This is a genomic window from Alloalcanivorax sp. C16-2 (genome assembly GCF_046507615.1).
GTDB lineage: Bacteria > Pseudomonadota > Gammaproteobacteria > Pseudomonadales > Alcanivoracaceae > Alloalcanivorax > Alloalcanivorax marinus_A.
Window position 1 is genome coordinate 1,510,169 of record NZ_JBKFTL010000001.1, and the last position, 113,496, is coordinate 1,623,664.

The 113,496-nt window shown below is 65.2% G+C and carries 104 protein-coding genes and 1 tRNA gene (2 of these 105 only partly in view); 76 read left to right on the plus strand and 29 right to left on the minus strand.

The annotated features are described in order from the left end of the window. Both ACLD02_RS07085 and ACLD02_RS07090 read left to right on the plus strand, forming a co-directional pair. Nucleotides 1-645, plus strand: the 3' portion of a protein-coding gene (locus tag ACLD02_RS07085; protein WP_410298293.1) for an SAM-dependent methyltransferase. The gene continues 366 nt to the left of window position 1, outside the view; only the last 645 of its 1,011 coding nucleotides appear in the window; its start codon lies off the left edge, out of view; the stop codon is at nt 643-645. A 17-nt stretch (nt 646-662) separates the two neighbouring features. Beyond that, complete coding sequence (locus ACLD02_RS07090; RefSeq protein ID WP_410298294.1) at nt 663-1,925, plus strand: sensor histidine kinase; 1,263 nt, start codon at nt 663-665, stop codon at nt 1,923-1,925. On the opposite strand, the gene ACLD02_RS07095 is transcribed toward ACLD02_RS07090, so the two are convergent. From ACLD02_RS07095 to ACLD02_RS07125, 7 genes are all read right to left on the minus strand, one after another. Then, nucleotides 1,922-2,800, minus strand: coding sequence for a GAF domain-containing protein (locus ACLD02_RS07095; protein ID WP_203104722.1), 879 nt, complete (start codon nt 2,798-2,800; stop codon nt 1,922-1,924). The two genes, ACLD02_RS07090 and ACLD02_RS07095, sit on opposite strands and share 4 nt — an antisense overlap. Nucleotides 2,801-2,877: 77 nt before the next feature. Further along, the gene (locus tag ACLD02_RS07100) at nt 2,878-3,558 is read right to left on the minus strand and encodes a response regulator transcription factor (RefSeq protein ID WP_203104985.1); all 681 of its coding nucleotides are present in this window, start codon (nt 3,556-3,558) and stop codon (nt 2,878-2,880) included. 71 nt (nt 3,559-3,629) lie between these two features. Next, nucleotides 3,630-5,006 (minus strand): alanine/glycine:cation symporter family protein, encoded by a 1,377-nt coding sequence (locus ACLD02_RS07105; protein ID WP_410298295.1) that lies wholly within the window; start codon nt 5,004-5,006, stop codon nt 3,630-3,632. 22 nt (nt 5,007-5,028) lie between these two features. Then, nucleotides 5,029-6,021, minus strand: coding sequence for a GlxA family transcriptional regulator (locus ACLD02_RS07110; RefSeq protein WP_203104720.1), 993 nt, complete (start codon nt 6,019-6,021; stop codon nt 5,029-5,031). 268 nt (nt 6,022-6,289) lie between these two features. Further along, nucleotides 6,290-8,629: a fatty acid cis/trans isomerase gene (locus ACLD02_RS07115; RefSeq protein WP_410298296.1), complete on the minus strand. Its 2,340-nt coding sequence runs from the start codon at nt 8,627-8,629 to the stop codon at nt 6,290-6,292. A gap of 48 nt (nt 8,630-8,677) precedes the next feature. Then, nucleotides 8,678-9,133, minus strand: a complete 456-nt coding sequence (locus ACLD02_RS07120) for a DUF3429 domain-containing protein (protein WP_338015211.1) — start codon at nt 9,131-9,133, stop codon at nt 8,678-8,680. 70 nt (nt 9,134-9,203) lie between these two features. Next, a complete protein-coding gene (locus ACLD02_RS07125) occupies nt 9,204-9,704 on the minus strand; it encodes a DUF1643 domain-containing protein (protein WP_203104718.1) in 501 nt (166 codons plus the stop codon). Between the two features lie 63 nt (nt 9,705-9,767). On the opposite strand from ACLD02_RS07125, the gene ACLD02_RS07130 reads away from it, so the two are divergent. Continuing rightward, a complete protein-coding gene (locus ACLD02_RS07130) occupies nt 9,768-10,490 on the plus strand; it encodes a nitroreductase (protein WP_203104717.1) in 723 nt (240 codons plus the stop codon). A gap of 6 nt (nt 10,491-10,496) precedes the next feature. Here the strand turns inward: ACLD02_RS07130 and ACLD02_RS07135 are convergent, their stop codons facing one another. Continuing rightward, a complete protein-coding gene (locus ACLD02_RS07135; RefSeq protein ID WP_203104716.1) occupies nt 10,497-11,012 on the minus strand; it encodes an Hsp20/alpha crystallin family protein in 516 nt (171 codons plus the stop codon). A gap of 197 nt (nt 11,013-11,209) precedes the next feature. Here ACLD02_RS07135 and ACLD02_RS07140 point away from each other — a divergent pair, with 197 nt between their 5' ends. Further along, nucleotides 11,210-11,419, plus strand: coding sequence for a dodecin (locus ACLD02_RS07140; protein WP_203104715.1), 210 nt, complete (start codon nt 11,210-11,212; stop codon nt 11,417-11,419). Between the two features lie 20 nt (nt 11,420-11,439). Here the strand turns inward: ACLD02_RS07140 and ACLD02_RS07145 are convergent, their stop codons facing one another. The 5 genes from ACLD02_RS07145 to ACLD02_RS07165 all read right to left on the minus strand — a co-directional run bounded on the left by ACLD02_RS07145 (nt 11,440) and on the right by ACLD02_RS07165 (nt 15,972). Next, a complete protein-coding gene (locus tag ACLD02_RS07145; protein WP_410298297.1) occupies nt 11,440-13,080 on the minus strand; it encodes a DEAD/DEAH box helicase in 1,641 nt (546 codons plus the stop codon). 211 nt (nt 13,081-13,291) lie between these two features. Continuing rightward, nucleotides 13,292-13,909, minus strand: coding sequence for a YceI family protein (locus ACLD02_RS07150; protein ID WP_410298298.1), 618 nt, complete (start codon nt 13,907-13,909; stop codon nt 13,292-13,294). A gap of 103 nt (nt 13,910-14,012) precedes the next feature. Further along, a complete protein-coding gene (locus tag ACLD02_RS07155; RefSeq protein WP_410298299.1) occupies nt 14,013-14,822 on the minus strand; it encodes a DUF4198 domain-containing protein in 810 nt (269 codons plus the stop codon). Nucleotides 14,823-14,869: 47 nt separating this feature from the next. Further along, nucleotides 14,870-15,358, minus strand: a complete 489-nt coding sequence (locus ACLD02_RS07160; RefSeq protein ID WP_203104711.1) for a DUF2271 domain-containing protein — start codon at nt 15,356-15,358, stop codon at nt 14,870-14,872. A gap of 8 nt (nt 15,359-15,366) precedes the next feature. Further along, nucleotides 15,367-15,972, minus strand: a complete 606-nt coding sequence (locus ACLD02_RS07165; protein WP_410298300.1) for a PepSY-associated TM helix domain-containing protein — start codon at nt 15,970-15,972, stop codon at nt 15,367-15,369. 129 nt (nt 15,973-16,101) lie between these two features. On the opposite strand from ACLD02_RS07165, the gene ACLD02_RS07170 reads away from it, so the two are divergent. From ACLD02_RS07170 to ACLD02_RS07180, 3 genes are all read left to right on the plus strand, one after another. After that, nucleotides 16,102-16,809: a response regulator transcription factor gene (locus tag ACLD02_RS07170; protein WP_203104709.1), complete on the plus strand. Its 708-nt coding sequence runs from the start codon at nt 16,102-16,104 to the stop codon at nt 16,807-16,809. After that, complete coding sequence (locus tag ACLD02_RS07175) at nt 16,809-18,155, plus strand: sensor histidine kinase (RefSeq protein WP_203104708.1); 1,347 nt, start codon at nt 16,809-16,811, stop codon at nt 18,153-18,155. The genes ACLD02_RS07170 and ACLD02_RS07175 overlap by 1 nt, the downstream gene beginning before the upstream one ends. Before the next feature lie 86 nt (nt 18,156-18,241). After that, nucleotides 18,242-20,203 carry a ligand-gated channel protein gene (locus ACLD02_RS07180; protein WP_410298301.1) on the plus strand — a complete coding sequence of 654 codons (1,962 nt, stop codon included), beginning with the start codon at nt 18,242-18,244 and terminating at the stop codon, nt 20,201-20,203. 72 nt (nt 20,204-20,275) lie between these two features. Here ACLD02_RS07180 and ACLD02_RS07185 read toward each other — a convergent pair whose 3' ends face one another. Next, nucleotides 20,276-20,674 (minus strand): DUF4168 domain-containing protein, encoded by a 399-nt coding sequence (locus tag ACLD02_RS07185; RefSeq protein WP_203104706.1) that lies wholly within the window; start codon nt 20,672-20,674, stop codon nt 20,276-20,278. A 231-nt stretch (nt 20,675-20,905) separates the two neighbouring features. Here ACLD02_RS07185 and ACLD02_RS07190 point away from each other — a divergent pair, with 231 nt between their 5' ends. The 7 genes from ACLD02_RS07190 to fdhA all read left to right on the plus strand — a co-directional run bounded on the left by ACLD02_RS07190 (nt 20,906) and on the right by fdhA (nt 27,628). Continuing rightward, nucleotides 20,906-21,616 carry a phosphoadenylyl-sulfate reductase gene (locus ACLD02_RS07190; protein WP_203104705.1) on the plus strand — a complete coding sequence of 237 codons (711 nt, stop codon included), beginning with the start codon at nt 20,906-20,908 and terminating at the stop codon, nt 21,614-21,616. 203 nt (nt 21,617-21,819) lie between these two features. After that, entirely contained in the window at nt 21,820-22,638 is an 819-nt protein-coding gene (locus ACLD02_RS07195) for an alpha/beta fold hydrolase (RefSeq protein WP_410298302.1), read from the plus strand. Between the two features lie 18 nt (nt 22,639-22,656). Then, nucleotides 22,657-23,268, plus strand: a complete 612-nt coding sequence (locus ACLD02_RS07200; RefSeq protein WP_203104703.1) for a VOC family protein — start codon at nt 22,657-22,659, stop codon at nt 23,266-23,268. Between the two features lie 49 nt (nt 23,269-23,317). Next, nucleotides 23,318-24,373 carry an aromatic ring-hydroxylating dioxygenase subunit alpha gene (locus tag ACLD02_RS07205; RefSeq protein WP_203104702.1) on the plus strand — a complete coding sequence of 352 codons (1,056 nt, stop codon included), beginning with the start codon at nt 23,318-23,320 and terminating at the stop codon, nt 24,371-24,373. 59 nt (nt 24,374-24,432) lie between these two features. Next, nucleotides 24,433-25,404, plus strand: a complete 972-nt coding sequence (locus ACLD02_RS07210; protein ID WP_203104701.1) for a PDR/VanB family oxidoreductase — start codon at nt 24,433-24,435, stop codon at nt 25,402-25,404. Between the two features lie 112 nt (nt 25,405-25,516). After that, entirely contained in the window at nt 25,517-26,404 is an 888-nt protein-coding gene (locus tag ACLD02_RS07215; protein WP_203104699.1) for a transporter, read from the plus strand. Nucleotides 26,405-26,428: 24 nt separating this feature from the next. Next, nucleotides 26,429-27,628 (plus strand): formaldehyde dehydrogenase, glutathione-independent, encoded by a 1,200-nt coding sequence (gene fdhA, locus ACLD02_RS07220; protein ID WP_410298303.1) that lies wholly within the window; start codon nt 26,429-26,431, stop codon nt 27,626-27,628. A 10-nt stretch (nt 27,629-27,638) separates the two neighbouring features. Here fdhA and ACLD02_RS07225 read toward each other — a convergent pair whose 3' ends face one another. After that, nucleotides 27,639-28,541 carry a LysR substrate-binding domain-containing protein gene (locus tag ACLD02_RS07225; RefSeq protein ID WP_410298304.1) on the minus strand — a complete coding sequence of 301 codons (903 nt, stop codon included), beginning with the start codon at nt 28,539-28,541 and terminating at the stop codon, nt 27,639-27,641. A 128-nt stretch (nt 28,542-28,669) separates the two neighbouring features. Here ACLD02_RS07225 and ACLD02_RS07230 point away from each other — a divergent pair, with 128 nt between their 5' ends. The 5 genes from ACLD02_RS07230 (at nt 28,670) to ACLD02_RS07250 (ending at nt 34,694) form a co-directional block, all read left to right on the plus strand. Further along, nucleotides 28,670-29,482 carry a citryl-CoA lyase gene (locus tag ACLD02_RS07230; protein ID WP_410298305.1) on the plus strand — a complete coding sequence of 271 codons (813 nt, stop codon included), beginning with the start codon at nt 28,670-28,672 and terminating at the stop codon, nt 29,480-29,482. Next, the gene (locus ACLD02_RS07235; RefSeq protein WP_410298306.1) at nt 29,479-30,630 is read left to right on the plus strand and encodes a CaiB/BaiF CoA transferase family protein; all 1,152 of its coding nucleotides are present in this window, start codon (nt 29,479-29,481) and stop codon (nt 30,628-30,630) included. The genes ACLD02_RS07230 and ACLD02_RS07235 overlap by 4 nt, the downstream gene beginning before the upstream one ends. 52 nt (nt 30,631-30,682) lie before the next feature. Continuing rightward, nucleotides 30,683-31,108 carry a hypothetical protein gene (locus ACLD02_RS07240; RefSeq protein ID WP_410298307.1) on the plus strand — a complete coding sequence of 142 codons (426 nt, stop codon included), beginning with the start codon at nt 30,683-30,685 and terminating at the stop codon, nt 31,106-31,108. Between the two features lie 80 nt (nt 31,109-31,188). Beyond that, on the plus strand, nt 31,189-33,348 hold the full coding sequence (locus tag ACLD02_RS07245) for a TonB-dependent receptor (protein WP_410298308.1): 2,160 nt from the start codon (nt 31,189-31,191) through the stop codon (nt 33,346-33,348). After that, complete coding sequence (locus tag ACLD02_RS07250; protein ID WP_410298309.1) at nt 33,348-34,694, plus strand: PepSY-associated TM helix domain-containing protein; 1,347 nt, start codon at nt 33,348-33,350, stop codon at nt 34,692-34,694. The genes ACLD02_RS07245 and ACLD02_RS07250 overlap by 1 nt, the downstream gene beginning before the upstream one ends. Here ACLD02_RS07250 and ACLD02_RS07255 read toward each other — a convergent pair. The 5 genes from ACLD02_RS07255 to ACLD02_RS07275 are packed head-to-tail and all read right to left on the minus strand — an operon-like array spanning nt 34,691 to nt 38,754. Further along, on the minus strand, nt 34,691-35,602 hold the full coding sequence (locus ACLD02_RS07255; RefSeq protein ID WP_410298310.1) for a hypothetical protein: 912 nt from the start codon (nt 35,600-35,602) through the stop codon (nt 34,691-34,693). The genes ACLD02_RS07250 and ACLD02_RS07255 overlap by 4 nt on opposite strands. Before the next feature lie 21 nt (nt 35,603-35,623). Then, nucleotides 35,624-36,442, minus strand: a complete 819-nt coding sequence (locus tag ACLD02_RS07260; RefSeq protein ID WP_410298311.1) for a hypothetical protein — start codon at nt 36,440-36,442, stop codon at nt 35,624-35,626. Next, nucleotides 36,439-36,885, minus strand: coding sequence for a hypothetical protein (locus ACLD02_RS07265; protein WP_410298312.1), 447 nt, complete (start codon nt 36,883-36,885; stop codon nt 36,439-36,441). The genes ACLD02_RS07260 and ACLD02_RS07265 overlap by 4 nt, the downstream gene beginning before the upstream one ends. A gap of 17 nt (nt 36,886-36,902) precedes the next feature. Then, complete coding sequence (locus ACLD02_RS07270) at nt 36,903-38,138, minus strand: hypothetical protein (protein WP_203104669.1); 1,236 nt, start codon at nt 38,136-38,138, stop codon at nt 36,903-36,905. Continuing rightward, the gene (locus ACLD02_RS07275; RefSeq protein WP_410298313.1) at nt 38,122-38,754 is read right to left on the minus strand and encodes a penicillin-binding protein activator LpoB; all 633 of its coding nucleotides are present in this window, start codon (nt 38,752-38,754) and stop codon (nt 38,122-38,124) included. Before ACLD02_RS07275 ends, ACLD02_RS07270 begins: the two co-directional genes overlap by 17 nt. Before the next feature lie 180 nt (nt 38,755-38,934). Between ACLD02_RS07275 and ACLD02_RS07280 the strand changes: the two genes are divergently transcribed. The 14 genes from ACLD02_RS07280 to ACLD02_RS07345 all read left to right on the plus strand — a co-directional run bounded on the left by ACLD02_RS07280 (nt 38,935) and on the right by ACLD02_RS07345 (nt 56,187). Then, complete coding sequence (locus ACLD02_RS07280; RefSeq protein WP_410298314.1) at nt 38,935-40,527, plus strand: ABC-F family ATPase; 1,593 nt, start codon at nt 38,935-38,937, stop codon at nt 40,525-40,527. 152 nt (nt 40,528-40,679) lie between these two features. Beyond that, entirely contained in the window at nt 40,680-41,021 is a 342-nt protein-coding gene (locus ACLD02_RS07285) for a helix-turn-helix transcriptional regulator (RefSeq protein WP_203104662.1), read from the plus strand. Beyond that, nucleotides 41,018-42,268 carry a type II toxin-antitoxin system HipA family toxin gene (locus tag ACLD02_RS07290; RefSeq protein ID WP_410298315.1) on the plus strand — a complete coding sequence of 417 codons (1,251 nt, stop codon included), beginning with the start codon at nt 41,018-41,020 and terminating at the stop codon, nt 42,266-42,268. The genes ACLD02_RS07285 and ACLD02_RS07290 overlap by 4 nt, the downstream gene beginning before the upstream one ends. 102 nt (nt 42,269-42,370) lie before the next feature. Continuing rightward, the gene (locus ACLD02_RS07295) at nt 42,371-43,216 is read left to right on the plus strand and encodes a MurR/RpiR family transcriptional regulator (RefSeq protein ID WP_410298316.1); all 846 of its coding nucleotides are present in this window, start codon (nt 42,371-42,373) and stop codon (nt 43,214-43,216) included. A gap of 158 nt (nt 43,217-43,374) precedes the next feature. Continuing rightward, nucleotides 43,375-44,625, plus strand: a complete 1,251-nt coding sequence (locus tag ACLD02_RS07300; protein WP_203104656.1) for a pyridoxal-phosphate-dependent aminotransferase family protein — start codon at nt 43,375-43,377, stop codon at nt 44,623-44,625. Beyond that, complete coding sequence (hpxK, locus tag ACLD02_RS07305) at nt 44,622-45,896, plus strand: allantoate amidohydrolase (protein WP_410298317.1); 1,275 nt, start codon at nt 44,622-44,624, stop codon at nt 45,894-45,896. The genes ACLD02_RS07300 and hpxK overlap by 4 nt, the downstream gene beginning before the upstream one ends. A gap of 133 nt (nt 45,897-46,029) precedes the next feature. Next, on the plus strand, nt 46,030-47,253 hold the full coding sequence (locus ACLD02_RS07310) for an MFS transporter (RefSeq protein WP_410298318.1): 1,224 nt from the start codon (nt 46,030-46,032) through the stop codon (nt 47,251-47,253). 67 nt (nt 47,254-47,320) lie between these two features. After that, nucleotides 47,321-47,722, plus strand: coding sequence for a hypothetical protein (locus tag ACLD02_RS07315; RefSeq protein WP_410298319.1), 402 nt, complete (start codon nt 47,321-47,323; stop codon nt 47,720-47,722). A 110-nt stretch (nt 47,723-47,832) separates the two neighbouring features. Beyond that, nucleotides 47,833-48,381 carry a DUF2796 domain-containing protein gene (locus ACLD02_RS07320; protein WP_410298320.1) on the plus strand — a complete coding sequence of 183 codons (549 nt, stop codon included), beginning with the start codon at nt 47,833-47,835 and terminating at the stop codon, nt 48,379-48,381. Nucleotides 48,382-48,383: 2 nt separating this feature from the next. Further along, complete coding sequence (locus tag ACLD02_RS07325) at nt 48,384-49,103, plus strand: ATP-binding cassette domain-containing protein (protein WP_410298321.1); 720 nt, start codon at nt 48,384-48,386, stop codon at nt 49,101-49,103. Continuing rightward, on the plus strand, nt 49,093-50,331 hold the full coding sequence (locus ACLD02_RS07330) for an ABC transporter permease (protein WP_410298322.1): 1,239 nt from the start codon (nt 49,093-49,095) through the stop codon (nt 50,329-50,331). Before ACLD02_RS07325 ends, ACLD02_RS07330 begins: the two co-directional genes overlap by 11 nt. 1 nt (nt 50,332) lies before the next feature. Beyond that, complete coding sequence (locus tag ACLD02_RS07335) at nt 50,333-50,920, plus strand: DUF3299 domain-containing protein (RefSeq protein WP_410298323.1); 588 nt, start codon at nt 50,333-50,335, stop codon at nt 50,918-50,920. 170 nt (nt 50,921-51,090) lie between these two features. Further along, complete coding sequence (locus tag ACLD02_RS07340; protein WP_410298324.1) at nt 51,091-52,941, plus strand: 3'-5' exonuclease; 1,851 nt, start codon at nt 51,091-51,093, stop codon at nt 52,939-52,941. Between the two features lie 249 nt (nt 52,942-53,190). Beyond that, on the plus strand, nt 53,191-56,187 hold the full coding sequence (locus tag ACLD02_RS07345; RefSeq protein ID WP_410298325.1) for a metallophosphoesterase: 2,997 nt from the start codon (nt 53,191-53,193) through the stop codon (nt 56,185-56,187). A gap of 85 nt (nt 56,188-56,272) precedes the next feature. Here the strand turns inward: ACLD02_RS07345 and fadA are convergent, their stop codons facing one another. Beyond that, on the minus strand, nt 56,273-57,448 hold the full coding sequence (gene fadA, locus ACLD02_RS07350; RefSeq protein WP_203104648.1) for an acetyl-CoA C-acyltransferase FadA: 1,176 nt from the start codon (nt 57,446-57,448) through the stop codon (nt 56,273-56,275). A gap of 24 nt (nt 57,449-57,472) precedes the next feature. After that, nucleotides 57,473-59,620: a fatty acid oxidation complex subunit alpha FadB gene (fadB, locus tag ACLD02_RS07355; protein WP_410298326.1), complete on the minus strand. Its 2,148-nt coding sequence runs from the start codon at nt 59,618-59,620 to the stop codon at nt 57,473-57,475. A gap of 251 nt (nt 59,621-59,871) precedes the next feature. Here fadB and recJ point away from each other — a divergent pair, with 251 nt between their 5' ends. The 9 genes from recJ to ACLD02_RS07400 all read left to right on the plus strand — a co-directional run bounded on the left by recJ (nt 59,872) and on the right by ACLD02_RS07400 (nt 71,023). Further along, nucleotides 59,872-61,572, plus strand: coding sequence for a single-stranded-DNA-specific exonuclease RecJ (gene recJ / locus ACLD02_RS07360; RefSeq protein WP_410298327.1), 1,701 nt, complete (start codon nt 59,872-59,874; stop codon nt 61,570-61,572). Between the two features lie 122 nt (nt 61,573-61,694). Beyond that, a complete protein-coding gene (locus ACLD02_RS07365) occupies nt 61,695-63,989 on the plus strand; it encodes an NADP-dependent malic enzyme (RefSeq protein WP_410298328.1) in 2,295 nt (764 codons plus the stop codon). Nucleotides 63,990-64,161: 172 nt separating this feature from the next. Beyond that, complete coding sequence (locus ACLD02_RS07370) at nt 64,162-64,446, plus strand: hypothetical protein (RefSeq protein WP_161383512.1); 285 nt, start codon at nt 64,162-64,164, stop codon at nt 64,444-64,446. A 54-nt stretch (nt 64,447-64,500) separates the two neighbouring features. Continuing rightward, a protein-coding gene (gene prfB / locus ACLD02_RS07375) for a peptide chain release factor 2 (RefSeq protein ID WP_410298329.1) occupies nt 64,501-65,620 on the plus strand; the annotation gives its coding sequence in 2 pieces (ribosomal slippage) (nt 64,501-64,572 and nt 64,574-65,620; 1,119 coding nt in all). 100 nt (nt 65,621-65,720) lie between these two features. Further along, nucleotides 65,721-67,247 (plus strand): lysine--tRNA ligase, encoded by a 1,527-nt coding sequence (lysS, locus tag ACLD02_RS07380; RefSeq protein ID WP_410298330.1) that lies wholly within the window; start codon nt 65,721-65,723, stop codon nt 67,245-67,247. Between the two features lie 121 nt (nt 67,248-67,368). Next, entirely contained in the window at nt 67,369-68,025 is a 657-nt protein-coding gene (locus tag ACLD02_RS07385; RefSeq protein WP_203104636.1) for a TetR/AcrR family transcriptional regulator, read from the plus strand. Continuing rightward, complete coding sequence (gene ung, locus ACLD02_RS07390; RefSeq protein ID WP_203104634.1) at nt 68,018-68,734, plus strand: uracil-DNA glycosylase; 717 nt, start codon at nt 68,018-68,020, stop codon at nt 68,732-68,734. The genes ACLD02_RS07385 and ung overlap by 8 nt, the downstream gene beginning before the upstream one ends. Nucleotides 68,735-68,744: 10 nt before the next feature. Then, a complete protein-coding gene (locus ACLD02_RS07395; RefSeq protein ID WP_410298331.1) occupies nt 68,745-69,854 on the plus strand; it encodes an enoyl-CoA hydratase/isomerase family protein in 1,110 nt (369 codons plus the stop codon). A 167-nt stretch (nt 69,855-70,021) separates the two neighbouring features. Continuing rightward, nucleotides 70,022-71,023, plus strand: coding sequence for an NAD(P)H-dependent flavin oxidoreductase (locus ACLD02_RS07400; RefSeq protein ID WP_410298332.1), 1,002 nt, complete (start codon nt 70,022-70,024; stop codon nt 71,021-71,023). 104 nt (nt 71,024-71,127) lie between these two features. Here the strand turns inward: ACLD02_RS07400 and ACLD02_RS07405 are convergent, their stop codons facing one another. Further along, nucleotides 71,128-72,093, minus strand: coding sequence for a YgfZ/GcvT domain-containing protein (locus ACLD02_RS07405; RefSeq protein ID WP_410298333.1), 966 nt, complete (start codon nt 72,091-72,093; stop codon nt 71,128-71,130). 99 nt (nt 72,094-72,192) lie between these two features. Here ACLD02_RS07405 and ACLD02_RS07410 point away from each other — a divergent pair, with 99 nt between their 5' ends. From ACLD02_RS07410 to ACLD02_RS07420, 3 genes are read left to right on the plus strand one after another with little or no spacing between them, the layout of a single operon-like run. Continuing rightward, entirely contained in the window at nt 72,193-72,468 is a 276-nt protein-coding gene (locus ACLD02_RS07410; protein WP_203104626.1) for a succinate dehydrogenase assembly factor 2, read from the plus strand. Next, entirely contained in the window at nt 72,449-72,832 is a 384-nt protein-coding gene (locus ACLD02_RS07415; RefSeq protein WP_203104624.1) for a hypothetical protein, read from the plus strand. Before ACLD02_RS07410 ends, ACLD02_RS07415 begins: the two co-directional genes overlap by 20 nt. 48 nt (nt 72,833-72,880) lie before the next feature. Further along, nucleotides 72,881-74,341: a protein adenylyltransferase SelO gene (locus ACLD02_RS07420; protein WP_410298334.1), complete on the plus strand. Its 1,461-nt coding sequence runs from the start codon at nt 72,881-72,883 to the stop codon at nt 74,339-74,341. Between the two features lie 372 nt (nt 74,342-74,713). Here the strand turns inward: ACLD02_RS07420 and nadB are convergent, their stop codons facing one another. Then, complete coding sequence (nadB, locus tag ACLD02_RS07425; RefSeq protein ID WP_410298335.1) at nt 74,714-76,321, minus strand: L-aspartate oxidase; 1,608 nt, start codon at nt 76,319-76,321, stop codon at nt 74,714-74,716. Nucleotides 76,322-76,462: 141 nt separating this feature from the next. Here nadB and rpoE point away from each other — a divergent pair, with 141 nt between their 5' ends. The 11 genes from rpoE (at nt 76,463) to recO (ending at nt 86,074) form a co-directional block, all read left to right on the plus strand. Further along, nucleotides 76,463-77,050, plus strand: a complete 588-nt coding sequence (gene rpoE / locus ACLD02_RS07430; RefSeq protein ID WP_194298458.1) for an RNA polymerase sigma factor RpoE — start codon at nt 76,463-76,465, stop codon at nt 77,048-77,050. 4 nt (nt 77,051-77,054) lie between these two features. After that, nucleotides 77,055-77,678: a sigma-E factor negative regulatory protein gene (locus tag ACLD02_RS07435; RefSeq protein ID WP_410298336.1), complete on the plus strand. Its 624-nt coding sequence runs from the start codon at nt 77,055-77,057 to the stop codon at nt 77,676-77,678. Nucleotides 77,679-77,681: 3 nt separating this feature from the next. Further along, nucleotides 77,682-78,644, plus strand: coding sequence for a MucB/RseB C-terminal domain-containing protein (locus ACLD02_RS07440; protein ID WP_203104616.1), 963 nt, complete (start codon nt 77,682-77,684; stop codon nt 78,642-78,644). Beyond that, nucleotides 78,641-79,120, plus strand: coding sequence for a SoxR reducing system RseC family protein (locus ACLD02_RS07445; RefSeq protein ID WP_203104614.1), 480 nt, complete (start codon nt 78,641-78,643; stop codon nt 79,118-79,120). Before ACLD02_RS07440 ends, ACLD02_RS07445 begins: the two co-directional genes overlap by 4 nt. A 35-nt stretch (nt 79,121-79,155) precedes the next feature. Next, complete coding sequence (locus tag ACLD02_RS07450) at nt 79,156-80,652, plus strand: DegQ family serine endoprotease (protein ID WP_410298337.1); 1,497 nt, start codon at nt 79,156-79,158, stop codon at nt 80,650-80,652. Nucleotides 80,653-80,846: 194 nt separating this feature from the next. Beyond that, complete coding sequence (lepA, locus tag ACLD02_RS07455) at nt 80,847-82,646, plus strand: translation elongation factor 4 (RefSeq protein WP_203104611.1); 1,800 nt, start codon at nt 80,847-80,849, stop codon at nt 82,644-82,646. Then, entirely contained in the window at nt 82,647-83,444 is a 798-nt protein-coding gene (gene lepB, locus ACLD02_RS07460) for a signal peptidase I (RefSeq protein WP_410298338.1), read from the plus strand. Between the two features lie 16 nt (nt 83,445-83,460). Beyond that, the gene (locus ACLD02_RS07465; RefSeq protein ID WP_203104607.1) at nt 83,461-83,838 is read left to right on the plus strand and encodes a DUF4845 domain-containing protein; all 378 of its coding nucleotides are present in this window, start codon (nt 83,461-83,463) and stop codon (nt 83,836-83,838) included. Then, the gene (rnc, locus tag ACLD02_RS07470; RefSeq protein ID WP_203104980.1) at nt 83,835-84,521 is read left to right on the plus strand and encodes a ribonuclease III; all 687 of its coding nucleotides are present in this window, start codon (nt 83,835-83,837) and stop codon (nt 84,519-84,521) included. Before ACLD02_RS07465 ends, rnc begins: the two co-directional genes overlap by 4 nt. Beyond that, nucleotides 84,514-85,413 carry a GTPase Era gene (gene era / locus ACLD02_RS07475; RefSeq protein WP_410298339.1) on the plus strand — a complete coding sequence of 300 codons (900 nt, stop codon included), beginning with the start codon at nt 84,514-84,516 and terminating at the stop codon, nt 85,411-85,413. Before rnc ends, era begins: the two co-directional genes overlap by 8 nt. Beyond that, nucleotides 85,397-86,074 (plus strand): DNA repair protein RecO, encoded by a 678-nt coding sequence (gene recO / locus ACLD02_RS07480; RefSeq protein WP_203104604.1) that lies wholly within the window; start codon nt 85,397-85,399, stop codon nt 86,072-86,074. Before era ends, recO begins: the two co-directional genes overlap by 17 nt. 2 nt (nt 86,075-86,076) lie before the next feature. Here recO and pdxJ read toward each other — a convergent pair whose 3' ends face one another. Together pdxJ and ACLD02_RS07490 are read right to left on the minus strand one after the other, a co-directional pair. Then, nucleotides 86,077-86,811, minus strand: coding sequence for a pyridoxine 5'-phosphate synthase (pdxJ, locus tag ACLD02_RS07485; RefSeq protein ID WP_203104601.1), 735 nt, complete (start codon nt 86,809-86,811; stop codon nt 86,077-86,079). A gap of 147 nt (nt 86,812-86,958) precedes the next feature. Then, nucleotides 86,959-89,685 (minus strand): response regulator, encoded by a 2,727-nt coding sequence (locus ACLD02_RS07490; protein ID WP_203104599.1) that lies wholly within the window; start codon nt 89,683-89,685, stop codon nt 86,959-86,961. A 110-nt stretch (nt 89,686-89,795) separates the two neighbouring features. On the opposite strand from ACLD02_RS07490, the gene cysM reads away from it, so the two are divergent. The 7 genes from cysM to ACLD02_RS07525 all read left to right on the plus strand — a co-directional run bounded on the left by cysM (nt 89,796) and on the right by ACLD02_RS07525 (nt 98,616). Further along, nucleotides 89,796-90,698, plus strand: coding sequence for a cysteine synthase CysM (gene cysM / locus ACLD02_RS07495; RefSeq protein WP_203104979.1), 903 nt, complete (start codon nt 89,796-89,798; stop codon nt 90,696-90,698). Continuing rightward, nucleotides 90,695-91,480, plus strand: a complete 786-nt coding sequence (locus ACLD02_RS07500; RefSeq protein WP_203104597.1) for a 3'-5' exonuclease — start codon at nt 90,695-90,697, stop codon at nt 91,478-91,480. Before cysM ends, ACLD02_RS07500 begins: the two co-directional genes overlap by 4 nt. A 90-nt stretch (nt 91,481-91,570) precedes the next feature. Then, the gene (gene rlmD / locus ACLD02_RS07505; RefSeq protein ID WP_203104595.1) at nt 91,571-92,917 is read left to right on the plus strand and encodes a 23S rRNA (uracil(1939)-C(5))-methyltransferase RlmD; all 1,347 of its coding nucleotides are present in this window, start codon (nt 91,571-91,573) and stop codon (nt 92,915-92,917) included. 19 nt (nt 92,918-92,936) lie between these two features. Continuing rightward, entirely contained in the window at nt 92,937-95,174 is a 2,238-nt protein-coding gene (gene relA, locus ACLD02_RS07510; RefSeq protein ID WP_203104593.1) for a GTP diphosphokinase, read from the plus strand. A 128-nt stretch (nt 95,175-95,302) separates the two neighbouring features. Next, a complete protein-coding gene (mazG, locus tag ACLD02_RS07515) occupies nt 95,303-96,121 on the plus strand; it encodes a nucleoside triphosphate pyrophosphohydrolase (protein WP_410298340.1) in 819 nt (272 codons plus the stop codon). Nucleotides 96,122-96,289: 168 nt separating this feature from the next. Next, complete coding sequence (locus ACLD02_RS07520) at nt 96,290-97,324, plus strand: porin (protein ID WP_203104589.1); 1,035 nt, start codon at nt 96,290-96,292, stop codon at nt 97,322-97,324. Between the two features lie 224 nt (nt 97,325-97,548). Next, the gene (locus ACLD02_RS07525) at nt 97,549-98,616 is read left to right on the plus strand and encodes a porin (RefSeq protein ID WP_410298341.1); all 1,068 of its coding nucleotides are present in this window, start codon (nt 97,549-97,551) and stop codon (nt 98,614-98,616) included. A gap of 139 nt (nt 98,617-98,755) precedes the next feature. Here the strand turns inward: ACLD02_RS07525 and fabB are convergent, their stop codons facing one another. Together fabB and fabA are read right to left on the minus strand one after the other, a co-directional pair. Further along, nucleotides 98,756-99,967 carry a beta-ketoacyl-ACP synthase I gene (gene fabB / locus ACLD02_RS07530; RefSeq protein WP_410298342.1) on the minus strand — a complete coding sequence of 404 codons (1,212 nt, stop codon included), beginning with the start codon at nt 99,965-99,967 and terminating at the stop codon, nt 98,756-98,758. 47 nt (nt 99,968-100,014) lie between these two features. Beyond that, the gene (gene fabA / locus ACLD02_RS07535; RefSeq protein ID WP_203100428.1) at nt 100,015-100,560 is read right to left on the minus strand and encodes a 3-hydroxyacyl-[acyl-carrier-protein] dehydratase FabA; all 546 of its coding nucleotides are present in this window, start codon (nt 100,558-100,560) and stop codon (nt 100,015-100,017) included. A 288-nt stretch (nt 100,561-100,848) separates the two neighbouring features. Here fabA and ACLD02_RS07540 point away from each other — a divergent pair, with 288 nt between their 5' ends. The 13 genes from ACLD02_RS07540 (at nt 100,849) to ACLD02_RS07600 (ending at nt 112,067) form a co-directional block, all read left to right on the plus strand. Further along, the gene (locus ACLD02_RS07540; protein ID WP_203100430.1) at nt 100,849-102,810 is read left to right on the plus strand and encodes a heme lyase CcmF/NrfE family subunit; all 1,962 of its coding nucleotides are present in this window, start codon (nt 100,849-100,851) and stop codon (nt 102,808-102,810) included. Next, nucleotides 102,803-103,354 carry a DsbE family thiol:disulfide interchange protein gene (locus tag ACLD02_RS07545; RefSeq protein WP_203100431.1) on the plus strand — a complete coding sequence of 184 codons (552 nt, stop codon included), beginning with the start codon at nt 102,803-102,805 and terminating at the stop codon, nt 103,352-103,354. Before ACLD02_RS07540 ends, ACLD02_RS07545 begins: the two co-directional genes overlap by 8 nt. Further along, a complete protein-coding gene (locus tag ACLD02_RS07550; RefSeq protein WP_203100433.1) occupies nt 103,354-103,764 on the plus strand; it encodes a cytochrome c-type biogenesis protein in 411 nt (136 codons plus the stop codon). Before ACLD02_RS07545 ends, ACLD02_RS07550 begins: the two co-directional genes overlap by 1 nt. Beyond that, a complete protein-coding gene (locus tag ACLD02_RS07555; RefSeq protein WP_238400796.1) occupies nt 103,761-104,786 on the plus strand; it encodes a tetratricopeptide repeat protein in 1,026 nt (341 codons plus the stop codon). The genes ACLD02_RS07550 and ACLD02_RS07555 overlap by 4 nt, the downstream gene beginning before the upstream one ends. A 120-nt stretch (nt 104,787-104,906) precedes the next feature. Next, nucleotides 104,907-105,563 carry an adenylate kinase gene (adk, locus tag ACLD02_RS07560; RefSeq protein ID WP_203100435.1) on the plus strand — a complete coding sequence of 219 codons (657 nt, stop codon included), beginning with the start codon at nt 104,907-104,909 and terminating at the stop codon, nt 105,561-105,563. Nucleotides 105,564-105,742: 179 nt separating this feature from the next. Continuing rightward, nucleotides 105,743-106,708 (plus strand): ferrochelatase, encoded by a 966-nt coding sequence (gene hemH / locus ACLD02_RS07565; protein ID WP_410298343.1) that lies wholly within the window; start codon nt 105,743-105,745, stop codon nt 106,706-106,708. A 197-nt stretch (nt 106,709-106,905) separates the two neighbouring features. Next, entirely contained in the window at nt 106,906-107,739 is an 834-nt protein-coding gene (locus ACLD02_RS07570; protein WP_410298344.1) for a hypothetical protein, read from the plus strand. A 146-nt stretch (nt 107,740-107,885) separates the two neighbouring features. Further along, nucleotides 107,886-108,119 (plus strand): bacterioferritin-associated ferredoxin, encoded by a 234-nt coding sequence (locus tag ACLD02_RS07575; RefSeq protein ID WP_203100441.1) that lies wholly within the window; start codon nt 107,886-107,888, stop codon nt 108,117-108,119. Between the two features lie 232 nt (nt 108,120-108,351). After that, nucleotides 108,352-108,831, plus strand: coding sequence for a bacterioferritin (gene bfr, locus ACLD02_RS07580; RefSeq protein WP_194296652.1), 480 nt, complete (start codon nt 108,352-108,354; stop codon nt 108,829-108,831). Nucleotides 108,832-108,937: 106 nt separating this feature from the next. Beyond that, nucleotides 108,938-109,014, plus strand: a tRNA-Arg gene (locus ACLD02_RS07585). Nucleotides 109,015-109,518: 504 nt separating this feature from the next. Continuing rightward, the gene (locus tag ACLD02_RS07590) at nt 109,519-110,520 is read left to right on the plus strand and encodes a DUF5924 family protein (protein ID WP_203100443.1); all 1,002 of its coding nucleotides are present in this window, start codon (nt 109,519-109,521) and stop codon (nt 110,518-110,520) included. A gap of 76 nt (nt 110,521-110,596) precedes the next feature. Next, nucleotides 110,597-111,472: a cytochrome c oxidase assembly protein gene (locus ACLD02_RS07595; RefSeq protein WP_410298345.1), complete on the plus strand. Its 876-nt coding sequence runs from the start codon at nt 110,597-110,599 to the stop codon at nt 111,470-111,472. 1 nt (nt 111,473) lies between these two features. Continuing rightward, nucleotides 111,474-112,067 (plus strand): SCO family protein, encoded by a 594-nt coding sequence (locus tag ACLD02_RS07600; protein WP_410298346.1) that lies wholly within the window; start codon nt 111,474-111,476, stop codon nt 112,065-112,067. Between the two features lie 136 nt (nt 112,068-112,203). Here the strand turns inward: ACLD02_RS07600 and metE are convergent, their stop codons facing one another. Then, nucleotides 112,204-113,496, minus strand: partial view of a 5-methyltetrahydropteroyltriglutamate--homocysteine S-methyltransferase gene (gene metE / locus ACLD02_RS07605; protein ID WP_410298347.1) — the 3' portion only. Its footprint extends 996 nt past the window's final position; the window shows 1,293 of its 2,289 coding nt (coding positions 997-2,289); its start codon lies off the right edge, out of view; it ends in the stop codon at nt 112,204-112,206.

The window sequence follows — 113,496 nt, forward strand, 5'->3', positions numbered from 1 at the left end:
TCGCTGAGCCTGTGGATGGCGGCCCATTATCCGGGCAGCCGTGTCACGGCGGTCAGTAATTCGTCGTCGCAGAAGGCCTGGATCACCGAGCGCGCCGCCGAAAGAGGGCTCGATAATCTGCGCGTGATCACCGCCGATGTCACCGTATTCCAGCCGGAGCAGCGCTACGACCGGGTGGTGTCCGTGGAGATGTTTGAACACATGCGCAACCATCGGGAGTTGATGCGCCGTATCCACGACTGGCTGAACCCGGGCGGCAAACTGTTCGTGCACATCTTCGTGCATCGCGCCATGACCTATCTGTTCGAGACCCAGGGGGCCAGCAACTGGATGGGCCGTTATTTCTTCACCGGTGGCGTGATGCCTGCCTTCGACTGGTTGCCGCGTTGCGCCGGCGGGCTGGTCGAGGAACAACGCTGGGCGGTGAATGGCCGTCATTACGGGCAAACGCTGGAAGCCTGGCTGAGCCGGGCGGACGATCACCGCGGTCCGCTGATCCGCCTGCTTGAGGAAGGCTACGGGGAGGGCGAGGGCGCCGTTTGGCTGCAGCGTTGGCGCATGTTTTTCATGGCCTGCGCGGAACTGTTCAACTATGGTGATGGTGACGAATGGTTCGTGGGCCACTACCGGTTCCGCCGCGATTGACGCCTGACGGGGATGGCATGACGCGCAAGGGGGTTCAGCACCGCCTCACCAGGGTTTTCCTGATCCAGATTCTGTTCATCAGCCTGGCCACCGTGTTCGGGGTCTGGGCCACGGCGCAGATCATCGAGAACGTGCTGGTCAAGCAGGCGCTGATCAAGGAAGCGGAGCATTACTGGGCGCTCCACGATCAGGACGATGACTTCCCACGCCCCAATACCCGCCACCTGCTCGGCCTGCTGGTGGACGACGATACCCGCGATCCGGTCCCCGATGCCCTGGCGGAACTGCCCGACGGCTACCAAAGGGTGCCGCTCGACGGTGAAACCCCGATCGTTTACATCGAACACCGGGGCGATGCCCGCCTTTATCTGATCTTCGATGAAAAACGCGTCTCGGTGCTGGCCTTTCTGTTCGGCGTGCTGCCACTCACCGTGGTGCTGCTGGTCATCTACCTGACCGCCTTTCTGGGCTGGCGTAAATCCCGGGCCCTGGTATCGCCGCTGGTGCAACTGGCGGAAACCCTGCGCCACACCGACTTCAACGATCCGGAACAGGCGCGCCCCGATCTCGAGCGGGTGGAGGCGGAGCCGGGCAGCGAAGCGGAAGTGCTGCTCGCCTCCCTGGATGCCTACGCTGACCGGTTGCTGCGTTTCGTGGACCGGGAGCGCCAGTTCACCCGCGATGCCAGCCACGAACTGCGCACGCCGCTGGCGGTGTTCCGCGCCAACCTTGAACTGCTCGCCATGCAGGTCGGCGACCGGCCGATGATCGGGCGCATGGCCGACACCGTGGACGACATGGAATCCCTGGTGGAAACCCTGCTGCTGCTGGCGCGCACTGAACAGCAGCCGGTGGTGGAGGAGGAACTGGTGGTCAACGACGTGGCGGTGAACCTGCTGGATCGACTGCAGCCCCTGGCGGAGCGCAAGCAAATCCGCCTGCAGGTGCGCCAGACCGCGCTGCTGACCCTGGAAGCCTCGGAGACGGTGCTCAATATCGTGCTCACCAACCTGGTCCGCAACGCCATCAATTACAGTGGCTCGGGGGAGGTGACCATCGTGGTGGCGCCGGGCGCGGTGCATGTGGTGGACAGCGGCTCCGGCATGGACGCGGAGGCACTGGCTCGTTTTCTCAAGCCGTTCGAGCGCGGTGACAGTGGCGAGGGCGGCCATGGCCTGGGGCTGGCCATCGTGCAGCGTCTGTGCGAACGCTTCGAATGGAGCCTGGATGTGGCCAGTCAGCCCGGCAAGGGCACCGACGTGCGGGTTCGTTTTCGTTAGTGCACGGCGCCGTCGAGCAGCACCTCCGGCTGCACCAGGCCGGGGATGATGCGCAACGGTTCGTACTCGCAGCGCATCAGCAGGCCCTTGGCATTGAGCGCGTCGAGCAGCCGCTCACGCACCTGTTCGGCGCGGCAGGGGGTGTTCTCGGTAAGCAGCACCGCGAACTGATCATGGCCCAGGTAGGCGGCCATGTCCTGGTGGCGGATCAGCGCCGCCAGTGAATCGGCGACTTCGGCGCGATCATCCGGATTGAGATTGTCACCGTGCACGCGCAGGATTACCGCGCTCAGGCCGTAATCCCGGCAGCGGGCGCGCTCCTGGTCGAGGATGCGGGTCCAGCCGGTAATGTCGAGCAGGTCGGTGTCCGGGTCGCGGCTTTCCTCTTCGAAAAACTCGGCGATGCGTTGCTGGTCCAGGCCAGCCAGATTCCACACCAGGGCGGTTTCCATAAGATGGGCCTGGCGCAGCAGGGCGTCACGGTTGCCGGGCCGGTCCAGATCCGGCTGGGGATGGGGGTCAAGGGCGCACAGAGTGCCGAACAGGCGACCGGTATGATCGACCAGCGGCAGCCCTAAATAAGCGCCGATGCCGAGCCGGGCACTGACCGGCGCCTCCCGGTACAGCGGTTCCCGGGCGACGTCGGTGCAAATCAACGGGCCTTCCTTGAGCACCCGGCGATAGCAGATGGTGTCGCGCCAGCGCAGCAAATCGCCGCGCTCCAGGTCGAAGCCTTCGCCGAGGGTGTTCAGCAACAGCCATTCATCGTCGCGATAGCGCGTCAGTAACCACATGGCCATGCCGAACCGCGCTTGCAAATCGCGAAGCTGCGTGTCGACGAAGTTCTTGAAAGAGTGACTGTTCCCCCGGTGCATATCGTTATCGTGTCGCCCGCTTTTTTTGATCGCGCCATTCTGTGCTCGCCGGCGCGGCTCCGCAAGGGGGCGCGATCTCAGTCCCGCGGCTCCCGAATGCTGAAACCAACGCCGGGTTGCGTTTCCAGCAGTGAGGTGTCGAAGGGTTTGTCGACGGCTTTGCGCAGGTTATACAAGTGGCTGCGCAGTGCGTCGGAGTCTGGAACCAGGTCGCCCCACAGTTCGTGCTCGAGTTGCTCACGGCTCACTACCTTGGGAGATTCGCGCATCAAAATTCGTAAAATTCGAAACGCGGTGGGAGAAAGCTTGAGCAATTGGCCATCGCGACGCACTTCCTGGCGGGCCGGATCGAGCTGCAGGTCGGCCACGGTGAGCAAATTGGCGGCCACCTCACGGCGCTCACGGCGGACCAGGGCGCGAACCCGGGCCACCAGCTCCGGCAACGCGAAGGGTTTGACGATGTAATCGTCGCCGCCGCGGGCGAAGCCCTCGAGTTTGTCGTCGAGCTGGTCGCGAGCGGTCATGAAGATCACCGGCATGGACTTGGCCATGTCCTTGCGCAGCGCCTGGCAGAAGGTGTAGCCATCCTCGCCGGGCAGCATCACGTCCAGCAGCAGGAGGTCATAGTGATGTTCCTGCACCAGGGTACGGGCCAGGGTCGTGTCACTGGCGTAATCCACCAGAGCACCTTCCTGCTCCAGGAATTCCACCACGGTTTGTGCCAGTTGTCGGTGGTCTTCCACCAGCAATATGGACAGATTCTCCACGGTTCACCCTCCTTTCTCGTTATCGTTATCTTCCTTGCGCGGGCGTCAAGGCGCTGTCAATTTCACTCACGCCGGTCGCCGGCGAAATACGCCCGCGCGGCCCGGTTGACCCGGGGCGCCAGGCGTAGCGAGGCGATCATGGTGGGCAGCGCCATCAGGGCATACATGCTGTCCACGATCCGGATGATCAGGTTCAGCGACGCCACCGAACCGATCACCACCAGACAAAGATAAAACCAAACATAGTGATGTTGGTAGCGCGCGCCAATCAGAAAACCCAGGCACTTGGCGCCGTAATACCAGAATGTGACCACGGTGCTCAAACTCAGAACCCCCACCAGCACCGCCAGGAGCACGCCGCTGTAATCCAGGAACAGGCTGTCGAAGGCGGCCACCGTGAGGCTCACGCCATTGTCGTCGCCGCTGCGCCAGACGCCGCTGATCAGGATCACCAGGGCGGTACAGGTGCATACGATCAGGGTATCGATGATCGGCCCGAGCATGGCCACCAGCCCCTCGCGCACCGGTTCGGCGGTGCGCGCCGCGCCGTGGGCCATGGCTTCGGTACCGATGCCGGCCTCGTTGGAAAAGGCGGCGCGGCGCACGCCGGTGATGATCACCGCGCCGAGTACGCCGCCGGCGGCGGATTCGCCGCTGAAAGCGTCGTGCACGATCAGCGCCAGGGCCGGCCCGACCTGGTCGGCATGGGTGGCCAGCACGATGGCGGTAAGCAGCAGGTAGCCGACGATCATGGCCGGCACCAGCACTCCGGTGACCTTGCCCACGCGGGGCAGCTTGCCGGACACCACCGCCAGAACCAGGCCGGCCAGGATCACGCCGAATACCAGGTCGAAGGTGAAGTGGTCGTTCTCGGCGGTCCAGCCGGCGGGGATGGCGATCGCTTCGCGCACCACCTCGGTGAGCTGATTGATCTGGAAAATCGGCATGGTGCCGAGCATCCCGGCCAGGGCGAAGAAATAGGCCAGCGGTCGCCAGTGTCGCCCCAGGCCCTCGCGGATGATGTACATGGGCCCGCCCTGCAGGGCGCCTTCGCTGTCGCGTCCCCGGTACATGACCGCCAGGGTGCAGGTGTAGAACTTGGTGGCGATGCCCACCAGCGCGCTCATCCACATCCAGAAAATGGCGCCCGGCCCGCCCACGGCGATGGCCACGGCCACCCCGGCCACGTTACCCATGCCCAGGGTGCCGGACAGCGCGGTGCTCAGCGCCTGAAAATGCGACAGGGTGCCTTCGTCATCGCGGTCCGGCGGGGTGAACAGCAATCGCACCCCGGAGAACAGGTGCCGATAGGGCAACAAACGGGAATAGAGCAGGAAGAACAGGCCGCCGCCCATCAACAGCGCCACCAGAGGCGGGCCCCAGAGAAACCCCACCAGTTCAGCCAGGGCTCCGTCGAGGCTTTTATAGAAATCGTCCATGGCGAACTAGCCTAGCACCGGCTCAGTCGCGCAGCGAGCCGACCCGGGCGAAGCGTTGGCGGTAGTGGCTCGGCGACAGACCTGTGTGGCGCTTGAACAGCCGCGAAAAACTGCTCACATCCTGGTACCCGACCTGCTCGGCCAGATGACCCAGGTTGGTGGCGCCGCGCTCCAGCATCTTGCGCGCCGCTTCGATGCGCACGCGCTGCAGGTACTGCAGTGGCGGCTCGGCCAGCGCGTTGGTGAAACGCCGTTGCAGTTGCCGGGGGCTCAAATGCACCCGCTCGGCCAGGTCCGCCAGGGTGGTGCCCTCGGCGAAGTGTTCATGCAGCCAGGCCTGGACCTGCTGTACCTGCTCGTCGCGATGGTAGGTCTTGGCGGGCAGGCCGGCGTAGACGCTTTGCGGGTCGTTGCGCACGTCGATCACGAACGCCTTGGCCAGCTCCCGGGCGAGATCGGCGCCGCAGTAGCGCTCCACCAGAAGGATGGTCAGGTCCCGCCAGGCGGTACCGCCACCGGCGCAGAAGATGTTGCCGTCCCGGGTGATCAGCTCCCGCTCGTCCAGTTTGACCCTAGGGTAGCGTTCCCGGAACAGGGGGCTGTAACCCCAGTGAGTGGTGGCGCGGCGACCGTCCAGCAGGCCGGCCTCGGCGAGCAGGAAGGCGCCGGTGCAGTTGCTGGCCATGTCGGCGCCGCCGGCGTGCAGGAAGCGCAGCCATTCCAGGGTGTCCTGCTCCTGGCGCAGTACCTGGGTGATCTCGTTGCCGATGGTCGGCACCACCACCAGATCGCACTGATCGACGCGCTCCAGGGCATTGTCCACGGCGATGCGCATGCCGGCGGTGCAGCGCACCGGCTGGCCGCCACGGGAGACTACCTGCACCTTGAACTGGCGATTCAGGGGCTGGCCGTGAATACGGTTCCAGGTGACACCGGTCAGGTTGAGCAGATCCATCACCCCGGTGAGGGCCGAGGCGAATACGCCGTCATAGGCAAGCACGCTGACTTGGTACATATCTTCTCTTATTGGAGGGCCGGGCGGCCGGTTTGTCGTGAATCACCATGAATAAGTCATGGGCGACAATACCAGTCCGGGGCCGGTGCTGCCATCCTGTCGCGTATTCTGGAACATGAACCCGCGCTGGTTCAGGGCCGGGGGCAAGGCGCCGCCGGTCGGAAAGAATATCGTCATCAGGCTCGGGAGCCTGCCACGGCAGGCATGCTATGACGGTAGTGTTAAGCCCCGCATTCTTGCGGGGCTTTTTTTTATCGGCAGCACCCGCCTAGAAATTCCCGTAGCGGTTGATGTCCAGGATGCCCGCCTGGACCGGCTCGTGGCGTTCCATGTAGCGCCGCGGCGCGTGGATGTATTGCCAGAAGTCGGTTTCGGTGCGGCGCAGGCCGAAGCGTTCCACCAGGGCGGTGAAATCCGCCTCGTCGCGGGCGCCGGTGAGGGCGTCGGCGAAGGCCGGCAGGTCATCGGCGGCGACCCGGAACAGGAAGTTCGGATAGCTGAGCAGCACGCCCGGGTAAAGCGTCAGGGTGTCCTTCTCCGGCTGGTAGCGCAGCGACTCGCCGAACATGAAGGCCACGTTGGAGTGGGCCCGGTTGCGTAGCAGCGAATAGACCGTGTATTCCCCGTCGCCCTCCACCAGCAGCAGGCTGGCTTCCGGCATCCAGTCCACCACCGGCAGGTCGGCGGCGGTCCGCGACGCGATCGGCGCCAGGGTGGTTTCCACCCGGCGTTCCAGGTCGCTGGCATCGGCCCGGGCGCAGTCACCATCGCCGCAACGGTTGATCGGGTCCGGTCGCGCGTTGACGCCGGCGAACCGCCCCAGCAGGCCGGCGTTGAATTCGTTCATGGGCGTGGCGGTCTGGTAATCGATGCCGGTGGGCGTGTCGGTGTCCGCTTCGGCGTAGCTGATCAGCAGCTTGAGCCGCCCGGTCTTCTGGTACCAGCTGTCGAGCACCGGTTTGCGCGCCTCGGCGGGCAGGAAGCGCAGGGTGTTCTGCTCGGCGCCGTTGCGGATCAGATCGAAGTAGAGCCGGGTCTGGGCCTGGTGGGAGACCGAACCGAACACGTCGAAATTAACCACCAGGTTGTAGTAGGAGCGCTCGAACAGCGGATAGTCCATCACCCAGGTGGTGAGCGGGTAGTCGCCGATCAGCCCGCGCCGCACGGAGGAGTTGTCATGGTGGCGGAAGATGGTCAGCAAGGCATTGTCGTTGTTTCCGTCGCCGTTCCAGATCGAATCCCAGCCCGGGCCAGCGCTTTCCTGCTCGGCGTAGATGTCGTGGCGGGCGCGCAGGTACTGGTTGCGGCGGTGGGTGTAACGGAGCCATTCCGGGCCCAGATCAAGCAGATTGCCTTCCTGGCCGGGCAGGCCGATCAGGTCCGAGACCTTGGCCCGGTAGTCGGCGTCGGTGATGTAGAGATCATGATCCGGGTCCTGGAACACTGCCCAGAAGCGGTCGCGGATCACGTCGGTGGCGATTTGCCCCCGGCATACCGGGCCGCGAATGAAAGTGCGCACGAAGTATTCGGCGTCGTCGAGCATGATCTGGTAGCGGGCCCGGACGGGCAGGGCGCCGAAGGTGGTGAAGGGGTTGGCCCGTTCGTCCTCGCCATAGCCGGGCAGCCGGCTCACGGTCCAGGGCTCGGCGAAGAACAGCTTTTCCATGCGCCGGCGCTTGGCCTCGGTAAGTGCGTAGGTGATGTGCGTCTTGTGCACGATGGCGCCGCGCACCGGTCGCAGCCGGTACCAGAACTCACCGCCGGGTGGATCGTTGGGACGCGGCGTGGCGACCGGCACCACCGGTTTGCCCGGCGGGGTGCGTGAGCGCTCCAGGGTGAAGAAGTGATCGGGCCGTTGGCCGCCGCCGTCGTCGAAATACAGGTGCGCCAGGAACAGGTGCTCGTAGACCCAACGGGCCACCAGTTGCTGGCGGCGGCCATCCCGGTTAAGCCAGTTCTCCCAGGCACGAATCTGGCTGGTTTCCGCCTCGGACAGGGTGACGCGGTCATCCCCCGGCGGCGCGCCGGCCTCCAGCCAGGCGCGCACGGTGGCGAATTCCTCGTCGGTGAGCGCCGGCGTGCCCAGCGGCATGCCGCCCAGCGGGTGGTCCTTGGCGTAGTCGTCCATGCTGGTCGGGGTGGGGCACTGATTTTCCCGTTTCAGGCCCAGCTGGATCTCCTCGGGCAGCTTCTCGCCGGGAGCGAACTCATGGGCGCGGCCCAGGGCCAGCATGCGATACAGCACCGAGGCTTCCATCCCCTCGGTGCTGTCGATCACCGAGAAGAACCCCTTGTCGCGCCATTCGGCGGTGTCCCGGGCATCGACGAACAGTCGGGTGGGGTCGGCGGCCTTGGTGCGCTGCTTGTAGACCGGCTCCTTGGAAGCGCCACGATCCAGCCCGGCCACGGTTTCCAGTTTCAATTGGCAGGGGGCGTCATAACAGCCATGGCAGGCGATGCACTTGTTCTCCAGAATCGGCCGCACGTCCTGGTTGAAGGTCACCGGCGAGGCCGGCGGCGCGGTGTCGGGCGTGTCGTCGCAGCCGCCCAGCACGGGCGTGAACAGTAGACAAATGGCAAGCAGTGGCGATCGGCGGATTCCGGCCATGGGTCCCTCCAGTACGGTATGCGCCCGAGTCTAGCCCAGGCGTGGGTTTCAGAACATGGCCATCATGGCCGCCGCCCAGGCGATCACCAGGGCGAGCACCGAACCCGCCGTGAGACAGTGCCGCAGGGTTCGGTACCAGGCTGGCAGTACATCGAAAAACACCATCTGCTCACTGCCCCACACGAACACCAGGCCGGCGATCAGCATCGGCAGGGAAAACTCCACCGGTGGTAACAGCGCCAGCCAGCCGAGCAGCGCCGGCAATACACCAAAGATCAAGGTGCCGATGTGATTGCGGCGATCCAGCTCGGCCAGCGCCCGGCCCCAATGGACCGCGCCCAGGAACGCCAGAATCACCGCCGCGTAGCCGGTGACCGCGTCCAGGGCCCAGACCCGGGTGGTTTCCACCCAGGCCAGTAGCGCGCAGAAATAGAATGGAACCAGACCGGCGATGCCCATGACACGGGCGGCCAGCCTGTTACGTCTCGCAAAGCGGTTAGGCACCGGCTTTTCTCTCCTTACAACCCGGGCCAAGGCTAGCCAGTTGGAGGTGAAGGAGATGCCAAGGGGGCTTTCAGGCCGGTTCGCTGGCGGGCATCGGGAAGGGCGTCAGGGTCTTGGGCAGATAGAGCGGGTGGGCGGGCTCGCCGGAGCCGTTCAGGCGCAGGCAATGCAACGCCGGCAGCCAGGCGCGCACCCGCGCCGCCCGGTCGCCCTGGGTGCCATGGTTGCCCCAGCCGGCCACCACCAGGGCGGCGTCCGCGGCCAGCCGCCGCAGCCACCAGTCGTTGCGCGGGCCGATCGGGTCATCGGCGGCGAACAGGTCGCGGGGGTAGGTGGCCCGGTAGGCGAACAAGTTGGCCACGCACAAACCGGAGTAACCCCAGTCCCGGGCGAAGCCGATACAACGGCGAATGGTGGGATCGTCCTTGCGGTGGTCCGCGGTGGACGGGTTCAGGCCCACCAGCAGCAGATAGTCGTCGCCGTCGCGCCAGCGACGCCACAGGGCGTAGCGGTAGCGGCGGCAACGGGAGAAATTGGCGGATCTCGCCATCTGGTCGAGCGGCTTCGTCATGGCGCGCTAGTGTACCGTTTTGCCAAACTGTCGCCAGTGCGCCTTCCCATTCAGGAACTCCCGATGGAATTCAATGATGTGCTCAATGCCCGGCGTAGTACCCGGGCCTTTACCCAGCAGCCGGTGCCGGACACCGTGCTCGATGCCCTGCTGGACCGCGCCGTGCGGGCGTCGCCGAGCTGGTCCAATACCCAGCCTTACCAGGTGGCGGTGGCCAGCGGCGCGGTGCTGGACGACTTGCGCGGCGAACTGAGCCGTCGTTTTGAACGGCTCAGCCGGCTGCAAAAGGCGCCGGCCTGGAAGAAGGCGCTGGCGGCCCTGCGCCGGGACCCGGGGTTGCCGGACGGCGACTTCCGGCCGGTGGTCAACTACCCGGACGACCTGCAGCCGCGCCGGGTGGCGACCGGCCGGGCCCTGTACGAGCAACTCGGCATCGGCCGCGCCGACAAGGCCGCCCGCCGGGAGCAAATGGCCGCCAACTTCCGTTTCTTCGACGCGCCGGTGGCCCTGTTCGTGTTCGCCCACAAGGGCCTGGACGTCTACAGCGTGCTGGATTCCGGCATTTTCCTGCAGACCCTGATGCTGGCCGCCACCGATCAGGGGCTCGGCAGCTGCGCCCAGGGAGCCCTCGGGCTGTGGCGCTCGCCGTTGGAAAAGCATTTCCGGATTCCGGCGCGCTACCAGTTGCTGTGCGGGCTGTCCCTGGGCTATCGCGCCGACCTGCCGGTCAACACCTTCCAGCCGGGCAAGCTGCCGGCCTCGGCGTTGCGCATCCCGGAGCGCTGAGCGCGTTCAGTGGATTTCGATGGCCCGGGTGCTGCGCGGGTGGTTCTCGTGGCGCGGCACGTCCAGCGTCAGCAGCCCGTTGTTGAACGAGGCGCTGAGGGCATCACCATCGGCGTCCGCCGGCAGCGTCAGCAGTCGCTGGAAGCGACCGAAACGGCGCTCCGTGTAGTGGTAACCGTCCTCTTCGTTGAGTCGGGTTTCCTCCTTGCGACCGCTGATCACCAGGGTGTCGCCATCCAGGTTCACGGACAGATCGTCGCGCTCCATGCCGGGCACCTCCACGGTGATCATGTAGCGGTCCGGCTTCTCGACGATGTCGATGTTGGGTCGGAATGGCGCCGATGGCTCCGCGTGGGGCGCCGGCGTGGTCCAGGCCATGTCGCCGAGCATCTGTTCGAACCAGTTGTCGAACTCCCGATCCCAGCGTAGCAGCGGATGGGACGGGCGCCGCTGGGTCAGCGGTCGGTCACGGCTGGTTTCCTTGCTCAACCAGTTCCAGGGAAGCAGTTTGCTGTTGCTCATGGTTCAACTCCTTCTGACAACCTTCTCATTTCCGACATTAAGGTCATCGGGCCCGGTTTCAAGACCCGGCGCGCCGCTTCCTTGACCGGCATCAGTATCGGGCTGTCGGGAAAACACCGTAAAAGACTCGGCGAGGGCCTTGAAACCGGGGCCGCTGGAGGTCGAGGCTGGAGGAACACTCAGGAAAGGAGGCAGTAATGAGCGAGCACGTTTATAAAAAGCTGGAACTGGTCGGCTCATCAAGGACCGGCATCGAGGACGCGGTACAAAACGCCGTGGCCGCCGCCGGCAAGAGCGTCGACAATCTGGAATGGTTCGAGGTGAAGGAGACCCGTGGCCACATCGAGAATGGCAAGGTGGCCCACTTTCAGGTGGTCGTTAACGTAGGGTTCCGGGTCGACGCCTGAGGGCGCCGACCCGGAGCGTTCTAAACGCTTTCCAGTTCCAGCATGCGCTGACACACCCGGGTGGTGCGCAGCTGGTGGAGCTGCTTGGCGCTGAGCGCCTCCGGCAGCTGTACCGTGCTGTGGTCCTGGTGGATGCGGATCGCGCCGATCTGGCCGCTGCTCAGGCCGGCCTCGTTGGCGATGGCGCCCACCAGGTTGCCCGGTCGCACGCCGTGGGTCTCGCCCACGGACACCCGATACATTTTCATCGGCCCCGCGTTACGCGGGGCCTTGCCGCTCTTGCGATCCCGTTCGCGCTTGCCGCCCTTGCCGGCGGTGGCGCCGCCCTGACGTTCGCGCTTGGAGGGCGGCGGCGCCGCCTTCAGGAACAGCGGTTCCTTCTCGAACATCAGCGTGGCCAGAGCGACGGCCAGATCCTCGGCGGGCAGTTCCAGTTCCTGGGAGAGCTTGGCCAGCAGTTCGCGGTTGGCGTCCGTGTCGCCGCGTTTGAGGGCTTCGCCCAGACTGTCCCGGAAGGCATCCCGGCGGCGCTGGTTGAGTGCGTCCACGGAGGGCAGGTCCATGCTTTCCAGACGCTGGCCGGTGGTGCGCTCGATGCCGCGCAGCAGACCCTGTTCGCGGCGCGCCACGAACAGGATCGCCTCGCCGTCACGACCGGCACGGCCGGTACGGCCGATACGGTGCACATAGGCTTCCGGATCGGTGGGCATGTCATAGTTGAACACATGGGTGATGCGCGGCACGTCCAGGCCCCGCGCCACCACGTCGGTGGCCACCAGCAGGTCGATGCGGTGCTCGCGCAGCCGTGACACGGTGGTTTCCCGCTGTGCCTGGGGCATGTCGCCGTTAAGCGCCTCGGCGCGCCAGCCCCGGCCGACCAGCTGTTCAGCCAGGTTGATGGTGGCCTGTTTGGTGCGCGCGAACACGATCACGCCGTCGTGGGGTTCGGCTTCCAGAATCCGGCACAGGGCATCCAGCTTGTTGATGCCGGCCACCGGCCAGTAGCGCTGGCGAATACGCTCACCGGTGCTGGCCTTGCCTCCGTCGATGCGAATCCACTCCGGGTTCTTCAGATGCTGGTCGGCGATGGTCTTGATCGCCGGCGGCATGGTGGCGGAGAACAGCGCCAGTTGGCAGTCCGCCGGGGTGCGTTCCAGCACCCAGCGTACGTCGTCGATGAAGCCCATGCGCAGCATCTCGTCGGCTTCGTCGAGCACCAGGGCGCGCAACTGGTCCAGGCGCAGGCTGCCGCGTTCCATGTGGTCCATGACCCGGCCGGGGGTGCCGACGATCACCTGGGAGCCGCTTTTCAGGGCACGCAGCTGATCCCGGTAGCCGCCGCCGCCGTAAATCGGGGTCACGGTGACGCCGGGCAGGCCGGAGGCGAAGGTTTCCAGAGCCTCGGCCACCTGCAGGGCGAGCTCGCGGGTGGGAGCCAGCACCAGCATCTGCGGTGCTTTCAGTTGCGGGTCGAGACGGGCCAGCAGGGGCAGGCCGAAGGCGGCGGTTTTACCGGTGCCGGTTTGCGCCTGACCCAGCAGATCGCTGCCTTTCAGCAGAGCGGGAATGCTGCGTTCCTGGATCGGGGACGGAGTTTCAAAGCCAAGACGGGCAATTGCGCCGAGCAGCGACTCGGGCAGGCCCAGGGTATCGAACGACATGCACAGACCTTTCGGTGGACGGGCGCTGGGCCGGGCTTGTCGATCAGTGCGGTGCCGGCGTGGCCCTGAAATGAGGGAGGCGAACTATACGGGATGCGTGGCGGAAATGCACGCTTTTTCGGGGGTTGGGGTGGGGGGAGGTTATCGCGACTGAAGTCGCTCCTACGGGGGGCGCGTAGGAGCGACTTCAGTCGCGATGGGGTGGACGGTGTTACCCCTCCTGCTTCTTGGCGAAGGCGTCCGCTTCCACCGCTTCCACGGTGATGCGCACATCCAGCTCATCGCTCACCGCCGGCACATAGGCATCCATGCCGAAGTCGGAGCGCTTCAGGGTAGTGGTGGCGTTGAAGCCGGCCGCCGGCGCGCCGTCGTACATGGGGTGTTCGCCCACCTTGTTGACGGTGGCATCCAGCACCACCTGTTTGGTGATACCGTTGACGGTCAGGTCGCCGACCAGATCGAAGGACTGGCGGTCATCGGCCACGTTACGGATGCCGGTGCTCTTGAAGGTGATGGTGGGGTGCTCCTTGGCCTTGAAGAATTCCGGCTTGTTGAGCAGGTGTTCGTTGAGCAGCGGCACATGGGTGTCGATGCTGTCCACCTGGATGGTCACGTCGACGCGGGCGTCGGTGGGGTCGTCCGGATCGGCGGTGAGGGTGCCGCTGATGTCGTTGAAGTTGGCCTCGGGCACGGAAAAGCCGAAGTGGTTCCAGGAAAAACGCACCTGGGTGTGGCCCGGGTCCAGGGTGTATTCGGTGGTGTCCGCCAGAGCCGGAGTGGCCAGGGTGAACAGGGCGGCGGCGAACAGGCCGGTGAGTGCGGATCGCATGACGTCTCCTTACGGGTTCCTGATGGGTGGCTCCAGCCTAGCCGGAGAGGCGGGATTGGAACCACCGCCTCACCGACGCGGTTTCTTCAGATTATTCGATTCGTTACAGCGGCAACACCTCGAAGGTGGCCATGTACTGCAGCCGGCGGCCGTCGGCCTTGTCGTGTTCGGCGCGGTCGTCGGCGTGGTTGGCTTCCAGGTAGTAGCGGCCCGCTTGTGGCCATTCCAGGGACACCTCGCCGTTCTCGTCGCTGGTCACGGTCCAGGCATTCTGGCTATCACGATAGCGGGTGCCGGCGGGCATCACCTCAACTTCCAGGCCGGAGACCGGCTCGCCATCCACCAGGAAGCGGAAGCGGGCGGTTTCGCCCTGGTACAAATCATTGGGGTGGGTCAGAGCCTGCAGTTCCAGGCCCTTGCCGGTGGGGGCCAGTGCCTTGTCGCTGGGGGCTCCCACGGTGGCGAAGGTTTCCAGGCGGCTGATCACCTCGGAGATGCGTACCTCCGTGGCGCCCTCGGGCACTTCCTTGAGCAGGGCCTCCGGCGACTGCCCCCGTTGGTGGTGGCGCTCGCCGTCGAGCTGGTAAAGGCTCACGTACAGCGGTCGGAACAGAGTCACGCGGTAGCTGCCCTGTTGGTTCAGGTTGACGTCGAACACGCTGCGGCGATGGCCTTCCAGGCGGTTGTCCACTTCCGCTTCCTTGCCGTCCGGGCCGGTTACTTGCAAGCCGGCCAGGGGGAACGGCATGTCCACGTAGAAGATGTCGTTGGAGGCGGATGTATCCACGGTGATCCACTGGGTGTCGGACACCACGGTGTGGCTGGGCAGCAGCCAGCGCTTGTGGGCCTGGGCGGCGGGGCTGAGTACCAGCAGCGCGGCCAGGGCGGCGCCGGCGAAGGGCAGGGCTTTCATGGCGGTCTCCTTGCTTATTGCGTTCTTTGTCGTTGGCGAAGCGTTGTTCAGGGCGCGATGCGCAGGCGCACGCGACCCAGTTCCTGGTCGCCGGCGGCATCCACGGTGGCGGCCTCGTCGGCGGGCCAGTGGAAGGGCAGGCGCACCACTTCCCGACCGCCCACTTCCCGGGCCGCTTCCACCACCAGCTCGTAATCGCCCTCCGGCAGGTCGGCCAGGGCCGGCAGCTCGGAAAAATCCACGCCGTGCTGGCCGGGGCGGCGGGTGGCGCCGGTGAGCCCGTCATAGGGATCGCTCTGGCCGCGGCCGGTGCGGCGCCACCACAGGCGCAGGTCCTTGAGCCATTTCTCCTGGTCGTCGTACCACAGACCCAGCGGCGTCACCGCGCCGGATTCGCCGTGGCGCACCCAGAAGGCCACGTAGGGGGCGTGGTACTCCGCCACGCTCAGGCGCGGCACCTCCACGTCGACCTTGAATTCCGCGCTCCAGGTGGCGCCGGCCAGGGCGCACAGGGCGCTGGCGAGAACAACTCGCATAACGTCTCCTAATGAACGAAAAAGGCGATCAGCAGCCAGGGCAGAATCAGCCCCAGCGCGGTCACCGGCCAGGTGGCCGGTCGCCGTTTGGCGTGCAGCGCCATCAGCACCAGGCCGGTGGCGGCGAACACCAGGGTGGCGACCGCGAAAATGTCGATGAACCAGCGCCACACCGTGCCGGCATGGCGGCCCTTGTGCAGGTCGTTGAACAGCGCGATCCAGCCCCGGTCGGTGTCCTCCGCCATCAGGGCGCCGTCGGCGCGGTCGATGGCCAGCCAGGCGTCGCCGCCGGGGCGGGGCAGGGCCAGATAGACCTCCGCGGCGGACCATTCCGCCGGGCGGTGGTCCACCGCCAGCCCGGTTTCCCGGCCCAGCCAGCGGCGCAGTTCCGCCGGCAGCGGGCCGGATTCCACGTCCTCCAGGCCGGCCAGCAGGTCCGCCGGCAGCACCCGGTCCACGGTGGTCACGTCCGGTTCGGCGCCGATGGCGGCGGCGTGGTTGAGGGTGATGCCGGTGACGCTGAACAGCACCATGCTCACCAGGCATACCGCCGAGCTGATCCAATGCCACTGGTGGAAACGCTTCAACCAGCGGGCTTTGGCTTTCTTGTCCAAGGGATGATCCGGGCCAGCCTGCGAAAGCAGGCATGATAATAAGAATCGTTTTTAATTCGCAATCGAGACAGTGTAAGGAATGTAAGGACCCCGCTGGCGGCCTGGAATGATAATGCCTATTATTCGCGAATGAATGCTCTGACCCATTGCCCGGCCCGGCTGCTGGTGATCGAGGACGATCCGGTGCTGTCGGCGGACCTGCGTGCCTACTTCAGTGACCGCCACCACCAGGTGACGGTGCGCCGCGACGGCCGTTCCGGGCTGGCGGCGGCCCGGGATCAGCGGTTCGATCTGGTGATGCTGGATATTCTGCTGCCCGGCCTCGACGGCCTGGCTCTGCTCGCCGAGCTGCGCCGCCACAGCCCGGTGCCGGTGATTCTGTTGTCCGCCCTGGGCGATGAGCAGGACCGCATCACCGGCCTGGTGCGCGGCGCCGACGACTATTTGCCGAAACCGTTCAGCATGGCCGAGCTGGCGGTGCGCGTGGAGGCGGTGCTGCGCCGGGTGGCCCTGGAGCGGCGCGCGCCGACGGTACGCAACGCCGGTGGCCTGCGTCTGGACCCGGCCACGGAAAGCGCCCGCTACCAGGACCGGGACCTGGCGCTCACGGTCACCGAGTTCCGCCTGCTGCAGGTGCTCGCGGATCAGCCCGACCAGGTTTTGAGCAAGGCCTTCCTCTACCAGACCGTGCTGCACCGGGGCTTCGGGCGCCATGACCGCAGCCTGGACCTGCACGTCAGCCACCTGCGCCGCAAGCTGCGCGATGCCGGGATCGCCGGCCAGCCCCTGCGCACGGTCTGGGGCCAGGGTTACACCCTGGTCACCGAGGGGCTTTGATGCCCGGCCGCGGTTCCCTGTTCTGGAAGCTGGCCGCGCTGCTGTGCCTGAGCGCGGTGATCACCGTGGGCCTGAGCTGGACCCTGACCCGCCACGTGGGCAACCGGGTGCTGCTGCTCGACGAGGAAGCCAAGACCGTGCTGCGCGGCTACGCCGCCGAGGCCTGGCGGGCCTGGGACGGCGGTGGCGAGGAAGCGGTGGCCGCCTGGCTGGACGCCCTGGCCGAGCGGGAGCCCGGCGATGCCATGGTGGTGGACGCCAACGACGCGTCCCTCAGCGGCCGGTCGCTCACCGAGGCCCAGCGCGCCGGGCTGCGCTTCCAGCGCAAACCGGACTGGCGCATGAGCTTCCGGATGACCGCCATGCCCTACATCGGCGTGCCCTTTCCCCAGGCGCCGGAGGCCGGCAGCCTGGTGATGCAGTTGCCGCCGCGCTATTTCCCCGGTGACAGCTGGCCCTACTGGAAGACCTTTCTGCTGGTGGTGATGCCGGCGTTGCTGGCGCTGCTGGCCGGCGCCTTGCTGTACTGGCGCATCATGGTGCCGCTGCGCCAACTGCAGGCCCGGGTGCGCCGTTTCCAGGATGATCCGGCGGCGCGGGTGGACGCCGACCTGGCCCGGCGCGGCGATGAGTTCGGGGAACTGGGCCGGCGTTTCAATCGCATGGCCGAGCGGGTGGCCGGCATGCTCGACACCCAGCGGCGCCTGCTGCATGACCTCTCCCATGAACTGCGTACCCCGCTCAGCCGCCTGGCGGTGGCCCTGGAGAGCGACCTCCGCGAGGCGGAACTGCGCCGCCGGGTGGCCCGCGAGCTGGCGGCCATGCGCACTCTGGTGGGCGACACTCTGAGCCTGGCCTGGCACGACACCGAGCAGCGTGATGCCGCCACCGAGGTGCTGTCGCCGGTGTCGGTATGGGAGCTGGTGGCGGAGAACGCCGCCTTCGAAAGCGACTGGTCGCCGAGCCGCTTCCCCTGCCGGGTGCCGGGCTCCGCCCGGGTGCGCGGCAACCTCAACGATTTGGCCCAGGCCCTGGAAAATCTGGTGCGTAACGCGGTGCGCTACTCACCGCCGGACGGTCGGGTGACCCTGGATGGCCGCCGCGAGGGCGACACCTGGCATCTGTGGGTGGCGGACGAAGGCCCCGGCGTGCCGGATGAACGCCTGGACGCCATCTTTGAACCCTTCGTGCGCCTGGACCAGGCGCGCTCCGCCGACCACGGCTTCGGCCTGGGGCTGAGCATCGCCCGCCGCGCCGTGGCCCGGCAGGGCGGCACCCTGTGGGCGGACAACGACGGGCCCGGGCTGCGGGTGCATCTGCGGTTGCCGGCGGAGGCGGATGTATAGAATGTAAATCCTCTTTATTTGCAAATAAGAATGAATAGCATTTCCGGCTATTCGAGGTTCCATGCAAATAAGAGAGGAGTACTGGGATGGGAAGCACCTGGTGCCTTACCCTGGCGGGGTTGCTGGCGGCCGCCGTCGTGCCGGCCCTGGCCGACGACGCCGATAACGATCATCAACTGGGCGCGGTGACGGTTACCGCCGCCGGCCACGCCCAGCAATTGGAGGACGCGCCGGCGTCGATCAGCGTGATCACCCGCGAGCAGATCGAGCAGCGCTACTACCAGGATGCCACCGACGCCCTGCGCGACGTGCCCGGCGTCACCATCACCGGCGGCGGTGCCGGCGACCGGGGCAACGACATCGTGATTCGCGGCATGCCGTCCTCCTACACCCTGATCCTGGTGGACGGGCGCCCGCTCTCCACCCGGGAAACCCGCCCCAACGGCAGCGCCGGCTTCGAGCAGGACTGGCTGCCGCCGCTGCAGGCCATCGAACGCATCGAGGTGGTGCGCGGGCCCATGTCCACGCTTTATGGCTCCGACGCCATCGGCGGCGTGATCAATGTGATCACCCGCAAGGTGGCCGACGAATGGGGCGGCGGCATCCAGCTCGACACCATCTTCCAGGACGATTCCCGCTCCGGCGACATCCAGAAGGGGAACTTCAACATCAGCGGCCCGCTGGTGAAGGACCGCCTCGGCCTGCAGCTTTATGGCAATACCTATAACCGTGAGGAAGACCGCTTCGTCGACGGCTACGAAGAGAAAAAGCTGAACGGCCTGGCCGCGCGCCTGTCGTTCACGCCCACCGACAATCAGGACTGGACCCTGGAAGCGCGTCGCGTCGACCAGCGTCGCCGCTCGCTGATCGGCTACAGTGCCCCCGCCGAGGGCTGCCGGGGTGGCTGCACCGATTCCGACAATGAATTCAGCAACGAAATCCTGTCGCTGAGCCATGTGGGCCGCTGGGATTTCGGTACCACCGACACCTATATCCAGCGCGAGGACGCGGAGAACGAAACCCGCGAGATGACCATCGTCAACACCACCGCCAAGAGCAGCCTGATGCTGCCCCTGGCCAACCACCTGCTGACCCTGGGCGGGCAGTTCGAAAAAGAGGAACTGTCGGATCGCACCTCCAACCAGATCTCCGACCTGACCGACGTGGACGCGTCCAAATGGGCGGCCTTCGTGGAGGACGAGTGGATGCTGCCGGGCAACGTCAGCCTCACCGGCGGCCTGCGCCTGGACGATGATGAAAACTACGGCAGCCACGTCAGCCCGCGCCTTTACGCGGTATGGGGCTTTGCCCCGCGCTGGACCTTGAAGGGTGGGGTTTCCACCGGCTTCCGCTCCCCGGCGCTGCGCGAGATCACCCCCGGCTGGGGCCAGGTGAGCCGGGGCGGCAACATCTACGGCAACCCGGACCTGGAGCCGGAAACCTCGGTGAACAAGGAACTGGGCCTGTATTTCAACGCTGGCCGGCCACTGCAGGCCAGCGTCACCGTGTTCCACAATGATTTCGAGGACAAGATCACCCGCATCGCCTGCCCGGTGACCGTGTGCACCGACGGCCCCAACTCCTTCGGTTCCGACCCCACCTACCGGGTCAACGTGGACGAGGCCATGACCCGGGGCGTGGAGGCGGCGCTGTCCACCAACATCGCCCGGGTGCTGGATATCACCCTGAGTTACAGCTATACGGATTCCGAACAGAAGTCCGGTGAGTACAAAGGCGAGCCGCTCAACCAGATTCCCAAGCATCTGGCCAGCCTGCAGATGGACTGGCGCGCCACCGACACGCTGTCACCGTGGCTCACCGTGCGCTACCGGGGCGAGGAAAGCCAACCCATCACCGGGCCTTCCAGCAGCAGTATCGTGGCGCCTTCCAATACCCTGGTGGATGCCGGTCTGGCCTTCCGGGTGAACCGCAACACCACCCTCAACACCGGTATCTACAACGTTGCCGACAAGGAGATTTTCCAGGACGAGTACGGCTACGTGGAAGACGGCCGCCGCTACTGGCTGGGCATGAAGGTCAGCTTCTGAGGACCCGCCCCCGGTAAAACCGAAAAGGCCGGCGAATGCCGGCCTTTCTCGTTCCCGGGGGAAGCGGGGACTTCAGCGCTGCTTCTCGATGCGTTCGCGCAGCCCGGAGTCATACTGGGCCAGTTGCGCGATCTGGTTGTACTTACGCACCTCCAGACCGGAGTCCTTCACCGCCTGGACCATTTCCTGCTGAGCCTGGCGCTGCATTTCCATGGCCTGCTCGGGCTCATCGGAGTTCTCCTGCACCTTGGTGCGGTATTCGCCCTTGATCTCCTCCACCTTCTCCTGGGCGTCGGCGAACTGCTGTACCTCGTCGTCGGAGATGTCCGAGGCGTTGCCCAGGGCCGGCTGGGCGGTCTGTGGCGCCTTCGGCGGTGGCTGCTGGCCGGCGGCGTTTTGCTGCGCCAGGGCGGCGCCGCTGAGACCGGCGGCGAGGAACAGAGCGGACAGAGAAAGAACGCGTTTTTTCATGGCAAAGCTCCTTTACGGCTTAACAAAGGGGACATATCTCCCGTGTCCCCTCATTGGGACCCGCCTCGATGGCGGAGTTCCGAATCGAAACCGTCAAATTCCGTAAAGGCGTCATTGTTCACATATGCCGTACGGGCATAAAAATAGCACCAGATATTTCTTTTAAATGTGTCGCCCATCCTTATCATGACGGTTCCAAGCCACCGATCTGGAACAAGGACAGGCAACGCCATGGGTAACGCGCAGCTGATCACACGAGTGGGCGACAACAGCGCCGGTCTCTCCCGGGACGCCATCGAGGATCTCAACCGGATCTACGCGCCCCTGGACTTCGAGGCCCGCATCCGCCGCGTTTATCAGGACTTCGCCCCCGAAAAGATCATGGTGACTTCCTCCTTCGCGGCCACCTCCGCCTATTTCCTGCACATCATTTCGCGCATCCGGCCGGAGCAGAAGATCCACTTCATCGACACCGGGTACCACTTCCAGCAAACCCTGGACTACAAGGAATACCTGGTGGAGAAGTTCAACCTGGATGTGATCGACCTGCGCGCCGACCCGCGCCAGCACCAGATCACCCAGGACGAACAGATGTGGCGCACCGACCCGGACCTGTGCTGCCAGGTCAACAAAGTGCAGCCCCTGGAAGACGCCAAGGAAAACTACGACCTGTGGATTTCCAGCCTGATGGGCTGGCAGACCGAGCACCGCGCCGGCCTGGAGGTGTTCGAGGAACGCCGGGGCATGATCAAGTTCAACCCGATGATCGATGTCACCCGGGAGCAGCGCGACGCCTACATCGCCGACCACGACCTGCCGTTCCATCCGCTGGTGGCGGAAGGCTACCACTCCATTGGCTGCAGCCACTGCACCTGGAAGGGTGAAGGCCGCGAAGGCCGCTGGCAGGGCTCCAGCAAGACCGAGTGCGGTATTCACCTTTAAGCGCACACCTCCACGCACCGCGCGACAGAGAAAAACGGGCTTCGGCCCGTTTTTTTTTGCGTCCCACGCTGTGAAACCGAATCGATGGTATCGATGGTTTTCATGCAGCTTAATCATTTTCAAGCATTGTTGCGCCCCTCTATATTCGTTTTCAGGCCCTCTTCATCGGTTCCCATCACACAACAAAAGAGGAGCGCGACACGATGAAGGCAACAACGATCCCCGCCTCGGGCGCTGATCACTCCGAAAACGACCGGCCGGTTCTCATGCTACTGCCCGGCATGGTGTGCAACGGTCGCGCCTGGCGTCACCAGGCCCGCCACCTGGCGGGCCGCTGCGAACCGCGCATCGCCGACTACGGCGACGCCCGCCATATGACCGACATGGCCCGGGCCGTGCTCGCCCAGGCCCCGGAGCGCTTTCTGCTGGCCGGCCATTCCATGGGCGCCCGGGTGGCCATGGAAGTACAGCGTCTGGCGCCCCACCGGGTTATCGGGCTGTGCTTCGCCGGCACCGAATACGGCCCTTGCCCGACCGGCGAGGCGGGCCGCCGGGAAACCGAGACCCGCAACGGGCTGCTGGCCCTGGCCCGGGAGCAGGGCATGCCCGCCATGGCGCGCCGCTGGCTGCCGGCGCTGATTCCCGAGGCGCGGCTCGCGGACGAGCCCCTGGTGGAGGACATCCTCGCCATGATCGCCGAGCACTCCCCGGACCAGTTGGAAGCCCACATCGCCGCCGGCGCGGCGCGCCCGGATTCGCGCGCGGTGCTGCGTTCCATCAGCGCGCCTACCTTGCTGCTGGCGGGCGCCGAGGACCGGCTGCGACCGCCGGCCGCTCACCGGGAAATGGCCGACCTGATTCCCGGTGCCCGGCTGGTGGAGATCCCCGCCGCCGGGCACATGCTCACCATGGAAAACCCCGAAGCCGTCAATGCCGCCCTGGATCAATGGGTCGCGGCATGCTGGCCTTTTTGTTCCCGAGGGGCGGAGGCCTCCCCGGCCCACCCCGTCAATGTCGACTAACAACAAGAGGATATGACGATGACCGAAGCCACTACCGTTACCGGCAATCCCGAGCGCATCGCCGCCCTGCGCAAGGCGAATCGCGTGGGCAGGCTGCATCACCACGCCTTCATGGCCCGGGACATGGAAGAAACCCGCCACTTCTACGAGGACATCCTTGGCCTGCCGCTGGTGGGCACCTGGGTGGAGCGGGTCAACCCGGTCACCGGTGAGCCGGACAACTACGTGCACACCTTCTTCGAGCTTAACGATGGCAGCTGCCTGGCGTTCTTCCAGTTCAAATCCGAGCAGGCGAGCCAGGACACGTCGGTGAACAAGTTCGAGGACATCAACCCCTTCGCTCACCACATCGCGCTCACCGTGGAAGGCAAGGACACGGTGCGCCATTTCAAGCAGAAGCTGGCCGACGCCGGTGTATCCGCCTTTGAAACCGACCATGGCTATTGCTACTCGATCTATTTCCATGATCCCAACGGCCTTCAGGTGGAACTGACCACCCTGGTACCGGCCACCGACCGTTTGATGAGCGAAGCCGCCGGCACCGCCCATGAGACCCTGGCCACCTGGCTCAAGGAAGAGGATATGGCCACCAACAACACCGCGCGCGGCGACGGCTGGGTGCGCGCCTGAGGGCGCCGGCAAGTGACAACAACAAAGCAGAGACAATGAGGTAACGACTATGTATCCCTACGCCGAAGGCCTGTGGGCGGCTCGCAATCAATGGTATGTGGCCGGCTGGAGCGACGAGGTCACCCGCGAACCGATGGAGCGCTGGCTGCTCAACGAACCGGTGGTGTTCTACCGCAAGGAAGACGGCAACATCGTGGCCCTGCACGGGCGCTGCCCGCACCGCCAGTTCCCGCTGGCCAAGGGCCGCGTGGTCGGCGACCGCCTGGAATGCGGTTACCACGGCTTCACCTTCGACCAGAGCGGCGCCTGCACGCGCATTCCCACCCAGGAAGCGATTCCCGCCTCGTGCCGCATTGATGCCTACCCGGTGGTTGAGCGCTGGAACTGGTTCTGGATCTGGATGGGCGACCCGGAAAAAGCCGACGAATCCCTGATTCCCGATCATGACATCGTCAAACTCACCGACCCGGACTGGCTGCCGGTAAAAGCCGCCACCCATCTGCTGAAGGCCCGTCACCAGTTGATGCACGAAAACCTGTGCGACCTGTCGCACCTGACCTTCCTGCACCCGGGCATCATTGGTGTCGACGCGGTGGCCGACACCGGCTTCGATGTCAGCGGCGAGGGCATGTGGTATCGGGATGCCCGCGCCATGTACAACCAGGAGCCCACCGGCTTCTTCTCCGACATCCTCGGCTATCACAAACCCATCGATCGGCTGATGTCCATGGAGTTCTACCTGCCGTGCCTGCACCTGGCCGAGGAAGTGTTCCTCGCCCACGACAAGAAGGACGGCGAACCGGGCCGCGAACTGGGCACCTACAAGGTGCACCACGCGGTGACTCCGGCCACCGACCACGAAACTCATTACTTCGTGGCCTACTCGCGTAACTTCGCCACCGACGACGACAACGTCACCAACATCATCAATGGCGCCTTCGCCGCCGTTCTGCAGCAGGACGTGGACGCGGTGGAAGCCCTTGAGGAGATGCTGCGAAAAAGTGGCGATGGCGGCTTCAAGGACTTTCTCGCCAAGGGCGATGTCACCTCCGTGAAGGTGCGCCGCAGCATGGAAGCTCTGATTCGCGCGGAACTTCCGCAGTAGTAGCCGTACCGGGGTGGAGGAGGGTGCCTGACTCCATCCCGGCTTTTTCGAGGTGTCCCATGTCCATCACCTGGATGACCCTGAAAGTCGTACGTAAAGATGTGGAAGCGGAAAACGTCGTCAGCCTGGAGCTGGCCGACCCCACCGGCAAGGAGCTGCCGACGTTCACCGCCGGCGCCCACGTTGATGTGGAAATCCGGCCCGGCCTGATCCGCCAGTATTCCCTGTACGGCGACCCGGAAGAGCGTCGCCGTTACCGTATCGCGGTGCTGCGCACCGAAACCTCCCGGGGTGGCTCGGTGACCGTGCATCAATCCCTGCGCCAGGGCGATACCGTGCGCGTCAGCGTGCCGCGCAATCATTTCCCGCTCAACGAAGGTGATCACCCGTCCATTCTGCTCGCCGGTGGCATCGGCATCACGCCGCTGTACGGCATGGCTCGTGCTCTGCACCGCCAGGGCGCCGAGTTCCAGTTGCATTACTGCGCCCGCAGCGAAGCCCGCTGTGCCTTTCTCGGCGCGCTTCAGGACGCGGACTACCGTGACCGGGTGCGCTTCTACCTCACCGGGCAGTCGCCGGACTACCGTCTGGACCTGGACGGGGTGATGAGCCAGGCCGCCGCGAACGCGCATTTTTATGTGTGCGGCCCGGCCCGCTTTATCGATCAGGTACTGGAAACCGGCCACCGTCATGGCATCGACGAGGAGCGGCTGCACCGGGAATTCTTCGCGCCGCCGGAACCCGCCGCCGACGCGGACCCGGATGGCGCCTTCGAGATCCGTCTGCAACGCAGCGGCCAGACCCTGGCGGTGCCGGCGGACAAAACCATCGCTCAGGTCCTCAAGGACCATGGCGTCGAGGTGGAGCTGTCCTGCGAGCAGGGGGTGTGCGGCACCTGCCTGACCACGTTGCTGGAAGGCCAGGCCGACCACCGCGATTTCTTTCAAACCGAGGCGGAGCAGGCGGCCAACGAGCAAATTGCCTTGTGCTGTTCCCGGGCCCGCTCGCCGTTGCTGGTCCTCGACCTGTGAACCGGGCCGGCCCCTGGCCGGCCCGTTAAAAAAACCGGAGAGAATAATGATAAGACAAGTGTCCCATAAAGTGCATATAAGCAAAAACAGGACGAAATTAAATGCGTTCCCCGTGGCGCTGATCAGCCTCGGCGGCGCGCTGCTGAGCGCGCCGGCCACGGCCGCCGAAAACGGCAACATCTCCTGGCCAATCGGTGTGAACACCGTGCTCAACGGCGTCGCCACCGCCCCCGGGGAAAACCGCCTGTACAACTACACCCTGTTCTACAGTGCCAACCGGCTCAATGATGGCGCCGGCAATGACAGCGGCGTGGACGTGGACGCGGAAATTTTCGTCGACGCCCTGCGCCTCGACCATGGCTGGGGCATGATCGGGCGCAACACCCACCTGGTGTCCGGTTTCGTGCTGCCCTACGTGGACGCCTCCATCACCCTGTTCGGCGACGAAAGCACCGACAACGGCCTGGGTAACCTCAGCCTCAAGCCGCTGATCATCGGCACCCACAACGACGCCAACACCTTTTTCATGCAGATCGCGCCGCTGGATCTGGATGTGCCCACCGGTTCCTACGACCGGGACCGCGCCGCCAACGCGGCGGTGAACTACACCTCCTGGCAACCCAACGCCGGTTACAGCTGGTTCCCGGCGCCGGGCTGGGAAATCGGCGGCACCCTGTCGGCGGCGGTGAATACCGAGAACGACGACACCGATTATCAGACCGGCTGGCTGATGCACTACGAGCAGGTGGTGGCCTGGTCGATGACCGACAAGCTGCAACTCGGCGTGCAGGGTTTTTACTTCAAACAAATGTCGGACGACGAGCTGGACGGTCGCACCTACCTGGACGGCTACCGCACCCAAGGCGCCGCCCTGGGGCCGCAGGTCCGTTATGACTTCCGCCCCGGCGTGGCGGTGGTGGCCAAATACCAGAAGGAATTCGACTCGGAGAACAAAGCCGAGGGCGAACGCTTCTGGGTGCAATTCACCTTTCCCTTCTGAACCCGGAACAAGAGGACGAACAGCATGACGAACGACAATCGTGGCGTGGTCTACGTGGGCGACGGCAAGGTCGAGGTCCGCCCCATCGGCTACCCGAAAATGGAAGATCCGCGCGGCCGGCGCATCGAGCACGGCGTTATTCTCAAGGTGGTATCCACCAACATCTGCGGCTCGGACCAGCACATGGTGCGCGGCCGCACCACGGCGCCGGAGGGCATGGTGCTGGGCCACGAAATCACCGGCGAGGTAATCGAAAAAGGACGCGACGTGGAGAACCTGGCGCTGGGCGACATCGTGTCCGTGCCCTTCAACGTGGCCTGCGGGCGTTGCCGTTCCTGCCAGGAGCAACACACCGGGGTGTGCCTGAACGTGAACCCGGACCGCGCCGGCGGCGCCTACGGCTACGTGGACATGGGCGGCTGGGTCGGTGGCCAGTCCGAGTACGTGCTGGTGCCCTACGCGGACTTCAACCTGCTCCGGTTCCCGGATCGCGACCGGGCCATGGAGAAGATCCGTGATCTCACTTGCCTGTCCGATATCCTGCCCACCGGCTTCCACGGCGCGGTCAGCGCCGGCGTGGCGCCCGGGCGCACCGTCTACATCGCCGGCGCCGGCCCGGTGGGCCTGGCCGCCGCCGCTTCCGCCCGGCTGCTGGGCGCGGCGGCGGTGATCGTCGGCGACGTCAACCCGCGCCGCCTGCAACACGCCAAGGCCCAGGGGTTCGAGATCGCCGATCTGTCCCTGGACACACCACTGGTGGACCAGATCGAAGCGCTGCTCGGTGAGCCGGAAGTGGACTGCGCGGTGGACGCGGTGGGCTTCGAGGCGCGCGGTCACGGCCGCGAGGGCGCGCGCAGCGAAGCCCCGGCCACGGTGCTCAACGCGCTCATGGAGGTGACCCGGGTGGCCGGCAATATCGGCATTCCCGGCCTCTACGTCACCGAGGACCCGGGCGCCGTGGACGGCGCCGCCAAACTCGGCAACCTGAGCGTGCGCTTCGGCCTCGGCTGGGCCAAGTCCCACGCCTTCCACACCGGCCAGACCCCGGTGATGAAATACAACCGGCAACTGATGCAGGCGATCCTGTGGGATCGCATCAACATCGCCGAGGTGGTTAACGTGCAGGTCATCGATCTGGACCAGGCGCCGGAAGGCTACGGCGAATTCGATGCCGGCGTGCCGAAGAAATTCGTGCTCGACCCCCACGGCCTGGTGCCGGCCTGAGGCCGGGCGGTCAGGTGCCGCCGTCCTGGCCCTGGCCGTCCTTGAGCACGCGCCGGATCTGTTTGGCGAACGCCTGGCTGGCGGCGGGTACGCCGCCGCCACGCATCCACAGCAGGCCCGGGGTGCGGATCGGCGTCGGGTTCTCCAGGGGCACCACGCTGACGCCGTCGGTGTCGGCGATGGCGATCTCGCCGACGATGCCGGCCAGCTCGGATTTACGGATCAGCTGGATCATGGCGCCGATGGAATCCAGCTCCACCACCACCTGGGGCTGGGCGTTGGCGGAGCGGAAGTGTTCGTCGATCAACTGGCGGGTGGAGTACTGCGGCGGCAGCAGGGTCATGCGCAGGTTGTTCAGTTCCACCATGCGCACCCGCTTGCGGCTGGCGAAGGGATGCCAGTCGGCCACCACCAGCACCATTTCCTCGTTGTAGAGCGGTTCGAACCAGAGGTCCTGGTCGTCCGGCGGCCGGTAGGCGATGCCGAGATCCAGGTCGCCGGATTTGAGTCGCTCGACGATGCGGTGCTGGGGCAGCTCCTCCACCTTGATGCGCAGGGCCGGATAGCGGTCCAGGAAGGCGGAGATGCAGGCCGGCACCAGACGGGTGTTGAAGCTCTGGATCACCGCCACGCGCACCTCGCCCTGCACCGCGTCGGAGGGCTGGTGGAGTGTGCTGACGGCGCCGTCGATCTGCTGCAGGGCCGGCATGATGCGGCTCAGGAAGGTGTCGCCGGCCTCGGTGATCACCACCCGCTTGCCGATGCGCTCGAACAGGCGGGTGTCCAGCTCGGTTTCCATCTGCTTGATCTGGTGGGACAGGGTGGACTGGGTGACATGGCACTTCTCGGCGGCGCGGGTGAAGTTGAGGGTTTCCGCCAGGGCGGCGAAATAGCGCAGGTGTCGGAGTTCCATGGGGCGTTTCTACCGTCTGTGTGGACTAGTGATGCCATCGATCATTTTTATGGATATTTATCACTTTCAACAACTATAGCCCCCTTCTACGCTTTGTTGAAATGTCACTCATCGGATGGATCAGAATAATGAAGATTGGTAAGGAAACGGTTCCCAAGACCGCCATCTGTACCTCCAACCAGGACACCATCGTGGTGCGCGGCCTGGACCTGTGCCAGGACGCCATCGGCAAGCTGTCCTTCACCGATTATTTCTACCTGCTGCTTACCGGCCGCCAGGCCACGGCGGCCACCCGGGCGGTGCTGGACGCCACCCTGGTGGCGATCGCCGAGCACGGCCTGGTGCCCAGCGTGCAGGCGGCGCGCATGACCTACGCGGCGGCGCCGGAGGCGGTGCAGGGCGCGGTGGCCGCCGGGTTGCTGGGCTGCGGCTCGGTGATCCTGGGCGCCGCGCAACAGGCCGGTGAACTGTTCGACGCCATCGACCGGCGCGCCCGGGAGCAGGGCGAGGACCTGGACCGGGCCGCCCACGCGGTGGTGTCCGAGTACCGCGCCGCCAAACGCGCCATTCCCGGCTATGGCCACCCCCTGCACAAGGCCCGTGACCCGCGCGTGGCGGCGCTGTTCAAAACCTCCAGCGAGGCCGGCGCCGGCCAGCGTTACGTGGAGATCGCCGAGGCGGTGGAGCGGGTGATTCCGGACGTGGTGGGCAAGGACCTGCGGCTGAACGTGTCGGCGGCGATTCCGGCGGTGCTGCTGGGCGCGGACTTCCCGCTCAAGGCTTTGCGCGGGGTGCCGATTCTGGCCCGCAGCGCCGGCCTGATCGCCCACCTGTTCGAGGAAATGAACCACTCCATCGGCTTCGCGCTGTCCTATCAGGCGTCCCGGGAAGTGGAATACCAGGGCGAGGTGCCCGCCGGTTTCGAGGAGCAAGGCTCATGATCAAGGTTCTCGAAGGAGTACGGGTGATCGAGCAGGGCACCTTTATCACCGGGCCCAACGCGGGCATGTTGCTGGCGGACCTGGGCGCGGAAGTGATCAAGGTGGAAAGGCCGGGCAGCGGCGATCCGTTCCGCGCTTTCAAGGGCGGCCTCTACAGTCCCCATTTCCAGACCTACAACCGCAATAAGCGCAGCGTCACGCTCAACACCAAGGAGCCGGAGGACCTGGCGCTGTTCGATCAGCTGATCGCCGACGCCGACGTTTACATCCAGAATTTCCGCCCCGGCACCGCCGAGCGCCTGGGCGCCGGCGAGGAGCGTCTGCGCGCCATTAACCCGAAGCTGATCTACTGCTCGATCAGCGGTTTCGGCCAGGATGGACCGGCCGCCGGCCGCCCGGCCTACGACACCGTGGCCCAGGCCGCCAGCGGTTTCCTGGGGCTGTTGATCAACCCGGAGAATCCGCGCGTGGTGGGCCCGGCCATGGCCGATGCGCTGACCGGCTTCTACGCCGCCTACGGTATTCTCGGCGCGCTCCATGAACGCCATCGCACTGGCCGGGGCCGGGCGGTGGACGTGTCCATGCTGGAAGCCATGTGCCATTTCAACCTGGATGCCTTTACCCATTACTTCGCCGAGGGCGAGGTGATGACCCCCTACAGCCGCCCCAGCGTGTCCCAGTCCTATGTGCTGGAGTGTGGCGATGGCAAGTGGATCGCGCTGCACATGTCCTCGCCGGAAAAATTCTGGCAGGGCCTGGCCAACGCCATCGACCAGCCGGACCTGCTGCGCGATGAACGCTTCAGCAGCCGGGAGAAGCGCATCGAGCATCAGGAGCAGTTGATCGAGCTGTTGGGGGAGCGCTTCAAGCAACGGGACCGGGCCACCTGGTGCCAGCGGTTGGAACAGGAGGACGTGCCCCACGCGCCCATGTACGACAGCAGCGAGGCGCTACGCGACCCCCAGGCCCGCCACCTGCAGCTGGAGATCAACGCGCCTCACCCGGCCGGTGGCGAATGGCGCACGGTGCGCTCGCCGGTGAGCTTCGACCACCAGCCGCCGCTCACCGTGACCGCGCCGCCGGAGCTGGGCGATTACGACGAGGCGCTGCGCTCGGCGGCCCGGGCGCGGCTGGTGAAGGAGGGCTGATCCGGCCCGTCGCCACTTGCATCGATGGCCGGGAACCGGGAAGCTTGCCGGCATGAAACGCCCCTTCCGATTCCTGGCCATCGTCGGCCTGTTGATCCTGTCCCTGGTCTCCGCCTGGCGCGGCGGCCTGCTGCCTGGCGTGCCGGCCCCCTGGCACGATGACCTGCGCATCCTGCATGAAGACCGGGATGGCACCGCCGTGATGGTGGTCGAACTGCGCAATACCGGCACCCGCACCCGCTGGCGCAGCGAGGGCGAGGATCACCGCATCGATATCCGCCGCCTCGGCCCCACCCTGTATGAACTGGACATCACCCAGTTCGATGACCGGGTGGAGCCGACCCTGCGGCGGCGCATGCACACCGAGCTGCAGTTGGAGCCGGGCCGCACCGAGGTGGGCGGGTTCCGCTTCACCGAGCCGGGCAAGCCGGTGCAGCGGCAGTTGGTGGAGATCGTGCTCCCCGACCCGGCCGCCTGAGCCGCCGCGACAAAACGCCGCATTTCCTTTCCGCCGCCGATCGCTAGGCTGGCGCGCGATATTCACGTCTGGAGTATGCCGTGTTTCGCCTGCCCGCCCGCGCCGACCGCCTCGGTCCTTTTCTTGTTCTGTCCCTGTTCATGCCCGGCTTCGCCGGGGCACAAACCCCGGAACACCGGCTGCAAGCCGTGGAGGTGGTGGACCAGGCCGATGCCCCGGTGACACCGACCACTACCGACGGCTTTCTCGGATTGAGCCAGCGGGAAACCCCGGCCACGGTGAACACCGTGGACCGGGACGACATCGAACAACTGGGCCTGCGCAATCTGATCGAGCTGTACCGCAGCGCCCCCGGCGTGGCCGCCGGCAATATTCCCGGCTCGCCGGCGTCGGTGTCCATGCGCGGCCTCACCGATGTGGGTTATCTGTTCGATGGCGTGCGCGTGGCGGACCCGTCCATGGTGTCCCGCAACCTGGATACCTGGAATCTGGAAAAGGTGGAAATCCTCAAGGGGCCGGCGTCCGTGCTGCACGGCAGCGGCGCCCTGGGCGGCACTATTAATCTGGTGACCCGTAAGCCGAGCCTGGCCGGTGATCGCGTGGACGGCATGATCGAATACGGCAGCCATGACAGCCTGCGTCTGGGCGTCGGCGCCAACCGGGTGGTCAATCCGAACGTGGCGGTGCGCGCCGACCTGAGCCACGGCCGGAGCAGCGGCTACGTGGACGACACCGACTCGGAAACCACCGCTCTGACCACCGGCATCCTGGTCCAGGCCACCGACCGGTTGACTCTGAGCGCCGCCGTGGATCTGTACAGCGACCGTTACGCCACGCCCTACCAGGGCACGCCGCTGGTGCCGGCCAGCGTGGCCCGCGACCCCAGCGACGTGGTGTCCGGTGGCGGGCTGGTGCTGGATGAATCGATGCGGGACAACAACTACAACGTGCGCGACGGCGAGATGACCGCCGACAGCCAGTGGCTGCGCACCAAGGCCGATTATCAGCTCAGCGACCGGTGGAGGCTGATCAACGAACTGAGCCTCTACAACGCCAACCGGGACTGGGCCAACTCCGAGGACTTCACCTACAACGACGCCACCGGGCAACTGGATCGCGGCACCACGCGCATCAACCACCATCACCGGTTCGCCACCGATCGCTTTTACGGTGTTTATGATGGCCAGCTCGGCGAGCGCCGCCACCGCCTGGCGGTGGGCGCCGAATACCAGTACACCGACTTCGACAGCCGGCGCCGCTTCGGCGCCACCAGCTCGGTGGACCCATTCGACCCGGATCGCGGTTACCTGCCGCCCAATACCGACGCTAACTATGGCTCCCGGGCGGACTACGACAGCCAGGTCTCCGGCGGCGCCCTGTTCCTGGAGGACGCGCTCAACCTGACCCCCAACTGGGTCATTGTCAGTGGCCTCCGTTATGAGTACCTGGACCTGGACCGTGGCATCGACGACCTGGCCGCCGGCACCCGGGAGACCTTCGGGCAGACCTACGAGGATCTGTCCTGGCGGCTGGGCACGGTCCATGACCTGAACAACCAGGTGCAGGTGTTCGCCCAATACAACCGGGCGGCGGCGCCGGTGAGCGGGTTGCTGTTGAGCCGCGCCAGCAACGTGGAGTTTGATCTGAGCAAGGGGCGGGCCGTGGAAGTGGGCAGCCGCGCGGCCTTGCTGGATGACCGCGCCACTCTGACGGTATCGCTGTATCGCCTGGATCAGGACGACATACTTACTCGCGACCCGGCCAATCCCGCCCTGTCCGTGCAGGGCGGCCGCTTGCGGGCAGAGGGCGTGGAAGTGGACCTGACCCTGCGGCCCCACGAGCGCTGGTGGGTGAATCTCAACGGCGCCTACAACGATGCGGAATACGACGAGCTGCTGGGCGCCGGCGGCGTGGATCTGTCCGGCAACCGGCTCACCAATGTGCCGGAGAAAACCGCCAACCTGAGCAGCGCCTATACGCTGGCGGCCCTGCCGCTGACCCTGGGCGGCGCGGTGCGTTACAGCGGCGATTTCTACACCAGCACCGCCAATGAATACCGGATCGACGAGCGCACCCTGGTGGACGCCTGGATCAGTTATCCGCTGGCCGACGGCACCCTGACCCTGCGCGGCCGCAATCTCACCGACGAGTTCTACGCGGACTGGTCCGGCTACAGCGCCACCCAGGTCTACATCGGCGAGCCGCGCACCGTGGAGATCGGCTGGACCGGGCGCTTCTGATGGCGGCCAACGGCTACGTCACGGCGTGGCGCTGGCATTTCCATGCGGGGCTGTTCACCGCCCCGTTCCTGCTGATCCTTTCGGTCACCGGCGCCATCTACCTGTTCAATGATGAACTGAACGACTGGCTCTACCCGCAACTGCGTTTCGCGCCCGGCGGCACCATGATTCAGCCCGCCGGGAATCTGGTGGCGGCGGTGCGTGCCCGCTACCCGGACGCCACCGTCACCCGCATCGACATGCCGGTGCAACCGGGGCGCAGCGCCGAGCTGTTCGTGACCCCGAAGCAGGGCGAGCCGTTGCGGGTGTTCGTGGACCCCTCCGACGGTGCCGTGCTGGGCGATTACGTGTACAGCCATACCCTGGTGGGCTTCGCCGACCGGATGCACGGCTCGTTGTTGCTGGCGGAGGGCGGCGATGCCCTGGTGGAACTGGCCGCCAGCTGGGCGCTGATTCTGGTGGTGACCGGCCTGTATCTGTGGTGGCCGCGCGGTCGTGGCGGCGGGTTCCGCTTTCGCCGCCGCCGGGGCCGGGCCCGGTGGCGGGAGGTGCACCGCCTCACCGGCGTGTACGCCGCATTGCTGATCGTGTTCCTGATCGTCACCGGGCTGCCCTGGGCCGGTTTCTGGGGCGACCGGGTGCTGACACCGGTGAGCAACGCTCTGGGGATGGGTTACCCGCCACAGCTGCGGCATCACGACGGTGGCAGTGGCAAGACGTTGCTGGATACGCTGGGGGAAGCGCCCTGGGCGCTTCAGCAGGCGCCGCTGCCGGCGGTGCCCGAGCCCGCCCACGATCATCATCATCACGCCCTGGGCGCGGCGCCGGACACCTCCGTGGCGGCCATCAACCGGGTGCACCGGGCTCTGGTCGACCACGGTTTGCCGCTGGCCTACCGGGTGTCCATCCCCGCCGAGGCCGGCGAGCCCTATAGCGCCTACACCTACCCGGCGCGTCCCCAGGGGCAGCGCACTCTGCACCTGGACAGCGAGGGGAGGGTGCTGGTGGATACCGGCTTCGCGGAATACGGGGCCATCGCCAAGGCGGTGGAATACGGCGTCGCCCTGCACATGGGCAATTACTTCGGGCGCGCCAACCAGGTCGTCATGCTGCTGGCGTGCGTGGCCATCGTCGCCCTGGTGATCACCGGGTTGGTGATGTGGTGGCGGCGGCGCCCGGCGGGCGGTTTCGGCGCCCCCGCCGCGCCGCCGGTGCGCGCCCGTACCCTGGTGCCGCTGCTGGTGGTGGTGCTCGTGCTGCTGCCGTTGGCGGGGCTCAGTCTGCTGCTGGTGCTGATCGTGGACCGCTGTCTGGTGGCGCTGGCGGCCCGGTCCGGGGCGCGTTAGCGCGCCCGGGCCAGGGCCGGCTGCAGGTCCGGATACACCGCCGAGGTGGCCTTGATCACCTCGGCGAAGGTGGCGTTGTCGCCGTGTTCGCTGATCAGCCAGCGGGCCATGTCGTCCACCGAGCGGAACGACAGGTCCGAGGTGGCACGGATGTAGTCCCAGCCACCGGAGGCCTGGATGGCGGTGTCGCGGCCGGTGCTTTTACCGATCTTGGAACCGGCGCTGCCGCCAAAGAAACTGCCCAGCAGACCGCCACCGGGGACCTTTTCCATCAGCTTGCGGCCGGCGTAGGCACCGGCGGCGGTGCCTAGCGCGGAACCGGTGGCGGCGCCCATGCGCGCGTTGATGGCCTTGTCCACCCATTCGGCGGCGACGCCGTCGCTGGTGTAGGGGCTCAGGTAGGCGCCGCCGTTACCGGTGATCACCAGGCTCGGCGTCGCCGGCACGGTCTGGCCGGCCACGGGCGGCGCGGGTTGGTCCTGCCGGGCCGGCGTGGCCCGGGCCGCCATCAGCGTCTCGGCGTTGGCGCGGCCCTGGTAGCCGCGAATCATTACCAGGTCGCGCACCGGGCCGTCGTTTCCACTCCGCACCCGCAGCCGCACCGGAGTGCCCGGCTGGCCACGGATAACGCTGGCCGCCTGGGTGGGGCCGTAGCCATACAGGGACACCGGTTCCGCCTCCGGCGGCGAGGCCACCGCCAGAATCCGGTCACCGGGTTTGAGTTCGCCGTTCTGTTCCGCCACCGAGCCGGAGAAAATCGCCGTGATGGTCGGGTAACCGTCCTGGGCATGGAGGCTGGCGCCGATGGCGCCCGGCGCCATCGGCGGGGTGGTGGCGCAACCGCTCAACTGGGCGAGCAGGAGGACAGCCGGCAGGCAATGGAGCAATCGGAAAAGGCGTACGGTCATCGTCGTTCCTTGGTGGTTCATTTATTTGTTCATTTTTTCCATGGTGCGCAGGGCCAGCTCGCGGCCCACTTCAGCCAGGGCCAGTGGCTTGTCCCGTTTCTGATACCCGTTGGCGGTGGCCACCCACTGGTAGTCGCGCTGTTCCTCCGGGGGCCGGCCACTGGTCACGAAGGTGGTCAGTACCCGGGCGTCGTGGGTGGCCAGCACCCGCACCCGGTAGCTGGGCTGGTCCTCGAAGCGCGGGCCGGCGGTGAGTTCCAGCACGTAGTCGGCGTGCTCCGCCAGGGCGCGCATTTCCAGCCGCGCCCGGTCCGGCGACAGCCGCGAGAAGGTGCCGTTCTCCAGGGCGTTGTCGGTGAGGCGTTGGGCCAGGCTCTGGTCGATCACCCGCGCGCCGCCTTCCTGGAAAGCGCTGATCAGGCCGTCCTGAAGTTCGAAGGCGGCGCCGGGCCCGGTGTCCGCCGGGCGCGGGCCACGGGTTTCCGCCTGGGCGCCGGCGCTGGCCCGGCCTTTCAGGTCCACGGTCTCGCCGTTGGCCTGGCCGCTGATCGAGGCGCTCTGGCCGAGGCTGGCGCGGTAGTGGCCGTACCAGTCACTGACCCGGTCCGGCAGCGCGCGATTCCACAGCACCGCGATGCGGGGCGCGTCGAAGCGCTGGCGGAAGGCGGCGAGGATGCCTTCGGGCTGCCCCTGGCGGCCTTCCGGCCCCTGGCCTTCGCGGTAGGCCTCTTCGGTGAGCGGTGCCTGGGCGGGGGCCATCATGGGCGCCGCGTCATGGTCCGAAGCGGCGAGGGCGGGGCCACTGATCAGCACCAGGGCCAGTAAGCCGGGCGCTTTCATCGGGTCTGCCTCACTTCCACGACGTATTGAAGCCGCTCGGTGCCGACGGATTTTTCCCGGTATACGGCGTTGCCGTTGGCGGGCACCGTCAGCCGCCGCCACACCGGCTCCGCGTCCGTGGGCATGCCGCCCTCGGTGTAGAAGCGGGTGCGCGCTTCCACCCGGTAGTCGTAGTCGGTGTGGTTGCGCAGCTCCACCCACACCTGGGAGGTGCCGGTGTCGGTGCGCTGGATGCCATGGCCGGTGCTGGTCAGGCGGATCACCTTATTGGGGCCGATCAGGCCGTCCTTGAAGTCGCGGTTCAGGTCGTAGTCGGTGAACAGCACGGTGTTGTAGCCGTGGTCCTCGGTGCGCTGCTGGTATTCCTTCTTGCTCATGCCCGACTGACAGCCGGTGATGAGCGCGGCGCCCAGCAACAGGGCGGCCATAAACAGGTTGGGCATAAAAAAGGGCTTCGCGGTCATGGCGCGGTTCCTTCCTCCGGGGGGCGATGGCTGGCGAAGGCCAGGCCGTTGCCGTGGTCATCGAAATGCACGGGGGCTTCCTGGTCGGCGCCGGCCAGGGGCTGGCCCTGCTGGTCCAGGAAGCGTATCCGCAGCGGGCCGTCCGCCGGCGCATGGTGCACGGTGGCCAGATGCAGGCCGTCCGGCAGGCGGTGCCAGTAACGGGTGTCGGCGCGGGTGCGCGAACGGGCGGACAGCCCCTCCGCCGCCACGCCGATGGCGGTGATGGTGTGGAAGCCGGCGGCCACCGCGCCGCCGGCGGCGGCGCTCAGGCCGGCCACGGCGCTGTTCTGGCTGGCGGCGGTGAGCACGTCGCCGGTGGCCTGGGTGTTTTTCTTGAAGCGCACCTGGCCCTCGATGATGCGGTCCACGGTGCGCCCGCCCCGGGTGGAAGCCTGGAAGAACACGTCCTCCGCCGGGAACAGCGGCTGGGAGTCATCGCCGGCCAGGCGGGCGCCGTGAGCGCGGATGTTCTTGCCGCGCCGGTACACCAACTGGTAGTGGCCGACGCCGTCGGCCAGCTTGCGTGGGGCGCTGCCGGTTTCCGCCACCACCAGCAGGTTGTCGCCGGCCTCCGGGATCGGCCCGTCCGGGCGGAACAGCCGGTATTCCTGGAAATGCCGTTCGGCCAGGGTGGCGTTGCCATCCAGCCGTGCCGCCCAGCCGGCCAGGAAGATCAGCGAGGCGAAATCCGTGGTGTGTTGTTCTTCCTCGGCGAAGGCGTCCTGCAGCAAACCGCTCAGGAAGCTGGCCCGGGCGTTGCCGTAATCGCCATCGCGCAGGAACAGCAGCCCCCGGTAATAGAACACCATGGCCCGTTCATAGGGCTCGCCCTTGAAGTCCTTCTCGCCTTCCTCGTACCACAGGCTGCGGGCCCGCCGCGCCGCGTCGTTGTCGGCGTAGACGCTCTCGATATTGAGGATCGCTTCGTCCAGGGCGGCGCGGGCCAGATCGTAATGGCCGGTGCGCCAGGCGGCGGCGCCGATTTCCATCAGGTTGAGCACTTCGTTGCGGCGGCCCTCCTCGAACAGCTCCCGGTACAGGGGCTGAAGCTCGGCGGGCTTGTCCGCCACCAGGTCCTGTTGCCCGGCGGACAGGTCACGGGTCTGGTACTGGGTGGGGCCGGTGGCGCAGCCACCCAGCAGCGAGGCCGCCACCAGTGCTGCCGCGCCCCGTTTAGCGATAGAGCACATTGTCCTGGGCCGCCTTGCGCATTTCGTAGGCGCCGCTCCAGACGATGGTGCCGAGCTCGAGATCCACCATCTCGAAGGTCACCTGGTGGTAGCGGGAGCGGGTCTGGGTGTTCCGGTCGATGGCGTCCAGGGAGGCGATGCGCCCGCCCAGCCGGTAATCGCCGCCGGCGGTGGCCTGGGTCTTGCGGATGGTGCCGCCGTCCACGGCGCCGTCGCGCTTGAGCTGGCGTTCCTTCTCCACCATGTCCGCGTAGTGGCGGCCCACGAACACCATGCGGCCGTTGGCGGCCCGGTTCAGCTCCACCCGCAGCCGGTCGGTAAGCAGGTTGGTATTGATGATCGAGCTGCTTTCATTACGGAAGTATTCGTTGTCGATGATGATGCGCGGCGGCGTGGCGCGGGCCGCCAGAATCCGGTTGGCGAGCATGTCGCGCATCATTTCGTCGGTCATCGCCACCACGTCCTGGGATTCGATGCCCACGCCTTGCACCCGGCCGGCGGACTGCGGGTCTTCGTACACCGTGGCCTGGCCACGTACATTGTCCACCTGGCTGGGCGCGCAGCCCGCCAGCAGGGCCACGGCCACCGCCGCCGCGCTCAGGGTCCGGATCGTCATGCTCCGCCTCTCGTCGTCTTCGTGTTGGGGGAAGGGTCAGGGAGGATGCTAGACAGGCCGCGCATCGGCGGCATGCCCCATATGGGGTATAAGGCCCGGCCGGTGTGACCCGGGGCGGCCGCTGTGCCATACTCCGCCGGCTTTTTGACCCCCCATTCCTTACCTGGCTGGACTCCAACCTTGCTCACCACCGCCAACATCACCATGCAGTTCGGCGCCAAGCCGCTGTTCGAGAACGTTTCCGTGAAATTCGGTGACGGCAACCGCTACGGCCTGATCGGCGCCAATGGCTCCGGCAAGTCCACGTTCATGAAGATTCTCGGGCGCGATCTGGAGCCGTCCGCCGGCAATGTGTCCAAGGACCCCAACGAGCGGGTCGGCAAGCTGCGTCAGGATCAGTTCGCCTACGAGCAGTACTCGGTGGTGGACACCGTGATCATGGGCCACGAGGAACTGTGGGCGGTGAAGGAAGAGCGCGACGCCATCTACGCCAAGGCGGAGATGAGCGAGGAAGACGGCATCCGCGCCGGCGAGCTGGAAGCGGAGTTCGCCGAGCTGGACGGCTACACCGCCGAATCCCGCGCCGGCGATCTGCTGCTCGGCGTGGGCATTCCCGTGGAGCAGCACTTCGGCCCCATGAGCGAGGTGGCGCCGGGCTGGAAGCTACGCGTGCTGCTGGCCCAGGTGCTGTTTTCCGACCCGGACATCATGTTGCTGGACGAGCCCACCAACAACCTGGACATCAACACCATCCGCTGGCTGGAAGACGTGCTCAACCAGCGCCAGTGCACCATGATCATCATTTCCCACGACCGCCACTTCCTGAACAGCGTGTGCACGCACATGGCGGATCTGGACTACGGTGAGCTGCGCGTTTACCCGGGCAATTACGACGAGTACATGACCGCCGCCACCCAGGCCCTGGAGCGCAAGCGCGCCGACAACGCCAAAAAGAAGGCGCAGATCGCCGACCTTCAGCAGTTCGTCAGCCGCTTCTCCGCCAACGCGTCGAAATCCAAGCAGGCCACGTCCCGCGCCAAGCAGATCGACAAGATCAAGCTGGAAGAGATCAAACCGTCCAGCCGCCAGAACCCCTACATCGTGTTCGAGCAGGACAAGAAACTGTTCCGCAACGCCCTGGAAGTAAAAGGGCTGGCCAAATCCTTCGACGAGGAAGAGCTGTTCTCCGGCCTGGACCTGCGCGTGGAAGTGGGCGAGCGCATCGCCATCATCGGCCCCAACGGCGTCGGCAAATCCACCCTGCTGCGCTGCCTGGTGGGCGACCTGGACCCCAGCGCCGGCGAGGTGAAATGGTCCGAGAACGCCACCCTGGGCTACTACGCCCAGGACCACGCCGCGGATTTCGAGCAGAAGCTGAACCTGTTCGACTGGATGAGCCAATGGGGCAAACCCAACGACGACGAGCAGGTGATTCGCGGCACCCTGGGCCGGCTGCTGTTTTCCTCCACGGAGATCAACAAAACCGTGGATGTGATCTCCGGCGGCGAGCAGGGCCGCATGCTGTTCGGCAAGATCATGCTGCAGCGCCCCAACATCATGCTGCTCGACGAGCCCACCAACCACCTGGACATGGAGTCCATCGAGTCGCTCAACCTGGCCCTGGAAAACTACCCCGGCACGCTGCTGTTCGTCAGCCACGACCGGGAATTCGTGTCGTCCCTGGCCACCCGCATCATCGAGCTGACCCCCACCGGCATCGTCGACTTCCACGGCAGCTACGAGGACTACCTGAAGAGCCAGGGCGTGGCGTAAGCGGCTGGAAAGTGTTTGATAGGCAATTCATGAATTGCTTTTGGCGATTCTTGCCTCTCTGCTTTTTGGAAAGCAATAATTAAATTGCTTGATATGTAATAAGAAACCTATATATTTCTTATTAAGCAGAAAGCAACCCAGGAGACGCTTTTATGGCTTCTCTCCGTCAGCAGATCAAACAGCGCCGTAAGGCGCTCGGCTTGCGCCAGGAGGACATGGGGCAACGGATTGGCATGCTCCGGCAGCAATATCAGTACCTGGAAGCCAAGGGTAACCCCCGCCTGGACACCCTGGAGCTGGTCGCCAAAGGGTTGGACAGTGAAGTGATGCTTATTCCCAGGGAAAAACTCCTTGAGGTGCGGGCATTGCTGGACGGCAAATTGCTGGACGGCAAGGGGCGGTTGACCCAAAGCGAAGTGTATGGCCAAGTCGGCAAGCCCACCCTGTCCATCGTCGAGGACCCGTGGGCGGGGCTTCTGGACGACGACCCATGAACGAGGCCCGGGTCCTTGCGCTTTCGTTGCATGGCCGCCTGGTGGGTTATCTGGTGGGGGCCAGGGACGGCCGCAACATCCTGACTTTCGATGCCGGCTTCCGGGACGATCCGCTTCGCCCGACCCTTAGCTTGATCACCAGCCCTGTCTTCCCAAACTCGCAGCCATTATTGTCCACACCCTGGGTGACCCGGCAGAGGCTTCACCCGGTGTTGTCCAACCTGCTCCCGGAAGGGGCGTTGCGGGCCTTCATCGCGCAATCGCTCAAGATTCACGAGAACAATGAATTCGAGATGATGGCTTATCTCGGTGCTGATCTGCCCGGTGCCCTCGTTGCCGAGCCCGCCGATCCGGATGATCTGCCGCCGGGGCTGAAAGCGGCGTTGGGTAAGGTCGCGCCTTTGACGCTGGTGCCGGGGAAGGGCGAAAAAAAATTCTCGCTGGCCGGCGTGCAAATGAAATTTTCCATGAAGGAGCGGGATGGCCGTTTCAACGTGGCGGTCGGCGATGAACTGGGTGATTGGATTATCAAGACACCCTCGACCGCTCATCGTCGGGTTCCCGAGAACGAATACAGCGCCATGACGCTGGCCGCGATGGTCGGCGTGGAGATTCCGGACATTCGACTGGTGTCGCTGGATAAACTGGACAACCTTCCCGATATCAACCTGCCCGACGAAGAGCTGGCGTTCGCCATCCGCCGTTTCGACCGCGGCGGCGCGGAGCGAATCCACATGGAGGACTTCGCCCAGGTTCTGGTCAAGTACGCCCACGAAAAATACCGGTCCGCCAACTACGAACAGATTGGTCGTATCCTGTATCAGTATTCCGGGCAGGCGCTGACGGATGTTCAACAGCTTGCCCGGCGCCTGTTGAGCAACGTGCTTCTGGCTAACGGCGATGCCCATCTGAAGAACTGGAGCCTGTTGTACCAGGACCGGCGGACGCCCATCCTCGCCCCTGCCTATGACATCGTCACCACCCGGGCCTATATCGCCAACGAGAGCGAGTTCGCCTTGAACCTGGGCAAGACCAAATCCTGGTATGAGCTGACGCTGGTGCATTTTCAGGCCTGGGCATTGAAAGCCGGGGTGCCCTGGCGCGCGATCCGGCCGGTGTTGCTGGACGTCATGGAGAAAGCGCGAACTCTCTGGCCGGCGGCGCTGGATGAACTGCCCATGGACGAAGGTCATAAAAAAACGCTGCGGGCCCATTGGCGCGCGCTCCACGACGACTTCCGTCTTTGACCAGGCACGGTGCCCGATAACATTTGCTTGGGCGCTCCCGGCGGAACCTGTGTTAGGGTTCCCTGAAACAAAGGTTTCACGGCCACCGTTTCAGAGAACCCGATGCAATCACTGGATGAGCGCCTGCGCGCCCACTACCAAAGCCTGTCCCCCCAGGAGCGCCGGGTGGCGGACTTTATCCTCGACCACTACGACGACCTGATCAGCTACAACAGCGCCGAGCTGGCGCGGCTGAGCGGCGCCTCCAAGCCCACCGTCAGCCGCCTGTTCAAGCGCCTCGGCTACAGCGGCTACAAGGCCCTGCGCGACGAGCTGCGCGCCCTGCGTCAGAGCGGCGTGCCGCTGGCGGACGCCCGAACCCTGGCGGACGGCGACACCCTGGCGGCCCGCCATTACCAGCAGGAACTGGCCAACCTGAACCGCTGCCTGGCCGGGCTGGACGCCACTCGTTTGGGGCAGGCGGCGGCGGCCTTGGCCACCGCCGGCCAGGTGCTGATCATCGGCCAGCGCAATGCCTACCCGGTGGCCCTGCACCTGCGCCAGCAGTTGATTCAGGCCCGTGGCCGGGTGCGTCTGGCGCCGCAGCCGGGGCAGACCCTGGCGGAAGAACTGGTGGACCTGACCCCGGACGACGTGGTGGTGGTGGCGGCGTTCCGCCGCCGGCCCCGGCTGATGGCGCCGCTGCTGAAAAACCTCAAGCAGCGGCAGGTGCCGGTGCTGCTGCTGTGCGAACCGGAAGCCCGGGAGCTCACGGCCCTGGCCCGCTGGCCCTTCCCGGTGCCCCTGGACAGTTTGTCCGCCTTCGACAGCTACGCCGCCGCCATGAGCCTGGCCAGCCTGCTGGCCAACGCGGTGCTGCACCAGGCACTGGCCGCCGGTCGCCGGCGCATCCACGAAATCACCGACCTCTACGACGACCTGGGCGAACTGGAAAAACCCTCCCCCTAGCGGCGCCGCCCGGCGGCCACGGCTTTCCTGCCACAAGCGTTGGAACAATCGTTTCTTGTGTGTATTATTGAAACTATTGTTTCTTTAATCCGAGCCGCCACCCACTTTGTTGTAGGAGCGGCTTCAGCCGCGATGCCGCTACCCCCACAGAGGACGCCATGCTGGACATCAGCCAGTTCGACCAGATCAACCCACCGGCCCGTCTGCTAATGGGGCCCGGCCCGATCAACGCGGACCCCCGGGTACTGCGCGCCATGGCCGCCCAACTGGTGGGCCAGTACGACCCGGCCATGACCGGCTACATGAACGAGGTGATGGCGCTCTACCGGGCCCTGTTCCGTACCGAAAACCGCTGGACCATGCTGGTGGACGGCACCTCCCGGGCCGGCATCGAGGCGATCCTGGTGTCGGCGATCCGCCCCGGCGACCGGGTGCTGGTGCCGGTGTTCGGCCGCTTCGGCCATCTGCTCTGCGAGATCGCCCGCCGCTGCCGGGCAGAGGTGCACAGCATCGAGGTGCCCTGGGGGGAAGTGTTCGAACCCCAGGCCATCGAGGACGCCATCAAGCGCGTCAAACCCCGGCTGCTGCTCACCGTGCAGGGCGATACTTCCACCGGCCAGTTGCAACCGCTGGCGGAGCTGGGCGACATCTGCCGCCGCCACGGCGTGCTGTTCTACACCGACGCCACCGCCTCCTTCGGCGGCAATACTCTGGAAACCGACGCCTGGGGCCTGGACGCGGTGTCCGCCGGCTTGCAGAAATGCCTGGGCGGCCCCTCCGGCAGCGCCCCGGTCACCCTGGGGCCGAACATGGAAGAAGTGATCCGCCGCCGCAGGCATGTGGAGCAGGGCATTCGCACCGAAGCCCACCAGGACGGCGAGGACGAGATGATCGCCTCCAATTATTTCGACCTGGGCATGGTGATGGACTACTGGGGCCCGGAACGCCTCAACCACCATACCGAAGCCACCAGCATGCTGTTCGCCGCCCGCGAATGCGCCCGGCTGATCCTCCAGGAAGGGCTGGACCACACCATCGCCCGCCACGCCCTGCACGGCGCCGCCTTGCTTCACGGCGTCCAGGGCATGGGCCTGGAAACCTTCGGCGATCTCAACCACAAGATGAACAATGTGCTGTGCGTGCGCATTCCCGACGGCATTCCCGGTGAACAGGTACGCGGCCTGCTGCTCAATGATTTCGGCATCGAGATCGGCACCTCCTTCGGCCCGCTGCAGGGCAAGATCTGGCGCATCGGCACCATGGGCTACAACGCCCGCAAGGACTGCGTGCTGCAAACCCTCACCGCCCTGGAAGCGGTGCTGCACCGTCTCGGCTTCCGCGCCCCGCAGGGCGCCGCCGCCCAGGCTGCCTGGGACTACTACGACCAGCAAGCCGGCGGTGCCTCATGAGCGCCGCCGCGATGACCCCGGACCAGGCCCGCGCTGCCGCCGAGCGGGTGATGGCCCGCTGCGATGAACTGGCGGCCCTCAGCGAAACCCCGGACGCCCTGACCCGCGTCTACCTGTCGCCGGAGCATCAGCGCGCCAACGCCCTCACCGGCGACTGGATGCGCGAAGCGGGCATGACCGTGTGGCAGGATAGCGTCGGCAATATCTGCGGCCGCTACGAAGGCGCCACCCCGGACGCCTCGGCGCTGTTGCTCGGCTCGCACCTGGACACGGTGCGCGACGCCGGCCGCTACGACGGCATGCTCGGCGTGCTCACCGCCATCGAAACCGTGCGCCACCTGCACCAGCAAAACCGGCGCCTGCCCCTGGCCGTGGAAGTGGTGGGTTTCGGCGACGAGGAGGGCACCCGCTTCGGCATCACCCTGCTGGGCAGCCGTGGCCTGGCCGGTACCTGGCCGGGGGAGTGGCTGGAAAAGGAGGACGAGCAGGGCACCCGCGTCGTCGATGCCCTGCGCGACTTCGGCCTCGACCCGCACCGACTGAGCGACGCCGCCCGCCCGCTGGGCGAGATCGCCGCCTACCTGGAGCTGCACATCGAACAGGGCCCCTGCCTGGAACAGGCCGACCTGGCCCTGGGCGTGGTCACCGCCATCAACGGCGCCCGCCGACTCAACTGCACCTTCACCGGCCAGGCCGGCCACGCCGGCACCGTGCCCATGGGCCAGCGCCGCGACGCTCTGGCCGGTGCCGCCGAATGGATGACCGAGATCGAGCGGACCACCCGGGCGGCCGGCCAGGACCGGGTGGCCACCGTGGGCGCACTGCAGTGCAAACCGGGAGCGGTCAACGTGATCCCCGGCCAGGCGCGGTTGAGCCTGGACATCCGTGGACCGGAGGAAGAACCGCTGGAAGCCCTGCTCGAAGACCTGCTGGCCCGCGCCCACGCCATCGCCGAACGTCGCGGCCTGACCTTCGAAGCGGACGAGTTCTACCGCATCGCCGCCACCGCCTGCGACACCAGCCTGCAACAACACCTGGCCAACGCCGTCACGGACGTGCAAGGCAGTGCCCCCCACCTGCCCAGCGGCGCCGGCCACGACGCCATCGCCATGGCCGACCACTGGCCGGTGGCCATGCTGTTCGTGCGCTGCAAAGGCGGCATCAGCCACCACCCGGCGGAGTCCGTCACCACTGCGGACGTGGCCCAGGCGATCCAGGCCTACACCCAGGCCGCTACCGATGTAGCCACCCACTCCCCAAGGAACCCGTAGGAGCGACCGGGCGGCGTACCGCTTCAGTCGCGACCCACCGCCTGTCGTCGTGATCGATCCGATACAACAGGGTTGACCTGAACCACGCTTAAGGTCCCAGACTTCCCGCTCTTTCACCCAGCGAGGAAGCACCATGACCACCCCAACCCCGGCGCCGCTACCGCGCAGCGCCCTGGCCGGCATGATCACCGTGGCCGTACTGGTGGGCCTGAACCTGCGGCCCTCCATGGCCGCCGTGGGCCCCCTGGCCGACCGCATCCAGGCGGAGCTGGGGGCCAGTTATACCGGCCTGGCCCTGCTCACCACCCTGCCGGTGCTGGCCATGGCCGCCGGCTGCTTTCTCGGCGCTGGCCTGGCGCGTCGCCTCGGCGATCCCGCCCTGGTGGTGGCCTCGCTGCTGATGATCCTGCTGGCGGACCTGGCCCGCCTGGCCAACCAAACCCTGGCCGGCCTGATGCTCACCGCCCTGGTCGCGGGCTTCGGCATCGCCTTCCTGCAGGTACGCCTGCCGGCGCTGATCAAGCGCCGCGCCGGCGGCTACACCTCCCTGGTCATGGGCTGGTACATCGCCGCCGTCATGGCCGGCGCCGCCCTGGCCTCGTCCCTGGCGCCGTCGCTGGCCACCCAGGCCGGCGGCTGGCGCGCCGGCCTGGCGGTGTGGGCCCTGCTCGCGGTGCTCGCCCTGCTGGCCTGGTGGCGGGGCAGGGCCGTGTTCGGCGCGCCCCCGGCCCGGGGCAACGCCGCCTCCACCGCCGGCCTCTGGCGCCGCCCGCGCACCTGGACCCTGGCCCTGTTCTTCGGCCTCGGCACCGCCGGCTACACCTGCGTACTCGCCTGGCTGCCGCCGTACTACGTGGCCCGTGGCTTCAGCCCCAGCCAGGCCGGCGGCCTGCTCGGCTTTCTCACCGCCATGGAAGTGGTGGCCGGCCTGCTGCTGCCGCCCCTGGTCCTGAAAAGCCCGGACCGCCGCCCGGCGCTGCTGGCGGTGCTCGCCAGCGCCCTGGCCGGGTTCGTGCTGCTGGCCGGCTGGCCCCTGGGCTCGCCCCTGCTAGTGGCCACCCTCCTGGGCCTGGGCATCGGCGGGCTCTTCCCGCTCAGCCTGATCGTCGCCATGGACCACCACGACAACGCCGAAGTGGCCGGCACCCTGGCCGGCATCGTCCAGGGCATCGGCTACCTGATCGCCGCTTTCTCGCCGTTCCTGGCCGGCGTGATCCGCGACCGCCTTGGCGACTTCGCCCTGGCCTGGATCGGGCTGGGCGCGCTCTACGTGCTGCTCATCGCCATGGCGCTGCGCTTCAACCCGCGCCGCTACGGCCGGCACTATCCGTTACGGCTGACAACGGATCAGGTTTAGATGCGAACCATTCTCGATATGAGGCGTCCAAACCGGTTCATGCATCCACGGACCAGGACCCGCCGCCATGCCCGCTCTCGCCCTTAAACTGCTGGATCACGGTGACTTCCCCCTTGTGCGACTGGACGCCACGGACTGGCGCCCGGCCCACGGCGTCGCCCTGATCGACGACCTGGAAACCCTGATCGAACACGGCCAACCCTTCGTGCTGATCATCAAGAACGGCGCCGGCGGCAACCGGAAGCGCACCGAGGACGACAAAGCCCGCATGCTCTGGTTCAAGGCCAACAATCAGCGTCTCGCCACCTGCTGCCGGGGCATCTTCACCGTGCTCACCGCGCCCGCCCAACAACCCAAGGCTGAAAAACAAACCGCTGGCCTCAGCGCCGCCATGGGGCTGCGCTTCCAGGTTTTCGCCGACGCCGAGGAGGCTGAGGCCCAGGCCCGGCGGGCGCTGGACCGCGCTTGATGCCTGCTGGTCCGGGGCGATCGGTTGTTTCGTTTCTCTGAAGTGTTATTTTATAACGTACTAGGTGGGCCGACTCAGGCCCGTCGCCGTTTTCCTGCCCGGGAGTGTTAATGAACGTGTCCGTCCGAGGAACCATCGCCTTATTGTTCGCCACCGGCCTGGCCCAGGCCGCGCCGGTGCATCAGCATGGCCGCGCGGAGGCCGCCGTGGCGGTGGACGAAGCCACCCTGACGCTCACTTTTCGGGCGCCGTTGATGGATATCCTGGGCGTGGAGCGGGCGCCGGAGAGTGAGGCGGAGCGGCGCCATTTCCAGGAGCGCCTGGACCTGGTGGTCGCGCCCCGGCCCGCTGAGACCGCCGGCTGCGCGCTTCAGGCGTCGAAGGTTCCCGACGTGGCGGCCTTGTTCCCGGAAGGTCATGATCATAACCACGACCACGACCACGACCACGACCACGAGCACGAGCACCATCACGCCCACCACCAGGACCTGGAAGCGACCTGGACCTACCAGTGCGACCGCATCGCCGAACTGGACGCGGTGACCTGGCCTTTCCTGGCGGATTTCCCCAGCCTGACCACCGAGGTGATCCTGCTGCTGCCCAGCGGGCAGGGCGCCCGCACCCTGAGTCCCGGTGACACCCGGCTGCCCCTGGAGTGACCATGGCGCTGGAGGTGGAGGACCTGCGTTTCCATCACCCGGGCCAGACACGGCCTTTCATCGCCGTGGAGCGCCTTAATCTGGCAGCCGGCGAACGGGTGCTGATCCATGGCCCCAGCGGCTGCGGCAAGAGCACGCTGCTGTCACTGATCACCGGCATCCGCCCCTTGCCGCGCGGCCGTATCCGGGTGGCCGGCGAGCCGTTTTCGGAGCTGTCCCAGCGCCGCCGTGACGCCTTTCGGGCGGACCACATCGGGGTGATTTTCCAGGCCTTTAACCTGCTGCCCTACCTCTCCGCCCTGGACAACGTGCGCCTGACGCCTTCGTTCTCGAAGCGCCGCCGGCAGCGCGAAGGCGGGACGGATACGACCGATAAAGCCGATAAAGCCGGAAAAGAGAGCGCCGCCCTGGCCTTGCTGGGCCGGCTGGGCCTGGACTCGTCGGTGGCGCGGTTGCCGGCCCATCAATTGTCCTTCGGCCAGCAGCAGCGCGTGGCGGCGGCCCGGGCACTCTACGGCGAACCGGAGCTGATTGTCGCGGATGAGCCCACTTCCGCGCTGGACACCGCCCACCGGGACGCCTTGATGAGCTTACTGGCGGAGCAATGCGAACGCAGCGGCAGCGCCTTGCTGATGGTCAGCCACGATCCCGGCGTGGCCAGGTACTTCCATCGTGGCCTTTCCTTCGACGAACTCAACCGGGCGGCCCGCCATGTTGCCTAGAGTGATCCTGGCTTCCCTGGCCACTCGCAAGACCTCGGCGGCCCTGATCGTTGCCGCCATCGCCTTGAGCCTGGTGATGATCCTGGGCATTGAGCGGCTGCGCCACCAGGTGCACGCCAATTTCGCCAGCACCGTCTCCGGCATGGATCTGATCGTCAGCGCCCGGGGCGGCCCCACCAATATTCTGCTGTACAGCGTCTTCCACCTGAGCGAGCCCACCGCCGGCATCGAATGGCGCACCGTGGAGCACCTGGCGGCCCATCCCCAGGTGAAATGGTGGATACCCATCGCCCTGGGCGACTTCCATCGCGGCTTTCCCGTGGTGGCCACCAACGACAGCTACCTGGAGCACTACCGCTACGGTCGCGACCAGCCCCTGGAACTGGCCAGGGGCGACTGGTTCGCCAGCCCCGACCAGGTGGTGCTGGGCAGCGACGTGGCCCGACGCCTGGGTTATGGTCCGGGAGCCTCATTGGTGCTGGCCCACGGTTCGGGGAGTGGCCCGGCCATCATTAAACACGATGATCACCCCTTCTCCGTCAGCGGGGTCCTGGCGCCCACCGGCACCCCGGTGGACCAGGGGCTCTACATCTCCCTGCGGGCCATGGCGCTGATTCACAGCGGCGGCCGATATGCTTATCCGACGCCGGGCGGGCCGGCGGCCAGCGACATGCCAGACTCCGTCAACGCCGTGATGCTGGGCCTGAAACAGCGCACCGCCATCCTCGGCCTGCAACGGGAGCTGTCTAACTACGACGGCGAACCGCTCAGCGCCATCATTCCCGGCGTGGAACTCCAGCGCCTGTGGCGCATGACCGCCAACGTGGAAAACGCCCTGCGCGCCGCCTCGGTGGCGGTGTTCCTGGTGGCCCTGCTGGTGCTGATCTCCACGGTGCTGGCGGCCCTGGAAGGCCGCCGTCACGAACTGGCCGTGCTGCGCGCCGCCGGCGCCGGACGCGGCACCGTCTACGGCGTGATCGTCGGTGAAAGCCTCTGCCTCACCCTGGCCGGCTGCGTCACCGGCCTGCTGCTGCTGTTCGCCGCGCAACAAATCCTCGCCCCCTGGGCGCTGACGGAATGGTCCCTGCGGCTGCCCACGCACCTGCTGGCCGTGGGTGAACTGCCGCTGGTCGCCGCCGTGCTGCTGGCCGGCTCCCTGGCCGGCCTGCTGCCCGCCGAAAAAGCCTTCCGCAACAGCCTCGCCGACGGCCTCACTCCACGGAGCTGACATGAAAGCCCTTTCCCTCACTCTGCTCGCCATGCTGCTGAGCACGCCGGTATTCGGCGCCGAGCCCGCCCCGCCCGCCCCGCCCGCCGAGCCCCCGGACGTCCAGGCGGAATCCAACGTCTGGGATACCCTGGTCCCCAAGGACTGGGACCCCCGCGCCGAATACGAAGCCATCTCCAAGGAAATCCACGGCAAAAATTCCCCCGACCAACTGGAAGACACTGACCGCCGGGCCGTGGAACTCTTCGACGCCATGCGGGACGCCTGGAGCAACGCGCCCCTGCGCCAGGACCTGGACGACACCCCCCTGACTCTCCCCGGCTTTGTGGTCCCCCTGGAAGGCGACGACAAACACCTGCGCGAATTCCTGCTGGTCCCGTACTTCGGCGCCTGCATCCACTTCCCCCCGCCGCCCCGCAACCAGGTGGTGCTGGTCAAAATGCAGGGCGAGGGCATGCCCGTGGATATGATGTGGGACGCCGTGGTAATCGACGGCACCCTCAAGGTCGACTCCCACGACACGGAATATGGCACCGCCGGTTACGTGCTGGAGGCCAAAAGCGCCGAGCTTTATAAAGGGGACGAATAACCCTCAACTCGAAGGAACAAGCTCCTTGCATTTATTGGCGGGATAGGTAAATTCGGAACTGCTTCACATAAAAAGCCGGCCTGGAGAGCCTGGCGAATAAGGGGGAGAGAGGGGAAACGGATGTCTGATTACCTACGCCCGGGCAGGGCAACGCAAAGGGGATAAACCGCATGGCGACGGTGATCCCCAACCTCAACACCCTCCGCAATATGACGCCCGGCGAACGCCGCCTGGGCCAGCGCCTCGAAACCCTGCTCGAAGACGACTACACCGTTTGGTACGACATCCCCCTCGGTCGACAGCGCCGCTACCCGGATTTTATCGTCCTGCACCCCGGGCGAGGTCTGCTGTTCCTGGAAGTAAAGGACTGGAAACCGGATACGCTCCGGCGCCTGACCCCCACCCACGCGGACATTCACACCCCCACCGGCTTGAAAACCGTCAGCAACCCCCTGGAACAGGCCCGCCAATACGGCTTGGTCGCGATCAACCGACTGCAGCGCGACGACCACCTCAAGCAAACCGACGGTCCTTTTAAGGGCCGCCTCTGTTTCCCCTGGGGTTACGGCGTGGTGTTCCCCAATATCACCCGCAAGCAATGGAACCAAATGATGGGGGACGCGGAGCAGGACCTGGTGTTGCCGCCGCACCGCTTGGTCTGTAAGGACGAAATGGTCGCCACCGTGGACCCGGAAGCCTTCCAGGAACAGCTGTGGGGCATGTTTGAATACGCCTTTGGCGACAAACTCACGCTTCCGCAAATCGACCGCATCCGCTGGCAGCTCTTTCCCGAGATTCGCATCAACGCCCCGCAGCAAACCCTGTTCGATGAACCGGATGAGGGCGAGGACCAATCCACGGCGGCCAACGAGCCGATTATCCCCGACATCGTCCGCGTCATGGACCTGCAACAGGAGCAACTTGCCCGCAGCATGGGCGAAGGCCATCGCGTCATCCACGGTGTCGCCGGCTCCGGTAAAACCCTGATCCTTGGCTACCGCTGCCTGCACCTGGCCCAAGCCGTCACCAAACCGATTCTGGTGCTCTGCTTCAACATCACCCTGGCCGCGCGCCTGCGCGGCTTTATCGCCGAGAAAGGCATCGAAGACAAAGTTCGTGTCCACCACTTCCACGAATGGTGCGGCCAGCAACGCCGAACCTACAACGTGGACCTGATCGACGGCGACGCCCCCTATTGGGAGCGGGAAGTGGAAACCGTCATCCAGGCCGTGGACAACGCCCGGATTCCCCGCGCCCAATACAGCGCCGTGATGATCGACGAAGGTCACGACTTTGAGCAGCAATGGCTCAAACTGGTCGTTCAGATGATCGACCCGGGTACCAACTCCCTGCTGCTGCTCTACGACGACGCCCAGTCCATCTATAAAAAGCGCAGCTTGAAGTTCCCGCTGTCCAGTGTCGGTATCGAGGCCCGTGGGCGCACGACCATCCTAAAACTTAACTACCGCAATACCCGCGAAATCCTCCGTTTCGCCTACGACTTCGCTAAGGATTTCTTACAGGCTAAGGACGCGGATGATGATCACATTCCGTTGATTGCCCCGGAAGTGGCTGGTACCAGTGGCCCGGAACCGCAGTTCCGAAAGTTCGATAACTTTAACGACGAAGCCCACTACATCGCCCGGTGTGTCAAAAAATGGCACTCCAATGGCCAGCCGCTCAACAACATCGCGGTCATTTACGGCCACCATTGGCAGGCCAGCTCCCTTCAACGCGCGCTGCGGAAGGCTGGCGTACCTTGCACTTGGCTAAGGAGCTCCGCCGACAAAAAGTGCTACGACGCGAATGCGAACAATGTCGTGTTGCTCACCCGGCAGAGTAGCAAGGGGCTTGAGTTCGGTACCGTGGTACTGGCCGGCCTGGGTGGTTTGCAGGACGACGAAGAGCATTTAGAGAATGAGGTGAGGCTGCTGTATGTCGGGATGACCCGAGCTCGTCAGCAGTTGATGCTGGCGGGAAGTGGGGAAAATTGGTTCTTGGAGCGTCTTGGGAGTGCTTAGAATAACAACACAGTTTTACTATGACGCTTTCCTTTTCCTTGGATTTGGTTGCGGTAGCCATGGCCCTGTTAAGTGCCAACGCTGCCCGCTTAGTGAGTCCCATGTAGATGATTTTCGAGCAGCGCCGGATTTTGATGTCAAAGAGAAATTCTGCGGTTGGTAAAAAATTTAGATAGAAGGGAAAGGCCAGTATTCATTATAGGCCTTTAATAACTATTGGTCTGGCGAATTTTATTTTGAGAGATAAGAATGAAATTTTTTCACATTTCAGATATTCATTATTCCAAAAGAGATTCTGAAAAAATAAAACAAGTTGTTGATCGATTGTGTTCAGACTTGGCAGGAAAGGTGTCTGAAGATGACTACTTGATAATTTCAGGAGACTTGGTTTGGGCGGGCTCGAATAAAAGCGATTTTGACGATTTTAATAAAGAGATATTAGATGTTTTGATGGGTTCTGTAGGTTTTAAAAAGGAAAAGATAATTATATGTCCCGGGAATCATGATGCGGATAGTTCCAAAATCGGGCATGGAAGCGCAAAATTAATGTACGGAAAGAAATTTAAAATAGAAGAATTTGATGCGCTTTTCGATGAAGAGAAAGAATATTTCGAGTCGGTCTTTAATTCATTTTATGACACGGTTGGGGAGGTCAATAATATAGGCGCTAATTACTACTATGACTTTGATGAAGTATCCTTTTTGTCAATCAATACAGCTCTGCTTTCAGTAGGAGGTAACGCTCATCTAGGCGATGATGATCGAAATTTGGTTTATACCACAGAGGGGCTCGATGAATGGGTAAGAAAAAGAAAGGATAAGACTGTCTGTCTTGTTCTTCACCACCCTATTTCTTGGCTTTCACAGTCCTGGAGGGATCACCTGGAAACACTAATAAAAGGTGGGGTTAATTATGTGTTTCATGGGCATGAGCACAAGAAAGATTTATTTCTTCGTCTCAATGAGTCAGAAAACATACATGTTTTTTCCGCGCCAGCATTGTTTAGCGATGATGCAGACAGACTGGGATACTATTACCTTGACCAGGCTTCATTATCTGCGACGTATAGGCAATGGAGCCCGGCAAATTCCAAATTCGTTGTCGGTGCCGACTTCTCTGGAAACGACTCGGGAGTGCTTGCGCTTTCTGCTAAAGAAGCAACAGAAGAAAAATTTATAAGAAGGCTCTATACGAGGAATCTAAATAGTGCCTTGCAGTTATTCTCTGATATCGGAGCTGATTGGGTTGATCGAAGGATAAGTCGCACCCCAGAAAAACATAGTTTTAGCCATCAGGAAGAGATCCGTTTCGAAAGCACCGAAGATATTTTAAAAGAGCCAAAAGATATATGCATAATGGCTCCCGCAGAGTATGGGTTGACCAGTTTTGGTCATTATTTGTGCCTAAAAGGCTTGGATTTTTCGAAGTTTGGTTATGTTTTATGCCTTAAGCAACAAAGAATTTTCTCAAAGGAAATGAGGTTAAAGGTTGTTGAGGAGCTGGAGGTTTTAGGTAAAAGAATAGAAAATCTAGATTTTATTGTTGTCGACTCTTGGTGTGATGAGGTTGTTAAAGATAAAAAGAAGGCGATCGAGCAAATTAAAAAAGCTTTCCCAGGTTTAAAAATTATTGTCTTGAAAACATGCGCGGTTGCGGCGGCTGGCATGATTTCCGGTATGGATTCTGAGTTGACCGACTCTGGCATAAATGAAATCTATTATTTATATGCTCTTACGAGAGATGCGGTGAGGAGCGGCGTCAAAGAATACAGTAAAAGAAGGCATATCAAAATTGGTAATGAGGATCAGATTGTTTCAAAAGTCATTCATGATTTCGATTTTTTGAATCTTCCCAGAACCCCTCTTAATTGTTTTACTCTATTAAGAATATTGGAAAGCAATTTTCATGACAGTATCATTAATCGTGGGGATATGGTCTCAAGAATATTGAGTTTTATTTTTTCTGAAATTGAAGTGCCTTCTTATAGCTCCGTGCCTGACGTAAAAGATTGTGAATATATAATGGGGTATTTTTGCGCTGACATGATAAAAAATAAAAATGATTGTTTCGCTAGGGATTATTTTATAGAGTTTTGCCAGGGAGTCTGCGCAAAAAAATATTTTAATATAGATGTGAGTGTAATGTTTGATATTTTGTTTAAAAATAGAATAATTGTGAGGTGTGACTCGGGGTATTGCTTTAGATTTTTCTACTGGGTTAATTATTTTTCTGCCATGAACATGGTTCATGACTCTCGTTTTAGGGGTTTTATGCTTTCATCGGGAGGGTATATTTCCCATCCCGAAATAATCGAGTTTTATACCGGTTCCGATAGAAAGCGAGATGACGCTCTAGGATCTATAAAAAAGGATCTTGATGAGGCGGTTCGTCATTTAAATGAAAAGGTTGGCGAAGAAGGTTTGTTTCCTTATGTGGAAATGAGATGGGTTATGTCAGAGGAACAGCAAGAGCAATTGGCTAAGCGCCTTGACGAGCAAGTCTCTGCGTCGAGCCTTCCGACTCAAGTCAAAGACGAATATTCTGACAGAACTTATGATCCTGCTAAACCTTATCACCAAACGGTAAATCAGGTTCTGAATTTGACTTCTATGAAGTCTTTAATGCACCTGGTTTCGTGCGCTGGCAAGGCTTTAAGAAACAGTGATTTCGCTGATTCAGATATAAGATTAGCTTTAATGTCCTCTTTTGTTGATGGGATGGTGCAAATCAATAGGGTTTTAGTTTTGCTGTCGACACTTCTGGCTAAGTCAGGCAGAGCCAGCTTTGAGGATGCCGGCTTCAGGCTTGTTGGTAATGACTGGTGTGAGGGCGCTCTAGAAAGACAGTATCAAATTATTCGAGGCGCTCCTGGTAACCTTATAGATTGGTACGCATTAGATCTTTTCTCTGAAAAAATGGGGCCTCTGGTTTCGGCGGCAATTCAAGCGGAGCCTAATGGTATTTTTTCCATGTATTTGGTATGTATAGCTGTTAGAAACAGGCCCGCTGGCTGGAATGAGTTTATTCAACGGTATATAGAAAAAGAGAGTAAAGAGTCATATGGATTATGGGCAGTTTTTCAGACTCTCTGTGTCGAGTGTAAGTATGGGTTCCATGACGGTCCTACAGATAAAAAGTTGGTTTTTCTCGCGAAAATGTGTGTTGCCAAACATAACGGAGCAAAGAAACTGGGCAAAGATAAGATTAATAAAATGGATGGGGGGTTTTTGAGGAGAACCAAGTGATTCTAATTTGATGGTTTTTGGTAAAAAGCCCCGGCGGGCGAACCCGCCGGGGCTTTTCAGCTCTCGGCAACGGTGAAGAGAAGGCTTACACCCGCTCGATCACCGTGGCGATGCCCTGACCCAGGCCGATGCACATGGTGGCGAGGCCGATCTGGCCGTCGTTGCCTTCCAGTACGTTCAGCAGGGTGCCGGTGATGCGGGCACCGGAGCAGCCCAGGGGGTGGCCCAGGGCGATGGCGCCGCCGTTGAGGTTGACCTTCTCGTTCATCTTGTCGAGGAGCTTGAGGTCCTTGAGCACCGGCAGGGATTGCGCGGCGAAGGCTTCGTTGAGCTCCACGTAGTCGATGTCGTCGATGGTCAGGCCGGCGCGGGCCAGGGCTTTCTGGGTGGCCGGGACCGGGCCGTAGCCCATGATGGCGGCGTCGCAGCCGGCCACGGCCATGCTGCGGATTTTGGCCCGCGGCTTGAGGCCCATGGCCTGGGCTTTTTCGGCGCTCATCACCAGCATGGCCGCCGCGCCGTCGGAGAGGGCGGAGGAGGTGCCGGCGGTGACGGTGCCGCTGACCGGGTCGAAGACGGGGCGCAGTTTCTGCATGTCTTCGAGGCTGGCGTTGGGACGGATGGTTTCGTCGATTTCGCACAGCACCTTGCGGCCTTCGGCGTCGTGGCCTTCGATCGGCACGATTTCGTTTTTCCAGCGGCCTTGTTGGGTGGCTTCCCAGGCTTTGTGGTGGGAGCGCACGCCGAACTCGTCCTGCTGTTCACGGGTGATGCCGTGCATGCGGCCGAGCATTTCGGCGGTGAGGCCCATCATGTTGGAGGCACGGGCGGTGTATTTGGACAGCTCGGGGTTGAGGTCCACGCCGTGGTCCATGGCGACGTGGCCCATGTGCTCCACGCCACCGATGACGAACACGTCGCCGTTGCCGGTCATGATCGCTTGCGTGGCGGCATGCAGGGCCTGCATGGAGGAGCCGCACAGGCGGTTGACGGTTTGTGCCGCGGTGGTGCGGGGCACGCCGGCGAGCATGGCGATGTTGCGGGCGATGTTCATGCCCTGTTCCTTGGTCTGGTTGACGCAGCCCCAGATCACGTCTTCGGTTTGCTCGACGCTCCAGTCCGGGTTGCGCGCCATCAGCGCCTGGATCAGCAGCGCGGAGAGTTTTTCCGCGCGCACGTTGCGGAACATGCCGTTTCTGCTTTTGCCCATCGGGGTGCGCACGGCATCGACGATGACCACGTCTTTCGGATTCAAACTCATTTCCAGATCTCCTTTGCCCGTGCCTTAGCCGAAGAAGGACTCGCCTTTGGCGGCTTTGTCCTTGAGCATTTGCGGCGCTTCGTAAAGGGCGCCCAGGTGCGCGTATTTGTCGCACAGTTCGGCGAATGCCTTGGTGCCGATGCTGTCGATGTAACGCAGCGGGCCGCCGCGGAACGGCGGGAAGCCGATGCCGTAGATCATCGCCATATCGGCTTCGGCGGGGGAGCCGACGATGTTGTCTTCCAGGCAGCGGACGGTTTCGGTGCACATCGGGATCATCATGCGGGCGATGATCTCGTCGGCGTCGTAGTCCTTCTGCTCGCTGGTGACGGCGGGCTTGATCAGCTCATAGGTCTTTTCGTCGACTACTTTCTTGGGCTTGCCCTTCTTGTCTTCCTCGTACTTGTAGAAGCCGACGCCGTTCTTCTGACCATAGCGTTCGTTTTCGAACATGATCTCGGTCGGGTCCTTGAAGTCGTGGTCCATGCGGTCGGGGAAGCCTTCCGCCATCACCTGGGCGGCGTGCACGCCGGTGTCGATGCCGACCACGTCGAGCAGGTAGGCGGGGCCCATGGGCCAGCCGAATTTCTGCATCACCTTGTCGACTTGCTGGAAGTCGGCGCCGTCACGCACCAGCATGCTGAAGCCGGCGAAGTAGGGGAACAGCACGCGGTTCACCAGGAAGCCGGGGCAGTCGTTCACCACCACCGGGTTCTTACCCATTTTCTGGGCGTAGGCGACCAGGGTGGCGACGGTTTCGTCGGAGGTTTTCTCACCGCGGATCACTTCCACCAGGGGCATCATGTGCACCGGGTTGAAGAAGTGCATGCCGCCGAAGTTTTCCGGCTTCTTGAGCGCTTCCGCCAGGCGGGTGATGGAGATGGTGGAGGTGTTGGAGGCGAGCACCGCGCCGTCCACTTTCTGCTCGGTTTCGGCGAGCACGGACTGCTTGATCTTGGGGTTCTCGACCACCGCCTCGACCACCACGTCGATGCCCTTGAAGTCGTCATAGCTGAGGGTGGGACGGATGGCGGAGAGCACCTTGCCCATGCCGGCGGCGTCCATCTTGCCCTTGCTGACGCGCTTGGCGAGCAGTTTGGAGGCTTCGTTCATGCCCAGGTCCAGCGCCTTGTCGGCGATGTCCTTCATGACGATGGGCGTGCCTTTGAGGGCGGACTGGAAGGCGATGCCGCCGCCCATGATGCCCGCGCCCAGCACGGCGGCGTGTTTGATCTCGGGGGCACCCTTGGCGGTTTTGCCGTTGACCTTCTTGACCTGCTGATCGGCCAGGAACAGGCCTACCATGGCGGTGGCCTGGGAGGTCTTGGCCAGTTTGGCGAAGCCCTTGGATTCCACGTCGAGGGCGTCGTCGCGCTTCATGCCGGCGGCCTTCTGCATGGATTTCACGGCTTCCACCGGGGCCGGGTAGTTCTTGCCGGCTTGCTGCTGGACCATGGCCATGCCGGTCTGGAACGCCATCATCTGCTCCATGGGGGGCATGGGCAGCGGTTCCAGTTTTTCCTGGCGCTTGGCGCGGAAGTCGATCTTGCCGGCCAGGCACTGCTTGACCAGGTCGAGGGCGGCGTCACGCTCGTCGCCGGCTTTCACCACGGCATCGACGATGCCCACTTTCAGGGCCTTGTCCGCTTTGTTCTGGCTGCCGGTGGCGATCCATTCCACGGCGTTGTCCACGCCGATGATGCGCGGGGTGCGCACGGTGCCGCCGAAGCCCGGGTAGATGCCCAGCTTCACTTCCGGGAAGCCCACCTGGGCCGCTTCGCCCATGACGCGGAAGTCGCAGGCCAGGCACATTTCCAGGCCGCCGCCCAGGGCGAAGCCGTTGATGGCCACCACCTTGGGTACGTCCAGGTCTTCAAAGGCGTTGAAGATGTCGTTCGCCTGACGGGACCATTTGGCGATCTCGGCCTCGTCCTGGGCGAACATTTCGGTGAATTCGGTGATGTCGGCGCCGACAATGAAAACCTTCTTGCCGGAGGTGACCACGATGCCCTTGACCTGGTCGCTGCCCTTGAGGGCCTCGGTGGCCTTGCTCAGGTCTTCCAGGGTGGCACGGTTGAACTTGTTCACGGATTCGCCCTGAAGATCGAACTTCAGTTCGGCGATGCCGTCGTCAAGCAGTTCTACGCTTACGGCGTTGCCTTGGTAAATCATAACGATTGCTCTCCAGTCCCAAAGTACGCGGCGGAGCCGCTTTGGTGAGCCTGCTTTAACCTCCTTGGAGGTGTGCGTCACCGTTCATGTGAGCGTTTGCTTACATCAACGGCCAAACCGCTCAGGGCTGCCAAGTATAAGAATCACGGCGCCGTGATGTTAGCCCCTTTGCGTGACTTGCGGGTCGGTACCCTTGACGGCGGCCATGGATACGCGGACGCTTGCCGCCATCGCTTCCTGTGATGGCTCCCATGACCGCAAGTTCCTACCCCTGTATTCGCCGCCGTCCTTCGGTGCCCGTGGACTGGCCCGGCGTGCCGCCGCTGTTGGCGCGTATCCTCGCCAACCGGGGGCTGACCTCGGCGGAACAACTGGAGCTGACCCTGGGGCGGCTGCCCCATCCGGATGGTTTCCGGGGGCTGGCGGCGGCGGTGGAGCTGCTGCTGGCCGCCCGTGAACGGAATTGGCGCATCTGCATCGTCGGCGACTACGACGCCGACGGCGCCACCGCCACCGCGTTGATGGTGCGCGGCCTGGAGTCCCTGGGCTTCCCCCGCCCGGATTACCTGGTGCCGAACCGTTTCGAGTACGGCTACGGCCTGTCGCCGGCGATCGTCGAGCTGGCCCGGGATACGGTGGCGCCTGATCTGATCATCACCGTGGACAACGGCATCGCCAGCGTGGACGGGGTGGCGGCGGCGCGGGCGGCGGGCATGCGCGTGCTGATCACCGATCATCACCTGCCCGGCGACCGCCTGCCGGACGCCGACGCCATCGCCAACCCGCGCCTGGAAGAGCAGGGTTTCCCGGCGCCCAATCTGGCCGGGGTGGGTGTGGCCTTCTACTTGCTGATGGCGGTGCAGCGTGCCCTGGGCGTGCGCCGGGGCGTGGTCGATCTGCTCGACCTGGTGGCCCTGGGCACGGTGGCGGACGTGGTCGCCCTGGACGACGCCAACCGCATCCTGGTGGAGCAGGGCCTGCGCCGGCTGCGTGCCGGCAAGGGCAACCCGGGGCTGCGCGCTTTGCTGCAGGTGGCCGGCCGCGACCCGTCCCGGGCCCTGGCCGCGGATCTTGGTTTCGCCGCCGGGCCCCGGCTTAATGCCGCCGGCCGGCTGGCGGACATGGGCCATGGCATTGAGTGCTTGCTGGCGGACAGCGTTTCCGAGGCACGCCAATACGCCGAAGAGCTGGACGCCATCAACCGCGAGCGGCGTGGCATCGAGCAGGGTATGCGCGATGCCGCCATGGCCGAGGTGGAGCGCCTGCGCGGCCAGACCCTGCCGCCGGCGCTGTGCCTGCATGGCCGGGACTGGCACGAGGGCGTGGTGGGCATTCTCGCCTCGCGGGTGAAGGAGGCGGTGCACCGGCCGGTCATCGCCTTCGCTCCGGCTCGCGAGGCCGGGCTGGTGAAAGGCTCCGGGCGTTCGATCACGGGGTTGCACCTGCGCGACGTGCTGGACGCGGTGGCCACCCGCCACCCGGGGCTGCTGCACAAGTTCGGCGGCCACGCCATGGCCGCCGGCATGACCCTGCGCGCCGACGATCTGGACGCCTTCCGCGAGGCCTTCCAGGCGGCGGTGGCCGAGGCCGCCAGCGAGGAGCTGTTCGATCAGGTGGTGGACAGCGACGGCGGCCTGAGTGAGCAGGACATTACCCTGGCCACCGCCGAGCTGCTGTCGCACCGGTTTCCCTGGGGGCAGGGCTTTCCGCCGCCGCGCTTCGACGGCGAGTTCGAGGTGCTTAACCATCGGGTGGTGGGCGAGCGGCACCTGAAGCTGACCCTGGGGCTGCCGGCGGTGAACGGCGTGGTCGATGGCATCCACTTCAACGCCGACCCGGCGCTGCTGGGAGCGCGCCTGAGCCGCATCGAAGGGGTTTACCGGCTGGAGGTCAACGAGTTCCGGGGCCGGCGTTCGCCGCAGATGATGTTCGAGCACCTGCGGCCGCTATAACCCCGGAACCGCCTGGAGTTGTGACAAAACTTGGCCACCGGATGCGGGCGCGCCCCAGGCGCAGTACACTCGGGGATCACCACGAAACGATGTACACGTCCGATCCTTGAAGGAGACCCGCCTTGGCCACCGACAGCCGCCGCGCTGCACTTGATTACCACGAACACCCCGTCCCCGGTAAAACCGCCATCGTCGCCACCAAGCCCCTGACCAACCAGAACGATCTGGCGCTGGCCTATTCCCCCGGGGTGGCCTGGGCCTGCGAGGAGATCGTCGAGGACGCCAACAATGTGTTCCGCTACACCGGCCGCGGCAACCTGGTGGCGGTGATCAGTAACGGCAGCGCCGTGCTGGGGCTGGGCAACATCGGCGCGCTGGCGTCCAAGCCGGTGATGGAAGGCAAGGCGGTGCTGTTCAAGAAGTTCGCCGGCCTGGACGTGTTCGATATCGAGATCAACGAGAGCGACCCGGACAAGCTTGTGGACATCATCGCCGCCCTTGAGCCCACCTTCGGCGGCATCAACCTGGAAGACATCAAAGCCCCGGAGTGCTTCATCGTCGAGCGCAAGCTGCGCGAGCGCATGAGCATCCCGGTATTCCATGATGACCAGCACGGCACCGCCATCACCGTGAGCGCCGCCTTCATCAACGGCCTCAAAGTGGCTGGCAAGCCCATCGACCAGGTCAAGGTGGTGGTGTCCGGCGCCGGCGCGGCGGCGCTGGCCTGCCTGGACCTGATGGTGGACCTGGGCCTGCCCCAGGAAAACATCTGGGTCACCGACATCGAAGGCGTGGTCTACCAGGGCCGCAAGGAGCTGATGGACCCGGACAAGGCGCGCTTCGCCCAGGCCACCGACGCCCGTACCCTGGGCGAGGTGATCGACGGCGCCGACGTGTTCCTGGGCCTGTCCGCCGGCGGCGTGCTCAAGCCGGACATGGTGCAGCGCATGGCGGCGCGGCCGCTGATCCTGGCGCTGGCCAACCCGCACCCGGAGATCCTGCCCGAGGACGCCAAGGCGGTGCGCGACGACCTGATCATCGCCACCGGTCGCTCCGACTACCCGAACCAGGTCAACAACGTGCTGTGCTTCCCGTACATCTTCCGGGGCGCCCTGGACGCCGGCGCCAGCACCATCACCCGGGAGATGGAAAAGGCGGCGGTGTATGCCATCGCCGGCCTCGCCCAGGAGGAACAGAACGAAGTGGTGGCCGCTGCCTACGGCACCTATGAGCTGAGTTTCGGGCCGGAGTACCTGATTCCCAAGCCGTTCGATCCGCGCCTGATCGTGCGCATCGCGCCGGCGGTGGCCAAGGCGGCCATGGCCGACGGCGTGGCGGCCCGGCCGATCGCCGACCTGAACGCCTACGCCGAGCAGCTCAAGCAGTTCGTCTATCATTCCGGTGCCTTCATGAAACCGCTGTTCTCCGCCGCCAAGGCGCTGGTGCGCGATGGCGGCAAGGCGCGCATCGTGTTCACCGAGGGCGAGGAAGAACGTGTGCTGCGCGCCGTCCAGGTGGTGGTGGACGAGGGCCTGGCGTTCCCGATCCTGGTGGGCCGGCCGGACGTGCTGGCGATGCGCATCGAGCGCTACGGTCTGCGCCTGAAGCTGGGCGAGGACGTGGAGGTCACCAATCCGGAGCAGGACGACCGTTTCCACCGCTACTGGAACGCCTATTGGGAAATGCGCGGCCGCCACGGCGTCACCAAGGAAGTGGCGCGCACCGAGATGCGCCGTCGCATGACCCTGATCGGCGCCATGATGGTCCATCTGGGCGAGGCGGACGGCATGGTGTGCGGCACCGTGGGCCGGTTCGCCGAGCACCTTAACTTCGTTGACCAGGTGATCGGCCTGCGTCCGGAGGCGCGCACCTACGCGGCGATGAACGTGCTGCTGCTGCCCGAGCGCACCGTGGCGGTGGTGGACACCCACGTCAACGAGGACCCCAGCGCCGAGCAGATCGCCGAGTTCACCATCGCCGCCGCCGAGGAAATGCGGCGCCTGAACCTGGAGCCCAAGGCGGCGCTGCTGTCGCGCTCCAATTTCGGCTCCGAGCGCTGCCAGGCCAGCGACAAGATGCGTCGCGCCCTGGCGTTGATCCGCGAGTGGTCGCCGGAGCTGGAAGTGGATGGCGAGATGCACGGCGACGCCGCTCTGGAGGCGTCGATCCGCAAGGAGATCCTGCCGGATTCCACCCTCACCGGTTCCGCCAACCTGCTGGTGTGCCCGAACGGCGATTCCGGCAACATCGCCTACAACCTGCTCAAGACCGCCGCCGGCAGCAACGTGGCCATCGGCCCGTTCCTGCTGGGCGTGGACGCGCCGGTGACCATCCTCACCGCCAGCGCCACGGTGCGCCGCATCGTCAATATGGCGGCGCTCACGGTGCTGCGCGCCAATCTGGAACCGCGCGGCTGAGCGGCGTGGCTTCCCCTCCGTGACCCGGGGGTGGGCATCGCGGTTAATGCCAGCCTCCCGGGTCTTTGCTAGGATTGCGCCGATCATCACTGCCCGGCCCAAAAGGCCGGGTCCCTGAATGCGCCGGCGGCCACCGCCGCCGGGGCGCGGTTCTCCCTGACGGAGGGACAGCATGAAAACAATTCACAAGCATCGCCTGGAAACCGGTACCGAGGTGCAGGAAATCCGCCTGCCGGAAGAGGGCGACGTGCTCCGCGTGGACTACATCCAGCAGGAGCGTCTGATCTACATGTGGGTGGAAGTGGACGCCGACACCGTGATCGACACCCCCAAGGAGGTGCGCCGCTTCAAGGTGTTCACCACCGGCAGCGGCATTCCCGACAACGCGGTGTACATCGGCACCACCCTGGACGCCCTCAAACCCGAGGCGTTCCACGTCTACGAACTGGTCGATTAACGCCCCAGCCGGTAGAATGCGCGCCCTTTCACCCACCGGGATTTGAGACCTTTTATGGAAGTGAATCCGCTGAGAACCCACCTCACCGACCTGGCCGAGCGCATCGAAGCGCTGAGGGGGTATCTTTGACTACGACCAGAAGAGTGAACGACTGGTCGAAGTAGAACGCGAACTGGCGCTCCCCGACGTCTGGAACGAGCCCGAGCGGGCCCAGGCGCTGGGCAAGGAGCGCGCCCAGCTGGAAAGCGTGGTGACCACCCTGCGTGACGCCGATCAGGGTGTCGGCGACACCCGCGACCTGCTGGAGCTGGCGGTGGAAGAGGGCGACGAGGCCACCGTCGCGGAAGTGGAAGCGGACCTGGAGCGCCTGGAGCGCATGGTGGCGGACCTGGAGTTCCGGCGCATGTTTTCCGGCGAGATGGACACCGCCAATGCCTACCTGGATATCCAGGCCGGCTCCGGTGGCACCGAGGCCCAGGACTGGGCGGAAATGCTGCTGCGCATGTACCTGCGCTGGGGCGAGGCCCACGGTTTCAAGACCGAGCTGGTGGAAGCCTCCGACGGCGACGTGGCCGGCATCAAGTCCGCCACGGTGCGCTTCGAGGGTGACTACGCTTACGGCTGGCTGCGCACCGAAACCGGCGTGCACCGGCTGGTGCGCAAGAGCCCGTTCGATTCCGGCGGTCGCCGCCATACCTCGTTCAGCTCGGTGTTCGTGTCCCCGGAAGTGGATGACGACATCGACATCGAGATCGATCCCGGCAAGCTGCGCACCGACACCTACCGGGCCTCCGGCGCCGGCGGCCAGCACGTGAACCGGACCGACTCCGCGGTGCGGCTGACCTATACCTTCACGGACCCGGACAACGGCAAGGAGCACATCGTGGTGACCCAGTGCCAGTCCGAGCGCAGCCAGCACCAGAACCGGGACAAGGCCACCAAGATGCTGCAGGCCAAGCTCTACGAACTGGAAATCCAGAAGCGCAATGCCGAGAAGCAGGCCCAGGAGAACGCCAAGGCGGACATCGGCTGGGGCAGCCAGATCCGTTCCTACGTGCTCGACGACGGTCGCATCAAGGACCTGCGCACCAACGTGGAAAGCCACAACACCCAGCAGGTGCTGGACGGCGATCTGGATCGTTTTATCGAGGCCTCGCTGAAAAGCGGGCTGTGAAGATGCCGGACGCCGGACGCCGGACGCCGGACGCTGCCACCCAAAAAAGCGTCCGGCGTCCGGCGTCCGGCTTCCGGCGCTGCATCGGAACCGAAATGCTATGAGTAAAGACGAATCAACCCCGAATGCGGAAGCCGGTCAGAACGATGAAAACCGCCTGATCGCCGAGCGCCGCGCCAAGCTGGCGGAATGGCGTGACAGCGGCGAGGCCTTCCCCAACCACTTCCGCCGCGACAGCCTGGCCGCCGGCCTGCAGGCGCGCTACGGCGAGTTGAGCAAGGAAGAACTGGAAGAAAAGAACATCCAGGTGGCCGTGGCCGGCCGTCTGATGCTCGACCGCAAGGCATTCAAGGTGCTGCAGGACATGTCCGGCCGCATCCAGATCTATGCGCCGAAGGAAGTGCAGAAAGCCACCAAGCACTGGGACCTGGGCGACGTGGTGGGCGTGCGCGGCAAGCTGTGCAAGTCCGGCAAGGGCGACTTGTACGTGATGATGGACGAGTACCTGCTGCTCACCAAGTCGCTGCGGCCGCTGCCCGAGAAACACAAGGGCCTGACCGACACCGAAGCCCGTTACCGCCAGCGCTACGTGGACCTGATCGTCAACGAGGACAGTCGCGAGACCTTCAAGATCCGTTCGAAAATCGTCGCCGGCATCCGCGACTATCTGGTCGCCCACGACTTCATCGAGGCGGAAACGCCGATGCTGCAGGTGATTCCCGGCGGCGCCACGGCACGGCCGTTCATCACCCACCACAACAGCCTGGACCTGGACATGTACCTGCGCATCGCGCCGGAACTGTACCTCAAGCGGTTGGTGGTGGGCGGCTTCGAGAAGGTGTTCGAGATCAACCGCAACTTCCGCAACGAGGGCCTGAGCACCCGGCACAACCCGGAATTCACCATGCTCGAGTTCTACCAGGCCTACGCGGACTATCACGACCTGATGGACCTCACCGAGGACATGCTGCGCACCCTGGCCCGGGACGTGCTCGGCGACACCCTGGTGCGCAACACCGTGCTTGACGAGCACGGCGAGCCCGCCGGCGAGGTGACCTACGATTTCGGCAAGCCATTCCGCCGGCTCACCGTGTTCGACGCCATCCTCGAATACAACCCGGACATCGACGCCAAGGACCTGGCGGACGAGCAGGGCGCCCGGCGCATCGCCGAGGGCCTGGATATTCCGCTCAAGGACGGCTGGGGCCTGGGCAAGGTGCAGATCGAGATCTTCGAGAAAACCGCCGAGCACCGCCTGCGGGAGCCGACCTTCATCACCGACTACCCCACGGAAGTCTCGCCCCTGGCGCGGCGCAAGGACGACGACCCGTTCGTTACCGAGCGTTTCGAGTTCTTCGTCGGCGGCCGCGAGATCGCCAACGGTTTCTCCGAGTTGAACGACGCCGAGGACCAGGCCGAGCGTTTCCGCGCCCAGGTGGCGGAGAAGGAGGCCGGTGACGACGAGGCCATGTTCTACGACGAGGATTACATCACCGCCCTGGAACACGGCCTGCCGCCCACCGCCGGCGAGGGCATCGGCATCGACCGGCTGGTGATGCTGCTGACCGATTCGCCCACCATCAAGGACGTGATCCTGTTCCCGCACATGCGCCCCCGCGCGCAGTAGGCCTGCTCCCCGTGGCGGCGTTCGCCGCCACGGAAAGGGCAACCCGCCTGCCACGAACTCCCACAAATCCGCGCTGCCTGTTAGGCTATCGACGATTACCAAACAACAAAGCAGACCGCACATGACCACGGCAATCCGCTATCAGGGACGCAAGACCCGACGCGCGGGCAGCGAGCAGCGCCGCCAGGCGATTCTCGACGCGGCGCTCAACATCATCGTCACCGACGGCATCCGGGCGGTGCGTCACCGCGCCGTGGCCCGGGAAGCGGACGTGCCCCTGTCCGCCACCACCTATTACTTCAAGGACATCTCGGATCTGATCGCGGACGCCTTCACGCTGTTCGCCGAGCGCGCCCTGGAGAACGTGGTGCGCCCGTTCCGCGATCAGGCCTTCGCGCTGATCCAGGAATTCCAGGGCGACGGCGCCAGCCGCGAGACGCTGATCGAATCCCTGGCCCAGGTGACCACCGCCTTCATGCTCGATGAACTCAACCACCGCCGCGACCATCTGATCGCGGAGCAGGCCTTTCTGCAGGAAGCGATTCTCGACCCGCGCCTGCGCGAGCTGGCCGACCACTACCTGGAGGAGATGGGCATGCTGTTGGTGGACGCCTGCCGGGCCATCGGCTCGCGTACTCCGGAGCTGGACGCGGAAGTGATCCACGCCCGTATAATGGCGCTGGAAGTGCGGTTGCTCACCCACCCGGAACTGGCCAGCGAGGCCAGCGTGAAGTCCCGCATGCGACACCTTCTGGAGAAACTGGTCCCCCATGACTGACGCACCCTCGATGGAGTCAAGGGCCGAACAGGACGTACAGCTCGAGCCCGGCTGGAAGCAGGTCCTTGGCGGCGAATTCGCCCAGCCCTACATGCATGAACTCAAGACCTTCCTGCGCGATGAAAAGCAGGCCGGCGAAACCATCTACCCGCCGGGGCCGGACATTTTCCGCGCCTTCAACGAAACCCCCTTCGACCAGGTCAAGGTGGTGATCCTCGGCCAGGACCCCTACCACGGCCCCAACCAGGCCCATGGCCTGTGTTTCTCGGTGCAGCCCGGGGTGCGGGTACCGCCGTCGCTGGTCAACATCTTCAAGGAGATCGAGCGCGACCTGGGCATCCCGGCGCCCAACCACGGCAACCTGGACCACTGGGCCCGCCAGGGCGTGCTGCTGCTCAACGCCACGCTCACGGTGCGCGCCGGCCAGGCCGCCTCCCACCAGGGCCATGGCTGGGAACGCTTTACCGACCAGGCCATCGAACACATCAACCGCGAGCGCCAGGGCGTGGTGTTCCTGCTGTGGGGCAGCGCCGCCCAGAAGAAGGGCAAGCTGATCGACCGTCAGCGCCACTGCGTGCTGACCGCGCCGCACCCGTCGCCGCTGTCCGCGCACCGTGGTTTCATCGGCTGCGGCCATTTCTCCCGCGCCAATCAGTATTTGCTGCAACAGGGCCAGGACCCCATCGACTGGTCCCTCCCGAATTCCTGAGAGCCCCTTTATGACCGATTCCGTACTGTTCGAAGAACTGAACACCGCCTGTGGCCGCGTGATCGGCCGCGCGACCCTCAACACGCCCCGTTCCCTGAACGCCCTGAGCCTGGAAATGATTCAGTTGCTGGACGCCCGGGTGGCGGACTGGCAGGGCCGGGACGAGGTCGTGGCGATCTGGCTGGAAGGGGCCGGTGGCCGGGCGCTCAGCGCCGGTGGCGACGTGGTGGCGCTGCACGGCGCCGCCGTCAAGCATGCCGGCCACGAGCGGAATCCGTTCGCCGAGCAGTACTTCGCCGAGGAATACCGTCTTGATTACCGCCTGCACACCTCCGTCACGCCGGTGATCTGCTGGGCCGATGGCGTGGTCATGGGCGGCGGCATGGGGCTGATGCAAGGCAGCCAGTTCCGCCTGGTGACGCCGCGCAGCCGGCTGGCCATGCCGGAGATCACCATCGGCCTGTTCCCGGATGTGGGCGCCAGCTGGTTCCTCAACCGGCTGCCTGGCCACACCGGATTGTTCCTGGGGCTCACCGGCGTGCATCTGAACGCCCGCGACGCCCTGGACCTGGGCCTGGCCGACCGCTTCCTCGACGCGGACCCGGAAGACGTGCTCAAGGCCCTGCTGGAAAACCACTACGACGGCGACCGGCAAGCGGATCGCGCCCGTCTGCATCACCAGCTCCGTGATCTTTCCACCTCGCCCACCGGGCTGCCGGCGGCGATCAGTGATCATCGCGACACCATCGAGTCGCTGTGCGACGGTGCCTCCGTCAACGAGGTGGTGGCCCGCATTCTCGGCCACAAGCAATGCGACGGCTGGCTGGACAAGGCCCGCAAGACCCTGGCCGCCGGCTGCCCGCAGACCATGCATCTGGTCTGGGAGCAACTGCATCGGGCCCGGCATCTTTCCCTGGCGGAGGCGCTGCGCATGGAGTGGTGCCTGGCGGTGCAGTGCTGCTTGCACCCGGATTTTCGTGAGGGCGTGCGCGCGCTGCTGATCGACAAGGACGGCAGCCCGCGCTTCCGGCACCGCTCCGTGGATGAGGTGAGCGCCGACTATATCGACGGCTTTTTCCGCTGCCCTGCTGACGCACACCCCCTCGCCGATCTGGGCTGACGCCCATCGCGGCTAAAGCCGCTCCTACGGCAGTTCCGGCCCGTTGTAGGAGCGGCGGGGCGGCATCCCGCTTATCCCCACGGGTGATAGCGAACATCACGGATCATCATTTCCCGCCATCAGCCGGTCTCCCTAGAATCCCCGTAACGGACCACAGGAGACCCGCCATGCCCTTCCAGGACTACACGCTGATCCAGGCCCCCATGGCCGGCGGCATCAACACCACCGAACTGACCGTGGGCGCCGCCCGGGCCGGCGCCCTGGCGTCCATCGGCGCCGGCTACTTGTCCGGCGCCGCCCTGGAAGCGGCGGTGAGCGCGGCCCGTCAGGGTGGCGCCGAGGCGTTCGCCGTGAACCTGTTCATCCCCGGCGAAGCGGGCGCCACCGAGGCGCAATGGCGCGCCGCCCGGGAAGCCCTGGTGCCCTGTTATCAAGCCGCCGGCGTGGACCTGCCGGAGGCGTTCGCCGAGCTGCCCGGCTTTGATGAACAGTTCGAGGCCATGCTTGAGGCGCGCCCGGCGTTCTTCAGCTTCACCTTCGGGCGCCTGGACAAGGCCCGCCGGGACGCCTGCCGGGCCCGGGGCATCGGCCTGATCGGCACCGCCACCAACCTGGCGGAGGCCCGTGCCCAGGCGGAGGATGGCGTCGATGCCATCGTGCTGCAGGGCGAAGAGGCCGGCGGCCACCGGGGCAGCGTGGAAGCGCGCGGCGCCGGCCAGCCCCTGGCGGCGTTGCTGGAAGCCTGTGGCGAGGTGGGCCGGCCGCTGATCGCCGCCGGCGGGCTCATGGACGGCGCCGACATGGCGCGGGTGCTGGGGCAGGGCGCCGCCGCCGCCCAGCTCGGCACCGCCTTCCTGAGCTGCCCGGAGGCGGGTACCGCGCCGGCCTGGCGCGAGGCCCTGGCCGCCGCCGGCCCGGATGCCACGGCGGTCACCGCGGCGGTGTCCGGGCGTCTCGCCCGGGGCCTGGCCAATGCCTGGATGGATCAACGGGCCCCCAGGGAGATTGCTCCCTACCCGGACCAGCACCGGCTCACCGCGCCCCTGCGCAAGGCCGCCGGCGCGGAATGGAAAAGCCTGTGGGCCGGCACCGGCGCGCATCGCTCCCGGACCCTGCCGGTGGAAGAGCTGGTGGCGACCCTGCTCGAGGAATGCCGCGCCGCCGGCTGAAGGTTTCTTGCGGCTGAGGCTGAATCGCGACTGAAGTCGCTCCTACAGAAGCTTAGGAGCGACTGGCGGCACCCCGCTTCAGTCGCGATCCGCCACCGTGATCGTCACGCCTTCGGCTTGGGAAGCTCGTAGGGCAATGCCCGTGGCTCCGCCCCCAGCGGCGTGTCGTTCACCCACAGCTCGCCCTCATGATCCAGCCGCACCACCGCCAGCATCAGCGCGGAGGGCTGGCCGGGGGCGCTGTCCACCACCTCGCCCACGGCGCGGCCCTGGTCGTTGCGCAGGCTCTGGCCGGCGGCCAGCTCCGGCCCGGAATAGGCGAACAGGGCCATGCGCTGCTTCAGCTTGCCCTTGAAGTGCATCCGCGCCACCACTTCCTGGCCGGTGTAACAGCCTTTCTTGAAGCTGACCCCGCCGAGCACGTCGTAGTTGAGCACCTGGGGCAGAAACAGATCCTCGGCGCCGGGCAGAATCCACCCTTCGCCGGCGAGCAGATCCTGGAAACGGGCGCCGGCGCCATCGGTGACGGCGCGCTCCTCGCTGAGCGCCTGCCAGTGGCTGCTCAACAGCGACGCGGCGGCGACGATCAGGGCGTGGTCGCTGTGGGGGTAGCGCAGCACGGTGACGCCGTCCCGGCTCGCCGCCTGGCCCGGCGCCGGCGCCGGAAGGCCGGCCCGCTCCAGGGTGGCGTCGACGCCGCCGGCCAGTTGCGCCACCACGGTGTCCGGGGCCGGCTGGAAGCTCACCTTGGCGCGCAGCTTGTATTTCTCCAGGCAGCGGATGGTGGCGTCCACCTGGCCGTTGGGCACCAGCAGCAGGTAGCCGCCATCCACTCTGGCGATGCGCAGGCTGACCAGCCCGCGCCCCTTGAGCGACAGGTGCATGGCGGCACGGTGGGCGCCTTCGTCCACCGCCTTCAGGTCGACGGTGAGCTGGCCCTGCAGATAATCACCGGCTTCCTCGCCCTCGGCGAGGATCACCGCCAGGTGCTCGCCGGTGGCCAGAGCCGGCGTCGTCACGCCGCCGTGCCGGGGGTGCTGCGCCTCGATCAGGGATTGCCAAGCGTTCATGGTGCTCCTGTTGTGACTGGTGCGGGTGTTCAGTGGGACCCACGATGATAGATAATCGGGGGCCTTCGTGTCAGTCGATGAAACAAAGAGATTCTATCAATGACGTCTTCCCCGTCCTCTGAAACCGCCGATCTGAAGCGCCGCTATCAGTGGCAATGCCGGCGTGGCGCCTCCGAAGTGGAGGTGGTGCTGTATGCCTACCTGGAGCGTTTCTTCGACCACGACACGGCGGAGCAGCGCGCCACCTTCGGCCGCCTGCTGGAATGCCACGACGTGGATATGCTGGACTGGTTCACCGGCCATGGTGAACCGGAGGACCCGGAGCTGCGCGAGTTCGTGGCCGGAATGCTGCGCCGTGTGGCCGAGACGAATTGAGCCCGGACCGTCGCGCTACCCGGCGCGGGTGCGCCTGGCCGGCCTGGGCCTGGCCGGGGCGGCGATTCTGGCCAGCGGCCTGCCGCTGAGCCTGGCGGTACTGCTGGGGCTGGCGGCGCTGGTGATGGCGCGCCGCTGGCGCCCGGCCACGCCGGCGCGGCTGGCGGTGTCGCCGGAAGCGGTGCGGCTGGAGCTTTGCGATGGCCGCCGGCTGGCGGTGCGCCCGCCGTTCCGGGCAATGCTGCGCCAGCGTTGGCTGGCCCTGCATTGCCCCGGCGCCGGCTGGGTGTGGCTGTTCCCCGATCAGCTCGACCCGGCGGCGGTGACGCCACTGCGGCAAGTCCTTTTTTTGCAGCGACGTTGACTGCCGGGGTTCGCGCCCTCTCAGCCTCAACAACGGCAAGGAGCAACGATGAGCAACGAATACGGTTTCCACTTCGACAACAGCTATGCCCGGTTGCCGGAGACCCTGTTCGCCCGCACCGATCCGCAACCGGTGGCCGAGCCCTCGCTGTTGCTTTGGAACGCGCCCCTGGCCGAGGCCCTGGGCCTGGATGGCGCGGCGCTGAACAGCGCCACCGGCGCCGAGCTGTTCGGCGGTAACCGGTTGCCCACCGGCGCCGAGCCCCTGGCCCAGGCTTACGCCGGCCACCAGTTCGGTAACCCCACCATGCTCGGCGACGGCCGCGCCATCCTGCTCGGCGAGCAGATCACCCCGGGCGGCGAGCGCCGCGACATTCAGCTCAAGGGCGGCGGTCGCACACCGTTTTCCCGGGGGGGCGATGGCCGCGCCGCCCTCGGCCCGATGCTGCGCGAGTACCTGATCAGCGAGGCGATGCACGCCTTGGGCATCCCCACCAGCCGCAGCCTGGCGGTGGTGGCCAACGGGGAGCCGGTGTTGCGCGATACCCTGGAACCCGGTGCCGTGCTGACCCGGGTGGCCGCCTCCCACCTGCGCGTGGGTACCTTTCAGTACGCCGCCGCCCGCCGTGACCCGGACCTGCTGCGCACCCTGTTCGATTACACCCTGGAGCGGCACTACGCGCCCCTCAAGGACGCGGACAACCCGGCCCTGGCTTTGCTGGAAGCGGCCATGGAGCGCCACCTCGACCTGGTGGTGGCGTGGATGCGGGTGGGCTTCATCCATGGCGTACTCAACACCGACAACGTGACCCTGTCCGGCGAGACCATCGACTACGGTCCCTGCGCCTTCATGGACGTTTACCATCCGGACACGGTGTTCAGCTCCATTGATCAGCGTGGTCGCTACGCCTATGGCAACCAGCCGGCGATCACCCAGTGGAACCTGGCGCGGCTGGCGGAAACCCTGGTGCCGCTCATCGGCGACGATCCGGAGGCCGCCGTGGCGCGGGCGGAGGCCCTGCTGGGCGAGTTCGGCGACCGCTACCAGCAGCGCTGGCGGGCGATGATGGCCGACAAGCTGGGCCTGCTCGGCGAGGAAGAAGGCGACCACGCCCTGGTGGATGACCTGCTCGACTGGATGCGCCGGGAGCGGGTGGATTACACCAACACCTTCCGTGGCCTGATTGGCCGGGCGCTACCCGATGGCGAGGCGTTTTATCAGGATGCCTTCCTGGACTGGCACCGGCGCTGGCGCGACCGGCTGGGCCGCAACCCGGAACCGGACCACATCGCCGAGGCCCGCATGCGCGCCGCCAACCCGGCGGTGATCCCCCGCAACCATCAGGTGGAAACGGCCCTCAACGCCGCCGTGCGCGACGACGACCTGGCCCCCACCCGGGCGCTCCTGGACGCCCTGGCGAATCCCTATGAGGACCGAGCCCTGGACGACCCCTACACCCGCCCGCCCACCGACGAAGAGCGGGTCCTGCGCACCTTCTGCGGCACCTGACCACCCGCATTGGGCCTTTTGGGGGTTGTAGGAGCGACTTCAGTCGCGATCGGGCGGTGATGCATCCACCACCGTCGTTATCGCGACTGAAGTCGCTCCTACAACCCCTCCCACACCAACGGAGGCCGGACGTTTTCGTCGAAGCGGAGCGGGCGTTGCGCCCTTCCGGGACCCTTGAGAACAGGACGTTCGAAAGGGAGCCTACATGGGTGAGGCAAGCGTGTTGCGAAGCACCGCTTCGCGCGTGGCCGAACGCCGCCCATCTATGATGGGTGGCCGGGCCCGCTTGCGGGTACTCGCGGCGTTCCCGGAAGGGCGCAACGCCCGCTCCGCGTCCCTGCTGGAGAGAACAGAACCGGAACAGCCCGTCCCTCAAGGCACCAGAATGGTATCGCGCGGCGGCTCCGACGCCTCCGGGAATTCACGCATGAAATGCAGCCCCCGGCTTTCGCGGCGCCGCAGCGCCGAGCGGATGATCAGATCCGCGATCACCACCAGGTTACGCAGCTCCAGCAAATCGTTGCTGATGTGGTAATTGCTGTAGTACTCGGCGATCTCGCTCTTGAGCAGCTCGACCCGGTGCTGGGCCCGCTCCAGCCGTTTCACGGTGCGCACGATACCCACGTAATCCCACATGAAGCGCCGCAGCTCGTCCCAGTTGTGGCTGATCACCACGTCCTCGTCGGAATCGGTGACCTGGGAATCGTCCCATTCCGGGGCTTCCCGGGGCACCGGCCATTCCGCCAGGTGGGCGCCGATGTCGTCGGCCACCGCCTGACCGTACACGAAGCACTCCAGCAGCGAGTTGCTGGCCATGCGATTGGCGCCGTGCAGGCCGGTGAAGCTGGTTTCCCCCAGCGCGTACAGCCCGGGTACGTCGGTACGCCCATGCGGGTCGATGACCACGCCGCCGCAGGTGTAATGCGCCGCCGGCACCACCGGAATCGGGTCGCGGGTGATGTCCAGCCCCAGCTGCAGGCACTTGGCGTACACCGTGGGGAAGTGCTCGATGATGAAATCCGCCGGCTTGTGGCTGATGTCCAGATACAGGCAGTCGGCGCCCAGGCGCTTCATCTCATGGTCGATGGCGCGAGCCACCACGTCCCGGGGCGCCAGCTCGGCGCGCTCGTCGAAGCGCGGCATGAAGCGCTCGCCGTTGGGCAGCAAAAGCCGGCCGCCCTCGCCACGGATCGCCTCGGTGATCAGGAAGCTCTTGGCCTTGGGGTGGTACAGGCAGGTAGGGTGGAACTGCATGAATTCCATGTTCCCCACCCGGCAGCCGGCCCGCCAGGCCATGGCGATGCCGTCGCCGGTGGCCACGTCCGGGTTGGAGGTATACAGGTAGACCTTGGAGGCGCCGCCGGTGGCCAACACCACCGAGCGGGCCAGGATCACGTCGGTCTCGCCGGTCTGGATGTTGTGTACATAGGCGCCGCAGCAGCGCTTTTCGGGGCCGTCGGGGCCATCGTGCTCCTGCAGGATCAGATCCACCGCCACCCGGTGCTCGAACAGGTGCACGTTGTCACGCTCGGTGACGCGCTCGATCAGGGTGCTGGAAATCGCCATGCCGGTGGCGTCGGCGGCGTGGATGATGCGCCGGTGGCTGTGGCCACCCTCGCGGGTCAGGTGGTAGGGCAGGGGGTTGTTCTCGCTGCTTTCCATGCCCGCCAGGCGGGTGAAGTCCACGCCCTGGTCGATCAGCCAGCGGATCGCCGCCGGGCCGTTTTCCACCGTGTAGCGCACCGCGTCGTCGTGGCACAGGCCGCCGCCGGCCTGGTGCGTGTCCTGCACATGGCTTTCCAGGGAGTCGTCATCGTCGAGCACGGCGGCCACGCCGCCCTGGGCGTAGTAAGTGCTCGCATGGGTCAGTTTGCCCTTGGAAAGCAGCGCTGCCTGGACGCCGCCGGGCAGGCGCAGGGCGACGGTCAGACCGGCGGCGCCGGAGCCGATGATCAGGACATCGTAACGGTAAGTGGCCATGGATACTCGCTGGATCGGGGTAAATTGTTGAACCAATGTGAAAACCGCCGGCCAGTATAGCGGCGCGGGTCACACCTGTTACAATACCGCGCTTTACCCGCCGCCACGGGATAATACCGTCCTCCAGGGAGCGAGCACCCGGTGTCTTCAGACGAACAATTGGTCAAAAAAGCCAAGACCGGCGATCAGCGCGCCTTCGAAGTGCTGGTGGTCAAGTATCAGCAGCGGATCTTCGCGCTGATCAGTCGTTACGTGCGCGACCATGATGAAGTCCAGGACGTGGCCCAGGAGGCGTTCATCAAGGCGTGGCGCGCGCTGCCCCGGTTTCGGGGCGACAGTGCCTTCTACACCTGGCTGTACCGCATCGCGGTGAACACCGCCAAGAATCATCTGGTGGCCCTGGGCCGCCGTCCACCTGGCTCCGACCTGGATGCCGCCGAGGCGGAACAATACAGTGGCGCGGAAATGCTCCACGAGATTGGAACCCCGGAGTCCCACGTGTTGTCCGAGGAATTGGAGGCGGTTATCCACAAGGCGATCGAGGAGCTGCCCCAGGAGCTGAAGACCGCCGTGACACTGCGTGAATTCGAAGGTCTCAGCTACGAGGATATCGCGGCGGTCATGGAGTGCCCGGTTGGAACCGTGCGTTCCCGGATTTTCCGGGCCCGTGAAGCCATCGATGAAGCGGTGCGCCCCTTGCTGGGTTCGCAGCGCGGAGACAAAGGGTGAGGACATGAGCAGGAATTACGAAGCGCTTTCCGCTTTCCTGGACGGTGAAACCAACGATTTCGAGACCCGGCGCGTGCTGCGCGACCTGGATCGCGACGATCTGGAGACCCTGGGCCGTTGGCAGCAGGTCAGTGACGTCATGCACGGCCACGCCGGCATGGCCGTGCCGGTATCGTTCAACGCCAGCCTGGCCCGGGCGCTGGCCGCCGAGCCCAAGCCGGCGCGCCGCTCCGGGGTGATGCACGGCTTCGCGCGGGTGGCGGTGGCCGCCTCCGTGGCCGCCGTCACCGTGATCGGCTGGCAATACTGGGGCGGTCCGGCGGACACCGGCGCCGCGCCGGTGGTGGCCAGCACCGACGCCGCCAATGACGGCGTCGCCGGCGAGGCCTCGATGACGGCCACGGTGGCCGCTCAGCGGCTCACCCGGCCGTTCGGCGAAACCTCCCTGGTGGCGCAGAGCGCCCAGCGCGCCGCCACCGCCGAACCCCGTGCCGTGGCCAGCGGCGAGCAACCGCGTGTCAACGCCATGCTGCTGCGCCACAGCGAATTCACCGCCCGCCACAGTGGCCAGGGCATGATGCCCTACGCCCGACTGGTTAGCATGGATGCCCGCAACGGAGCGCGCTAACGCATGATGCGTATCCTCGCCCTGGGGCTCACTCTTACCGCCGCCCCTCTCGCGATCGCCGACAGCCTGCCCGCCCAGACGCTCCTTGAGCGGATGACGGAAGCCACCCAGGAGCTCGATTACCAGGGTCGCTTCCTTTATCAACTGGGCGGGGAGGTGAGCACCATGGAAATCCGCCACGCCGTGATCGACGGCGAGCAGTACCAGCGTTTCACCCATCTGGACGGTCGTCTGGTGGAGGTGTTGCGCCTCGGCGACGAGCTGGTCTGCCTGCACCCCAACGGCACCCTCACCCGCATCGAGGACCCGGATCAGAACCTGCTGTCGTTCCGCCAGCGTCTGTCCTCGCGGATTCCTGAGCAATACAACGTGCTGGTGGACGGCGATGGCCGCGTCGCCGGCCGCCCCACCACGCGCATGCGCGTGGCTCCGCTGGACAACCACCGCTACGGGTACCGCCTGTGGCTCGACAACGACAGCCACCTGCTGCTCAAGTCGGAAATGGTGGACGCCAGTGGCCTGGCCCTGGAACGGGTCGAGTTCGTCACCCTGGATCTGGAGCCGGGCCTGGACGAGAGTGATTTCGAGCTGCCCCGGGTGATCGCCGAGCGGGCGCTGGAAACCGTGCCCGCCAGCCGCTCCGATCGTATTCATCTGGAGGCCGGCTGGTTGCCCCGCGGCTTCCACGCCGCCGAGGGCGACTGGCGCCGGGTCACCGCCGAGCGCCGCCCGGTGGCCGCGCAAAGCTACAGCGATGGCCTGGCCACCTTCACCGTGTTCGTGGAACCGGTGGCCAGCGCCGACATCGAGGAAGGCGTGAGCCGCATCGGGCCCACCGTGGCGATCAGCCGCGTGGCCGCCGCCGATGAGCGCACCTACCTGCTCACCCTGGTGGGCGAGATCCCGCAACCCACCGCCGAGCGTGTCATGGAGGCGCTCGGCGTCAAGGTCTCCACCCGGCCATGATCGAGGAGCGCGGGCGTGTGGTGGCACGGGAGCCCGGCGCGATCTGGGTGGAAACCGTGCGCGCCGGCGCCTGCGCGTCCTGCCAGGCCCGCCAGGGCTGTGGCCATGGCCTGATCAACCGCCAGGGCGGCGGCCAGCGCGCGCGCCTGCGGGTACCCACCGACCAGCTTTTCCAGGATGACGACGCCGTGCTGATCGGCGTGCCGGAGAACGCCGTGCTGCACGGCGCGCTCTGGGTGTATGGACTGCCGCTGGTATTGCTGTTCGCCGGCGCGCTGCTCGGCCAGGCACTGATGCCGCGCCCGGGCGGCGTGGACGGCGCCGCTTTGCTGGGCTGCGCCGGCCTGGCTTTGGGGTTCATCATTAATCGTTGGCACGGTCGCCGCGTGGCCCGCGGCGGCCGTTACCAACCGGTGGTGCTGCGGCGCCTTGAGGACCCGTGCGAGACCTTCGCGCGGATCGCGCCGCAACGCTGAATCTTCCGCGAAAAACGGCAGAAGGGAGCCCTCCCATGGGGACATTAAGCAAGTGCTTGTTGCCGCTCGTTATGCTCGGCCTGCTGGCCGGCTGCGGCCAGGATCAGGACCAGGCCGACAAGCAGAGTGGCGCCGCGAACAACCCGCAGGCCCAACAGAGCGACGCCGATAACGGCGGCGAGCAACTGGTCACCGGCCTGCCGGACTTCACCGCCCTGGTGAAGAAGGAAGCTCCGGCGGTGGTCAACATCTCCACCGTCACTCATCGGGATCAGAGCGACGATCCGCGCATGCAGGAATTGCCGGAGATGCTGCGCCGTTTCTTCGACGAATTCGGTGGCGGCCCGGGCGCCCCCGGTGGTCCCGGTGGCGGCGGTCGTGGCGACATGGAGTCCCTGGGCTCCGGCTTCATCATCTCCAGCGACGGTTATGTGCTCACCAACTACCACGTGGTGGGCGAGGCGGACGAGATCGTGGTGCGCCTGCAGGACCGCCGCGAACTGGATGCCGAACTGGTCGGCTCCGATCCGCAGAGCGATCTGGCCCTGATCAAGGTCGAGGCCAGCGATCTGCCGGTGGTGGATATCGGTTCCTCCGAGGATCTCAACGTCGGTGAGTGGGTGCTTGCCATCGGCGCGCCGTTCGGCTTCGACAGTTCGGTGACCGCCGGCATCGTCAGCGCCAAGGGCCGCAGCCTGCCCAGCGACAACTATGTGCCGTTCATTCAGACCGACGTGGCGATCAACCCGGGCAACAGCGGCGGGCCGCTGTTCAACCTGAAAGGTCAGGTGGTGGGCATCAACTCGCAGATCGTCAGCCGCTCCGGTGGCTACATGGGCCTGAGCTTCGCCATTCCCATCGACCTGGCCATGGACGTGGTGGACCAGCTCAAGGAGAACGGCGAGGTGAGCCGGGGCTGGCTGGGCGTGCTGATCCAGGAAGTGGATCGGGACCTGGCGGAATCGTTCGGCCTGGACAAGCCCATGGGCGCCCTGGTGGCCCAGGTGCAGGACGGTTCCCCGGCGGCCAAGGCCGGTTTGCGCGCCGGTGACGTGATCATCGCTTTCAATGGCAAGGACATCCAGCGTTCCGCGCAACTGCCCAAATGGGTGGGCGCGCTCAAGGCCGGCACCGAGGCGGAAATGACCGTGGTGCGCGACGGCGACGAGAAAACCCTGGAGGTGACCGTGGGCGAGTTGCCCGACGATCCCCAGCAGGCGATGAACCAGGGCGGCAAGGGCGGACCCCAGGGCGCCGACCGGCTGGGCCTGAGCGTGCGCGCCGCCAGCCCGGCGGAGCTGTCCCGGGTGGAAGCCGCCAACGGCGTGATGATCACCAGCGTCGAGGACGGCGCCGCCGGTCGTGCCGGCCTGCGCCGTGGCGATGTTCTGGTGAGCCTGAACGGCGAGGACCTGAAGAGCCCGAAGGATTACCGGCGCATCGTCGAGGAACTGCCCGAGAAGGGTTCCGTGCCGGCCCTGGTCAACCGGGGTGGCAACGCCCGCTTTCTGGCCCTCAAGCTGGGTGACTGAGCCCGGCTTTGCCCTGTAGGAGCGGCTTCAGCCGCGATCGCGCGGTGTCGGACAGCGCCCGAGGATCGCGGCTGAAGCGGAGCCCCGGGCCGTCCGGGTGTCTCCGCCGGGGGGATTATCCCCGGCGGCTCTAATCCGATAGAATCGCCCTCCATTGTGTCTTTCTTTACGTTTCCACCATTTGGCGGGTATCTGTGACCGACATTACGCACATTCGCAACTTCTCCATCATTGCTCATATCGATCACGGCAAATCCACCCTGGCGGACCGTTTCATCCAGGTCTGCGGCGGTCTCAGTGACCGTGAGCTCAAGGAGCAGGTGCTGGATTCCATGGATCTGGAGCGCGAGCGCGGCATCACCATCAAGGCGCAGAGCGTGACGCTCCACTACACGGCCCGCAACGGCGAGACCTACCAGCTCAACTTCATCGATACCCCCGGCCACGTGGACTTTTCCTACGAGGTGTCCCGCTCGCTGTCCGCCTGCGAGGGCGCGCTGCTGGTGGTGGACGCCGCCCAGGGCGTGGAGGCCCAGTCGGTGGCCAACTGCTACACCGCCATCGAGCAGGACCTGGAGGTGCTGCCGGTGCTCAACAAGGTGGATCTGCCCCAGGCGGAACCGGACCGGGTGGCCGAGGAGATCGAGGAGATCATCGGCCTGGATGCCCTGGACGCCTGCCATGTGTCCGCCAAGACCGGGGTCGGCGTGCCCGACCTGCTGGAGCAACTGATCGAGCGTATTCCTCCGCCTCAGGGCGACCGCCAGGAGCGGCTGCAGGCGCTGATCATCGATTCCTGGTTCGACAACTACATGGGCGTGATCTCGCTGGTGCGGATTCGCCATGGCCGCCTCAAGAAGGGCGACAAGATCCACGTTAAATCCACCGGCCAGAATCATGTGGTGGACAGCCTTGGCATCTTCACTCCCAAGCGCAAGGAAACCAACGTGCTGGAGGCCGGTGAGGTGGGCTGGGTGAGCGCCACCATCAAGGACATCAAGGGCGCTCCGGTGGGCGATACCCTGACCCACGCCAATACCCCGGACGTTCAGATGCTGCCTGGCTTCAAGAAGGTCAAGCCGCAGGTGTACGCCGGCATGTTCCCGGTCAACGCGGACGATTACGAGGATTTCCGCGACGCCCTGGGCAAGCTGGCGCTCAACGACGCCTCCCTGTTCTACGAGCCGGAAAACTCCGACGCCCTGGGCTTCGGTTTCCGGGTCGGCTTCCTGGGCATGCTGCACATGGAGATCATCCATGAGCGCCTGGAGCGGGAATACGACCTGGACCTGATCACCACCGCGCCCACGGTGGTCTACGAGCTGCTGCTCAGCGACGGGGAGACGGTCTACGTGGACAACCCCTCGGAGCTGCCGGAAGGCAACAAGATCGAGGAATTCCGTGAGCCCATCGCGCGGGTCAATATCCTTACGCCCCAGGAATACGTCGGCAACGTGATCACGCTGTGCACCGAGCGGCGTGGCGAGCAGATCAACCTGCAGTACCTGGGCAAGCAGATCTCACTGACCTACGACATCCCGATGGCCGAGGTGGTGCTGGATTTCTTCGACCGGCTGAAATCCGCCAGCCGTGGCTATGCGTCACTGGAGTACGCCTTCGAGCGCTTCCAGCCCAGCAAGCTGGTCAAGGTGGACGTGCTGATCAACGGCGACAAGGTGGACGCCCTGGCGATGATCTGTCACCTGGATCACTCCGCCCATCGCGGTCGCGCGCTCACCGAGAAGATGAAGGAACTGGTGCCCCGGCAGATGTTCGACGTGGCCATTCAGGCCGCCATCGGCAGCAAGATCATCGCCCGGCAGACGGTCAAGGCGTTGCGCAAGAACGTCACCGCCAAGTGTTACGGCGGCGATGTGTCGCGTAAGAAAAAACTGCTGCAAAAGCAAAAAGAAGGCAAGAAACGCATGAAGCAGGTAGGCAATGTGGAAATTCCCCAGGCCGCCTTCCTGGCCGTGCTCAAGGTGGATGATTAAATGGATATCGATGTAGGTTTCTGGCTCACCCTGGCGTTGCTGATCACGGTACTGATCTGGCTCGCCGACCGCGCCCTCAAACTGCGCCAGCGCAAGGGCATGATCGGCACCACCGTGGAAACGTCCAATTCGCTGATCTCGGTGCTCCTTATCGTGCTGGTGATCCGCTCGTTCATTGTGGAGCCGTTCACCATTCCCTCCGGTTCCATGTTGCCGACCCTGCAGGTTCATGATTTTATTCTGGTCAACAAGTTCTCCTACGGCCTGCGCCTGCCGGTGACCAATACCAAGATCATTCCGCTGGGCGAGCCGGAGCGCGGTGACGTGATGGTGTTCAAGTTCCCGGAGGACACCAGCCAGAACTTCATCAAGCGCGTGGTGGGTTTGCCCGGCGACCGCGTGGCGGTACGCGACAACGTGGTTTACGTGAACGGCGAGCCGGTGAAGCGGGAACTGGTGGACAGCGGTCGCATCGCGCCACGGGTCTGGCGGCGCGAATACATCGAGCACCTGGGGGAAGCTGAACATCTGATCTGGCAGGAAGGCCTGATCGACCCCTACAACGGTGAACCGCGCATTCCCCAGGGTGGCACCCAGGGTGAGTGGGAGGTGCCCGAGGGCAGTTATTTCGTGATGGGGGACAATCGCGATAACAGTAACGACAGCCGCTTCTGGGGCGTGGTGCCGGAACGGCTGGTGGTGGGGGAAGCCTTCCTGATCTGGATGCACTGGGACCCGATATTCTCGTTGCCCAGCTTCTCCCGTAACGGTTCGATCGACAAAATTTCAACGGAATAAGCGTGGAGACGGAATAATGATAACCCGATCCCGTCAACGGGGGCTGTCACTGCTGGGCTGGGTGGTTGTGCTGATCGTGCTTGCGGTGTTCGGCACCGCCGCGTTCCGCATGGTGCCCGCCTATATGGAATACAACACCATCCGCAGCACCATCAACTCGGTGCTCTCCGACAGCAAGACCGCCTTGATGTCGGAACGCGAGGTGCGCGACGCGCTCAGCAAGCGCTTCACCATCAACCAGGTGGACGCCATCGGCGTCAACGATCTGGCGATCAGCAAGAACGGGGGGCTGCTGGCCGTGGGGGTGGACTATGAGGTGCGCCGGCCGTTGTTTTACAACGTGTCCGTGGTGATGCACTTCGAGGAAACCTTCGACAAGACCATTGGCCGCTGATGGACGATCTGGATCGCCTCAGCCGCCGGCTCGGTTACCGGTTCCAGGACCCGTCGCTGTTCGAACTGGCGCTCAGCCATCGCAGCGTGAGCCGGCGGCGTAATAACGAACGGCTGGAATTTCTGGGCGATGCCCAGCTCAGCCAGATTATTTCCACCGAACTGTTCCAGCGCTTTCCGGACGCCGCCGAGGGCCAGCTTACGCGCATGCGCGCCTACCTGGTGCGCGGCCAGACCCTGGCCGAGGTGGCCCGGGAACTGGGCGTCGGGGAGTACCTGATCCTCGGCGGCGGCGAGCTGAAAAGCGGCGGTAACCGCCGTGATTCGATACTGGCCGACGCTCTGGAAGCGTTGATCGGCGCGATTGTCATCGACGGCGGCGAGGACACCTGTCGCCGGGTGATTCTGGCCTGGTTCGCCGATCGTCTGGAGCGGATTTCCCCGCAATCGGTGCGTAAGGACGCGAAAACCCGCTTGCAGGAATGGCTGCAAGCGCGCAAGCATGAACTGCCCGGCTATGAAGTGGTGTCGGTAACCGGCCAGGCACCGCGCCAGACCTTCGAGGTGGCATGCGCGCTGCCGGATCTGAATCAACGTTTCGTGGCCACCGGGGCCAGCCGCCGCCGCGCCGAGCAACAGGTGGCGGAGCAGGCCCTGACCTGGCTGGAGCAGACCCATGAGTGAAACCCGTTGCGGTGTGGTGGCCATCGTCGGCCGCCCCAACGTGGGCAAGTCCACGCTGATGAACCACCTGATCGGCCAGAAGGTGAGCATCACCTCGCGTAAGCCGCAGACCACCCGTCACCGCATCCACGGCATCCTCAGCCGGGATGACTACCAGATCGTGTTCGCCGATACTCCGGGCATTCACGCCGGCCAGGAACGGGCCCTCAACCGGGCCATGAACGACGCCGCGCTGTCGGCGCTCAACGACGTGGACGTGATCTGCTTCATGGTCGATGGCCTGAAGTGGACCGAGGGCGACGAGCACGTGCTCAAGCTGCTGGAGCGCGCCGGCGATACGCCGGTGCTGCTGCTGGTCAACAAGGTGGATAACCTGGAAGACAAACAGGTGTTGCTGCCGCATCTGCAGGATCTGGCCGACCGCTTTTCGTTCGCCGAGATCATTCCGGTGTCGGCGTTGCGCGGTCACAACCTGGAGGCGTTGGAAAAGGCCCTGGCGGAGCGCTTGCCGGAAGGGGAGTTCTGGTTCGAGGAAGACCAGCTCACCGACCGCAGCCTGCGCTTCATGGCCGCCGAGATCATCCGTGAAAAGGTGGTTCGCCAGCTTGGCCAGGAAGTGCCCCACCAGATCACCGTGGAGATCGATCTCTGGGAGGACGGCCCCAAGGTGACCGACATCGCCGCTTCCATCCTGGTGGAACGGCGCGGCCAGAAAAAGATTCTGATCGGCGACCAGGGTGCGCGGATCAAGCAGATCGGCACCCAGGCCCGTCAGGACATCGAACGCCTGATCGAGCGCAAGGTGATGCTGAACCTGTGGGTGAAGATCAAGGCGGGCTGGTCCGACGACGAGCGCGCCCTGCGCTCGCTGGGCTATGACCAGCAGCAATGACCGTCACGCCGGTGGCCTGTCGCCGGCCTGGCTGCTGCACCGCCGTCCGTTCCGTAACACCAGCCTGATCATCGATCTGTTCCTGCCCGAACGCGGTCGCGTCGGCGCCGTCGCCCGGGGTGGCCGGCGCGAGGCCGCCCTGGCGCCCTTCATGCCCCTCTGGGTGGACCTCAAGCGCGGCGGCGAGCTGTACACCCTGCGCCAGGTGGAGCCGCGCGGGCCGGCGCCGGGCCTGGCCGGCCGGGCGCTGTACTGCGGCTTCTACGTCAACGAACTGATGATGCGACTGCTGCACCGGGACGATGCCCATCCGGACCTCTGGTCACCCTACGAGCACACCCTGGCCGCCCTGGCCGGGGAGGCGCCGCTGGACGTGACCCTGCGCCGTTTCGAGATGACGCTGCTGGAAGAGGCCGGTTACGGCCTGCCCCTGGACCAGGACGTGGATGGCCGGCCGCTGGACGCCGACGGCCTTTACCGGTGGGAGCCGGAGCAGGGCTTTCTGCCGGACCCGCGCGGCTACCCCGGGGATTTGCTGCTGGCGCTGGGCCGGGATGAATGGAACGGGGACGTGCGGCGCATGGCCAAGGCATTGTTGCGCGCCGCCCTGGAGCCGCACCTGGGTGGGCGGCCCCTGCGCAGCCGGGAATTATTCCGGTAGTTTCAGGCGTCCCGCGCCGCCTCGTCGATCAGCACGCGCATCGCTCGCACCGCCTCGTCCAACCCGGTGAGCAGCGCCCGGGCAATAATGCCGTGGCCGATGTTCAGCTCGTTGATGCCGGGCAGGGCGGCGATTTCCCGAGTGTTGTGATAATGCAACCCGTGACCGGCGTTGACGATCAGGCCCGCCTCGATGGCCAGATCCAGCCCCCGGCGAATGCGCGTCAGCTCCGCCGCCGCCTGCTCCGGGGTGGTGGCGTCGGCGTAATGGCCGGTGTGGATCTCGATGGCCGGTGCCCCGCAGCGGGCCGCCGCCTCGATCTGCGCCGGGTCCGCGTCGATGAACAGGGACACCTCGATGCCGGCCTCGGCGAGCTGCCCGGTGCAGCGTTTGATCCAATCCTCGTTGCCGGCCACGTCCAGGCCGCCTTCGGTGGTCAGCTCCTCCCGTTTCTCCGGCACCAGGCAACAATGCGCCGGGCGGATACGGCGGGCGATGCCGACCATCTCCTCGGTGGCGGCCATTTCCAGGTTCATGCGCGTCTGCAGGGTTTGCGCCAGCAGCTCCACGTCCCGGTCCTGAATATGGCGCCGGTCCTCGCGCAGGTGCACGGTAATGCCGTCGGCGCCGGCCTGCTCGGCCACCAGCGCCGCCTGCACCGGCTCCGGATAACGGGTGCCGCGAGCCTGACGGAGGGTGGCGATGTGATCGATGTTGACGCCGAGCAGAACGGGCATGGACGGGCTCCAGAACAGAGTTGGGAAAACGGGCGCCCATGGTAGCAGAGCCGCGCGCACCAGGCTGCAAGCGGCCGCGCCGTTGGCGAAGCGTCCCGCGTTCATGCCAGGAGCGGCTTCAGCCGCGATCCCGCCCGGGGCCGGCGGCTAACGCCGGGCGGCCTGCCGCAGGCTCTCGATTTCCGTCAGCAGGGCGGCCACCAGACGGTCCAGCGTATCGCCGTCGGCGTCCAGTTTGAGCGCTTTCTCCAGGGCCCGGGCGGCGGCTTCCAGGCGTGGCGTGCCACAGTAGCGGGTGGCGCCGTGCAGGCGGTGAACCCGTTCCAGAAGGCCCTCCCGGTCGTCGCTTTCGGCCAGGGCGTTAATGCCCGGAGCGTCCTGCTCCAGGCTGGCCAGCAGCATGGCCAGCATGTCCTCGGCCAGTTCCTCGCGATCGCCGGCGCGGCGCAGGCCCAGGGCCGCGTCGAGCACCGGCGCCTGCTCCCGGGCGTTCTCCTCTTCCGGCCCGGCGCCCGGCGCCGGGCTGTCTTCCGGTTCCGCTTCGGGCGGCGCGGTGTCGTCGCCGTGCACCCAGTGGTTGAGGGTATGGCGCAGCTGGGTCTCGGTGATCGGCTTGCTCAGGTAGTCGTCCATGCCGGCGGCCAACAGGGAGCGGCGCTCGCTTTCCAGGGCATGGGCGGTGAGGGCGATGATCGGCGTGCGCGGGCCCTCGCCCTCCCGTTCGCGGAGGCGGCGGGTGGTTTCCAGGCCGTCCAGGCGCGGCATCTGCACGTCCATGAAGACCAGGTCGAAGGTGCCCTTGGCGAAGGCGGTGAGCGCCGCCTCGCCGCTGTCGCAGGCGGTCACCTCGACGCCCATTTCCTCCAGGAACACCCGCGCCAGCTTCAGGTTGCCGGGGTGGTCGTCGACCAGCAGTACCCGGGCGCGCTTGCCCAGTGGGCCGAGGGCGCCGCCCGGTGCCGCCGGCTCCGCCAGACCGCCCAGTTCCAGCAAGCCGTCGCGCAGGCTGCGGCGGGTGGCCGGCTTGCCCAGCACCCGGCACGGGCCGGGCAGGCCGGTCAGGCGGCCGGCCAGGGTGTCCGCGTGGGCGGCCAGAATCAGCAGCGGCTTGCCGGTGGCCTGGCCCAGGCGTTCCATGAGCGGCTCCAGGGCCGCCGGGTCCGGCTGCGAGGCGGGCACCGCCAGCACGTAGAAATCGGTGGGGGCCAGGCTGTCGTTGTCCAGATGGCTTTGCAGAGTGTCCAGGGCCTGCAGTTCGGTGACCCGCATACGCCAGCCACCGAGCATGTGATACAACGCCAGCCGGGCGTGCTCGTTGGCTTCCACCAGGGTCACCGACAGGCCTTCCAGGGCCTTGGGCGACGGCTCCGGCTCGGCGCCCAGGTCACGCTCGGCGCGCAGGGTGAACCAGAAGGTGGAGCCGTGGCCGGTGGTGCTGTCGATGCCGATCTCGCCGCCCATGCCCTCCACCAGCCGCTTGCAGATCGCCAGCCCGAGACCGGTGCCGCCTTCCTGACGGCGGCGGCTCTGATCCAGCTGCGTGAAGGCGTTGAACAGGGTTTTCTGCACCTCCGTCGGCAAGCCGTTGCCGGTGTCGGTGATGGTGATCTTGACCACCGCCTCGGCGCCGCGCTCCTCCTCAAGCATGGCGCGCACCACCACCGAGCCGCGCTCGGTGAATTTGATCGCGTTACTGACCAGATTGGTGAGCACCTGGCGAATGCGCAGCGGGTCGCCCAGCAGCCGGGTGGGCACGTCGTTGTAGATGATGGCGGCCTGTTCCAGGCCCTTGTCCTGGGCCATCGGCGCCAGCATGGTCTGCACGTCCTCGATGGTGTCGTGCAGATCCAGGGGAATGTGCTCCAGGGACAGCTTGCCGGCCTCGATCTTGGAGAAATCCAGGATGTCGTTGATGATCGACAGCAGCGATTCGGCGCTCTTGCGGATGGTACCCAGGTAGTCCTGCTGGCGTGGCGACAGGCTGGAGCGTTCCAGCAGCCGGGTGAAGCCGATGATGCCGTTGAGCGGGGTGCGGATCTCGTGGCTCATGTTGGCCAGGAATTCCGATTTGATCTGGCTGGCCTTGAGGGCCTCCTTGCGGGCCATGTCCAGCTCGATGTTCTGAATCTCGATGGTTTCCAGGGTTTCGCGCAGATCCTGGGTGGCCTGGTCCACGTTCTGTTGCAGTTCCGCCTGGGCTTCATTCAGCGCCGCCACCATTTCGCGCAGGGCGTCCTCCAGATCGCCGAGTTCGCCCATGGCCCGGGCCCGGGCCGGGGTGGTCAGGTCGCCGTCGCGGACCCGCCGCACGTTGCTGATCAGCGTCTGCACGGGCCGGGTCAGGCGCCGGGAAAAATGCGTCGCCGGCACCACCGCCAGGATCATCAGCAGGGTGACCACGCCGATCATGATCAGCACCGCCTCGAGAATGCGCACGTATTGGCCCTGGCGGGAAAACTCCACCGTCAGCAGGCGTTCGCCGGGGCCGGGCAGCGGGCGCACCAGTTGCCAGCCGGAATCGGTGACCAGCCGGGTGATGCCGCCGTCCAGGTGCTCGGCCTGTTCCACTGGACGCAGTCGTGGGCCGGTGTGCAGTTGCCAGCCGGCGCGGTTGTCGAGCAGGGTGGCGGCGCGCACGTCCGGTTGTTCGAGCAGCTCGCGCAGCAGGGCCTGGTAGGCGTCCTGGCCGTCGCTCTCCAGGGCCGCCAGGCGCGCCGCGTAGCTCGCCACGATCAACTGCTGGCGATGGGCGTTGTCGGCGCGCACGTCCATGACCTGGGTGGCCAGCGTATAGCCGCCAATGATCAGCGCCGCCAGAAAGGCGGGCAGCGCGGTCATCGTCATGACGCGGGTGCGCAGGCTGGTGTGGGCCATGGTCCCCCTGAATGGTCGCTGGTCATCGTTTGCCGGCCTCGGGCCTGGGGCCATTATGACCGACTTGAGCGCCGCTGCCAGAGCCCCCCGCCTTGAGATACAATGCGGGCATGACCTACAAGACCATTGAATCCACGGTGGGCGGCACGCCTCTGGTGCGTCTGCAGCGCCTGCCGGGGAACACGACCAACACCATTCTGGTGAAGCTGGAAGGCAATAATCCGGCCGGCTCCGTGAAGGACCGTCCGGCCCTCAACATGATCACCAAGGCCGAGGCGCGCGGTGAGATCAAGCCCGGCGACACGCTGATCGAGGCGACCAGTGGTAACACCGGCATCGCCCTGGCCATGGCGGCGGCGATGCGCGGCTACCGGATGAAACTGATCATGCCCGCCAACCAGAGCCAGGAGCGCCGCGATGCCATGGCCGCCTACGGCGCCGAATTGATTTCGGTGACCAAGGAGGAGGGCATGGAAGGCGCCCGGGATCTGGCCCAGGCCATGCAGGCCCGGGGCGAGGGCAAGGTGCTCGACCAGTTCGCCAACCCGGACAACCCCATGGCTCACTATGAGAGTACCGCCCCGGAGATCTGGGCGGAGACCGGTGGCGCCATGACCCACTTCGTCAGTTCCATGGGCACCACCGGCACCATCATGGGCTGCAGCCTTTACTTCAAGGAACAGAACCCGGAGGTCCGGATCGTCGGTCTGCAGCCCACCGACGGCGCCTCGATCCCGGGCATCCGCCGCTGGCCCAAGGAGTACCTGCCCAGCATCTTCGACGAATCCCGGGTCGACCGGGTCATCGACATGGGGCAGGAACTGGCCGAACACACCATGCGCCGCCTGGCCCGGGAAGAGGGCATCTTCTGTGGCGTCTCCTCCGGCGGTGCCGTGGCCGGCGCCCTGCAGCTTTCCGAGGAGCTGGAAAACGCGGTGATCGTGGCCATTGTCTGCGACCGGGGCGATCGCTACCTGTCCACCGGCGTGTTCAACGCGGAGGGCGGCCCATGAACGTCCTGGTGTTCGACATCGAGACCATTCCGGACCTGGACGGCGGGCGCCGTCTCTACGACCTCCATGGCCTGAACGACAAGGACACCGCCAGCGCGCTGTTCAACCTGCGCCGTCAGGAGAACGGCTCCGAGTTCCTGCGCCTGCACCTGCACCGGGTGGTGGCGATCTCCGTGGTGCTGCGCTCCGCCCAGGGTATCAAGGTGTGGTCCCTGGGCGACCTGGACGCCGGCGAGAAGGAACTGATCGAGCGTTTCTACGACGGTATCGAGCGCTTCACCCCGCAGATCGTGAGCTGGAACGGTGGCGGCTTCGACTTGCCAGTGCTCAACTACCGGGCGCTCCAGCATGGCGTGGTGGCGCGCCGCTTCTGGGAGACCGGCAGCGAGGACACCAGCTTCCGTTTCAATAACTACATCAGCCGTTTCCATCAGCGCCACCTGGACCTGATGGAGCAGCTGGCCATGTTCAATAACCGCGCCAACGCGCCCCTGGACCAGATCGCCACCCTGCTGGGTTTCCCCGGCAAGATGGGCATGAGCGGCGCCAAGGTGTTCGACGCCTTCCAGGACGGTGACCTCAAGGGCATCCGCGACTACTGCGAAACCGATGTGCTCAACACCTGGCTGGTGTTCCTGCGCTTTCAGCTTATGCGCGGTGAGATCGACGCCACCGGCTACCAGGCCGAGCTGGACCTGCTGCGCGATTATTTGCAACAGGAAGGGCACCCCCACTTCCTGGCCTTCCTGGAAGCCTGGCAAAAGGGCGCCGCCGAAGTCTGACGGCGGCCGCCCAAGCCAGTACAATCCGCCCCCGAATTGCCAACACGCCGCCCCGTGCCGGCGGCGCCTACCCGCGAGCATCGAGATTCCATGGCCCGACGTCGCAAGAAAAAACTGCCTGAAATGCCGGTGGCCGCCACCATCGAGAGCCTCAGCCACGACGGCCGTGGCATTGCCCGGCTGGACGGCAAGACCACCTTCATCGACAACGCCCTGCCCGGCGAGCAGGTGTTCTTCCAGTACACCTACATGCGCCGCAAATTCGACGAGGGGCGGGCGGTGGACATTCTGGAGGCCTCCCCGGACCGGGTCGAGCCGCCCTGCGCCCATGCTCTGATCTGCGGCGGCTGCAGCCTGCAGCACGTGGCGCCGGCCAGCCAGATTCAGCGCAAGGAGGCGGTGCTGGCCGAGCAACTGGCGCATTTCGGTGGCCTGCAACCCGATCGCTGGCTGGCGCCGCTCACCGGGCCGGTCACCGGCTACCGGGGCAAGGCGCGGTTGGGCGCCAAGTTCATCGAGGCGCGGGGGGAAACCCTGGTGGGCTTCCGCGAGAAGCGCAACAGCTTCCTCGCCGACCTGCATCGCTGCGAGGTGCTGATCCCGGAAGTGGGCCACCGGCTGGACGACCTGCGCGCGCTCATGGACAGCCTGGAAAGCCGCCGCCGTATTCCGCAGATCGAGGTGGCCCGGGGCGACGACGCCATCGCGCTGATGTTCCGGCACCTGGACCCGCTGCCCGCCGGCGATCTGGAAAAGCTGGTCCGTTTCTGCCGCGAACGGGATCTGCAGCTTTACCTGCAGCCCGGCAACGAAAGTACCGTGCACCGGGTCTGGCCGGAGCAGGGCGAGGAGCGGCTTTACTACCGCCACGGGCCCCACGGGCCGGATACGGAAGGCGCCGAACTGGCTTTTCATCCCACCGATTTCACCCAGGTCAATGCGGAGATCAACCGCCGCATGGTTCCCTTGGCATTGGATTTGCTGGAGGTCGAGGCGCATCATCAGGTGCTTGATCTGTTCTGCGGTCTCGGCAACTTCACCATTCCGGCGGCGCGCCGCGCAGGCCGGGTGGTGGGCGTGGAAGGCAGCGAGGCCATGGTGGAGCGTGGTTACGAGAATGCGCGCCGCAATGGCCTGGAAAACCTGGAATTCCATGCCTGGGACCTGAGCCGCGAGCCGGACGGGCAACCCTGGGCCCGACAGGCCTACCACAGGGTGCTTCTGGACCCGCCCCGCAGTGGTGCACTTGAAATGGTGCGGCGAATGCCCCATTTCGGTGCGGATCGCCTGGTGTATGTCTCCTGCAATCCGGCCACCCTGGCCCGGGATGCCGGGGAACTGGTGGCGCGGGGCTACCGTCTGAAAGCGGCGGGTGTCATGGATATGTTCCCGCACACCGCCCACGTCGAGTCGATCGCCGTGTTCGACCGACGCTAGCGAAAGGACAGGAATTGCAATGGTAACCGTACGCCGGCAACAGCCCGACGAGGTCGAAGCCCGGGACTGGCGCGCATGGCTGGAACAACTTACCGCCCGTGTCCCGGTCCGTGACCGGGACACCCTGGAGCGCGCTTGCGCCCGGGCGGAACAATGCGAACGCGCCGGCGAGGCCGCCGGCGGCCACTGGCCCTATGGCAAGGGTTGCCTGGCCATTGGCCTGGAGATGGCGGACGTGCTCGCCGACCTGGGCGCCGACGCCGAGGCCCTGCCCGCGGCGGTGCTGTACCGGGCGGTCCGCGAGGGCCAGCTCTCCCTGCTGGAAGTGGAGAAGGAATTCGGCGCGCCGCTGGCCACGCTGATCGAGGGCGTGTTGCGCATGGCCGCCATCAGCACCTCCCTGAACCCCACCCGCAAGGCGGTGCTCGGCCAGCAGGACGGGCAGCTTGATAACATCCGCAAGATGCTGCTGGCCATGGTCGACGATGTGCGCGTGGCCCTGGTCAAGCTGGCCGAGCGGACCGTGATCATCCGCGCGGTGAAGGAGTCCGATCCGGAACGCCAGCAGAAGGTGGCCCGGGAGGTCTTCGACATCTACGCGCCTCTGGCTCACCGCCTGGGCGTCGGTCAGCTCAAGTGGGAGCTGGAGGACCTGTCGTTCCGTTACCTGCAGCCCGGTGCCTACAAGAAGGTGGCCCGGCTGCTCGACGAGAAGCGGCTTGATCGCGAGCACTACATCGACGAGGTGATCTCCAGCCTGCGCGGCCACCTGGAGCGCAATGGCATCAAGGGCGCCCAGGTGTACGGCCGCGCCAAGCACATCTACAGCATCTGGCGGAAGATGCAGAAGAAGCACCTGGATTTCGGCGAGGTCTACGACGTGCGCGCGGTGCGCGTGCTGGTGCGCGAAATGCGCGACTGCTACGCCGCCCTGGGCATCGTCCACTCCCTGTGGAAACACGTGCCCAAGGAATTCGACGACTACATCGCCAGCCCCAAGGAAAACGGCTACCAGAGCCTGCACACCGCGGTGGTGGGCCCGGGCCGCAAAATGCTGGAAGTGCAGATCCGTACCTTCGATATGCACGAAGAGGCGGAGCTGGGCGTGTGCGCCCACTGGCGCTACAAGGAAGGCAGCAAGGCGGGCCGGCGCACCCAGTCCTACGAGCAGCGCATCGCCTGGCTGCGCCAGGTGCTGGAGTGGCACGAGGAACTGGGCGACAACGCCACCACCATGATCGATGAGCTCAAGCACGGGCTGGTCAGCGACCGGGTTTACGTGTTCACCCCGGACGGGCACGTGGTGGATCTGGAAGCCGGCGCCACGCCGGTGGATTTCGCCTACCACATTCACACCGAGGTGGGGCATCGCTGCCGGGGCGCCAAGGTGAACGGCCAGATCGTGCCGCTTAACTACAACCTGCAAACCGGTGAGCAGGTGGAAATTCTCACCGCCAAGGAAGGTGGCCCGAGCCGCGACTGGCTGACGCCGTCGCTGAATTACGTGGCCACTTCCTCGGCGCGGGCGCGCATCCAGCAATGGTTCAAACGCCAGGACCGGGAAGTGCACATCGCCCAGGGGCGCGCCATCCTGGAGAGGGAAATGTCGCGCCTGGCCCTGGATCGCATCGATCTGGATCTGCTCGCCCCGCAGCTCAATCTGAAGGCCGGCAACGACGTGCTGGCGGCCCTGGGCGCCGGCGATCTGCGCCCCGGCCACGTGGTCAACCAGGCTCAGGCGCTGATGCCCGAGGACCCGCAGCAGCAGCTGGAATTCGTGCCGGCGCGCTCCAAGGCCTCGGAATCCGGCGACGTCACCATCCAGGGGGTGGGCAACCTGCTCACCCACATGGCGGCCTGCTGCAAGCCGGTGCCCGGCGACCCGGTGATGGGGTTCATCACCCAGGGGCGCGGTGTCACCGTGCATCGCGCCGACTGCCATAACCTGCTGGCGATGCAGGGCGAGGACCCGAACCGGGTGATCGAGGTGAGCTGGGGCGAGGCGGACCGCATCCTTTACCCGGTGGATATCTTCCTGCGTGCGTGGGACCGTCAGGGCCTGCTGCGTGACGTGATCGCGGTGCTCGCCAACGAGAAGGTCAATGTCACCGCCGTGCACACCCAGTCGCACACCGAGGACAACACCGCCACCATGCTGCTGACCCTGGAGATAGCCTCCCTGGGAGGGCTGGGCAAGGTGCTGGCCAAGATGGACCAGCTCAAGGGTGTTCTCGAAGTGCGCCGCTACAAGAAGTAGGCGTGACTTGTAGGAGCGACTTCAGTCGCGACCAGCGCGGATAATCGCGACTGAAGTCGCTCCTACAAATCGCCGCCACGGAAAGTCGCCCCTGTATCCTGAATCGTCTTTTTACCCGGAGCGTTCCCATGTCCGATCACTCCCGACCTTCCTCCGAAGCCGCCATTGCCGAACTGCTCGCCATCATGGCGCGCTTGCGCGATCCGGACGGTGGCTGCCCTTGGGATCTTGAGCAGACCTTCGACACCGTGGTGCCCTACACGGTGGAAGAAGCCTTCGAGGTGGCCGAGGCGGTGGCCCGCCGGGACTATCCGGAGCTGCGCGAGGAACTCGGCGACCTGCTGCTGCAGGTGGTGTTCCATTCGCAGATGGCCCGGGAACAGGGATTGTTCGACTTCACCGACGTGGTGGCGGTGCTGAATGAGAAGATGATTCGCCGCCACCCCCATGTGTTCGGCGAGCAGGGGGTGTCTGGCGATGACGGCGCCGTCGACGCCGAGGCGGTGAAGGTCAATTGGGAGGTCATCAAAGCCGGGGAGCGGGCCCGCAAGGGACGTGAACACGCCTCCGCCCTGGATGGCGTGCCCGAGGGGCTGCCGGCGCTGCAAAGGGCTCATAAGCTGCAGAAGAAAGCCTCCAAGGTGGGCTTCGACTGGCGCCAGCGCGGCCCGGTGCGTGACCAGGTGGGCCTGGAGCTGGCGGAACTGGACCGGGCCCTGGAAGAGGGCGACCGGGACGCTATCGAGGACGAGCTGGGCGATGTGTTCTTCACCCTGGTGAATCTGGCGCGGCACCTCAAGCTTGATCCGGACCTGGCTCTGCGCCGGGCGTCGGACAAGTTCGAGCGGCGCTTCCGGCGGGTCGAGCACCTCGCCGAGGCGCCCCTCGGTGATTACGACGAAGCCGGCCTCGACGCGCTCTGGCGCGAGGCCAAGAAAACCTCCTGAAGTCCGTCCCTCCGGCCCCTCCGGGGGCTGCCATAAAATCTTAACATTACAGAAACTTTTCGGTCATCGAGCCTCCCCATACTCCACGCCCAAGCACTCAGGATGTTTCGGGCGCGGCCCGGCGCATCCCCTGCTTTTCAATATTGCCTGATTGAAGGAGATGCTCCGATGAAAAAGAACCTGCTTGCGATCGCTGTGGGGGCGGCTCTCGCTGCACCGATGGTGCCGGGGATGGCCCAGGCCGACGGTCCGAAAGTGTACGGCAAGGTCAACGTTTCCCTGGAAAACCAGGACTACGATCCGGGTCCCGGCGCGCCGAATAACGACGACGAGTGGGAGCTGAACAGCAACGCTTCCCGTATCGGCGTGAAAGGCGACTTCGATCTGGACGTGGCCGATCTGAAAGCGATTTATCAGGCTGAATTCGAAATCAGCGTGGACGACGGCGACAAAGGCGGCCAGACCTTCGCCCAGCGCAACATCTTCGGTGGTTTCAAAGGCGCTTTCGGTACCCTGAAAGCCGGTAAATTCGACACCCCCACCAAGCTCGCGCAAATGGACGTGGATCAGTTCAACGACCTGAGCGGTGACATCAAGAACATCGCCGCCGGCGAGAACCGGGTGTCCAACATCATTCAGTACAGCACCCCGAAGCTGGCCGACATGGTTACCCTGAATCTGGCCTTTATCCCCAACGAAGACAGCGATGACTTCGACGGCGACGGCGAGAATGAAAACGGCCTGGCCGACAGCACCTCCATCTCCCTGGTGCTGGAAAAAGACGCCTTCTACGCCGCCGTGTCCCGCGACACCGACATGCAGGACGAACTGATCGTCGACGAAACCGGCACTTCCCCGGTCATCGACGTAACCCGACTGGCCGCCGGCCTGGCCATCAGCCAGTTCGAGCTGGGTGCTCTGTACCAGCTGGCCGAGGAATCAGAAGGCGACGGTGAAGAGACCAGCTATGTGGTCAGCGGCGCGTTCAAGATCGATCGCGTCAAACTGAAAGCTCAATACGGCATGGTTGATGGCGACCAGACCGACAACGAAGGCACCCAGTACGCCTTCGGCGCGGACTACAAGCTGGCCAAGAACAGCAAGGTTTACGCCTACTTCAACAACCTGACCTACGAAGACGGCGCCACCGGTGACGAAGAAGAGCAGCGCACCCTGGGCGTGGGCATGGAACACAAGTTCTAAGCCACTTTAAGTGCAACCTTTACCGGGCGGGCCCACCGCCCGGTGTTTTCCTCGACGCAAGTGACAGCGTGGCCCGCCTTGGCGGGTCTTTTTTTGCATGGACGTTCGGGCCATTTCGTCGTCGGCGGGGCTGGAATGTTCTTATACCCCTTCCTTCTTTGGTTTTGTCATGTAACGGTCATATAGTTGGCCACCCTGAAAACCAGCGAAAAGAGGGAAGGGAAATGCGATCAGTGACCTGGCTGGGGCTCTCCGCTCTGGCAATCGGCTTGCCGTTGTCCGCCGCCGCCGCGCCGGAATTCTACGGACGTATCAATATCAGCCTGGACCGCCTGTCGGATTATCGTGAAGGTGGGCTGCCGGGAGCCTACAACGACGTCGCCGCCGGTGACACGCCGCTGGAAGACGGCTGGTTCGTGGGCAGCAATGCCTCGCGGCTGGGCATCCGTGGCCGCGAGGCTCTGGACGTGACGCCGCTGAGTGTCATCTATCAGCTCGAAGTCGGCTACAACGCGGACGGCGATGGCGACACCTTCAACACCCGTAACAGCTTCGTTGGCCTGGGCACGCCGTTCGGTGATGTGTTCGCCGGTCGCTACGACAGCCCGGTGAAAATGGCCGAGGGTCGGGTGGACCAGTTCAACAACACCGCCGCCGACCTGGGTCACTACTTCTATGGTCAGCGTCGCAACGACGACACCCTCAACTGGAAAAGCCCGAACTGGGGTGACCTGGTGCTGCGCGCCCAGATCGCGCCCGGCGAAGCCGATGAAGTGGGCGACGAGGAAAAGGACGGCCTGGCGGATACCTGGGCGCTGTCCGCCACCTGGAATCCGGACAATCTGTACGCCGCCGTGGCCTACGAAAGCAGCTATCTGGAAGTGGATAACCCGGCCGCGCCGCCGGCGGCGGTGGCCGCCGATCTGGAGTTGCTGCGCGGCGCCCTCGGCGTGACCGTGGGCGCGGTGGACCTGGGCGCCCTGGTGGAACATGTCCGGCTGGACCCGGATCAGGCCGGCCTGGACCGCGCCGACAGCACCTCCTACCTGGTCAGCGCCGGCTGGCGCCTGCCGCCGCGTCTGACCCTCAAGGCACAGGCCGGTCGCGTGGACGGCGACGACTTCGGCTACGAGAGCGACATTCTGGTGGTGGGCGCCGACTACAAGCTGGCCCGTGGCACCAAGGTGTACGCGCTGCTTTCCGGCTCGGACGCCACCGTCACCTACCCGGGCGGTGTCGACAGCGATGACAGCGGCAACCTGTTCTCCGTGGGCATGGAGCACAAGTTCTAGGGTTTGCAGTGAATCTCGGCTGAAGCCGCTCCTGCCGCGCTGGAGCCGTAGGAGCGGCTTCAGCCGCGATCAACCAACCACCCGCCCACAAAAAAGCCCGCCATTGGCGGGCTTTTTTGTGTTCGAGGCGATGCTCGGATCATTCCCAGCGTTTCAGCGCCAGGGAGGCGTTGGTGCCGCCGAAGCCGAAGCTGTTGCTGAGCACCAGCTCGGGTCGCGTTTCCACGGTTTCACGCAGAATCGGCAGGCCCTCGGCCAGCTCGTCCAGCTCGGTGATGTTGGCGGAAGCGGCCTGGAAGCCGTCGCGCATCATCAGCAGGCAGTAGATCGCTTCCTGAACGCCGGCGGCGCCCAGGCTGTGGCCGGTGAGGCTCTTGGTGGAGCTGATCGCGGGCACCTGGTCGCCAAACACCTCGTGGATCGCCTTCAACTCGGCCACGTCACCGACCGGAGTGCTGGTGCCGTGGGCGTTGATGTAATCCACCGTGCCGTCCACGTTGGCCAGCGCCTGGCGCATGCAGCGTGCCGCGCCCTCGCCGTTGGGGGCCACCATGTCGTGGCCGTCGCTGGTGGCGCCATAGCCCACCACCTCGGCGAGAATGCGCGCGCCGCGGGCCTTGGCGTGCTCCAGTTCCTCGACCACCACCATGCCGCCGCCGCCGGCGATGACGAAGCCGTCGCGGCTGGCGTCATAGGCTCGGGAGGCGGTTTCCGGAGTGTCGTTGTATTTGGTGGAGAGGGCGCCCATGCCGTCGAACAGGCAGCTCAGGGTCCAGTGTTCCTCCTCGCCGCCGCCGGCGAAGATCATATCCTGCTTGCCGAGCTGGATCTGCTCCACGGCGTTGCCGATGCAGTGGGCGCTGGTGGCGCAGGCACTGGCGATGGAGTAGTTCACGCCCTTGATCTTGAACGGCGTGGCCAGGCAGGCGGACACCGTGCTCGCCATCACCCGGGGCACCATGTACGGGCCCACGCGCTTGACGCCGCGCTCGCGGGCGATGTCGGCGGCGGCCACCTGGTTTTCCGAGGAATGGCCGCCGGACCCGGCGATCAGGCCGGTGCGCTCATTGCTGATCTCGTCGGCCTCCAGGCCGGCGTCGGCGATCGCTTTCTGCATCGCCACGTAGGCGAAAGCGGCCGCGTCGCCCATGAAGCGGCGTGGCTTGCGGTCAATGTGTTCATCCAGGTCGATTTCAGGCGTCCCCGCCACCTGGCTGCGCATGCCTATTTCCTTATAGGCTTCCTTGAAGCGGATGCCGGAGCGGCTCTCTCGCAGGGCCCGGGATACGGTATCGGCATCGTTGCCCAGGCAGGAAACGATGCCCATGCCGGTAATCACAACGCGTCGCATACTAGTGCTCCATCAAGATAACAGGGTCGTCTTCAACGCGGCCGCGCTCAAAAACCTTCCGTCGAAGTGAACAGGCCCACCCGCAGGTCGTCGGCCTGATAAATGTCATTGCCGTCCACGGATACGGTGGCGTCGGCGATGCCCATGGTGAGCTTGCGGGCGATCACTCTTTTGATATTGATCCGGTAGGTGAGTTTCTTGGCGGTGGGCAGCACCTGGCCGGAAAACTTCACCTGACCCACGCCCAGGGCGCGGCCGCGACCGGGGTTGCCGAGCCAGCCCAGGTGGAAGCCCAGCAGCTGCCAGGTGGCGTCCAGGCCCAGGCAGCCCGGCATCACCGGATCGCTCTCGAAGTGGCATTGGAAGAACCAAAGGTCCGGATGGATGTCCAATTCCGCCACGATTTCACCCTTGCCGTAGCTGCCACCAGTCTCGGCGATGTGGACGATGCGGTCCATCATCAGCATATTGGGCAGCGGCAGGCGCGCGTTGCCGGGGCCGAACAGCTCCCCATGGGCGCAGGCGAGCAGGTCCTCGCGTGAGTAGGATGATTGTCTGTCGACGTTGCCGTCGTTGGGATTGCTAGGATTCAAACCTTTGACTCCACGTAAATCGGGTCGGCAGCGGGCGGCCCCCGGCGGGACCGACGCGAACCGGGTTAACAGTATAGGGTTGCCGGATGACTCTTAGTTTACACCGTGTCGACCTTTCACGAATTTGACATGGTAGCAGAGCGCTTTCACCAGGGACGAACGGTAAGCGTCTCAAAATATGTCCACGGTCAAGGCATGCCGGGATCGGGCGTGGGGGCGTGAAGGCGGGCTTGCAAAGCGGCGGTGCTCCGTCGATGATGCGCGCGCGCATACCAGCCGGAGGTACAAGTGGCGGCGGAAATCGGACATCTTTCCCTGTGGGTGGCCATGGCGACGGCCCTGGTCCTGGCGATCTTTCCCCTGATCGGCGTCCATCGCCGTGTGGTGGCCTGGCAGCAGTACGCGCGGCCCCTGGCCTGGCTGCAGTGGCTGGCCCTGACGGTGGCCATCGTGGCGCTGGGCTACGGCTTCTACATCAACGACTTCTCGATCACCTACGTGGCCAACCACAGCAACTCCGAGCTGCCGCTGGGCTACCGCCTGTCGGCGATCTGGGGCGGCCATGAGGGCTCGCTGCTGCTGTGGGCCTGGATGCTGGGCGGCTGGACCGCGCTGGTCGGTCTGTTCAGCCGCAAGGTGCCTCTGGACATGGTGGTCCGGGTGCTGGCGGTCATGGGCATGATCGCGGTGGGCTTCCTGGCCTTCATGCTGCTCACCTCCAACCCCTTTGACCGCTCCCTGCCGTGGTTCCCCATCGACGGCGCCGACCTTAACCCGCTGCTTCAGGACCCGGGCCTGATCGTCCATCCGCCCATGCTGTACATGGGCTACGTGGGGTTCTCGGTGGCTTTCGCGTTCGCCGTCGCCGGGCTGATGGCCGGCAACCTGGACCCGGCCTGGGCGCGCTGGGCGCGGCCCTGGACCACCGTGGCCTGGTGCTTTCTCACCGTCGGCATCGCCCTGGGCTCCTGGTGGGCCTACTACGAGCTGGGCTGGGGCGGCTGGTGGTTCTGGGACCCGGTGGAAAACGCCTCGCTGATGCCCTGGCTGGCCGGCACCGCCCTGATTCATTCCCTGGCGGTGAGCGAGAAGCGCAACCTGTTCCGTGCCTGGACCGTGCTGCTGGCCATCGTGGCGTTCTCGCTGAGCCTGCTGGGCACCTTCCTGGTCCGTTCCGGGGTGCTGACCTCGGTGCACGCCTTCGCCAACGACCCCAGCCGGGGCGCCTTCATCCTGGCGTTCCTGGCGGTAGTGGCCGGCGGCGCGCTGACCCTGTTCGCGCTGCGCGCCGGGCAGTTGGAAGGCAAGGGCGGCTTTAAGCTGATGTCCCGGGAGACCTTCCTGCTGGGCAATAACCTGATGCTGCTGGTGGCCGCCTCGGCGGTACTGCTGGGCACGCTTTACCCGCTGCTCGGCGAGGCGCTGGACATCAAGGTCTCGATCCGCAGCCCTTATTTCAACGGCTTCTTCGTGCCCCTGGCGTTGCTGCTCATGGTGTTGCTGGTGCCCGGCGTGATGAGCAACTGGAAGCGCCAGGACGGCGGCGCCGTGGCGCGCCGCCTGCTGTGGCTGGTGCCGGCGGCCCTGGTGGCCGGTTTCCTGGCCTCACGGCTGCCCGGCGACACCCCCTGGGTGGGCACACTGGCGATCATGCTGGCGCTGTTCGTGGTGCTCGCCCATCTGGACGACCTGGTGCGCCGGGCGCTGGCCTATGGTCAGGGGCTGGCGGTTGGCCTGGGCAAGCTTGGGCGCGGCTACTATGGCATGGTGCTGGCCCATTGTGGTCTGGCGGTGCTGGTGGCCGGCATCACCGTGGTCAGCTACCACGAGGTGGAGCGCGACGTGCGCATGGCCCCCGGCGACGTGGCCGAGGTGGGTGGCTACCGCTTCGAGTTCGACCAGTTGAGCGCCTATCGGGGCCCCAATTTCGATTCCCGCAAGGGCCACTTCGTGGTCAGCCGCGATGGTGAAGTGGTCACCGAGATGAACCCGGAGAAACGCACCTACCGGGCCAGCGGCCAGGTAATGACCGAGGCGGCCATCGACGGTCGGCTGATGCGTGATCTGTACGTGGCCCTGGGCGAACCGCTGGAGGGCGACGCCTGGGCCGTGCGCATCTACTACAAGCCCATGGTGCGGTGGATCTGGCTGGGCGCGCTGATCATGGCTCTGGGGGGCGGTCTGGCGCTCACCGACGCGCGCTATCGCAAGAAGATCGGTCGCCGCGAGGAGGAACCGGCCTATGAGTAAGAAGACCACCAGCCTGTGGGTGTTCGTGCCGCTGGTCGGCTTTGTCGCCCTGGCGATCCTGCTTGCCAGCGGCCTGGGCCGTAATCCGGAGGAGCTGCCTTCGGCGCTGGCCGGCAAGCCGGTGCCGGAGTTCTCCAAACCGTCGCTGCTGTCCGGCGACACTCTCAGCGAGGAGCGGCTGCACGGCCAGTGGCAACTGCTCAATGTGTGGGGCACCTGGTGCCCTACCTGCTATGTGGAGCACCCCTATCTGCTGGAACTGGCGGAACGCGGCGTGCCCATTGTCGGCATGGACTACAAGGACGAGGACGACAAGGCCCGCGACTACCTGGCCCGCTACGGCAACCCCTTCACCGAGGTGATCGTCGATGCCGATGGCCAGCTGGGGCTGGACCTGGGCGTTTACGGCGCTCCGGAAACCTTCCTGATCAATCCGCGCGGGGAGATCGTGCTGCGCCACGTGGGCGAGATGAACCAGCGCGCCTGGGACGAAAAGTTCGCGCCGGTACTGCGCCAGGCGGGCAATCCGCTGGGAGGCCCGTGATGATCCGCGCGCTGGTTCTGCTGACCCTGCTGCTGACGGCGCCGCTGCGGGCCGCCATTGATATCTACCAGTTCGACGACACCGCCCAGCAGGACCGTTTCCACCGGCTCACCGAGGAACTGCGCTGCCCCAAGTGCCAGAACCAGAGCATCGCCGACTCCGACGCGGAGATCGCCCGGGATATGCGCGAGCGGGTGGCGCGCATGATTCGCGATGGCCGTAGCAACGAGGAGATCGTTGAGTTCTTCGTCGCCCGTTACGGCGATTTCGTCAGTTACCGCCCGCCGGTCAACGAACGCACCGCCATTCTCTGGGTGGGCCCGGTGTCGCTGCTGATCCTGGGTGGCCTGGGCATTCTGTTGCTGGCCCGCCGCGCCAGCCGTCGCGTGGAGGAGGACGACCCCGAATGACTTTGTTCGTGATTCTGCCGCTGGTGCTGCTGCTGGCGGTTCTGGTGTGTTTCGGATTGTGGCGGCGCGAGCGGCTGCGCGCCGGCGAGCCGGTGTCCTGGCGGGGCCTGGCGCTGCCGCTGCTGGTGGTGGTGCTGGCCGGGCTGGGCTATCTGACCCTGGGGCTGCACCCGGAAACCGCCGGCTGGCTCGCCGAGCAGAACCGCTACGATGACGTTGCCCGGCGCGTGATTCGCGGCGAGGGCCCGAGCGAGAATGACCATGATATCTCCGCCCAGGCGCTCACCCGGGTGCTGCAATCGCGGCTGGCCCGGGACCCGAGCCAGCCGGGCTGGTACACCCTCGGCCTGCTCTACGATCAGCTTGGCGCGCCGGCCCAGGCCCAGGAAGCGGCCCGTCGCGCCCTGGCGCTGGACCCGGACGACGACGGCGCCCGCCTGTTGTTGGCGCGCGGCATGATTGCCCAGAACCAGGGCCGGCTCAGCGACGAAGCCGATGCCCAGATCCAGCGTGTGCTGGATGACCAGCCCCAGCATGACGGCGCCTTGATGCTGCGCGCCATGGCCGCCACCGAAGCGCGCCGTTTCGACCTGGCGGCGCAATCCTGGCGCGCGCTGCTGGCGCGCCACGGCGAGGGCGAAGCCGGCCGCTTGATTCGCCAGGGGCTGGCCCGCGCCGAGGAGCAGAAGGAGCGCGGTGACAAGCTGGCCAATCTGAGCGTTACCGTGGACGCCCCGGATCTGCCCGATGGCGGCACCCTGTTCGTGTTCCTGCGCCGTCAGGGCGAGGGCGGCCAGCCGTTGGCGGCGCGCCGCGTGCTGGTGGAATCGTTTCCCGTTACCGTGACCCTGACGCCGTCGGACTGGCTGCAGGGTTACCCGGAAAACCTGGAGGTCCTGCGGGTGGCGGCACGCTATACGCCGGCGCCGGGCTCCAATGTGGAACAGGCGCGGCTGGGCACCGAACCGGTGCCGCTGGCGCTTGGGGAGAGCCCGGCGGCGCGGCTGACACTGGCGCCCTGAGCGGCCCCGCGGGCGGCGATGGTACCAAGGTCGCCCTTGTGCCAGCCCGACCCGCACGGTAAAGTCGTCCCCCTTCGGGAAAGGGGGAACCTTCCCATTCGCGGCAATTCGGAGAAGTCTATGCGTGTCATCCTGCTTGGCGCGCCCGGTGCGGGTAAGGGCACTCAGGCGCAGTTCATCAAGGACGAATTTTCCATTCCCCAGATTTCCACCGGCGACATGCTCCGTGCCGCGGTGAAGGCAGGCACGCCCCTGGGACTGGAAGCGAAAAAGGTCATGGACGCCGGTGGCCTGGTTTCCGACGACATCATTCTCGGCCTGGTCAAGGAACGCATCGCCCAGGACGATTGCAAGAACGGTTTCCTGTTCGACGGTTTCCCGCGCACCATTCCCCAGGCCCAGGCGCTGGTGGATGGGGGTATCAATATTGATTTCGTGGTCGAGATCGACGTCGACGACGAAGAGATCATCGAGCGGCTCAGCGGTCGCCGCGTGCACCCGGCTTCCGGTCGCGTGTACCACGTCAAGCACAATCCGCCCAAGGAAGAGGGCAAGGACGACCAGACCGGCGAGGAGCTGGTGCAGCGTGACGACGACAAGGAAGCCACGGTTCGCAAGCGCCTGGAGGTGTATCAGGAGCAGACCCGCCCGTTGGTGGATTTCTACCAGAAGATCGCGGACAGCGGCGAGCCCAACGCGCCCACCTATGTGCGCGTGGCCGGTGTCGGCGGCGTCGAGGACATCCGTCAGCGGATCATGGCCAAGCTCAAGGGCTGAGGCCGCGGTCATCGCGACGAGATAAAAGGGGAAGCTTCGGCTTCCCTTTTTTTCGGTCTCGTTATCGTGATTAAAGCCGCCCCGTTCGCCGCCACCCGCTGACCGCGCCGCGTCGCTCACCTATCATTGATCCTGGATCGGTTTGGATGCCGTGGTCGCACACTAGGAGGCTTGCCTGTATGACATCTGAAAAAACCGCTGTGGTGCTGGTTAACCTTGGCACCCCCGACGCCCCCACGTCGGGCGCGGTGCGCCGCTATCTCAAACAGTTCTTGTCCGATCCGCGCGTGGTGGAAGCGCCGCGCTTCGTCTGGTTCTGGGTGCTGCGCCTGTTTATTCTGCCTTTCCGGCCGCGACGCGTGGCCGGCCTCTATGCCTCGATCTGGGGTGACGACTCACCGATCCGCGAAGTCTCCGAGCAACAGGCCCAAGCCCTGGACCAACGCCTCGACGTTACCGTCCGCCACGCCATGACCTACGGCTATCCGGCCTTGCCCGCGGTGCTCGACGAGCTCGCCGACGCCGGTCACGATCATCTTTTGATTCTGCCTCTCTATCCACAGTATTCCGGCTCGACCACCGGAGCGGTGGCCGATGTGCTCGCCGACTGGGCACGGGGCCGTCGTGAAGTGCCGGGCTTCACGCTGATCAAGGATTATTGGCAACATCCGGCCTGGCTTGATGCCATGGTCGATAGCATCCGCGATTTCCGTGAGCAGCACGGCGAGGCCGAGAAGCTGTTGTTCTCCTTTCATGGTATCCCCAAGCGTTACCAGGAACTGGGTGATCGCTACGGCGAGCGGTGTCTGCAATCGGCGGCGCGTATCGCCGAGCGACTGTCCCTGAGCGACGATGCCTGGGCGGTGACCTTTCAATCGCGGTTCGGACCGCAGGAATGGTTGAATCCCTACACCGATAAAACCCTGGAAGAGTGGGGCGCCGCCGGCGTGCGCTCGGTGCAGGTCGTGTGCCCGGGTTTCGCTGCCGACTGTTTGGAAACTCTGGAGGAGATCGATTCGGAAAATCGCGAGATCTTTCTGCACGCGGGGGGGGAATCGTTTGCCTATATTCCCGCCTTGAACGCGCGACCCACGCACATCGATGCATTGGAGCGAATCATAGCGGGGGCCTTGCCGCGAAACTGAAAAACGTATGTCGATGGATTGGAAGGGGGCGACTCATCGAGCGCCCCTTTTTTGTTTTTCGCCGACAAAAAAGTGGTTCTTTTTTATTTTTTACTTATTCGTGCCGGCTGCTGGTCAAATAATGTACCAACGTAATTTTTTTTGTGCTACTTTCCGACTGTCGCAGAAAAACGACGTCATAGATTAGGAGATCGATCATGGCCCGAGCAGCAAAGAAAGCAGCCACTAAGCGAGCGACGCGTAAGAAGACGACCGCTCGCAAGACCACCGCCGCCAAGACCACGGCGCGCAAACAAACCGCCAGCAAGGCACCGGCGGTTCCGAAATCAGTAAGCAACGCCGAAGCCAAGTTCAAGCTTCAGGAAAAGGCGGTTACCCAGGCGGAGAAAAAAGTCGACCAGGCGGAAGCCCGACTCGATCGCCACAAGAAGAAGGTCGATACAGAAAACGGCAAGCTCGGTAAATTGCGTACCGACCTCGCCGCCAAGCGCGACAAGGTAAAGGGCAAGGCCACCGCCGCCGCCAAGCGTGCCGTGGATACCGCTCGCGGTCGCATGAATACCCAGCGGCTCAAACTTCAGGACCTGCGTGGTGAAAGCAAACTGATTCGCGCCGAGATTCAGGCGGCGAAGAAAGTGGTTACCCGCGAGAAGAAAAAGCTGCGTACCGCTCAGCGCAATCTGTCCGCCAAGATGCGTGAGTACGAGCGCAAGCTGGCCAAGAAAGCCAAGGCCGCTCAGAAGAAGGCGGAGCAGAAAGCCAAGACCGCCGCGCGCAAGGCCGCCGCCAAGTCGAAGAGCAGCGCCAAGAAGAGCACGGCGAAGAAAACCACCGCCAGGAAAGCCACCGCCAAGAAGAGCGCCGCGAAGAAATCCACCGCAGGCAAGAGCGCGGCCAGGAAGACTTCCACGCGCAAGAGCCCGGCCCGCAAAACCGCCGCCAAGAAGACCACGGCGCGCAAGAGCACCGCTGGCAAGAAGAGCGCGGCTCGTAAGTCCACGGCCCGTACCAGCCCGGCCAAGCAGAGCTGACCGGACACCGGAACCAGCCCCGCCGCCGCCCCCGATTCCGGGGGCGGCGCCGTTTTTGACCCCCGCCACGGATCGCGCCGAAAGGTGTTGATAATAATTCGCATTAGGGTTAACCTGCTTTTCGAGATTGAGGAGTAGGCGTAGCCATGTACGTATGTCTCTGCAACGGCATCACTGACAGCCAAATACGGGAAGCAGCCGAAAGCGGTTGCGACAGCCTGCGTGATCTTCGTCGGGAACTTGGGGTTGGCAGTCAGTGTGCCAAATGTGCACGGCACGCCCGCCAGGTATTGCGTGATACCCGTAGCGCCATGCCAGCGACCTCTTCTCTCTCCCCCGGCCGGGGTGAAGTCGTGCAGTTCTGGCCACGGACCGCCTGAACCGCGCCGGCTTCGGAACCACCCGGGCCACGGCGACCGCCCAGCCAGGCACGGTACCGTAAACGGTAGCGAGCCAAGCCAGGGACCGGCCCGCCGGATGTCAGTAAAGACTGATTCTCATTTATATAACTAGTTGTATTTACTGGATTTTTTTGTCGCGAGCCCTTGTCGGGGCCGGCCTGTTGCACAACAATGGGCGCGTTCCCCAATTCCCCGGCAATGGAGAGGCACCATGAAAGGCGACAAGAAGGTCCTGGAGCACCTCAACCGGGCGTTGAGCAACGAGCTCATCGCCATCAATCAGTATTTCCTGCACGCCAAGATGTACAAGGACTGGGGCCTGCACGCCTTGTACGAGAAGGAATACCACGAATCCATCGACGAGATGAAACACGCCGACTGGCTGTGTGAACGTATTCTGTTCCTGGAAGGCGTCCCCAACCTGCAGGACCTGGGCAAGCTGATGATCGGCGAAAACACCCGGGAAATGCTCGAATGCGACCTCAAGCTCGAGCAAATGGCCGTGCCCGATCTGCGTGATGGCATCGAGTACTGCGAATCCGTGCGCGACTACATCTCCCGCGACCTGCTGCGCCGCATCCTGGACTCCGAGGAAGAGCACATCGACTGGCTGGAAACCCAGCTGGAGCTCATGGACAAGGTCGGCCAGGAAAATTATCTGCAAAAACAAATGGAAACCGACGACGACTGAATGCGGTTTTCCGTTTCGTTTGCGCAAGAATTCACCGCCCGTGGCTTGACTGGACCCGGGGTATTGGGAATAATGCGCGCCTCTTGACGGCAACGCCGCCAAGCCCGCACCGGTAGCTCAGTTGGATAGAGCATCTGGCTACGAACCAGGAGGTCGGGGGTTCGAATCCTCCCCGGTGCGCCATCTCAAACGAAAAGGCCCCGCTCCCAAAAGGAGCGGGGCCTTTTCGTTTGAGATGGCATACCGAGGAAGTATGTAGAGAACCCCCCGGGTTCGACAAGCCGGCCCAAAGGGCCGGCGCAGGGCGTCGCCGCAAAGCGGCGACGGGGCGAAGCCCCGAGCGGCGTAGCCGCGAGCCAATCCTCCCCGGTGCCCTTCCGAATAGCACCACGCCAAACCCCCAAGCCCGGCAAGCGAAGCAAAGCCGGGCTCCCCCTGAAACCCACCTCCCCACGCAGCCCCCACCAACGCCAACCCCCAAGCCCGGCGAGCGAAGCAAAGCCAGGCGCCCCTCTGAAACCCTCCACCCCCAACGACAAACCAGACCACCCACCCCACCCACCCCCATCGCGGCGGAAGCCGCTCCTACAACAGCCCCACCCCATTTTTTACAAGCCACCCACGAAACCATCCGGTAGCCTGAGCCCTCGAACACGCACCACCCACGACCCAGGACCCTTAACAACCATGCAAGCCCGATGGCTGGAACGCTTCAACACGCTTCTCTACCGCCTTCGCCACCTCTGGGCGGTGGGCAGCTTCTCCCTGGGCCTGGCCAGTTACTTCCTGGTGGAACGCAAGCCCTGGCTGGCGGCGGTGCTCACCGCCATTCTGGTCGGCACCTGGCTGGTTCTGCTCACCGAGAACTTCTGGTTGCGCCGTTTCCGGGGCGGGGCCATGGAGCCGCTGGCCCAGGGCGCGCTCAAGCTGATGCTGCAGGGCGTGCACCAGGAGGCCTTTTTCTTCAGCCTGCCGTTCGTGATTCTGCAGTGGTCCGGGGGCGCGGAGTACTTCCTGTTCACCGGCCTGGTGATCACCGCCGCCCTGGTCAGCATCGTCGACCCGCTGTATTTCCGGCTCGCCGGCCATCGCGCTCTGTACTTCGGCTTCCATGCCTGGGCGTTGTTCGTGGCGTTGCTGGTGTTGTTGCCGCTGATCTTTAAATGGCCCACCAACTACGCGCTGGACGGCGCCGCGCTGCTCACCGCTCTGTTCGCGCTGCCCAGCTTCTGGCGGGTGGGCGGGCCCCGGCCGGCCTACCGCTGGGTGCTGCTGGTGGTGTTTTCCGGCGCCATCGCCACGGTGCCGTTCTGGGGGGCGCCCCTGGTGCCGCCGCTGACCCTGTCCCTGGAGCAGCGGGCCATGGCGGCGAGTATCAACCGGGCCAGTCGGGAGCCATTGGTTACCGGCCAGCGGTTTTCGGCGGCGGAGCTGGATGACGGGCTCTATGCCTATACCGCGATCCGCGCGCCCCTGGGGCTGGGCCAGCCGGTGAGCCACTACTGGTATCACGACGGTGAGCGGGTGGATCGTATCGGCCTGCATCTCACCGGCGGCCGCCGGGAGGGCTATCGAACCTGGTCGCACAAGGCCCATTTGCCGGCACCGGCGGTGGGGGACTGGCGGGTGGAGGTGCGCACCGACAAGAACCAGATCATCGGTGTGTTGCGTTTCACCATTACGCCCTAAGGGCCCGAGGTCGAGGCCTGGGCGTGGCGAAATGCCGCGTTGGCCGCCTTGACGCCGGCCCGGCGGCGGCGCACCCTTGGCGCCGCGATCCGGGCCGGTGGCGCCGGCCCTTCACGGTGAAGGCCCGTTCCTGTTCATGTTGCAAACCCTGTCGGGCGGCTTGACGCCCTATATCCTGTCTCCGGTCACCGTGCTGCTGTTTCTGGTGGCGGTGGTGACTTACCTGGTGGGCTGGCGTCGTCTGGTGGCGGTGGGCGAGCGGCCTTCCGCGTGGCGGGCGTTGTCGTTCTTTCTGGGGGTGCTGCTGTGTTACGGGGTGATGCACACCCAGTTCGATTACTATTCGCGCTACATGTTTTTCGTGCACCGGGGCCAGCATCTGGTGCTGCATCACCTGGGGGCGTTTCTGATCGCCCTGGCCAACCCGTTGCCGGTATTCGCCGCCTGCGCCGGCGACCGGCGCTTTCCCCGGCTGGCGGCGGCGTTCCGGCCGGTGCGCCGGGTGCTGTTCGATCCGGTGGTGGCCACGGTGTTGTTCGTCGGCCTGATCTTCTTCTGGCTGACGCCGTCGATTCATTTCGATGCCATGCTCAGCCTGCGGCTTTACGAACTGATGAACTGGTCCATGCTGGTGGATGGCGTGATCTTCTGGTTGGTGATCCTGGACCCCCGCGACCCGGACCGGGCCGGTACGTCCCGGTTCGGAGTGCGTTTTCTGATGCTGGTGGCGGCGCTGTTTCCGCAGATTCTGCTGGGCGCCTACATTACCTTCGCCGAACCGGGGCTCTATGACGTTTACGCGGTGTGTGGTCGCGCGTTCGCCATGGACCCGGCCACGGACCAGGTGCTCGGTGGCATTCTGACCTGGATTCCCGCCGCCATGATGACGATTCTCGGCGCCCTGGTGGTGTTGCGTTTATACCTGCGTTACGACAGTGAAAAAGGAGGCTGACATGGTCCGTTCCATTCTTGCCGCGTTGCTCGCCCTGGCGATGCTGGTCAGCGCGGGGTGTGATTCCTCGGGCGTGGAGTTCAATGGCAAGGACATCAGTGGCCTGATGCCGGAGCTGGAATTCTCGCTGACCGGCGAGAACGGTGAAACGGTGACCGAGGCCCGTTATCGGGGCGAGGCGGTGGTGTTGTTCTTCGGTTATACCCATTGTCCGGATTATTGCCCGACCACGCTGACGGCTCTGGCCCAGGCCCTTAAGCAGTTGCCGCCGGAGCAGCGCGAGCAGGTTCGGGTGCTGTTCGTGAGTGTGGACCCGCGCCGTGACAGCCCGGAGTTGCTGGCCAAATACACTGGATATTTCAGCCCGAGGATCGATGGCCTGACCGGTAACAAGAAGGCCCTGGACGCGCTTACCAAGCGTTATCGCACCGCCTACAGTTATGGCGAGCCGGACGATAACGGCAACTATCTGGTCAACCATGGCACGGCCATGTACGGCTTTGATCGTCAGGGCAGGATACGGGTGTTCATGCGTGATGATCAGCCGGTGGACCAGATCGCCGAGGATCTGCGGGCGTTGATCAGCATTCAGTAGGTGGCTCGCCGGCTTTTGTTGCTATCTCCAGCCGCGATGTACCTGGCACGGCCCCTGTAATCACCACCTCATCGTAACGCGCGCTTACCCGCGCCCACGGCGATGGTCGCCGGGAGCGCGGATAGGCCGGCTCGCCTTAGCCGGCGCGCAGTTGCTTGGCGGCCTGGACCATGTTGGCGAGGGCGCCTTCGGTTTCCTCCCACTTGCGGGTTTTCAGGCCGCAGTCCGGGTTCACCCAGAGCCGTTCCTTGGGCAGCCGGTCGGCGGCCTTGTGCATCAGATCCACCATCCAGTCCACCGCCGGTTCGTTGGGGGAGTGGATATCATAGACCCCGGGGCCGATGTCGTTGGGGTATTCGAAGTTCTGGAACGCTTCCAGCAGCTCCATGTTGGAGCGGGACGTTTCGATGGTGATCACGTCCGCGTCCAAGGCGGCGATGGCCTCGATGATGTCGTTGAACTCCGAGTAGCACATATGGGTGTGGATCTGGGTTTCATCCGCCACGCCCACGGTGGCCAGGCGGAAGCAGTCCACCGCCCAGTCCAGATAGGCGCGCCAGTCTTCCCGGCGCAGCGGCAGCCCTTCGCGGAACGCGGGCTCGTCGATCTGGATCACGCCGATACCGGCTTTTTCCAGGTCCTGGACTTCGTCGCGCAGGGCCAGGGCGATTTGCCGGCATGTGGCCTGGCGCGGCTGGTCGTCACGCACGAACGACCATTGGAGGATGGTCACCGGGCCGGTGAGCATGCCTTTTACGGGCTTGTCGGTCAGTGACTGGGCGAAACGCAGCCATTCCACGGTCATCGGCCGCGGGCGGCTGACGTCGCCGAAGATCACCGGCGGCTTCACGCAGCGCGAGCCGTAGCTCTGCACCCAGCCGAAGCGGGTGAAGGCGAAGCCTTCCAGCAGTTCACCGAAGTATTCCACCATGTCGTTGCGTTCCGGCTCGCCGTGCACCAGCACGTCCAGGTCCACCTGTTCCTGGTAGCGGATCACCCGGCGGATTTCCTGCTCCATGCGCTGATGGTAGTCGGCGTCGCCGAGCTTGCCGGCCTTCCAGTCCCGGCGCGCGGCGCGGATCTCCGGGGTTTGCGGGAAGGAGCCGATGGTGGTGGTGGGGTAGGCGGGCAGGTTCAGCGCCGCTTGCTGCTTGCCGATGCGTTGCGCGAACGGGCTCAGCCGATCCCGCGACAGGCGGTCGGCGCCGGCCAGGCGTTCGGCCACCGCCGGGTTGTGAATGCGCGGCGAGGTGGCGCGGGCCGCCACGGCGGCCCGTTGTGCTTCCAGGGCCGGGCGCACGCTGTCGTCACCGTCCAGGGCGCCGCGCAGTACCGCCAGTTCCTGCAGCTTCTGCTTGGCGAAGCTGAGCCAGCTCTTCAGTTCGTCGTCGAGTTTGTCTTCCTGGTCCAGGTCCACGGGTACATGGAG

What these genes read in the sequence shown, in the direction of transcription:
- ACLD02_RS07090 (WP_410298294.1), top strand. Translation starts at nt 663, where the DNA reads ATGACGCGCAAGGGGGTTCAGCACCGCCTCACCAGGGTTTTCCTGATC.
- ACLD02_RS07095 (WP_203104722.1), bottom strand. Translation starts at nt 2,800, where the DNA reads ATGCACCGGGGGAACAGTCACTCTTTCAAGAACTTCGTCGACACGCAG.
- ACLD02_RS07105 (WP_410298295.1), bottom strand. Translation starts at nt 5,006, where the DNA reads ATGGACGATTTCTATAAAAGCCTCGACGGAGCCCTGGCTGAACTGGTG.
- ACLD02_RS07110 (WP_203104720.1), bottom strand. Translation starts at nt 6,021, where the DNA reads ATGTACCAAGTCAGCGTGCTTGCCTATGACGGCGTATTCGCCTCGGCC.
- ACLD02_RS07115 (WP_410298296.1), bottom strand. Translation starts at nt 8,629, where the DNA reads ATGGCCGGAATCCGCCGATCGCCACTGCTTGCCATTTGTCTACTGTTC.
- ACLD02_RS07125 (WP_203104718.1), bottom strand. Translation starts at nt 9,704, where the DNA reads ATGACGAAGCCGCTCGACCAGATGGCGAGATCCGCCAATTTCTCCCGT.
- ACLD02_RS07130 (WP_203104717.1), top strand. Translation starts at nt 9,768, where the DNA reads ATGGAATTCAATGATGTGCTCAATGCCCGGCGTAGTACCCGGGCCTTT.
- ACLD02_RS07135 (WP_203104716.1), bottom strand. Translation starts at nt 11,012, where the DNA reads ATGAGCAACAGCAAACTGCTTCCCTGGAACTGGTTGAGCAAGGAAACC.
- ACLD02_RS07140 (WP_203104715.1), top strand. Translation starts at nt 11,210, where the DNA reads ATGAGCGAGCACGTTTATAAAAAGCTGGAACTGGTCGGCTCATCAAGG.
- ACLD02_RS07145 (WP_410298297.1), bottom strand. Translation starts at nt 13,080, where the DNA reads ATGTCGTTCGATACCCTGGGCCTGCCCGAGTCGCTGCTCGGCGCAATT.
- ACLD02_RS07150 (WP_410298298.1), bottom strand. Translation starts at nt 13,909, where the DNA reads ATGCGATCCGCACTCACCGGCCTGTTCGCCGCCGCCCTGTTCACCCTG.
- ACLD02_RS07155 (WP_410298299.1), bottom strand. Translation starts at nt 14,822, where the DNA reads ATGAAAGCCCTGCCCTTCGCCGGCGCCGCCCTGGCCGCGCTGCTGGTA.
- ACLD02_RS07160 (WP_203104711.1), bottom strand. Translation starts at nt 15,358, where the DNA reads ATGCGAGTTGTTCTCGCCAGCGCCCTGTGCGCCCTGGCCGGCGCCACC.
- ACLD02_RS07170 (WP_203104709.1), top strand. Translation starts at nt 16,102, where the DNA reads ATGAATGCTCTGACCCATTGCCCGGCCCGGCTGCTGGTGATCGAGGAC.
- ACLD02_RS07175 (WP_203104708.1), top strand. Translation starts at nt 16,809, where the DNA reads ATGCCCGGCCGCGGTTCCCTGTTCTGGAAGCTGGCCGCGCTGCTGTGC.
- ACLD02_RS07180 (WP_410298301.1), top strand. Translation starts at nt 18,242, where the DNA reads ATGGGAAGCACCTGGTGCCTTACCCTGGCGGGGTTGCTGGCGGCCGCC.
- ACLD02_RS07185 (WP_203104706.1), bottom strand. Translation starts at nt 20,674, where the DNA reads ATGAAAAAACGCGTTCTTTCTCTGTCCGCTCTGTTCCTCGCCGCCGGT.
- ACLD02_RS07190 (WP_203104705.1), top strand. Translation starts at nt 20,906, where the DNA reads ATGGGTAACGCGCAGCTGATCACACGAGTGGGCGACAACAGCGCCGGT.
- ACLD02_RS07195 (WP_410298302.1), top strand. Translation starts at nt 21,820, where the DNA reads ATGAAGGCAACAACGATCCCCGCCTCGGGCGCTGATCACTCCGAAAAC.
- ACLD02_RS07200 (WP_203104703.1), top strand. Translation starts at nt 22,657, where the DNA reads ATGACCGAAGCCACTACCGTTACCGGCAATCCCGAGCGCATCGCCGCC.
- ACLD02_RS07205 (WP_203104702.1), top strand. Translation starts at nt 23,318, where the DNA reads ATGTATCCCTACGCCGAAGGCCTGTGGGCGGCTCGCAATCAATGGTAT.
- ACLD02_RS07210 (WP_203104701.1), top strand. Translation starts at nt 24,433, where the DNA reads ATGTCCATCACCTGGATGACCCTGAAAGTCGTACGTAAAGATGTGGAA.
- fdhA (WP_410298303.1), top strand. Translation starts at nt 26,429, where the DNA reads ATGACGAACGACAATCGTGGCGTGGTCTACGTGGGCGACGGCAAGGTC.
- ACLD02_RS07225 (WP_410298304.1), bottom strand. Translation starts at nt 28,541, where the DNA reads ATGGAACTCCGACACCTGCGCTATTTCGCCGCCCTGGCGGAAACCCTC.
- ACLD02_RS07230 (WP_410298305.1), top strand. Translation starts at nt 28,670, where the DNA reads ATGAAGATTGGTAAGGAAACGGTTCCCAAGACCGCCATCTGTACCTCC.
- ACLD02_RS07235 (WP_410298306.1), top strand. Translation starts at nt 29,479, where the DNA reads ATGATCAAGGTTCTCGAAGGAGTACGGGTGATCGAGCAGGGCACCTTT.
- ACLD02_RS07240 (WP_410298307.1), top strand. Translation starts at nt 30,683, where the DNA reads ATGAAACGCCCCTTCCGATTCCTGGCCATCGTCGGCCTGTTGATCCTG.
- ACLD02_RS07250 (WP_410298309.1), top strand. Translation starts at nt 33,348, where the DNA reads ATGGCGGCCAACGGCTACGTCACGGCGTGGCGCTGGCATTTCCATGCG.
- ACLD02_RS07255 (WP_410298310.1), bottom strand. Translation starts at nt 35,602, where the DNA reads ATGACCGTACGCCTTTTCCGATTGCTCCATTGCCTGCCGGCTGTCCTC.
- ACLD02_RS07260 (WP_410298311.1), bottom strand. Translation starts at nt 36,442, where the DNA reads ATGAAAGCGCCCGGCTTACTGGCCCTGGTGCTGATCAGTGGCCCCGCC.
- ACLD02_RS07265 (WP_410298312.1), bottom strand. Translation starts at nt 36,885, where the DNA reads ATGCCCAACCTGTTTATGGCCGCCCTGTTGCTGGGCGCCGCGCTCATC.
- ACLD02_RS07270 (WP_203104669.1), bottom strand. Translation starts at nt 38,138, where the DNA reads ATGTGCTCTATCGCTAAACGGGGCGCGGCAGCACTGGTGGCGGCCTCG.
- ACLD02_RS07275 (WP_410298313.1), bottom strand. Translation starts at nt 38,754, where the DNA reads ATGACGATCCGGACCCTGAGCGCGGCGGCGGTGGCCGTGGCCCTGCTG.
- ACLD02_RS07285 (WP_203104662.1), top strand. Translation starts at nt 40,680, where the DNA reads ATGGCTTCTCTCCGTCAGCAGATCAAACAGCGCCGTAAGGCGCTCGGC.
- ACLD02_RS07290 (WP_410298315.1), top strand. Translation starts at nt 41,018, where the DNA reads ATGAACGAGGCCCGGGTCCTTGCGCTTTCGTTGCATGGCCGCCTGGTG.
- ACLD02_RS07295 (WP_410298316.1), top strand. Translation starts at nt 42,371, where the DNA reads ATGCAATCACTGGATGAGCGCCTGCGCGCCCACTACCAAAGCCTGTCC.
- ACLD02_RS07300 (WP_203104656.1), top strand. Translation starts at nt 43,375, where the DNA reads ATGCTGGACATCAGCCAGTTCGACCAGATCAACCCACCGGCCCGTCTG.
- hpxK (WP_410298317.1), top strand. Translation starts at nt 44,622, where the DNA reads ATGAGCGCCGCCGCGATGACCCCGGACCAGGCCCGCGCTGCCGCCGAG.
- ACLD02_RS07310 (WP_410298318.1), top strand. Translation starts at nt 46,030, where the DNA reads ATGACCACCCCAACCCCGGCGCCGCTACCGCGCAGCGCCCTGGCCGGC.
- ACLD02_RS07315 (WP_410298319.1), top strand. Translation starts at nt 47,321, where the DNA reads ATGCCCGCTCTCGCCCTTAAACTGCTGGATCACGGTGACTTCCCCCTT.
- ACLD02_RS07320 (WP_410298320.1), top strand. Translation starts at nt 47,833, where the DNA reads ATGAACGTGTCCGTCCGAGGAACCATCGCCTTATTGTTCGCCACCGGC.
- ACLD02_RS07325 (WP_410298321.1), top strand. Translation starts at nt 48,384, where the DNA reads ATGGCGCTGGAGGTGGAGGACCTGCGTTTCCATCACCCGGGCCAGACA.
- ACLD02_RS07330 (WP_410298322.1), top strand. Translation starts at nt 49,093, where the DNA reads ATGTTGCCTAGAGTGATCCTGGCTTCCCTGGCCACTCGCAAGACCTCG.
- ACLD02_RS07335 (WP_410298323.1), top strand. Translation starts at nt 50,333, where the DNA reads ATGAAAGCCCTTTCCCTCACTCTGCTCGCCATGCTGCTGAGCACGCCG.
- ACLD02_RS07340 (WP_410298324.1), top strand. Translation starts at nt 51,091, where the DNA reads ATGGCGACGGTGATCCCCAACCTCAACACCCTCCGCAATATGACGCCC.
- ACLD02_RS07345 (WP_410298325.1), top strand. Translation starts at nt 53,191, where the DNA reads ATGAAATTTTTTCACATTTCAGATATTCATTATTCCAAAAGAGATTCT.
- fadA (WP_203104648.1), bottom strand. Translation starts at nt 57,448, where the DNA reads ATGAGTTTGAATCCGAAAGACGTGGTCATCGTCGATGCCGTGCGCACC.
- fadB (WP_410298326.1), bottom strand. Translation starts at nt 59,620, where the DNA reads ATGATTTACCAAGGCAACGCCGTAAGCGTAGAACTGCTTGACGACGGC.
- recJ (WP_410298327.1), top strand. Translation starts at nt 59,872, where the DNA reads ATGACCGCAAGTTCCTACCCCTGTATTCGCCGCCGTCCTTCGGTGCCC.
- ACLD02_RS07370 (WP_161383512.1), top strand. Translation starts at nt 64,162, where the DNA reads ATGAAAACAATTCACAAGCATCGCCTGGAAACCGGTACCGAGGTGCAG.
- lysS (WP_410298330.1), top strand. Translation starts at nt 65,721, where the DNA reads ATGAGTAAAGACGAATCAACCCCGAATGCGGAAGCCGGTCAGAACGAT.
- ACLD02_RS07385 (WP_203104636.1), top strand. Translation starts at nt 67,369, where the DNA reads ATGACCACGGCAATCCGCTATCAGGGACGCAAGACCCGACGCGCGGGC.
- ung (WP_203104634.1), top strand. Translation starts at nt 68,018, where the DNA reads ATGACTGACGCACCCTCGATGGAGTCAAGGGCCGAACAGGACGTACAG.
- ACLD02_RS07395 (WP_410298331.1), top strand. Translation starts at nt 68,745, where the DNA reads ATGACCGATTCCGTACTGTTCGAAGAACTGAACACCGCCTGTGGCCGC.
- ACLD02_RS07400 (WP_410298332.1), top strand. Translation starts at nt 70,022, where the DNA reads ATGCCCTTCCAGGACTACACGCTGATCCAGGCCCCCATGGCCGGCGGC.
- ACLD02_RS07405 (WP_410298333.1), bottom strand. Translation starts at nt 72,093, where the DNA reads ATGAACGCTTGGCAATCCCTGATCGAGGCGCAGCACCCCCGGCACGGC.
- ACLD02_RS07410 (WP_203104626.1), top strand. Translation starts at nt 72,193, where the DNA reads ATGACGTCTTCCCCGTCCTCTGAAACCGCCGATCTGAAGCGCCGCTAT.
- ACLD02_RS07420 (WP_410298334.1), top strand. Translation starts at nt 72,881, where the DNA reads ATGAGCAACGAATACGGTTTCCACTTCGACAACAGCTATGCCCGGTTG.
- nadB (WP_410298335.1), bottom strand. Translation starts at nt 76,321, where the DNA reads ATGGCCACTTACCGTTACGATGTCCTGATCATCGGCTCCGGCGCCGCC.
- ACLD02_RS07435 (WP_410298336.1), top strand. Translation starts at nt 77,055, where the DNA reads ATGAGCAGGAATTACGAAGCGCTTTCCGCTTTCCTGGACGGTGAAACC.
- ACLD02_RS07440 (WP_203104616.1), top strand. Translation starts at nt 77,682, where the DNA reads ATGATGCGTATCCTCGCCCTGGGGCTCACTCTTACCGCCGCCCCTCTC.
- ACLD02_RS07445 (WP_203104614.1), top strand. Translation starts at nt 78,641, where the DNA reads ATGATCGAGGAGCGCGGGCGTGTGGTGGCACGGGAGCCCGGCGCGATC.
- ACLD02_RS07450 (WP_410298337.1), top strand. Translation starts at nt 79,156, where the DNA reads ATGGGGACATTAAGCAAGTGCTTGTTGCCGCTCGTTATGCTCGGCCTG.
- lepB (WP_410298338.1), top strand. Translation starts at nt 82,647, where the DNA reads ATGGATATCGATGTAGGTTTCTGGCTCACCCTGGCGTTGCTGATCACG.
- ACLD02_RS07465 (WP_203104607.1), top strand. Translation starts at nt 83,461, where the DNA reads ATGATAACCCGATCCCGTCAACGGGGGCTGTCACTGCTGGGCTGGGTG.
- era (WP_410298339.1), top strand. Translation starts at nt 84,514, where the DNA reads ATGAGTGAAACCCGTTGCGGTGTGGTGGCCATCGTCGGCCGCCCCAAC.
- recO (WP_203104604.1), top strand. Translation starts at nt 85,397, where the DNA reads ATGACCAGCAGCAATGACCGTCACGCCGGTGGCCTGTCGCCGGCCTGG.
- pdxJ (WP_203104601.1), bottom strand. Translation starts at nt 86,811, where the DNA reads ATGCCCGTTCTGCTCGGCGTCAACATCGATCACATCGCCACCCTCCGT.
- ACLD02_RS07490 (WP_203104599.1), bottom strand. Translation starts at nt 89,685, where the DNA reads ATGGCCCACACCAGCCTGCGCACCCGCGTCATGACGATGACCGCGCTG.
- cysM (WP_203104979.1), top strand. Translation starts at nt 89,796, where the DNA reads ATGACCTACAAGACCATTGAATCCACGGTGGGCGGCACGCCTCTGGTG.
- ACLD02_RS07500 (WP_203104597.1), top strand. Translation starts at nt 90,695, where the DNA reads ATGAACGTCCTGGTGTTCGACATCGAGACCATTCCGGACCTGGACGGC.
- rlmD (WP_203104595.1), top strand. Translation starts at nt 91,571, where the DNA reads ATGGCCCGACGTCGCAAGAAAAAACTGCCTGAAATGCCGGTGGCCGCC.
- relA (WP_203104593.1), top strand. Translation starts at nt 92,937, where the DNA reads ATGGTAACCGTACGCCGGCAACAGCCCGACGAGGTCGAAGCCCGGGAC.
- mazG (WP_410298340.1), top strand. Translation starts at nt 95,303, where the DNA reads ATGTCCGATCACTCCCGACCTTCCTCCGAAGCCGCCATTGCCGAACTG.
- ACLD02_RS07520 (WP_203104589.1), top strand. Translation starts at nt 96,290, where the DNA reads ATGAAAAAGAACCTGCTTGCGATCGCTGTGGGGGCGGCTCTCGCTGCA.
- ACLD02_RS07525 (WP_410298341.1), top strand. Translation starts at nt 97,549, where the DNA reads ATGCGATCAGTGACCTGGCTGGGGCTCTCCGCTCTGGCAATCGGCTTG.
- fabB (WP_410298342.1), bottom strand. Translation starts at nt 99,967, where the DNA reads ATGCGACGCGTTGTGATTACCGGCATGGGCATCGTTTCCTGCCTGGGC.
- ACLD02_RS07545 (WP_203100431.1), top strand. Translation starts at nt 102,803, where the DNA reads ATGAGTAAGAAGACCACCAGCCTGTGGGTGTTCGTGCCGCTGGTCGGC.
- ACLD02_RS07550 (WP_203100433.1), top strand. Translation starts at nt 103,354, where the DNA reads ATGATCCGCGCGCTGGTTCTGCTGACCCTGCTGCTGACGGCGCCGCTG.
- ACLD02_RS07555 (WP_238400796.1), top strand. Translation starts at nt 103,761, where the DNA reads ATGACTTTGTTCGTGATTCTGCCGCTGGTGCTGCTGCTGGCGGTTCTG.
- adk (WP_203100435.1), top strand. Translation starts at nt 104,907, where the DNA reads ATGCGTGTCATCCTGCTTGGCGCGCCCGGTGCGGGTAAGGGCACTCAG.
- hemH (WP_410298343.1), top strand. Translation starts at nt 105,743, where the DNA reads ATGACATCTGAAAAAACCGCTGTGGTGCTGGTTAACCTTGGCACCCCC.
- ACLD02_RS07570 (WP_410298344.1), top strand. Translation starts at nt 106,906, where the DNA reads ATGGCCCGAGCAGCAAAGAAAGCAGCCACTAAGCGAGCGACGCGTAAG.
- ACLD02_RS07575 (WP_203100441.1), top strand. Translation starts at nt 107,886, where the DNA reads ATGTACGTATGTCTCTGCAACGGCATCACTGACAGCCAAATACGGGAA.
- bfr (WP_194296652.1), top strand. Translation starts at nt 108,352, where the DNA reads ATGAAAGGCGACAAGAAGGTCCTGGAGCACCTCAACCGGGCGTTGAGC.
- ACLD02_RS07590 (WP_203100443.1), top strand. Translation starts at nt 109,519, where the DNA reads ATGCAAGCCCGATGGCTGGAACGCTTCAACACGCTTCTCTACCGCCTT.
- ACLD02_RS07600 (WP_410298346.1), top strand. Translation starts at nt 111,474, where the DNA reads ATGGTCCGTTCCATTCTTGCCGCGTTGCTCGCCCTGGCGATGCTGGTC.